At 58.4% G+C, this 112,543-nt stretch carries 112 protein-coding genes (1 of these 112 cut by a window edge); 69 read left to right on the top strand and 43 right to left on the bottom strand.

Annotated elements, in window-relative coordinates; genetic code table 11:
- A protein-coding gene (gene ruvX / locus ACR0DY_RS13955) for a Holliday junction resolvase RuvX (protein WP_480517551.1) crosses the window boundary here: on the bottom strand, positions 1–158 show its start. 307 nt of this gene lie to the left of the window's left edge; 158 of the gene's 465 nt are visible here — the first part of the coding sequence; it begins with the start codon at positions 156–158; its stop codon lies beyond the left edge, outside the window.
- Positions 155–1,375 (bottom strand): c-type cytochrome biogenesis protein CcmI, encoded by a 1,221-nt coding sequence (gene ccmI, locus ACR0DY_RS13950; RefSeq protein WP_480898500.1) that lies wholly within the window; start codon positions 1,373–1,375, stop codon positions 155–157. The genes ruvX and ccmI overlap by 4 nt, the downstream gene beginning before the upstream one ends.
- A 176-nt stretch (positions 1,376–1,551) precedes the next feature.
- Between ccmI and ACR0DY_RS13945 the strand changes: the two genes are divergently transcribed.
- The 5 genes from ACR0DY_RS13945 (at position 1,552) to ACR0DY_RS13925 (ending at position 8,478) form a co-directional block, all read left to right on the top strand.
- Entirely contained in the window at positions 1,552–2,796 is a 1,245-nt protein-coding gene (locus ACR0DY_RS13945) for a sarcosine oxidase subunit beta family protein (protein ID WP_480480295.1), read from the top strand.
- A 75-nt stretch (positions 2,797–2,871) separates the two neighbouring features.
- The gene (locus ACR0DY_RS13940) at positions 2,872–3,201 is read left to right on the top strand and encodes a sarcosine oxidase subunit delta (protein WP_480473438.1); all 330 of its coding nucleotides are present in this window, start codon (positions 2,872–2,874) and stop codon (positions 3,199–3,201) included.
- 67 nt (positions 3,202–3,268) lie between these two features.
- Complete coding sequence (locus tag ACR0DY_RS13935; protein WP_480545367.1) at positions 3,269–6,283, top strand: sarcosine oxidase subunit alpha family protein; 3,015 nt, start codon at positions 3,269–3,271, stop codon at positions 6,281–6,283.
- Entirely contained in the window at positions 6,276–6,842 is a 567-nt protein-coding gene (locus ACR0DY_RS13930; RefSeq protein WP_480480299.1) for a sarcosine oxidase subunit gamma, read from the top strand. The genes ACR0DY_RS13935 and ACR0DY_RS13930 overlap by 8 nt, the downstream gene beginning before the upstream one ends.
- A gap of 1,132 nt (positions 6,843–7,974) precedes the next feature.
- Entirely contained in the window at positions 7,975–8,478 is a 504-nt protein-coding gene (locus ACR0DY_RS13925; RefSeq protein ID WP_480480301.1) for a hypothetical protein, read from the top strand.
- 71 nt (positions 8,479–8,549) lie between these two features.
- Here the strand turns inward: ACR0DY_RS13925 and ACR0DY_RS13920 are convergent, their stop codons facing one another.
- Positions 8,550–9,305, bottom strand: a complete 756-nt coding sequence (locus ACR0DY_RS13920; protein WP_480538155.1) for an FkbM family methyltransferase — start codon at positions 9,303–9,305, stop codon at positions 8,550–8,552.
- Between the two features lie 100 nt (positions 9,306–9,405).
- Here ACR0DY_RS13920 and ACR0DY_RS13915 point away from each other — a divergent pair, with 100 nt between their 5' ends.
- Together ACR0DY_RS13915 and ACR0DY_RS13910 are read left to right on the top strand one after the other, a co-directional pair.
- On the top strand, positions 9,406–10,005 hold the full coding sequence (locus tag ACR0DY_RS13915; RefSeq protein WP_170704218.1) for a superoxide dismutase: 600 nt from the start codon (positions 9,406–9,408) through the stop codon (positions 10,003–10,005).
- Positions 10,006–10,009: 4 nt separating this feature from the next.
- A complete protein-coding gene (locus ACR0DY_RS13910; protein ID WP_480480305.1) occupies positions 10,010–10,888 on the top strand; it encodes a metallophosphoesterase in 879 nt (292 codons plus the stop codon).
- Positions 10,889–10,992: 104 nt separating this feature from the next.
- Here ACR0DY_RS13910 and ACR0DY_RS13905 read toward each other — a convergent pair whose 3' ends face one another.
- On the bottom strand, positions 10,993–11,544 hold the full coding sequence (locus tag ACR0DY_RS13905) for an LOG family protein (RefSeq protein ID WP_267366848.1): 552 nt from the start codon (positions 11,542–11,544) through the stop codon (positions 10,993–10,995).
- A gap of 127 nt (positions 11,545–11,671) precedes the next feature.
- On the opposite strand from ACR0DY_RS13905, the gene ACR0DY_RS13900 reads away from it, so the two are divergent.
- From ACR0DY_RS13900 to ACR0DY_RS13890, 3 genes are read left to right on the top strand one after another with little or no spacing between them, the layout of a single operon-like run.
- Entirely contained in the window at positions 11,672–13,054 is a 1,383-nt protein-coding gene (locus ACR0DY_RS13900) for a LysM peptidoglycan-binding domain-containing protein (protein WP_480538153.1), read from the top strand.
- Between the two features lie 58 nt (positions 13,055–13,112).
- Positions 13,113–14,936, top strand: coding sequence for an ABCB family ABC transporter ATP-binding protein/permease (locus ACR0DY_RS13895; protein WP_480898498.1), 1,824 nt, complete (start codon positions 13,113–13,115; stop codon positions 14,934–14,936).
- 58 nt (positions 14,937–14,994) lie between these two features.
- Complete coding sequence (locus ACR0DY_RS13890) at positions 14,995–15,393, top strand: DUF2147 domain-containing protein (RefSeq protein ID WP_480538149.1); 399 nt, start codon at positions 14,995–14,997, stop codon at positions 15,391–15,393.
- A gap of 43 nt (positions 15,394–15,436) precedes the next feature.
- On the opposite strand, the gene ACR0DY_RS13885 is transcribed toward ACR0DY_RS13890, so the two are convergent.
- Positions 15,437–19,216: an efflux RND transporter permease subunit gene (locus tag ACR0DY_RS13885; protein ID WP_480898495.1), complete on the bottom strand. Its 3,780-nt coding sequence runs from the start codon at positions 19,214–19,216 to the stop codon at positions 15,437–15,439.
- Positions 19,213–20,439, bottom strand: coding sequence for an efflux RND transporter periplasmic adaptor subunit (locus tag ACR0DY_RS13880; RefSeq protein WP_480480316.1), 1,227 nt, complete (start codon positions 20,437–20,439; stop codon positions 19,213–19,215). The genes ACR0DY_RS13885 and ACR0DY_RS13880 overlap by 4 nt, the downstream gene beginning before the upstream one ends.
- Positions 20,440–20,664: 225 nt before the next feature.
- Here ACR0DY_RS13880 and ACR0DY_RS13875 point away from each other — a divergent pair, with 225 nt between their 5' ends.
- The 5 genes from ACR0DY_RS13875 to ACR0DY_RS13855 all read left to right on the top strand — a co-directional run bounded on the left by ACR0DY_RS13875 (position 20,665) and on the right by ACR0DY_RS13855 (position 26,024).
- Positions 20,665–21,336: a hypothetical protein gene (locus ACR0DY_RS13875; RefSeq protein ID WP_480480318.1), complete on the top strand. Its 672-nt coding sequence runs from the start codon at positions 20,665–20,667 to the stop codon at positions 21,334–21,336.
- A 44-nt stretch (positions 21,337–21,380) separates the two neighbouring features.
- On the top strand, positions 21,381–22,703 hold the full coding sequence (locus ACR0DY_RS13870) for a PQQ-like beta-propeller repeat protein (protein ID WP_480545375.1): 1,323 nt from the start codon (positions 21,381–21,383) through the stop codon (positions 22,701–22,703).
- A gap of 49 nt (positions 22,704–22,752) precedes the next feature.
- The gene (gene der / locus ACR0DY_RS13865; protein ID WP_480480322.1) at positions 22,753–24,216 is read left to right on the top strand and encodes a ribosome biogenesis GTPase Der; all 1,464 of its coding nucleotides are present in this window, start codon (positions 22,753–22,755) and stop codon (positions 24,214–24,216) included.
- A 165-nt stretch (positions 24,217–24,381) separates the two neighbouring features.
- Positions 24,382–25,365, top strand: coding sequence for a fatty acid desaturase (locus ACR0DY_RS13860; RefSeq protein ID WP_480545377.1), 984 nt, complete (start codon positions 24,382–24,384; stop codon positions 25,363–25,365).
- A gap of 92 nt (positions 25,366–25,457) precedes the next feature.
- Positions 25,458–26,024, top strand: coding sequence for a helix-hairpin-helix domain-containing protein (locus tag ACR0DY_RS13855; protein ID WP_480545379.1), 567 nt, complete (start codon positions 25,458–25,460; stop codon positions 26,022–26,024).
- Between the two features lie 58 nt (positions 26,025–26,082).
- Here ACR0DY_RS13855 and serS read toward each other — a convergent pair whose 3' ends face one another.
- On the bottom strand, positions 26,083–27,375 hold the full coding sequence (gene serS / locus ACR0DY_RS13850) for a serine--tRNA ligase (RefSeq protein WP_480898492.1): 1,293 nt from the start codon (positions 27,373–27,375) through the stop codon (positions 26,083–26,085).
- 72 nt (positions 27,376–27,447) lie between these two features.
- Positions 27,448–29,112: a mechanosensitive ion channel family protein gene (locus ACR0DY_RS13845; RefSeq protein WP_480898490.1), complete on the bottom strand. Its 1,665-nt coding sequence runs from the start codon at positions 29,110–29,112 to the stop codon at positions 27,448–27,450.
- A gap of 201 nt (positions 29,113–29,313) precedes the next feature.
- Here ACR0DY_RS13845 and yajC point away from each other — a divergent pair, with 201 nt between their 5' ends.
- The 10 genes from yajC (at position 29,314) to ACR0DY_RS13795 (ending at position 36,314) form a co-directional block, all read left to right on the top strand.
- Positions 29,314–29,601, top strand: coding sequence for a preprotein translocase subunit YajC (gene yajC, locus ACR0DY_RS13840; protein ID WP_209503494.1), 288 nt, complete (start codon positions 29,314–29,316; stop codon positions 29,599–29,601).
- Between the two features lie 33 nt (positions 29,602–29,634).
- Positions 29,635–31,296: a protein translocase subunit SecD gene (secD, locus tag ACR0DY_RS13835; protein ID WP_480480332.1), complete on the top strand. Its 1,662-nt coding sequence runs from the start codon at positions 29,635–29,637 to the stop codon at positions 31,294–31,296.
- Position 31,297: 1 nt separating this feature from the next.
- Positions 31,298–32,272 (top strand): protein translocase subunit SecF, encoded by a 975-nt coding sequence (secF, locus tag ACR0DY_RS13830; protein ID WP_480898488.1) that lies wholly within the window; start codon positions 31,298–31,300, stop codon positions 32,270–32,272.
- The gene (locus ACR0DY_RS13825; RefSeq protein WP_480480336.1) at positions 32,265–33,017 is read left to right on the top strand and encodes a sulfite exporter TauE/SafE family protein; all 753 of its coding nucleotides are present in this window, start codon (positions 32,265–32,267) and stop codon (positions 33,015–33,017) included. Before secF ends, ACR0DY_RS13825 begins: the two co-directional genes overlap by 8 nt.
- Before the next feature lie 12 nt (positions 33,018–33,029).
- The gene (locus ACR0DY_RS13820) at positions 33,030–33,383 is read left to right on the top strand and encodes an Mth938-like domain-containing protein (protein WP_480480338.1); all 354 of its coding nucleotides are present in this window, start codon (positions 33,030–33,032) and stop codon (positions 33,381–33,383) included.
- A gap of 144 nt (positions 33,384–33,527) precedes the next feature.
- Positions 33,528–34,142 carry a heme ABC exporter ATP-binding protein CcmA gene (ccmA, locus tag ACR0DY_RS13815; RefSeq protein WP_480480340.1) on the top strand — a complete coding sequence of 205 codons (615 nt, stop codon included), beginning with the start codon at positions 33,528–33,530 and terminating at the stop codon, positions 34,140–34,142.
- Positions 34,139–34,795, top strand: coding sequence for a heme exporter protein CcmB (gene ccmB, locus ACR0DY_RS13810; protein ID WP_480480342.1), 657 nt, complete (start codon positions 34,139–34,141; stop codon positions 34,793–34,795). Before ccmA ends, ccmB begins: the two co-directional genes overlap by 4 nt.
- Before the next feature lie 61 nt (positions 34,796–34,856).
- Positions 34,857–35,630, top strand: a complete 774-nt coding sequence (locus tag ACR0DY_RS13805) for a heme ABC transporter permease (protein ID WP_267366837.1) — start codon at positions 34,857–34,859, stop codon at positions 35,628–35,630.
- Positions 35,627–35,785: a heme exporter protein CcmD gene (ccmD, locus tag ACR0DY_RS13800; protein WP_480480344.1), complete on the top strand. Its 159-nt coding sequence runs from the start codon at positions 35,627–35,629 to the stop codon at positions 35,783–35,785. The genes ACR0DY_RS13805 and ccmD overlap by 4 nt, the downstream gene beginning before the upstream one ends.
- Entirely contained in the window at positions 35,778–36,314 is a 537-nt protein-coding gene (locus ACR0DY_RS13795; RefSeq protein ID WP_480558196.1) for a DsbE family thiol:disulfide interchange protein, read from the top strand. Before ccmD ends, ACR0DY_RS13795 begins: the two co-directional genes overlap by 8 nt.
- An 18-nt stretch (positions 36,315–36,332) precedes the next feature.
- On the opposite strand, the gene ACR0DY_RS13790 is transcribed toward ACR0DY_RS13795, so the two are convergent.
- Complete coding sequence (locus ACR0DY_RS13790) at positions 36,333–36,617, bottom strand: putative quinol monooxygenase (RefSeq protein ID WP_480480348.1); 285 nt, start codon at positions 36,615–36,617, stop codon at positions 36,333–36,335.
- Between the two features lie 126 nt (positions 36,618–36,743).
- Positions 36,744–39,434 carry an aconitate hydratase AcnA gene (acnA, locus tag ACR0DY_RS13785; protein WP_480480349.1) on the bottom strand — a complete coding sequence of 897 codons (2,691 nt, stop codon included), beginning with the start codon at positions 39,432–39,434 and terminating at the stop codon, positions 36,744–36,746.
- A 226-nt stretch (positions 39,435–39,660) separates the two neighbouring features.
- Between acnA and ACR0DY_RS13780 the strand changes: the two genes are divergently transcribed.
- The gene (locus ACR0DY_RS13780) at positions 39,661–40,362 is read left to right on the top strand and encodes a DUF1223 domain-containing protein (protein ID WP_480545387.1); all 702 of its coding nucleotides are present in this window, start codon (positions 39,661–39,663) and stop codon (positions 40,360–40,362) included.
- On the opposite strand, the gene ACR0DY_RS13775 is transcribed toward ACR0DY_RS13780, so the two are convergent.
- From ACR0DY_RS13775 to purB, 4 genes are all read right to left on the bottom strand, one after another.
- A complete protein-coding gene (locus ACR0DY_RS13775) occupies positions 40,363–41,286 on the bottom strand; it encodes a lysophospholipid acyltransferase family protein (protein WP_480480353.1) in 924 nt (307 codons plus the stop codon).
- A 120-nt stretch (positions 41,287–41,406) separates the two neighbouring features.
- Positions 41,407–42,507 carry a flagellar motor switch protein FliG gene (locus ACR0DY_RS13770; RefSeq protein ID WP_480485254.1) on the bottom strand — a complete coding sequence of 367 codons (1,101 nt, stop codon included), beginning with the start codon at positions 42,505–42,507 and terminating at the stop codon, positions 41,407–41,409.
- Between the two features lie 69 nt (positions 42,508–42,576).
- Positions 42,577–43,119, bottom strand: coding sequence for a tetratricopeptide repeat protein (locus tag ACR0DY_RS13765; protein ID WP_480480357.1), 543 nt, complete (start codon positions 43,117–43,119; stop codon positions 42,577–42,579).
- 378 nt (positions 43,120–43,497) lie between these two features.
- Positions 43,498–44,802 (bottom strand): adenylosuccinate lyase, encoded by a 1,305-nt coding sequence (purB, locus tag ACR0DY_RS13760; protein WP_480898484.1) that lies wholly within the window; start codon positions 44,800–44,802, stop codon positions 43,498–43,500.
- A 355-nt stretch (positions 44,803–45,157) separates the two neighbouring features.
- On the opposite strand from purB, the gene ACR0DY_RS13755 reads away from it, so the two are divergent.
- Both ACR0DY_RS13755 and ACR0DY_RS13750 read left to right on the top strand, forming a co-directional pair.
- Positions 45,158–45,718: a hypothetical protein gene (locus tag ACR0DY_RS13755; RefSeq protein WP_480485258.1), complete on the top strand. Its 561-nt coding sequence runs from the start codon at positions 45,158–45,160 to the stop codon at positions 45,716–45,718.
- 11 nt (positions 45,719–45,729) lie between these two features.
- Positions 45,730–46,062, top strand: coding sequence for a hypothetical protein (locus ACR0DY_RS13750; protein WP_480480363.1), 333 nt, complete (start codon positions 45,730–45,732; stop codon positions 46,060–46,062).
- A gap of 32 nt (positions 46,063–46,094) precedes the next feature.
- Here the strand turns inward: ACR0DY_RS13750 and ACR0DY_RS13745 are convergent, their stop codons facing one another.
- Positions 46,095–47,309 (bottom strand): bifunctional alpha/beta hydrolase/OsmC family protein, encoded by a 1,215-nt coding sequence (locus ACR0DY_RS13745; protein ID WP_480545389.1) that lies wholly within the window; start codon positions 47,307–47,309, stop codon positions 46,095–46,097.
- 275 nt (positions 47,310–47,584) lie between these two features.
- Here ACR0DY_RS13745 and ACR0DY_RS13740 point away from each other — a divergent pair, with 275 nt between their 5' ends.
- Positions 47,585–47,779, top strand: a complete 195-nt coding sequence (locus tag ACR0DY_RS13740; RefSeq protein WP_480545391.1) for a hypothetical protein — start codon at positions 47,585–47,587, stop codon at positions 47,777–47,779.
- Between the two features lie 10 nt (positions 47,780–47,789).
- On the opposite strand, the gene dddP is transcribed toward ACR0DY_RS13740, so the two are convergent.
- The gene (gene dddP / locus ACR0DY_RS13735; protein WP_480545393.1) at positions 47,790–49,133 is read right to left on the bottom strand and encodes a dimethylsulfonioproprionate lyase DddP; all 1,344 of its coding nucleotides are present in this window, start codon (positions 49,131–49,133) and stop codon (positions 47,790–47,792) included.
- 122 nt (positions 49,134–49,255) lie between these two features.
- Here dddP and ACR0DY_RS13730 point away from each other — a divergent pair, with 122 nt between their 5' ends.
- On the top strand, positions 49,256–49,999 hold the full coding sequence (locus tag ACR0DY_RS13730; RefSeq protein ID WP_480545395.1) for a heme-dependent oxidative N-demethylase family protein: 744 nt from the start codon (positions 49,256–49,258) through the stop codon (positions 49,997–49,999).
- A gap of 36 nt (positions 50,000–50,035) precedes the next feature.
- Here the strand turns inward: ACR0DY_RS13730 and ACR0DY_RS13725 are convergent, their stop codons facing one another.
- The 4 genes from ACR0DY_RS13725 to ACR0DY_RS13710 all read right to left on the bottom strand — a co-directional run bounded on the left by ACR0DY_RS13725 (position 50,036) and on the right by ACR0DY_RS13710 (position 53,993).
- Entirely contained in the window at positions 50,036–50,938 is a 903-nt protein-coding gene (locus ACR0DY_RS13725; protein ID WP_480545397.1) for a hypothetical protein, read from the bottom strand.
- A gap of 200 nt (positions 50,939–51,138) precedes the next feature.
- Positions 51,139–51,927, bottom strand: a complete 789-nt coding sequence (locus ACR0DY_RS13720) for a lytic murein transglycosylase (RefSeq protein ID WP_480545399.1) — start codon at positions 51,925–51,927, stop codon at positions 51,139–51,141.
- 287 nt (positions 51,928–52,214) lie between these two features.
- A complete protein-coding gene (glnA, locus tag ACR0DY_RS13715) occupies positions 52,215–53,621 on the bottom strand; it encodes a type I glutamate--ammonia ligase (protein ID WP_267366350.1) in 1,407 nt (468 codons plus the stop codon).
- A 33-nt stretch (positions 53,622–53,654) separates the two neighbouring features.
- Positions 53,655–53,993 (bottom strand): P-II family nitrogen regulator, encoded by a 339-nt coding sequence (locus ACR0DY_RS13710; RefSeq protein WP_209503542.1) that lies wholly within the window; start codon positions 53,991–53,993, stop codon positions 53,655–53,657.
- A gap of 169 nt (positions 53,994–54,162) precedes the next feature.
- Between ACR0DY_RS13710 and ACR0DY_RS13705 the strand changes: the two genes are divergently transcribed.
- The 3 genes from ACR0DY_RS13705 to tig all read left to right on the top strand — a co-directional run bounded on the left by ACR0DY_RS13705 (position 54,163) and on the right by tig (position 58,745).
- Positions 54,163–55,806, top strand: a complete 1,644-nt coding sequence (locus tag ACR0DY_RS13705; protein WP_480545401.1) for an NAD(P)H-hydrate dehydratase — start codon at positions 54,163–54,165, stop codon at positions 55,804–55,806.
- Positions 55,807–56,115: 309 nt separating this feature from the next.
- Positions 56,116–57,240: a porin gene (locus tag ACR0DY_RS13700; RefSeq protein ID WP_480504712.1), complete on the top strand. Its 1,125-nt coding sequence runs from the start codon at positions 56,116–56,118 to the stop codon at positions 57,238–57,240.
- A gap of 173 nt (positions 57,241–57,413) precedes the next feature.
- Positions 57,414–58,745: a trigger factor gene (gene tig, locus ACR0DY_RS13695; RefSeq protein WP_480545803.1), complete on the top strand. Its 1,332-nt coding sequence runs from the start codon at positions 57,414–57,416 to the stop codon at positions 58,743–58,745.
- A 103-nt stretch (positions 58,746–58,848) separates the two neighbouring features.
- Here the strand turns inward: tig and ACR0DY_RS13690 are convergent, their stop codons facing one another.
- The 6 genes from ACR0DY_RS13690 to rpsF form a co-directional block, all read right to left on the bottom strand.
- Positions 58,849–59,703: an acyl-homoserine-lactone synthase gene (locus tag ACR0DY_RS13690; RefSeq protein WP_480480382.1), complete on the bottom strand. Its 855-nt coding sequence runs from the start codon at positions 59,701–59,703 to the stop codon at positions 58,849–58,851.
- A 107-nt stretch (positions 59,704–59,810) separates the two neighbouring features.
- Positions 59,811–60,512, bottom strand: a complete 702-nt coding sequence (locus ACR0DY_RS13685; RefSeq protein WP_209596813.1) for an autoinducer binding domain-containing protein — start codon at positions 60,510–60,512, stop codon at positions 59,811–59,813.
- Positions 60,513–60,747: 235 nt separating this feature from the next.
- Positions 60,748–61,233 carry a transglycosylase SLT domain-containing protein gene (locus ACR0DY_RS13680; RefSeq protein WP_480480384.1) on the bottom strand — a complete coding sequence of 162 codons (486 nt, stop codon included), beginning with the start codon at positions 61,231–61,233 and terminating at the stop codon, positions 60,748–60,750.
- Between the two features lie 166 nt (positions 61,234–61,399).
- Positions 61,400–62,017, bottom strand: a complete 618-nt coding sequence (rplI, locus tag ACR0DY_RS13675; protein WP_480898479.1) for a 50S ribosomal protein L9 — start codon at positions 62,015–62,017, stop codon at positions 61,400–61,402.
- Between the two features lie 12 nt (positions 62,018–62,029).
- Positions 62,030–62,257: a 30S ribosomal protein S18 gene (gene rpsR / locus ACR0DY_RS13670; protein ID WP_005608650.1), complete on the bottom strand. Its 228-nt coding sequence runs from the start codon at positions 62,255–62,257 to the stop codon at positions 62,030–62,032.
- Between the two features lie 28 nt (positions 62,258–62,285).
- Positions 62,286–62,639, bottom strand: a complete 354-nt coding sequence (gene rpsF / locus ACR0DY_RS13665) for a 30S ribosomal protein S6 (protein ID WP_209503558.1) — start codon at positions 62,637–62,639, stop codon at positions 62,286–62,288.
- 281 nt (positions 62,640–62,920) lie between these two features.
- On the opposite strand from rpsF, the gene ACR0DY_RS13660 reads away from it, so the two are divergent.
- The gene (locus ACR0DY_RS13660; RefSeq protein ID WP_209596809.1) at positions 62,921–63,439 is read left to right on the top strand and encodes a hypothetical protein; all 519 of its coding nucleotides are present in this window, start codon (positions 62,921–62,923) and stop codon (positions 63,437–63,439) included.
- A 125-nt stretch (positions 63,440–63,564) separates the two neighbouring features.
- Complete coding sequence (locus tag ACR0DY_RS13655; protein WP_209503563.1) at positions 63,565–64,137, top strand: YceI family protein; 573 nt, start codon at positions 63,565–63,567, stop codon at positions 64,135–64,137.
- Positions 64,138–64,194: 57 nt separating this feature from the next.
- Here ACR0DY_RS13655 and ACR0DY_RS13650 read toward each other — a convergent pair whose 3' ends face one another.
- Positions 64,195–65,418 (bottom strand): cytochrome b/b6 domain-containing protein, encoded by a 1,224-nt coding sequence (locus ACR0DY_RS13650; RefSeq protein ID WP_480545403.1) that lies wholly within the window; start codon positions 65,416–65,418, stop codon positions 64,195–64,197.
- 174 nt (positions 65,419–65,592) lie between these two features.
- Here ACR0DY_RS13650 and fabD point away from each other — a divergent pair, with 174 nt between their 5' ends.
- The 7 genes from fabD to mltG all read left to right on the top strand — a co-directional run bounded on the left by fabD (position 65,593) and on the right by mltG (position 71,900).
- Entirely contained in the window at positions 65,593–66,531 is a 939-nt protein-coding gene (gene fabD / locus ACR0DY_RS13645) for an ACP S-malonyltransferase (protein ID WP_480480389.1), read from the top strand.
- Positions 66,532–66,573: 42 nt separating this feature from the next.
- Positions 66,574–67,311 carry a 3-oxoacyl-[acyl-carrier-protein] reductase gene (gene fabG, locus ACR0DY_RS13640; RefSeq protein WP_209596801.1) on the top strand — a complete coding sequence of 246 codons (738 nt, stop codon included), beginning with the start codon at positions 66,574–66,576 and terminating at the stop codon, positions 67,309–67,311.
- 207 nt (positions 67,312–67,518) lie between these two features.
- The gene (locus tag ACR0DY_RS13635) at positions 67,519–67,752 is read left to right on the top strand and encodes an acyl carrier protein (RefSeq protein WP_050602116.1); all 234 of its coding nucleotides are present in this window, start codon (positions 67,519–67,521) and stop codon (positions 67,750–67,752) included.
- A gap of 138 nt (positions 67,753–67,890) precedes the next feature.
- On the top strand, positions 67,891–68,430 hold the full coding sequence (locus tag ACR0DY_RS13630; protein ID WP_267364575.1) for a GNAT family N-acetyltransferase: 540 nt from the start codon (positions 67,891–67,893) through the stop codon (positions 68,428–68,430).
- 123 nt (positions 68,431–68,553) lie between these two features.
- Positions 68,554–69,297: a 1-(5-phosphoribosyl)-5-[(5-phosphoribosylamino)methylideneamino]imidazole-4-carboxamide isomerase gene (locus ACR0DY_RS13625; RefSeq protein WP_480898476.1), complete on the top strand. Its 744-nt coding sequence runs from the start codon at positions 68,554–68,556 to the stop codon at positions 69,295–69,297.
- A 179-nt stretch (positions 69,298–69,476) separates the two neighbouring features.
- Complete coding sequence (gene fabF / locus ACR0DY_RS13620; protein ID WP_480480393.1) at positions 69,477–70,742, top strand: beta-ketoacyl-ACP synthase II; 1,266 nt, start codon at positions 69,477–69,479, stop codon at positions 70,740–70,742.
- Entirely contained in the window at positions 70,743–71,900 is a 1,158-nt protein-coding gene (mltG, locus tag ACR0DY_RS13615; RefSeq protein ID WP_480480395.1) for an endolytic transglycosylase MltG, read from the top strand.
- A gap of 89 nt (positions 71,901–71,989) precedes the next feature.
- Here the strand turns inward: mltG and ACR0DY_RS13610 are convergent, their stop codons facing one another.
- A complete protein-coding gene (locus ACR0DY_RS13610) occupies positions 71,990–73,255 on the bottom strand; it encodes a DEAD/DEAH box helicase (RefSeq protein ID WP_480898534.1) in 1,266 nt (421 codons plus the stop codon).
- A gap of 690 nt (positions 73,256–73,945) precedes the next feature.
- Here ACR0DY_RS13610 and ACR0DY_RS13605 point away from each other — a divergent pair.
- From ACR0DY_RS13605 to ACR0DY_RS13515, 19 genes are all read left to right on the top strand, one after another.
- Positions 73,946–74,290 (top strand): hypothetical protein, encoded by a 345-nt coding sequence (locus ACR0DY_RS13605; protein WP_480473381.1) that lies wholly within the window; start codon positions 73,946–73,948, stop codon positions 74,288–74,290.
- Positions 74,199–75,569, top strand: a complete 1,371-nt coding sequence (locus ACR0DY_RS13600) for a DNA-packaging protein (RefSeq protein ID WP_480898473.1) — start codon at positions 74,199–74,201, stop codon at positions 75,567–75,569. Before ACR0DY_RS13605 ends, ACR0DY_RS13600 begins: the two co-directional genes overlap by 92 nt.
- A gap of 191 nt (positions 75,570–75,760) precedes the next feature.
- On the top strand, positions 75,761–76,453 hold the full coding sequence (locus tag ACR0DY_RS13595; RefSeq protein WP_480898471.1) for a hypothetical protein: 693 nt from the start codon (positions 75,761–75,763) through the stop codon (positions 76,451–76,453).
- Between the two features lie 115 nt (positions 76,454–76,568).
- Positions 76,569–77,732: a phage portal protein gene (locus ACR0DY_RS13590; RefSeq protein ID WP_267365008.1), complete on the top strand. Its 1,164-nt coding sequence runs from the start codon at positions 76,569–76,571 to the stop codon at positions 77,730–77,732.
- Positions 77,725–77,943 (top strand): GTA head formation protein, RCAP_rcc01685 family, encoded by a 219-nt coding sequence (locus tag ACR0DY_RS13585; RefSeq protein WP_480480401.1) that lies wholly within the window; start codon positions 77,725–77,727, stop codon positions 77,941–77,943. Before ACR0DY_RS13590 ends, ACR0DY_RS13585 begins: the two co-directional genes overlap by 8 nt.
- 14 nt (positions 77,944–77,957) lie before the next feature.
- Complete coding sequence (locus ACR0DY_RS13580; protein WP_480480403.1) at positions 77,958–78,515, top strand: HK97 family phage prohead protease; 558 nt, start codon at positions 77,958–77,960, stop codon at positions 78,513–78,515.
- Between the two features lie 35 nt (positions 78,516–78,550).
- The gene (locus ACR0DY_RS13575) at positions 78,551–79,729 is read left to right on the top strand and encodes a phage major capsid protein (protein ID WP_267365002.1); all 1,179 of its coding nucleotides are present in this window, start codon (positions 78,551–78,553) and stop codon (positions 79,727–79,729) included.
- A 171-nt stretch (positions 79,730–79,900) separates the two neighbouring features.
- The gene (locus ACR0DY_RS13570) at positions 79,901–80,500 is read left to right on the top strand and encodes a head-tail connector protein (RefSeq protein WP_480480405.1); all 600 of its coding nucleotides are present in this window, start codon (positions 79,901–79,903) and stop codon (positions 80,498–80,500) included.
- The gene (locus ACR0DY_RS13565) at positions 80,497–80,835 is read left to right on the top strand and encodes a phage head closure protein (protein ID WP_480480407.1); all 339 of its coding nucleotides are present in this window, start codon (positions 80,497–80,499) and stop codon (positions 80,833–80,835) included. The genes ACR0DY_RS13570 and ACR0DY_RS13565 overlap by 4 nt, the downstream gene beginning before the upstream one ends.
- The gene (locus tag ACR0DY_RS13560; RefSeq protein WP_480480409.1) at positions 80,832–81,245 is read left to right on the top strand and encodes a DUF3168 domain-containing protein; all 414 of its coding nucleotides are present in this window, start codon (positions 80,832–80,834) and stop codon (positions 81,243–81,245) included. The genes ACR0DY_RS13565 and ACR0DY_RS13560 overlap by 4 nt, the downstream gene beginning before the upstream one ends.
- Positions 81,246–81,265: 20 nt before the next feature.
- The gene (locus tag ACR0DY_RS13555) at positions 81,266–81,679 is read left to right on the top strand and encodes a phage major tail protein, TP901-1 family (RefSeq protein WP_267364994.1); all 414 of its coding nucleotides are present in this window, start codon (positions 81,266–81,268) and stop codon (positions 81,677–81,679) included.
- 4 nt (positions 81,680–81,683) lie between these two features.
- A complete protein-coding gene (locus tag ACR0DY_RS13550) occupies positions 81,684–82,004 on the top strand; it encodes a gene transfer agent family protein (protein ID WP_480545411.1) in 321 nt (106 codons plus the stop codon).
- Positions 82,001–82,210 (top strand): rcc01693 family protein, encoded by a 210-nt coding sequence (locus tag ACR0DY_RS13545; protein WP_480480411.1) that lies wholly within the window; start codon positions 82,001–82,003, stop codon positions 82,208–82,210. Before ACR0DY_RS13550 ends, ACR0DY_RS13545 begins: the two co-directional genes overlap by 4 nt.
- Complete coding sequence (locus ACR0DY_RS13540; protein WP_480480413.1) at positions 82,197–82,859, top strand: phage tail tape measure protein; 663 nt, start codon at positions 82,197–82,199, stop codon at positions 82,857–82,859. The genes ACR0DY_RS13545 and ACR0DY_RS13540 overlap by 14 nt, the downstream gene beginning before the upstream one ends.
- A gap of 15 nt (positions 82,860–82,874) precedes the next feature.
- A complete protein-coding gene (locus ACR0DY_RS13535; RefSeq protein ID WP_267364987.1) occupies positions 82,875–83,507 on the top strand; it encodes a DUF2460 domain-containing protein in 633 nt (210 codons plus the stop codon).
- Positions 83,507–84,394, top strand: coding sequence for a DUF2163 domain-containing protein (locus tag ACR0DY_RS13530; RefSeq protein ID WP_480517450.1), 888 nt, complete (start codon positions 83,507–83,509; stop codon positions 84,392–84,394). Before ACR0DY_RS13535 ends, ACR0DY_RS13530 begins: the two co-directional genes overlap by 1 nt.
- A complete protein-coding gene (locus ACR0DY_RS13525; protein WP_480545413.1) occupies positions 84,394–84,837 on the top strand; it encodes a C40 family peptidase in 444 nt (147 codons plus the stop codon). Before ACR0DY_RS13530 ends, ACR0DY_RS13525 begins: the two co-directional genes overlap by 1 nt.
- Before the next feature lie 149 nt (positions 84,838–84,986).
- The gene (locus ACR0DY_RS13520) at positions 84,987–88,949 is read left to right on the top strand and encodes a baseplate multidomain protein megatron (RefSeq protein WP_480898531.1); all 3,963 of its coding nucleotides are present in this window, start codon (positions 84,987–84,989) and stop codon (positions 88,947–88,949) included.
- An 8-nt stretch (positions 88,950–88,957) separates the two neighbouring features.
- On the top strand, positions 88,958–89,254 hold the full coding sequence (locus ACR0DY_RS13515; RefSeq protein ID WP_480545415.1) for a DUF7742 family protein: 297 nt from the start codon (positions 88,958–88,960) through the stop codon (positions 89,252–89,254).
- Here ACR0DY_RS13515 and ACR0DY_RS13510 read toward each other — a convergent pair.
- Positions 89,235–89,573 carry a TraR/DksA family transcriptional regulator gene (locus tag ACR0DY_RS13510; RefSeq protein ID WP_480826450.1) on the bottom strand — a complete coding sequence of 113 codons (339 nt, stop codon included), beginning with the start codon at positions 89,571–89,573 and terminating at the stop codon, positions 89,235–89,237. The two genes, ACR0DY_RS13515 and ACR0DY_RS13510, sit on opposite strands and share 20 nt — an antisense overlap.
- Positions 89,574–89,657: 84 nt before the next feature.
- Between ACR0DY_RS13510 and cysE the strand changes: the two genes are divergently transcribed.
- Entirely contained in the window at positions 89,658–90,467 is an 810-nt protein-coding gene (gene cysE, locus ACR0DY_RS13505) for a serine O-acetyltransferase (RefSeq protein WP_480473363.1), read from the top strand.
- Between the two features lie 71 nt (positions 90,468–90,538).
- Here cysE and ACR0DY_RS13500 read toward each other — a convergent pair whose 3' ends face one another.
- The 6 genes from ACR0DY_RS13500 to ACR0DY_RS13475 all read right to left on the bottom strand — a co-directional run bounded on the left by ACR0DY_RS13500 (position 90,539) and on the right by ACR0DY_RS13475 (position 96,456).
- Entirely contained in the window at positions 90,539–91,852 is a 1,314-nt protein-coding gene (locus ACR0DY_RS13500) for a pyruvate dehydrogenase complex dihydrolipoamide acetyltransferase (protein ID WP_480492986.1), read from the bottom strand.
- A gap of 14 nt (positions 91,853–91,866) precedes the next feature.
- Positions 91,867–93,240 carry a pyruvate dehydrogenase complex E1 component subunit beta gene (locus ACR0DY_RS13495; protein ID WP_480504756.1) on the bottom strand — a complete coding sequence of 458 codons (1,374 nt, stop codon included), beginning with the start codon at positions 93,238–93,240 and terminating at the stop codon, positions 91,867–91,869.
- 15 nt (positions 93,241–93,255) lie between these two features.
- Positions 93,256–94,245 (bottom strand): pyruvate dehydrogenase (acetyl-transferring) E1 component subunit alpha, encoded by a 990-nt coding sequence (gene pdhA / locus ACR0DY_RS13490; RefSeq protein ID WP_209503593.1) that lies wholly within the window; start codon positions 94,243–94,245, stop codon positions 93,256–93,258.
- Positions 94,246–94,407: 162 nt separating this feature from the next.
- Entirely contained in the window at positions 94,408–94,707 is a 300-nt protein-coding gene (locus tag ACR0DY_RS13485) for an FtsB family cell division protein (protein WP_480480429.1), read from the bottom strand.
- Positions 94,708–94,848: 141 nt separating this feature from the next.
- The gene (locus ACR0DY_RS13480) at positions 94,849–95,193 is read right to left on the bottom strand and encodes a lysozyme inhibitor LprI family protein (protein ID WP_480898468.1); all 345 of its coding nucleotides are present in this window, start codon (positions 95,191–95,193) and stop codon (positions 94,849–94,851) included.
- Between the two features lie 72 nt (positions 95,194–95,265).
- Positions 95,266–96,456: a phosphoglycerate kinase gene (locus tag ACR0DY_RS13475; protein ID WP_480898465.1), complete on the bottom strand. Its 1,191-nt coding sequence runs from the start codon at positions 96,454–96,456 to the stop codon at positions 95,266–95,268.
- Between the two features lie 133 nt (positions 96,457–96,589).
- Here ACR0DY_RS13475 and ACR0DY_RS13470 point away from each other — a divergent pair, with 133 nt between their 5' ends.
- Positions 96,590–97,096, top strand: a complete 507-nt coding sequence (locus ACR0DY_RS13470) for a peptidylprolyl isomerase (protein ID WP_209503601.1) — start codon at positions 96,590–96,592, stop codon at positions 97,094–97,096.
- Positions 97,089–97,646 carry a peptidylprolyl isomerase gene (locus ACR0DY_RS13465; protein ID WP_480898461.1) on the top strand — a complete coding sequence of 186 codons (558 nt, stop codon included), beginning with the start codon at positions 97,089–97,091 and terminating at the stop codon, positions 97,644–97,646. Before ACR0DY_RS13470 ends, ACR0DY_RS13465 begins: the two co-directional genes overlap by 8 nt.
- Before the next feature lie 41 nt (positions 97,647–97,687).
- Here ACR0DY_RS13465 and ACR0DY_RS13460 read toward each other — a convergent pair whose 3' ends face one another.
- From ACR0DY_RS13460 to ACR0DY_RS13430, 7 genes are all read right to left on the bottom strand, one after another.
- Positions 97,688–98,530: an alpha/beta fold hydrolase gene (locus ACR0DY_RS13460; RefSeq protein WP_480898459.1), complete on the bottom strand. Its 843-nt coding sequence runs from the start codon at positions 98,528–98,530 to the stop codon at positions 97,688–97,690.
- A gap of 98 nt (positions 98,531–98,628) precedes the next feature.
- On the bottom strand, positions 98,629–99,318 hold the full coding sequence (gene aqpZ / locus ACR0DY_RS13455) for an aquaporin Z (protein WP_480473355.1): 690 nt from the start codon (positions 99,316–99,318) through the stop codon (positions 98,629–98,631).
- A gap of 102 nt (positions 99,319–99,420) precedes the next feature.
- Positions 99,421–100,242, bottom strand: a complete 822-nt coding sequence (locus ACR0DY_RS13450) for a M90 family metallopeptidase (protein ID WP_480504764.1) — start codon at positions 100,240–100,242, stop codon at positions 99,421–99,423.
- A 118-nt stretch (positions 100,243–100,360) separates the two neighbouring features.
- The gene (locus tag ACR0DY_RS13445; protein ID WP_209596778.1) at positions 100,361–100,861 is read right to left on the bottom strand and encodes a bactofilin family protein; all 501 of its coding nucleotides are present in this window, start codon (positions 100,859–100,861) and stop codon (positions 100,361–100,363) included.
- Positions 100,851–102,182 carry a DUF5930 domain-containing protein gene (locus tag ACR0DY_RS13440; RefSeq protein WP_209503613.1) on the bottom strand — a complete coding sequence of 444 codons (1,332 nt, stop codon included), beginning with the start codon at positions 102,180–102,182 and terminating at the stop codon, positions 100,851–100,853. The genes ACR0DY_RS13445 and ACR0DY_RS13440 overlap by 11 nt, the downstream gene beginning before the upstream one ends.
- Positions 102,183–102,355: 173 nt before the next feature.
- Positions 102,356–103,174, bottom strand: a complete 819-nt coding sequence (locus ACR0DY_RS13435; protein ID WP_480481647.1) for a ferritin-like domain-containing protein — start codon at positions 103,172–103,174, stop codon at positions 102,356–102,358.
- Between the two features lie 89 nt (positions 103,175–103,263).
- A complete protein-coding gene (locus tag ACR0DY_RS13430) occupies positions 103,264–103,725 on the bottom strand; it encodes a peroxiredoxin (RefSeq protein ID WP_480480442.1) in 462 nt (153 codons plus the stop codon).
- Between the two features lie 68 nt (positions 103,726–103,793).
- Between ACR0DY_RS13430 and ACR0DY_RS13425 the strand changes: the two genes are divergently transcribed.
- From ACR0DY_RS13425 to ACR0DY_RS13410, 4 genes are all read left to right on the top strand, one after another.
- Positions 103,794–107,177: a YhdP family protein gene (locus ACR0DY_RS13425; RefSeq protein ID WP_480545425.1), complete on the top strand. Its 3,384-nt coding sequence runs from the start codon at positions 103,794–103,796 to the stop codon at positions 107,175–107,177.
- Positions 107,178–107,219: 42 nt separating this feature from the next.
- A complete protein-coding gene (gene queA / locus ACR0DY_RS13420; RefSeq protein ID WP_480545427.1) occupies positions 107,220–108,269 on the top strand; it encodes a tRNA preQ1(34) S-adenosylmethionine ribosyltransferase-isomerase QueA in 1,050 nt (349 codons plus the stop codon).
- A 108-nt stretch (positions 108,270–108,377) separates the two neighbouring features.
- Positions 108,378–109,655: an MFS transporter gene (locus ACR0DY_RS13415; RefSeq protein ID WP_480485322.1), complete on the top strand. Its 1,278-nt coding sequence runs from the start codon at positions 108,378–108,380 to the stop codon at positions 109,653–109,655.
- A 109-nt stretch (positions 109,656–109,764) separates the two neighbouring features.
- Positions 109,765–110,340 (top strand): DUF924 family protein, encoded by a 576-nt coding sequence (locus tag ACR0DY_RS13410; RefSeq protein ID WP_267364025.1) that lies wholly within the window; start codon positions 109,765–109,767, stop codon positions 110,338–110,340.
- 38 nt (positions 110,341–110,378) lie between these two features.
- On the opposite strand, the gene ACR0DY_RS13405 is transcribed toward ACR0DY_RS13410, so the two are convergent.
- Entirely contained in the window at positions 110,379–110,813 is a 435-nt protein-coding gene (locus ACR0DY_RS13405) for a hypothetical protein (RefSeq protein ID WP_480545429.1), read from the bottom strand.
- A gap of 215 nt (positions 110,814–111,028) precedes the next feature.
- Here ACR0DY_RS13405 and lpdA point away from each other — a divergent pair, with 215 nt between their 5' ends.
- Positions 111,029–112,423 carry a dihydrolipoyl dehydrogenase gene (gene lpdA / locus ACR0DY_RS13400; RefSeq protein WP_480545431.1) on the top strand — a complete coding sequence of 465 codons (1,395 nt, stop codon included), beginning with the start codon at positions 111,029–111,031 and terminating at the stop codon, positions 112,421–112,423.
- The last annotated feature ends 120 nt before the right edge of the window (positions 112,424–112,543 follow it).

Here is a 112,543-nt window from a genome sequence, read left to right as displayed (position 1 = left end):
GTGAATTTCTTGCGCCTTACGGTCTCCAACGGGCTGGCCACGCCCCGCATTCGGTCGGAAACCGCGACGCCGATGGTCTTTTCACCCAGATCCAGCCCTATCAGCGCTTGCATCGGGGGAAGCGCATTGGCGAAGTCTTCGAAAACGTCGTGGATCATTGCGCAATCCCGGCTTGCAGGGCTGCGGCATCAATGATCTGCAACGCCTCGGTGTTTCCGGCAAACACCTCCAGCGCCTCATTGTGGATATCCATGGCCCGTTGGCCCTGGCCCAGAACACCCAGAGCGGCGATCAGACGAGCCCATTCTTCGGGCGCGCCGCCTTCCGTCGCCAGGCGGTCGGATAACTGATCCACCATTCCCTGAATCATCTGTTGCCGTTCCTCCGGGCTCATTTCCGCTGCTGCAGCCATGTCTTCGCGACTTGGACCAGACGGCGCGCTCAGGTCCGGTGGATTGAAAACCCCTGCCCGAAAGGCCAACTCATCAATCTGATCCCGGATCGCCCCCGCCCACGGCGCGCCTGCCGGGGCTTCCCTCAGCGTTTCGACCCAAATGCGGTAGGCAAGGTCCGGTCGACCTGTCTGAACCAGCATTTGCCCCCAATAATATCGGGCCGGGCCGTGATGGGGATCGCGATTCAATGCTTCGGCAAGGGCCTTTTCAGCTTCGGGCGACACATATCCGCCCGCAGCCAGGATCATCATCTCGGCAAAATCCGCGTAGTGCTCGGCTGTGGCTGCGTCGCCTGACAGTTCGATCACCCTTTGTTGCGCGGTATATCCATCCTTGAAGTTCCCCGAATTGGTCTCATGCTGCGCCAAAAGCATTTGCCCTTGCAAATCATCCGGGCGGGCCGCAACGGTCTCTCGCAACTGCTTGAGAAGAGACGCGTAATTTTCGTCAAGCTGCGCCGCTTGAGGTGGGGTCGCCAGCTCTTCTGCGGCGCTCTGGGACGGACGATTGGCGCGCACCTCCTCGGCCAGTTCCAGCCGCGTGGTCAGGGGCATGTCGGGCAACCCGACGGCACCAATACGATGATACATCGCCATCGCGCCCCCGATGATGATCAGCATGACAACCGGGATTGTCACAATCGAGACGGTCCGTGATGGTCCGGCACCCGAGCCACCCTTTTTCATCTGTTCGTCAGCGGCAAGAATTCGTCGGGAGATTTCGGTGCGGACCCGTTCCGCATCTGCCTCACCAATCACGCCGCGCGCCAGATCCCGGTCCACACCGGTCAGCTGTTCGCGATACACCCGCAGATCGTACGCCGCCGCAGGCTCATCCCCGCGGCGTTTGCGCAGCAATGTGAAGCTCAGAAATGCCGCAATCAGAAGCGCGACAAGAAAAATCAGAACCCAGAACGTCATGGCCCCTCCGAAGATACTGCCCTGACTTAGACCTGTGGGGCGTCCGACAAAAGGGACAAATGGCCGCGAATGAACGACATGTCGCAATAGTGCGATATTGCGGCGTTGCGCGGCGCGGTTAAACTGTCGCCGCGCGGCATATCTGCGCGCAATCACCGAACCGGATGGATTCGCTTATGAAACACTACTCAGCCTTTGCTGTCGCGCGGGAGGCCCTGCGCTATCACACCGGATGGGAACGCGCCTGGCGTTCGCCCGAGCCAAAGAAACGTTATGACGTCATCATCATCGGTGCTGGCGGGCATGGTCTTGCGACCGCGTATTACCTTGGCAAGAACTACGGCATTCAGAATGTCGCGGTGATCGAAAAAGGCTGGCTGGGTGGTGGTAACACGGGTCGAAACACAACGATCATCCGCTCAAACTACCTGCAGGATCCTTCGGCTGCGATCTACGAGAAAGCACGCGGCCTTTATGAGGACCTGAGCCAGGATCTGAACTACAACATCATGTTCAGCCCGCGTGGTGTGATCATGCTGGCGCAGACCCAGCATGAAATTCGCGGCTATCAGCGCACGGCCCATGCAAACGCCCTTCAAGGTGTGAAGACTGAATGGATCGGGCCTGAACGTGTCAAGGAACTGGTACCTATTATCAATCTGGACGGCCCCCGTTATCCGGTTCTGGGTGGGCTCTGGCAGGAACGCGGTGGTACCGCCCGTCATGATGCCGTCGCGTGGGGCTATGCGCGCGCCTGTTCAGCGATGGGTATGGATATCATCCAACAATGCGAGGTCACGGGTGTCCGATCGCAGGATGGCCGTGTCGTCGGTGTAGACACCACCAAGGGTGCCATCGATTGTGACAAGCTGGGTATCGTCGTTGCGGGCCACTCCGGTCAACTGGCCGAGATGGCTGGTTTCCGTCTCCCGCTGGAGGCCGTCGCATTGCAGGCACTGGTATCCGAACCCATCAAACCCTGCATGGACGTGGTCGTGATGGCCAACACCGTTCACGGCTACATGTCGCAGTCTGACAAGGGTGAGATGGTGATCGGTGGTGGTACCGACGGGTTCAACAACTTCACCCAACGTGGCAGCTTCCATCATATCGAGGAAACCGTCCGCGCCTTGGTCGAAACCTTCCCGATGATCTCGCGCCTGAAGATGCTGCGCCAGTGGGGTGGGATTGTGGACATGACCGGTGACCGCTCGCCTATCCTGTCGAAAACTCCGCTGCAGGGCTGCTTTATCAATGGGGGCTGGGGCACCGGCGGCTTTAAGGCAATCCCGGGCTCGGGCTGGGGCATGGCGCAGCTGATGGCCACAGGTCATTCACCTTTGACCGAGGCCTTCTCGCTGGACCGCTTCAAGGAAGGCCGCTTCATCGACGAAAGCGTGGCCGCCGGGGTGGCCCACTGAAGGTGGGTCCGAGGTTGCCAAGAAACAGAATTCTGGTTGGCCGCTGCGCCAACCAACCGCCAAAAGGATGACAACATGCTGATCCTGAATTGCCCTTACTGCGGCGTTGATGCCGAAGAAACAGAACTGGCCGCCGGTGGCGAGGCGCATCTGAAGCGTTTTGGTCCCGGCTCGTCGGATGACGAGTTCCACGACTACCTGTTCATGCGCGAAAACCCCAAAGGCGTGCACTTTGAACGTTGGCGCCATGCCAATGGCTGTGGCAAGTGGTTTCACGCGGCGCGCTGCACAAGCACGCTAGAAGTGTTCGGCACTTACACGGCTCAGACCTCCGAGCCACCGCAGGACATCAAAGAGGCCATCGCCGCAAAGCGCCCTGGATGGACCTGGAGAGAGTTCTCCTGATGCTTCATCTTTTCACAAATACTCCCGCCGGAGGCTCCGACGCCTCCACCCGCGAAAGGTCCGCACAATGAGCACCCGTCTCGCAAAACAAGGCCGGCTGATTGACCGGTCGAAAAAGGTCACGTTTACCTTCAACGGCACGTCGATGCAGGGCTATGAGGGCGACACGCTTGCCTCGGCGCTGCTGGCCAACGATCAGATGATGATGGGCCGGTCGTTCAAATACCACCGCCCCCGCGGCGTTGTCGCCAGCGGTGCGGAAGAACCAAACGCTCTGGTCGGGCTGGGGCAGGGCAACCGGTTTGAACCGAACCAGCGCGCCACCACGACCGAGCTGTTCAACGGCCTGACTGCGATTTCGCAAAACCATTGGCCAAGCCTTGAACACGACATCGGCGCGGTGAATACGGCATTCGCCCGGTTCCTGCCGGCTGGCTTCTACTACAAGACGTTCATCCACCCCAAACCGTTCTGGAAGCACGTCTACGAGCCGTTCATCCGTCAGTCTGCCGGTCTGGGCAAAGCGCCCGACAAGGACAGCCGCGATGCCGATACCTATGAGCACTTCTATGCCTTCACCGATGTTCTGGTCATCGGTGGCGGTGTGGCTGGCCTACAGTCGGCAAAGGCGGCGGCAGCTTCGGGTGCCAAGGTTCTGCTGATTGAGCAGAGCGCACATTGGGGCGGTCGCGCTCCGGTTGACGGCGGCACAGTCAATGATGAGCCTGTGGATAAGTTCGTGGAGCAATTGGTTTCCGAACTCGAAACAATGGACAACGTCACCATGCGCTCTCGCTGCATGGGCGCGGGTGTTTATGACCATGGTTACGTTCTGGGTTATGAACGCCTGACAGACCACACGCCGGGCGTGCAAGGCCCGCGCCACCGCCTCTGGCGTATCCGCGCCAAGCAAATTGTGACTGCAACCGGCGCAATTGAACGCCCGTTGTCCTTTGCAGGTAACGATGTTCCGGGTGTGATGCTGGCTTCGGCCATGCGCGATTATGCCGTGAACTGGGGTGTCACCTCGGGCGAACGTGTCATCGTCGCCACCAACAATGACGACGCCTATCGCACCGCGATTACGCTGAAGCAAGCGGGTGTGGATGTTTTGCGTATTGTTGACGCACGGGCAACGGCTGGACCTTTGGCAGAGGAAGCCCGCCAGTTGGGTATCCGCGTTGATCCGGGCAAGGCCATTGCCAAGGTCAAGGGCGGCAAGCGCGTCAAAAAAGTCGCCATCTGCAACCAGGAAGGTGTTGGAGGCGCTCGTGAAGAGGTTGAAGCAGATGCAGTGGCCATGTCGGGCGGCTGGTCGCCGGTCGTTCATATGTGGTCTCATTGCGGTGGCAAGCTGACCTGGGATGACGCGAATGCCTTTTTCCGCCCCGATCCCTCGCGCCCGCCGCTGGGCGCAAATGGCGAAGGTTTTGTTCTGGCCGCCGGGGCATCGAATGGCGCGTTGGCGCTGGGCGATGTTCTGACTGACGCCCACACTGTAGGAAAAGCAGCAGCCAAGGCGGCCGGATTTAAGCCCAAAAACATCAAGGCTCCGGTTGGCGAAACCACTGCAGAAGCTCCTATGGAGGCTGTCTGGCTGATGCCAGCAAACGCAGAAATCCAGCTGCGCATGAAATCCTGGCTCGACTTCCAGAATGACGTCAAAGTCTCGGACGTCCAACTGGCTGCGCGCGAGGGCTATGAGAGCGTTGAGCACACCAAGCGTTACACCACACTTGGTATGGCGACGGATCAGGGTAAGTTGAGCAACATCAATGGCTTGGCGATCCTCGCTGATGCGTTGGAGTCCGAAATCCCGAAGGTCGGCACCACGACCTTCCGCCCGCCTTATACACCCATCTCGATGGGCGCGATCGGCGGTGAAGCGCGGGGTGAAGTGTTCCAGCCGATCCGTCAGACCCCAATGCACATCTGGCACGACAAGAACGGCGCGGACTGGGAGCCGGTCGGCCACTGGCGCCGGACCTACGCCTATGTCCGTCCTGGTGAATCCGTGCATGACGCCGTGAACCGTGAGGTGAAGAACACCCGCGAAAACCTTGGCCTGCTGGACGCCTCGACGCTGGGCAAGCTGATCGTCAAAGGCCCCGACGCTGGCAAGTTTCTGGACATGTTGTACACCAACATGATGTCCACGCTGAAGGTCGGAAAATGCCGCTATGGCCTGATGTGCTCGGAAAACGGCTTTCTGATCGACGACGGCGTGGTCGCACGCATCGATGAGGACACATGGCTGTGCCACACCACCACCGGCGGTGCCGAGCGTATCCATGGTCACATGGAAGAATGGCTACAAACCGAATGGTGGGACTGGAAAGTCTATGTCGCCAACGTGACCGAGCAATATGCTCAGGTCGCTGTAGTCGGCCCCAATGCCCGTAAGGTTCTTGAAAAGCTGGGCGGCATGGATGTCAGCCGCGAGGCGCTGCCCTTCATGGAATGGCGCGATGGCAAGATCGGCGCGTTCGACTGCCGCGCCTATCGCATCTCGTTCTCGGGCGAGTTGTCCTACGAGATCGCCGTTCCCGCCTCGCAGGGTCAGGCGTTCTGGGATGCCCTGATGGAAGCAGGCAAGGAATTCGGTGTGATGCCTTATGGCACAGAATGTCTGCACATTCTTCGGGCCGAGAAGGGCTTTATCATGATCGGCGACGAGACCGACGGCACCGTGATCCCGCAGGATCTTGGGCTGCACTGGGCGCTGTCGAAAAAAAAAGAGGACTACCTCGGTAAACGCGCCCATTTGCGCAGCCATATGGCGGACCCCGAGCGCTGGAAACTGGTTGGGCTTGAGACTGTGGATGGTTCTGTTCTGCCTGATGGCGCATATGCAGTGGGCGAGGGTGTGAATGCCAATGGTCAGCGCAATATGATCGGGCGGGTCACCTCGACCTATTACTCGGCCAACCTCGGTAAAGGGATCGCTATGGGCCTGATCAAGCACGGCCCGGACCGGATGGGCGACGTGGTCGAGTTCCCGGGCACCGACGGCAAAACCTACAAAGCCAAGATCGTGGACCCGATCTTCTTCGATAAGGACGGGGAGAAGCAGAATGTCTGAACCTATCAGCGCATTGAACCACGCCAGCTATGATGGCATCGCTAATGTCAGGGAATGTGGCCTGCAAGGCATGATCACCCTGCGCGGTGACTTGTCCGACAAAAGCCTCGCCAAGGCCGTCAAGGACGCGACTGGGCAGAACGTACCCGGTCAGCGCGAGGCGCTGGTCAGCGGAGATACCGGCGTATGCTGGATGTCACCGGACGAGCTGCTGGTGCTGGTCCCTTATGCCGAGGTCGAGGCCAAACTGGCCGCAATTATCAAAGCTTTGGGAAAAACTCACGCACTGGCCGTCAACGTCTCGGATGCCCGCGCGGTCTTCACAATATCAGGCGCCAGCGCACGAGAAGTGTTGGGCAAAGTCGCTCCGGTTGATCTGTCGGCCGAGGCCTTCCAACTCGGCCAAATCCGCCGTTCGCGCCTGGCGCAAGTGGCAGGTGCGTTCTGGATGGACGATGCCGAAACTTTCCGCGTGGTCTGCTTCCGTTCGGCTGCGGATTACGTTTTCAAACTGCTGAAGGTTGCGGCGCAACCGGGCAGTGAGGTTGGCGTTTACTGACCTGTCTACACATCTGACGTTTTATTCGATGGCCGCCTCGTCCTGGACAGGCGGCCATCGAATTTTGTGCTGCTGCAAAGCGATTTGAGTGTGGGACACACAACAGGGTCTGTCGAGAATTTCGTTGCGCGATTTCTCCTGTTGCGGGAGCGGTGTGATTGGGCTAACGATCACCAAAAGGCTGAAAAATAAGAACTTTATTATGAATTTCTTTAGACTAATCGCAAGCGGCTTAATTGCTATTTCAACTATACCTAATGTGGCCATAGCCGAGACTTATTCAGAGACATTTGAGTGTGTTTTTGCCAAAGGCCTGGCAAATCGGCCAACTCCGACCCGCGTTGTTTTTTCAGTTGACGTGTACGGGCGCCAGGCGTTGCTCCACGAAGTTGAAATGCGGGGTATAGACACGCCGAAAAGATCGGCTTCTATCAACAGAAACAGCTTTCGGGTACTTTCGATCAGTTGGCCGGGCGACGCCTATACGTTTTCACGAACTGGCAGACGAACCAGAAGCGGTGACCCTCGCAGGATGGTTCTTGATTTAGGGCGCCAAGAGTTTTCGATTTTCCTGAATCGCGAAACAATGAAGGCAATAGCCAGCTCGAATTCGGATGTACAATCTTCACATGACGGAAACGCAAACGGGATCTGCGTTGAGATACCATTCCAAAGGTAAGGAAAGAGCGGAGTAATACTTTGAAAAAGATAGCATTTGCATTGACGCTTGGACTGTTGTCCACACCTGTTGTTTCAGCTTCTCAAACCTTTACAGAGACGTATGAGTGCAAGTTTGGCCATGGCCTTGTCAACAAACCGACTCCCGAATTCCTTGTGTTTTCGGTCGATGAATATGGTCGTTCCGCCTATATCCATGAGATCGAGATGCCAGATATCGATACACAGCCAGGACCAGCCAGGGTCAAGCGCGACAGTATTCGAAACTTGTCGGTTGCCTGGGTCGGTCGAGACTATGTCTATTCTGCGACTGGCAGAAGCTACGCGTCGAACGAGTCGCGTATTGACGCGATCGATCTACTCAATCACGAGTTCACAGTGTTTCTGGACCGCCGAACTTTGAAGGCGACCACACGATCAACCTCACACAGTGCGTACCTGCCGCGAGATGGTTTTGCCCGAGGAAAATGCAAACAGATACCCACACCATCCAGTTGACAAAAAGGTGCTGAAAATGAAAAGAAAATTTCTTGCTATTGGTTTTTCTGTATTGGCCGCTGCCGCGCAAGCCGAAGTTGCGAACTATATGTGTGAGCTTCATAGTATGGAAGCTCGGGGGTGGATCCCGCCCGAGGTTTGGCTGAGTGTTGATGCTGAAAACAAGCGTGCTCGGGCTTATGATTGGGTGATCGGCGAAGACAACAGATCGGCGGGTAGGAACGAACAGCAACCCAAGGACACCAAGTTCAAGGTCAACCGACGCGGTGAATACCAGATGAATTGGCGGGTCAGCCTCATGGCGAACTCGGGCGGTCAAGTGCGTGTGTCCTACACCGCAATGATGAACCCGCAAACGAATGAGTTCGAGATGATTGCGCGTTTTCCGCAGGCGAATGTAACTAACCGGCCAAGCGGTGTCGGACGCTGCAAAGCGGTCAATACCCACACGCTATACTGATATTCGGATCGCGGAAGGGGGGAGCGTTTCGCGCGTTCTTCCCAATCCGCAGACAGCTGTTTCTGATCGTACTAGGACGTGAAAAGATAGGTCTGGAAGCGGGTCAAGGCACCCTCATCCGTCATCGAGTGATCTGACGCAGCACCTTCCCGCTGGCATGTATCGTAAAACGACAATAGGTCGGCCAGATGCTTCATTCTGTCGGCTCGGTCTTCCTCATTCAGTAGTGGCGCATGTGTTGACAGCAGCAATGGGGGACGATGCTGTTTGAGCCAGGGTATTAGCGTGGGAAGTACAAAAAACTCCGCCCCTTCAATGTCCATTTTGACCAGTGAAACCTTCGACAGATCACAGGTCGACTGGAACTGCTCCCATGTAATCGTCAGCGCGTCATTCCCATGGGCTTCATTGTGCAGCAGGGATGTGGTCGAATCCCCGGGCTCACCCCAGACCGACGCCATGCGGGCCACGCCGAACTTGTCAGACAAAGCGACCCCGAAGGCTGAGACATTCCTGATCTGGTTCAGGTCCAGATTCCACGCCAGAAATCGATAGGCCGAAGGATCTGGCTCAAAACACCAGACATGGCGAGCCTTGCGCGCGCCGTATAAAACGGTCGGTCCGATCCATGCGCCGATATCCAGGTAATCGCTTTCAGGCGAAAGATACCGGTCGAGAACAGCAAAGGTTTCAGGCTCCCACTGGCCTGTGGAGGCTTTGCGCCAGAACTTTGAGTGATAAGGGTCCAGACGAAACGGCTCACCGTTCAGGTTGCCCGCATAGTAACCGCGGGCGCGGTAGAACATCTTGCGCGCCTGTGTCAGCATCGCCTGCCTCCGGGTTTTCTTGTCTCGGCCCTTGACCTGCGGCGGCTGCCAAAGCATTTAACCTTGGGAACCGCAACTCAAATTTATACAGGGGGCCGACATGGCTTTTGAACTTCCTGATCTTCCTTATGCACATGACGCGCTGGCAGCCAAGGGTATGTCCGCGGAAACACTGGAATATCACCACGATCTGCACCACAAAGCCTATGTCGACAATGGCAATAAACTGATCGCCGGCACCGAATGGGACGGCAAGTCGCTGGAAGAGATCATCGTTGGCACCTACGACGCAAATGCCGTCGCGCAGAACGGTATCTTCAACAACATCAGCCAGCTGTGGAACCACAACCAGTTCTGGGAAATGATGGGCCCCGGCGACAACGCCATGCCCGGTGAGCTTGAGAAAGCTCTGACCGAAAGCTTTGGTTCGGTCGACGAATTCAAATCGCAGTTCAGCGCCGCTGGTGCCGGTCAGTTCGGCTCGGGCTGGGCGTGGCTGGTCAAGAACGCGGATGGTTCGCTGGCCGTGACAAAGACCGAAAACGGCGTGAATCCGCTGTGCTTTGGTCAGACTGCGCTGCTGGGTTGTGACGTTTGGGAACACTCATACTACATCGACTTCCGCAACAAACGTCCGGCTTATCTGTCGAACTTCCTCGACAATCTGGTGAACTGGGAGAACGTCGCGTCGCGGATGTAAGTCATTGAACCGACGCCGGTTTATCAAGGGCCTGCTGGCGGTGACGCTGGCAGGCCTAATCACATCAGTCTACGGGTTTTTCATCGAACCCGCCCTGCGGCTGCGCGTGCGAAAATGGCGCGTCCGGCGGGAGGATTGGACTGCGCCGCCGCTCAGGATTGCCGTACTGGCAGATTTGCATCTGGGCGAACCTTTGGTCGGGCTGGACCGAATAAAACAGGTGGTACGGCGTACGAATGCGCTTGCGCCGGATATGATCCTGCTGCTGGGTGATTTCTTCGCAAGCCACAAAGGCGTTTTGCGTCCTGTCGAAATGAAAGATCTGGCACCGGTTCTTGCCAACCTTGAGGCCAAGAACGGTGTCTTTGCTGTACTTGGCAATCACGACTGGTGGGATGACCGGCAGGCGCAGCGCCGTGGTGCTGGCCCCAACCAATATGTCGATGCGCTGGAGCAGAGCGGAATTACGGTTTTGTCGAATACCGCCATCAAGCTAGAAGCTCTTGGTTTCTGGTTGGCGGGTCTTGAAGACCAGCTTGCGATCTGGCGCAACGGTAAACCGCAGGGGCTGGATGATCTGTCGGGGACACTGGCGCAAATCACCGATGATGCCCCGGTTGTGATGATGGCGCATGAGCCCGACATCTTCCCTCAAGTGCCCGACAGGGTGGCTTTGACGCTATCCGGTCATACGCATGGCGGTCAGATTCGTCTGTTTGGCTGGTCGCCGATCGTGCCCTCCAAATACGGCAACAGATATGCCTATGGGCATGTGCGCGAAGGCGGGCGTGATCTGGTTGTGTCCGGCGGCATTGGATGTTCCATCCTTCCGGTTCGATTTGGTGTAACCCCCGAGATCACGGTTATCGAACTGTCTGCCTAAAGACCTGAGGCTTCACCAAATCGACCAGCCCAATGTCTTGCCCGCATATGTGCGGCAACGATGCACAGCTGCGTTCGGTCAGACACTTTCGCGACCTGCCGGGTTTACCGCAGCTTATCGCGCAGGGCCGTCATTGCTGTTTCTGCATCTTCAGCCCAAATGACAAAGTCACCCAGTGATCGATCTGCAAAGCCTTGCCCGATCACCTGATGCAACAGGGTTTTCAACGCATCCCAATAGCCGTTCACATTGACGATGACGATGGGTTTGTCGTGCAGGCCCAGCTGCCGCCAGGTCAGCGCTTCAAAAAGCTCGTCCAGTGATCCCGGCCCGCCGGGCAGAACAACGACGGCGTCAGCATTCATGATCATGACCTTTTTCCGCTCGTGCATGGTTTCGGTGATCACGAAATGGGTCAGGTCGGTCTTGCCGACCTCTCGTTTGACCAGATGCACCGGAATGACACCAAAGGTCTCGCCACCGGCTTGTTGCGCGGCCCGGGCGACTTCGCCCATCAGCCCGACATCTCCGGCACCGTAAACCAGCCGCCAGCCTTCCTGCGCAAGCAGGCTGCCAAACTGTCGTGCGGTTTCAGAATAAGCTTTCTCGGCCCCATTGCGTGACCCGCAATACACACAGACGGATTTCTGAGACATGAAAGAGACGCTCCGGGGTTGTGTCAGAGGTTTTGACCCCTGATAGCGGGATTGATAGATTGGCTCAACTGTCCGCTGGAAGGCTTTTGAAGACAAAGCTTTTGTACGGCGGGGTGAAAGGAAAACAATGGACGCCAAATCGGGAAACGGAAGCTCGGGCAATTTTGTCTGGGGTGTGATTGCGGGTCTGGTTGCCGTGCTGGGTGTTGGGGGTTTGTATCTGTCCGGCGCTTTCACCAAAGCGCCAGAGCCTGAGGCGGGTGCACCGCAGGAACCCGTGTCTGTTGCAGCTACGCAACCGCAGGAACAAGCGGCCGAAGCGCCTGCGGAAACTACCACAACAGAACCAGCTGAGCAGGCCGCCGTGACACCGGATGAGGTACCAACCGCTGATCCCGCCGAAGACACGGCTGCGGCAACAGATGTTGTTTCAGACACAGATACCACAACGGCCCAATCGGAAGAGAATGTACAGGCACCCACGGCCCCCCCGGTTTTGGATCAGATTTTTGTTGAAGCAGACGGAACGGCGCTTTTGTCAGGTGACGCCGAACCGGGCAGTCAGATTGAGGTTCTGTTGAACGGTGAAACCGTGCACACATTCACGGTGGACAGCAGCGGGCAGTTCGCCGAGTTCGTCTCGATCCCCTTCAGCGATGCCGCGCAGGGGCTAATCCTGCGCAGCAAAAGCGGCGGGCAAACAACCCGGTCTGACGACTATCTGATCGCCGCTCTGCCGAAGCCGGTCGAGGAAGAGCCGGTTGCGCAGCAAACTGATGCTGCCGATCAGGGCGAAACAACCGAAGCTGAAGAACAGATAGCCTCGGCGGTTGTCGATCCAGAGACCGAAACCCCAGCTGAAACCGAAACATCAGACCCTGTGGCGACCGCGCCAGAAGCCAGCGAAGCGCAGGTTGCCGACCAGTCGGCAGAGACATCTGAAACGGGTCAGCAGATCGCGGTACTGCGGTCGGGCGAAGAAGGCGTTGAACTCGTGCAACCGCCCGTGGTTCGGGATACCCCGCCGGAACAGGTCGCGCTGGATACAATCGGGTATTCCGAAACCGGTGACGTCCAGTTGACCGGGCGAGTACAGGACGGGGCGGCCATCAGGGTGTATCTGGACAATCGTCTGGTTGCCGACCTTGCTCCGGAACAGGATGGATCCTGGCGGAGTGATCTGGACGGTATCGACCCCGGTGTTTACACGTTGCGTGTTGACGCGGTGAACACGGACGGGAAGGTCCTCAGCCGGGTCGAAACCCCGTTCAAACGCGAACCTGTGGAAGTTTTGGAAGCAGCATCAGGTGGCGGTGACGGAACAGCCGCGCAGGACAATGCCCCGGCAATTCGGTCGGTCACTGTGCAGCGGGGCGACACGCTGTGGGCGATCTCGCGTGACCGCTTTGGCGATGGCATCCTGTATGTGCGCCTGTTCGAAGCCAACCGCGACTTGATCCGCGACCCGGATCTGATCTATCCGGGGCAAATCTTTACGATACCGGAATAATCAACGCGCTGGCCCTTTGCGGGCCAGAGCCTTTCTCTGACCGCAGACAAGGTACGTGATGAGACGAACATCTCCGATGGCCTCGAGTGACGGGGTGCAGAGCGGCGAGCGCAGTTCAGGCTGGCGCACAATCCGCAAGGTCGCGCCCTACCTCTGGCCGCAGGACGAGGTTTGGGTAAAGCGCCGCGTGGTTATCGCAATGGCGATGCTGGTTCTGGCCAAACTGATCGCGGTCTATACCCCGATCCTTTACAAAGGCGCCGTTGACTCGTTGGCAGGTGAAGGCGTGCCGCCGCTGGCGCTGGGCGCAGTGGGCGTGACGGTTGCCTACGGCGTGGCGCGCATGATGACAGTTGGGTTCCAGCAATTGAGGGACGCCGCCTTTGCCCCTGTTGGACAGCGGGCCTTGCGGGCGCTGGCGCTGGAGACGTTCAGACATATCCATAACCTTTCCATGCGCTATCACGTCTCGCGCCGCACCGGCGGGTTGAGCCGTATCATCGAGAGGGGCGTCAAAGGCGTTGAATTCCTGCTGCGCTTCCTGCTGTTCTCGATCGGGCCGCTGATCCTGGAACTGTTGCTGGTTGCGATCATCCTGATGTGGTTGTTCGACGTCTGGTATCTGGTCGTCGTCGCCGTCACCATCGGCCTTTATATCTGGTTCACCTTTGCCGTGACCGAATGGCGGGTAAAGCTGCGGCGTGAGATGAACGATCAGGACACCGAAGCCAATCAGCGCGCCATTGACAGTTTGCTGAACTTCGAAACCGTCAAGTATTTCAACGCGGAAGCGCGCGAAGCTGCACGTTACGACGTGTCGATGAAAGCCTATGCCGGCGCGGCGCTGAAAACGGCCTATTCGCTGGCGTTTCTGAATTTTGGCCAATCCTTCCTGATCACCTGCGGCCTGATCGGAGTCATGGTTCTGGCCGCAATTGGCGTTCAGAATGGGAACCTGACCGTGGGCGATTTTGTCATGGTCAACGCCTACATGATCCAGATCACCGTACCGCTGAACTTTCTGGGGACGGTCTATCGTGAGATCCGGCAATCGCTGGTTGATATGGGGCAGATGTTTGATCTGCTCGAACAACCTGCCGAAGTCACCGATCAGCCCGATGCACCCGACCTTGCGGTCAAAGGTGGTGAGGTCACACTTGAAGATGTGCATTTTGGGTATGACCCCGAAAGGGAAATCCTCAAGGGTGTTTCCTTGATGGTTCCGGCCGGACAGACGGTCGCAATCGTCGGGGCGACTGGGTCTGGCAAGTCGACCATCGGGCGGCTGTTGTTTCGGTTTTACGACGTGACCAAAGGCGCGCTGAAGATCGACGGGCAGGATGTGCGGAATGTGACCCAGACCAGCCTGCACGCGGCCATTGGCGTTGTGCCGCAGGACACGGTGCTGTTTAACGACACCATTCGCTACAACATTGCGTATGGGCGCGACGATGCCACCCCGGAGGACGTCGAGGCCGCAGCCCGCGCCGCCCAGATTCATGACTTCATCTCATCGCTGCCCGACGGATACGACACCATGGTGGGTGAACGCGGCCTGAAACTGTCCGGCGGCGAAAAGCAACGGGTTGGCATAGCGCGGACATTGCTGAAGAACCCTCCGATCCTGTTGCTGGACGAGGCGACCTCGGCCCTGGATACCGATACGGAACAGGACATCAAGGATGCGCTGGCGCACGCAGGAGAAGGGCGGACCGTGATCACGATTGCCCATCGCCTCAGCACCATTGCCGAGGCTGATCGGATTGTTGTTCTTGAGGCCGGTGAGATCATCGAACAGGGCACACATGACGAGCTGTTGGCACGGTCTGGGCGATATGCTCAACTGTGGAACCGCCAGCAGTCGGACAGTGAGGCCGCCTGAGGGGCTCATCTTGCCCTGCGGAATGTGCTAGGATGCGCCGTGCATGAAGGGGAACGCCATGATCAATGGATTAGCAAGACGAATAGTACCTGTCGCTGTTGCGGTTCTTCTTCCGGCTATGGTCGCAGCTGACCCGATCGAGGGCGTTTGGAAGACCGAGCCTGATCGAAAGAACCTGATCTCGCATATCCAGATATCCGCCTGCGCGGACAAGTTCTGCGGCACGATACTTTCGGCTTTTGATTCATCGGGCAAAGAAGTTCAAACGCCGAATATCGGGAAAAAGCTGTTCTGGGACGTGTCCAGCGAAGGCGGTGGAAAATACGGCGGGGGTGAGTTCTGGGTTCCCCTGATCGACGTTGACGCTGTTCCACAGATGACGTTGCAGGGTGACAAGCTCATGGTCAAAGGCTGTGAACATTCGATTTGCGCGCACCAGACCTGGTCCCGACTGTGACGACAGAAAACGAAAAGGACCGGAAATCCCGGTCCTTTCATTCTTATTCTGCGGCTTTTAGCGGCGATCCAGGAATTTGATCTATAGGCTCGTCTCGCGGCCGGGTCTCGGATTGTGACGGCTCATCCCACACAATCTCGGTCGCCTGGAGCTTGCGGGCCGAGCGGCCAATAGCCATGTCCTGCGCGATCTGACTGGACCGCCCCGCAGTCACACGGGCAAGCCCGCGGCTGAGCCAGACAGCGTAAGTTGTCACCCAGACACGCAGTGCCAGAAGCGACGGCGTCACGATCAGTGTAAGAACAGTGGCGATGCCAAGACCAAAGACAACCGCTGTGGCCAGCTGTTTCCACCACAGGGCGGTGGGACTGTCGATGGAATAGCCGCCGTTGATAAAGTCCAGCGAAAGCCCAAACATCATCGGGGTAAGACCTGCCATCGTGGTCAACGTAGTCAGCAGAACCGGGCGGATGCGGGATTCCGCAGTGCGGACGATTGCATCGATCCTCGGCATATAGGCACTGTATTCCTGATAGGTATCGATCAGAACAATGTTGTTGTTCACCACAATTCCTGCCAGCGCAACGATACCGGTGCCCGTCATGATGATCGAGAAGGGTTGCTCCATTACGATCATGCCGATCAGAACCCCGGTGGTCGAAAGAACAACCGCCAACAGCACCAGCACCGAATTGTAGAACGAGTTGAACTGGGCCAGCAGGATCACGAACATCAGCCCCAATGCGCCCATGAAGGCGTTCACCAGAAATGCGCCGGATTCTTCCTGCTCTTCCTGATCACCGGTCCATTGCCAGCTGATCGAGTTGGCAAAGGGGCTGGTTTCCAACCATTCGGTCAGAACTGCGATCCGCTCATTCGGGTTGATCAGGGCGAACTGCGCGTCTCCTGCGTCAATCACGCTACGCAGTTGATCAATACTCTCTGCACCGGTCAGTTGAACCAGTTCGTAGGACTTTCCACCGTCGCCGTCTAGCACGGTGCCGGTAGGAGTATAACCGTCGGTCACTTCACGCATTACAGCCAGACGTTCTTCTTTCCCGTCCGGCCCTTTGGTCACAACCTTGCTCAGCCCCGGTTCGACATCCGCCTTGACGTCATAATAACGTTGCTGGTCGACACGGTTGATCTGGGCCAGTTTGGCCACGGGTTCCCGGGTCACGAAGTTCGACAGCGGAACCAACCCGTCCGGCGTGCGGACCTTGAGCGTGTCCAATGTCGACAGCACGCGATCCTCTTCCGGCAATCGGACACGGATCTCGATCTCTTCATCTGTGCTGTCGGGGCGCATCTCACCCAGCAGGATGCCGCGTGTCACCAACTGCACCATGGCACCGACGGTGGCCACATCAGCACCGAACCGGCCGGCCTTGGCCACGTCGACGTCGATCTGCCAGTCGATGCCCGGCAAGGGCAGGGTGTCTTCGGTTTTGATCAGCCCCGGCGTTTCGTCAAAGACCTGGCGCGCGGTGACGGTGGCCGATGTAAGCTCGTCCCAACCATCCCCCTTGATGCGCAGGTGAACGGGCTTGGCCGAGGCTGGGCCCTGTTCCAATGCCAGAATTTCAACAACGATACCGGGTATTGTCGCCAGTTTGGCGTTGAGATCGTCGATTACGTAATCGCCATCAAATTCTGGAGCCACAAAGTGGCGCTCAAACAATCCCCACAAAGCGGATTCCGAAACGTTCGGGCGATCTTCCCATGGTATAATTTCGAACTGGACGCGCCCCACCGTGTCCGCTGGTGCCTGCGCACCGCCGGTGTTCTGGTTCAGACCACCTTCGCCTGCAAAGGAAAAGACGTTGATTACTGCCGGATGAGATCCAATGATCTGTTCGGCCTGCAGCACCATCTCGTCTTTTTCAGCCAGTGACAGGTTGCCACGGGCACGGACGTAAGCAGTTGCCTGTTCCGGTTCGCTTTCAACGAAGAATTCGACACCTCGGGATTCCTGCGGGAACCAGACGAAGGTCACGAAATACACGGCAGAGAAAACTGCCGCCAGCGACACAATCGGCATGATCGGGTTGCCGACAAGGAACCCGATCACATGTCCGAAAGGTGTGTGTTCGTCAGCGGTGTGGACGTGGTCTTCTTCCGCTCGTTCGAACTTGGCCGCGCTCAGCGTTACAGACCCGGCAAAGGCCCCGAACAGGAACAGCAGGGCACCGGCGACCACTCCTCCGGGCAGCAGATAGTCAGGGTTCAGAACCTGCATTGCGCCAAGGAAAATCATGTAGAGCGACGGGGGCACCATCACCGCCCGAACCCACCACCGGGTACGCGCCCGGAGCCAATTCGAAGACCGGTCAAAAACGCGGCTCAGACGCCCCGAAACGCCTCCCATGACCGGCAGGTAGATCAGCGCCACAATCAGCGAAGCCGACAGAACAAAGATCAGCGTGACCGGCAGCATCCCCATGAATTCACCCGGAATACCGGGCCAGAACAGCATGGGCAGAAAGGCACATAGCGTCGTCGCGGTCGAGGATACGATGGGCCAGAACATACGTTGGGCCGCCTCGACATAGGCATGCATCGGGCCGACACCTTCCTTGATGCGTTTGTCTGCGTATTCCACCACCACGATGGCACCGTCGACCAGCATCCCCACGGCCAGGATGAGGCCGAACATAACGATGTTCGAGATACTGATGCCCATGACCGCAAGAAACGCGAAACACAGAAGGAACGAGGTCGGGATCGCAAAACCGACCAAAAGCGCGGCCCTCGTACCCAAAGATGCCAGAACCACGATCATCACCAGGGCGATTGCAGTCAGAACCGAGCCTTCAAGCTGGCTGACCATTGAACCGACAATGCGGCTCTGGTCGTTTGACGTCCCAAGCTCGACCGCCGCCTGAAGCTCGGGCGGCCATTTTGTCTTGGCCTCAGCAATGGTTTCCTTCACCTGCGTTACGGTGTCGATCAGGTTATATCCCTTGCGTTTGACAACCTGCAGCGCGACGGTCGCTTCGCCGTTGAAACGGGCGGTACCTTCGCGATCTTCAAAAGTGTAGTTGATCTGTGCAAGCTCACCCAGCGTTACAACCCGGTCGCCATTGACCTTGACCGGCAAGGCATAGACATCCTGCGCCGTTTTGAATGACGATGGGATCTTGACCGAGAATGTACCCTGTGCGGTTTCGACTTCGCCCGCTGCGATCAACTGGTTGTTGTTTCGCACGACATTGATCAACTCGGCCGCGGTCACGTTGTACGCCTCAAGCCGCAGGGGGTCGATGATGACCTCAAGCAACTCGTCACGATTGCCCGCGATACCCGCTTCGAGAACGGAATCCAGCGCCTCAAGCTCGTCCTGCAAATCCTTGGCGACACGGGCCATTGTGCGTTCCGGAACAGCTCCGGTCAGGTTGACGATGACGATCGGGAATTCGGAAAAGTTGATTTCCGTCAGCGAGTATTGTTCCGCACCTTCAGGGAAATCAGCCTGGGCCGTGTTCATGGCATCGCGCACGTCCGCCATGATCGAGGTCTTGTCCCAGCCGAATTCAAACTCCAGCGCGACCCCGGCATAGCCTTCGGCCGCAGTCGACGTCATTTCCTTGAGCCCGTCGAGATCCGCCAGCTCGGTCTCCATCGGCTTGACCAAAAGGTTTTCCGAGTCTTCTGCTGAAATTCCGGGAAACTGCACCGAAACGAAAAGGGCAGGGATTTCGATATCCGGTTCACCCTCTTTCGGAAGCGAGACATAGGCTAAGCCGCCTACGACCAGTGAAATGGCGATGAACGCCATAACCATTCGGGCCCTGCCTGCGGCCCATGCGACGATACCCGTCATTGCGAGGCTTCCCGATAAGTTGGTGCAACGGTAACACCGCGGATCACGAATTCCTGCCCGACCACGATGATATCAACCGTTTCCGGAAGACCGTCGATCCAGACACCTTCGGCGGTGTCGCGCAGGATGCGGACTGGCATGAAGTCAACAACGTTGCCTGCGCCAACTGTGCGCACACCCAATTGCCCTTCGTTGCTAAGAGTCAGCGCCGATTGCGGCAGCAGGTGGGCTTTCGCGCCCTCGGCGGCGATGCTGATTGTCGCCGTCTGACCGTCGCGAATGGTCAAGTCGGGGTTCGGAACGGTGATTTCCACCTCGAATGTACGTGTTGTCTCGTCCGCGGACCGGCTCAGGAACGTGACCCGACCGCCCAGTTGCCGACCGGTCACAAGTGTTGCCGATGCTTCGGACCCAACAAGCACCCGATTGACTTCGGTCTCGGGTACGAAGCCGACCAGCTTGATCGGGTCCAGTTGAATGACAGTCGCGCAAAGTGATCCAGGCTGCATCAGGCTTCCCAGTTCTGCAGTGTCGCTTTCCAGCAAGCCCTTGAAGGGGGCTTTGATGGTCAGGCGGCCAACCTCTCGCTGTGCGGCCTCGACTGCTGCCGCGGCTGCTTCGATGCCTGCACGCGTGGCTTCCAGTCCGGCTTCGGCTGTTTTCACACCGGCTTCCGCTGAGCTCATCACCGCTTCGCTGGAGATGCGACGGGTTTCCGACGCATAGCCGGTTTCAGCCAGTTTGCGCGAGGCTGTCAGATTGATCTCGGCCTCGGCAACAAGCGCATGTGCCTCTGTCAGGCGTGCTTCGGCTTCGGGTATGCGGCTCTGGGCTTCCAGTTTGCCCGCCATGGCTTCGGCCAGTTGTGCCGGGCGCGTGCCGGGATCAAGCTCGCATAATATATCGCCCGCCTCAACAAACGCACCTTTACGTTTAGGTTCAGAGATAACGGTGGACGTGGTTTCCGAAAGTACTTCGACCTGCCGGTTTGCCTTGGTCTGACCGCGCAGCAGCACGGCGCTGTCAATTTCACGCGCTTGCGAGCGCAGGGCGACAACACCCACTGCAGAGATATCGGAGTTATCGGTTTCCGCTGCTTCGTCTTGTGTTGCTTCCACGGCATCACCGCGTCCGGCAAAGGCGAACAAGGTGTCACGTTCAAACACCAGAAAATACAGTGCAACAATCACGAGAAGGGCGTTGATGAATGAAATCAAACGCATACAGTGTTTCTCCTAAGAATCTGCGCCATTAATACTTGGGCTGTCACGCCATGAAATGGGGTCTGTTCGGCATCTTTTCCATACTGAACTGAATAGTTCGGTTTGCATTTTTTCGCAAGAGGGAAGCAAAGCGGTCAAAATGTGCAAAATCGGACCCTTGGCTTGGCGTTGGTGCCGGGGTATGACATGGCGCACTTATACAAGATAGACAGCCCGGGGGCTTGGATGAGCGATATTGACAGTTTCATTGATGAGGTCACCGAAGAGGTGCGCCGCGACCGGATCTATCTGTTGCTGCGTCGCTGGGGCTGGGTGGGTGTCGTCGCCGTCGTGTTGATCGTAGGCGGTGCCGCTTTCAATGAATACCGCAAGGCGCGGGACACGGCGCAAGCTCAGCAATTGGGTGACACCATTCTTGCTGCGTTGTCCGAAAATGACCCGGCTGCAAGGGCTGCTGGTCTTGCGCAGGCAGAGGCGATGTCACCGGGCGGGAAAGCCGTGCTGGATATGTTGCTGTCCGCGTCACAGGTCGAATCCGGATCCCGAGAGGACGCGGTCAACAGCCTGAACGCGGTTGCCGTTCAGGGCGACCTGCCCGAGATTTACCGCGCGATTGCAAGCTTCAAATCGCTGCTGTTGCAAGGCGATACTTTGCCTGCCGCCGATCGACGGCAACAGTTCGAGGCGTTGGCATCCCCCGGAGCTCCTCTGCGGTTGCTGGCGGAAGAACAGTTGGCCCTGATTGACGTGGCCGACGGCAATGTCGATGCTGCGCTGGACCGGTTGCAGGCGCTGCGGCAGGATGCCGAGGTGGGTATCGACCTGCAACAGCGCGCCGCGCAAATGATCATTGCTTTGGGTGGGGAACCTGAACCATTGGTGGCGCAGCAAGGCTGACCAGGCGGGACAAAAGACTTAACGACAGGCGAGTTCGGAGTATCATGGTAAAAAGATTTTTTTCCCGCACGGGAATGCCTTTTGCGGCGCTGGCCCTGACCGCATTGGCGGCCTGTGAGCCGCCCGAAGCCATTCTGCCGGGTGAACGCGAGGATATTCGCCCTGTTTCAGATCTTGAAACGGTCGAAAAGCGCGGCTCGCAACCGATCAGCTTGCCGGGGCAACAGGTCAACGCCAATTGGTCCCAAAGTCCGGGAACGCCCGCGTACCGGACCACGCATGCCGCCTTGCGCGCGACGCCACAGCGGATCTGGTCTGTTTCGATCGGGCAGGGTGACTCGCGCAAGCAACGCATAACTGCCGAGCCGGTGGTTGCGGGCGGATTGATCTTTACACTGGATTCAGGGGCGACGGTTTCAGCGGTCACCCAGCAGGGGCAGTTGGCATGGGAAACCGATCTGATCCCGCCAAGTGATGGCGACTCGGATGCAACAGGGGGTGGTTTGGCTTATGCCGACGGCGTCCTTTATGTGTCGTCAGGGTTCGGTCGGCTGACCGCGCTGGACGCCAAATCGGGTGCCGTGCGCTGGCAAAAACGCCTGGAAGCGACCGGCAGCGGCGCCCCGCTGGTGAATGATGGCCTGTTATACGTGGTGGCCGGAGACGAAACCGGCTGGGCTGTAAACACCAAGGACGGACGCATAGCCTGGCAATTCGAAGGCACACCCAGCGTCGGGAACGTTCTGGGTGCGCCTGCGCCTGCAATCGCATCTGATCTGGCGGTATTTGCCTTTGGCTCGGGTGACGTGGCGGCCACTTTCCGCCGCGGTGGTATCCGCCGCTGGAACGCGTCTGTTGCAGGGGGGCGTCGCGGGCGCGCCGCGGCGCAAATCGTCGATGTGACTGGCGGTCCGATGGTTGTCGGCAACAGTATCTACATCGGCAATCACTCGGGCCGGACCGTCGCATTTGATGCCGCTTCCGGTGAGCGCCAGTGGACAGCAGACGAAGGTGCGGTCGATACGGTCTGGCCTGCGGGCAACAGCATCTTCCTGATCAGTGATCGCAGCCAGCTGGTGCGTCTGAACGCGGCGGACGGGTCTGTCATCTGGGCGCAGGATCTGCCGGGCTTCGTCAAGGACAAGCGTGGCCGCCGGGGACCGATCTTTGCGCATTACGGCCCAATTCTGGCCGGGGGTCGTATTGTGGTTGCGTCCAACGACGGGTTTCTGCGGTTCTTCAATCCAGTTGACGGAACACTGGTTCATCAGGCTGAAGTTCCCGGAGGCGCAACAGCATCCCCTGTTGTGGCCGGGCAGACGCTGTATGTTGTTTCGACCAAAGGTGATCTACACGCTTTCCGTTGACGGCAAGATGCGTTAAAGGGCGCAACTTGAGTCTTGAAAGTAGAGTATCATGTCGCTGACCCTCGCTATCGTGGGGCGCCCGAACGTGGGCAAATCCACATTGTTCAACCGCCTCGTAGGCAAACGTCTGGCGCTGGTCGACGACCAGCCCGGTGTGACGCGTGACTTGCGCGAGGGCGAAGGGCGTCTGGGCGATCTGCGCTTTACTGTGATCGATACGGCCGGACTTGAAGACGCGACAGATGACAGTTTGCAGGGCCGGATGCGCCGCCTGACCGAGCGCGCCGTGGACATGGCCGATGTCTGCCTGTTCATGATCGACGCGCGGGTCGGGCTGACGCCCACGGATGAGATGTTTGCAGAAATCCTGCGCAAGCGGTCCAAGCACGTGATCCTTGCGGCCAACAAGGCTGAAGGCAGCGCAGCGGATGCCGGGGTGCTCGAGGCATACAATCTGGGTCTGGGTGAACCGGTGCGCATGTCGGGTGAACATGGCGAGGGGATGACCGACCTTTATGCTCAGCTGATGCCATTGGCGGATGCAGCCGAGGAAAAGCAGGTCGAAGAAGCCCCGGAAACAGATATTGAGCTGGATGAAGACGGTGAGGGCGAAATGCCCCTGATCACCGCTGCCAAGCCTTTGCAAGTGGCCGTGGTTGGCCGTCCGAATGCGGGCAAATCCACGCTGATCAACAAGATCATCGGCGAAGACCGCCTGTTGACGGGGCCCGAGGCCGGGATCACCCGTGACGCTATCAGCCTGCGGATCGATTGGGCCGACCCGGATGGAGAAAGCACTCCGATGCGGATCTTTGATACGGCAGGAATGCGCAAGAAAGCGAAGGTACAGGAAAAGCTTGAAAAGCTTTCGGTGTCAGACGGTCTGCGCGCGGTGAAGTTCGCCGAGGTTGTCGTCGTACTGCTGGACGCAGCCATTCCATTTGAACAACAGGACCTGAGAATTGCCGATTTGGCCGAACGCGAAGGCCGGGCTGTTGTCGTTGCTGTAAACAAGTGGGACGTCGAGGAAAACAAGCAGGAAAAGCTGCGGGAACTGAAAGAAGCCTTCGACCGCTTGCTGCCGCAGCTGCGCGGTGCCCCTCTGGTCACCGTCTCGGCAAAAACGGGTCGCGGGCTGGAGAGATTGCGCGCCGCCATCCTGCGCGCCCATGATGTCTGGAACCGCCGAGTGCCAACCGCGGCGTTGAACCGGTGGCTGACTGCTATGCTGGAACAGCACCCGCCGCCGGCCCCGCAGGGCCGCCGCATCAAGCTGCGCTATATGACCCAGGCGAAAACGCGGCCGCCGGGTTTTGTTGTGATGTGTTCTCATCCCGATAAGATGCCCGAAAGCTATACCCGCTATCTGGTCAACGGGTTGCGTCAGGACTTTGACATGCCTGGCACCCCAATCCGTCTGACGCTGCGCGGGCAGGGCGACAAGAACCCGTATAAGGGGCGGCGCAAGAAAAATGCGGGCGCATTGGCCAAGCATCTCAAGGGCCGCGCGTAACTGCGCCAATTTTCAGCATCTTACCTCACGGGGGCGTGACAGTTTCTGTTCTCCGCGCTAGCATTCATGCGTGTGCATTTGTTTGGGCACGCACTGCTTGCACGCGGACTAGCCGCACCTAGATTTGAACAGAAAACTGAACGGCCATCGTAAGGAGACGGCTGGATGGATATGAGGGAATATACAAGACATTACGCGGTGCAGGACAACAGATTGGCCGCGGCAAGTTATTTTGGCACATTTGCGGTGTATTTCGCGTCGCTGACCGTTGCGATCACATTTGTTGATCGATGGTACATCATGATACCCGCCGGGATCGTGTTCGCCTTTGCCGCAGTACGGCTTTATGTGCTGCAACATGATTGCGGGCACCACTCTCTGTTCGAGACACGTATGCAAAACGAATGGGCAGGGCATGGCCTGTCTCCCTTCACTTTCGCCCCGTTCGAGGTGATGAAACAGAACCACAATTTGCACCATGCGGGCATCGGAAATCTTGAGCACCGCGAGACAGGTGAAATTCACACGATGACCCTGCGAGAGTGGAATGCAGCTGATTGGAAAACACGTTTGTTTTACCGGCTGTATCGCAATCCGTTCATCCTGGTTCCGGCCGGCGCGTTGTTCACCTATTTCATCCGATACCGCTGGCCCAAGAATACGGCGCGTTTTGGCGCCAAAGGTGTGGTGTTGCACAACCTGTCGATCGTTGTTTTTCTTGGATTGTTGTATCTGATCGCGGGTATGACGGGCATTTGGGTCTGGCTGGTGTTTTCCTTTTTGGGTGGAATGCTGGGCGTCTTCCTCGTTTATCTTCAGCACAATTTCGAAGACACCTATTGGGATCGCCGCCCCGATCTGAACCCTCAGACAGCAGCGCTTGAGGGGTCATCCGCGCTGGATTTCGGATGGTGGTTCGATATGGCTGTGGCTTGCATCACGTTGCATGACATCCACCATTTCAACGCGCGTATCCCATCATATCGCCTGCGTGCCTGCCACTATAACCTGCCGCCGGAATATACCCCCCGCCGGATCAAATTTCCCGAGGCCGTGGCAGCATTGAACCTGAAGCTATGGGACGAAAATGCCAAGCGCCTCGTACCCTTTCCGAGAGACAACCGAACCGCTGGTCTTGCCCATAACTAAGCTGGCAGAACAGAGGCGACCACCACACAGCTTGCGGGCTCGTGTATCTTTTGTATATACGAGTCGGTAACGAGACAGAGAGAGGACCTATAATGACCGCAGTGACCGACATAAAAGGTGTAGGAGAGGCACTTGGCCAGGCCCTTGTTGCCAATGGCTTCAAGACGGCCGAGGCGATAGCCAAGGCCACTCCTGCTGATTTGGTCAAGGTCCCTCGGATCGGTGAGGCGCGCGCGCTGGTTTTGATTGCATCTGCCAAAGATGCCGTTGCTGCAAAACCGCCTGCTGCGAAACCGGCAACACGCCGAACTGCGGCCCGGACGCCCGCGACGCGCAGACCGACCGCACGCAAAGCCGCACCCCGCAAAACAATCGCCGCAGCCGCAGCCGAGAAACGGGTCGAGGATGCCGCACGCAAGGCGGCAGAAGAAAAAGCAGCCGCCGAAAAAGCCGAGGCTGCTGAAAAGAAAAAGGCCAAAGCCAAGGCTAAGGCCGAAAAAGCCGCGAAGAAGCGCAAAGAGATGGAAGCCGCCTTTTCCAAGGCCAAAGACAAGGTGAAAGCCAAGTCCAAAAAGGACAAAAAGTCAAAAAAGGACGGAAAAAAGAAAGACGGCAAGATAGGCGGAAAGAAGAAGGACAAGAAAAAAGCGAAGAAGTAAAACCTCTTCGCCTTCAGTTGATGTCCTAACCGGTGCCTGACGGTGCCGGTTTTGTGTGTCAGGCCAAAGTACCGTCAAGTTGCAGGGTCAGCTTGCCGCCCAGATAGGGGCCAAGTACCTCGGGCAGCGAAACAGTGCCGTCTTCATTCTGCCCATTCTCCAGAACTGCGATCAGACAACGCCCGACAGCCAGACCGGAACCGTTCAGAGTATGAACAAATTCGGGTTTGCCACCACTTTCAGGCCGGAAACGGGCATTCATCCGACGCGCCTGAAACGCACCTGTGGTCGAGACCGAGCTGATCTCGCGATAGGTGTCCTGTCCGGGCAGCCACGCTTCGATGTCATAGGTGCGGCGCGCGCCAAAGCCCATATCACCGGTGCACAAAACAACAGTGCGATAGGGGATACCCAGCTGTTCCAGCAGATCCTCGGCGCAGCGCAACATGCGCTTTTGTTCGTCATCTGACGCGTCGGGATGGGTGATCGAGACCATCTCGACCTTTTCGAACTGGTGCTGGCGCAGCATTCCTGCAGTGTCCTTGCCCGCGCTTCCTGCCTCGGACCTGAAACAGACGGTATGGGCGGTCATACGGATGGGCAGGGCAGACTCTTCAAGAATGTCACCGGCCACTGAATAGGTCAGCGTGACCTCGGAGGTCGGGATCAGCCACCAGCCATTGGTCGTCTGATAGCTGTCGTCACCGAATTTAGGCAGTTTATCAGTGCCATACATCGCCTCATCCCGAACCAGAACCGGTGTCTGCATTTCTGTCAGCCCGTTCTTGTCGATATGTGTGTCCAACATGAACTGGGCCAGCGCACGGTGGAGCCGGGCAACCCCCTTGGACAGGTTCACAAACCGGCTGCCGCTGGTTTTAGCGGCGGTTTCGAAATCCATTGCGGCTGCGACGGCGGGAATGTCGTAATGCTCTTTCGGTGCAAAGCTGAAATCGCGCGGGGTGCCCCAGCGGTTGACTTCGACATTGTCGTTTTCGTCCGCGCCTTGCGGCACGTCATCGGCGGGCAGGTTGGCGATGCGGGCCAGTTGATCGGTCAGCAAGGCATCCAGATCCTTGGCCTCGGTCTGCATCCGGGCGACTTCGGCCTTTTTCTCGGCGACAAGCGCGCGCAGGCGTTCAAATTCAGCCTCGTCGCCGCGTCCCTTAGCAGCGCCGACTTCCTTGCTGGCCTTGTTTTGTTCGGCCTGTGCGGTTTCGGCGGCCAGAATCTTGGCACGCCTGCTTTCGTCCAGCCTCAGCAGATCTGACGACACCGGCGCGTCCCCACGGCGCGCTAGGGCGGCGTCAAAGGCGGCAGGGTTTTCGCGAATGGCGCGGATGTCGTGCATGTCTCAGATCCTTGAATGCGTGAATCACTGAACCCGCTTATGCACCATCTGCGGGGCAGGGTGTAGCACCGGTTACGACTTATCAGCGTCTTCGTGGGTTTCATGCGTCAGGTGGCCATCCCATGCCCCGGCCGGTATTTTTGGCTCGGGCGGGTCAGCCACATAAGAAGGCGTCATGATCTGCACATTGTTCTCGTTAAATACAGCGACAATGTTTCGATGCAGGTCCGAGCGGATTTTGGGGATGATGCTGCCACGGGTGGTGTAGCCGTTGATCTGATAATTGATCGCGTAATCGGCCAACGCGGTCCACAACACAAAAGGTTCGGGATTGACCTTGATACCTTTGGTGCGGTTGGCGGCCTCGATCAGCATCGCCTCTACCTTTTCAGGGGGTTCTTCGTAGCCGATGCCGACGGTCGTGTGCAATAATAGTCCGTCACCATTGGTTTTCTTCGAAAAGTTCACGACATCTGAATTCATCAACTGTGCATTGGGGATTGAAATCAGTTCGTTCTTGATCGACTTAAGATGGGTCTCCATCAGTTTGATCTGAACGACATCGCCGATATGGTCTCCGATTTGGATACGGTCGCCGATTGAGGTAGACCTGCGGTAAATCACAAACAGCCCGGCCAGCATGTTGGACACGACTGAATTCGCGCCCAAAGACAGCATGGCGCCGACCAGAAGGGTTAACCCCTGGAACGCGGCAGAATCTGAGCCCGGAATATAGGGAACCGCAAAAACCAGCGCGATCAGAATAACGACGACACGGGCAATGTTGAACGTCGGGTTGACCCAGTGTTTTTCGAAATCACCCATTTCGAACGAACCGGCTTCGACCGCATCAAAGAACACGCGCAGACCTTTGATGATATACAGCGTGACCCATGTGATCAGGCCCAGCATAATCAGATTGGGGATATAGCTGAGGATGCCCCGGAAGATAAGCAGCACCGGCTCGGTCAGATAGGTTAGCAGAAGCTGTGCGAAATATCTGGTTTCCGCAAAAGCCAAAAGAACAAAGGACAGGTAATAGTAGAAACCGAGAAAGAAGATGATCAGCAGCACGAAGTTCAGACCATAGCGGATAAGGGCCGCGATTGCTTCGGCCTGAACGCTTTTGGCTGTCGCCGTTTCGACATCCTTTAAGTAGCGTTTTACCAGCTTCAATGTGCGACGCCTGATCCGACGGTGCAGCCACAGGATTGTGACAACAAACAGGGCAAATCCCAACGTCCAGGCAGCCGCTTCGATAGCACCGGAAACGCGCGCCTGATCGGTTCGGTTGGCTCGATACGCCTCAATGGATTGTTTGATCGCATTGCCATGCAAAACGCTCAGAACACTTAGTTCCATCTGATCCAGTTCAGAGTCAGCTTTAGTAACGATCGAGATTCTTTGGCCATCGGCCAGAATCCAGATGCCAAATTCGGTCTCTTCATATGTGATCTCGACCAAAGGTGCTTCCGACGCTTCCGCAACCGCAATGATCTTGTTCTGTACGTCCTCGGCGCGCTCCGGAGCAGGCAGAGCGCTTGATCCTCGCACCTGAAACAGAACGTCCCCGTCCACGATGACCGGGGCCATGAACGTGTCCGATTCCGAAGTCTCGGACAGGGGCGATTCAGCGGGTGCTTCCTGCGACAAGGCCGCACCAGACAGCCACACGCTCACCGACAGGGCAGTCAGTAAATAAAGCAACGAAAGGAAAGGCTTGAGTGGCCGTGTCATGTGTCCCCCTTCAGATAAACTATACCCGGTTTCGGTTATGTTCCTAGGACATATCTGCAACGCTTTGCCCGTAGTTGCCGGGACATGCCTGTATTCAAGTGGGTTACATGACCGCCTTTGCTTGCAAACCGACATTTCAAAGCATAGGTTCCGCCCAAATTTGCGGAACTGTGCCGCAAGACTAGAACAAAGGAATGTCCCATGGATGGTGGCGCAATCGCCCAGTTTCTCCCGCTGATCCTGATCTTCGCGATCATGTATTTCCTGCTGATCCGTCCGCAGCAAAAGAAGATGAAGGAACATCAGGCCATGGTTGATGCCGTGCGTCGGGGTGATCAGGTGATCACGCAAGGCGGCGTGATCGGCAAGGTATCGAAGGTCAAGGAAGGCGATAACGAGATCGAGGTCGAAATCGCCGAGGGCGTCAAGATTCGCGTGGTCAAATCGACCATCGCCCAGGTTCTTAACAAGACCGAGCCGGCGAAGTAACTTCGCGCGACAATTCCTTGAAAAGGCAGGGTAATGCTGCAATTTGATACCTGGAAGCGGGTTCTGATCTGGCTGGTCTGCGTGACCGGTCTGCTCATGGCCCTGCCAAACGCGTTTTACACGCGGGTCGAGCAATCCAACGACGCCAAGGCTGCGATCGAGCTGGGCAATGACACGCCGCAGATACAGGCTGAAGCCGCGCAATGGCCGAACTGGCTGCCGTCATCCCTGGTCAATCTTGGCCTCGACCTGCGCGGCGGTGCGCATCTGCTGGCTGAAGTTCAGGTGCAGGACGTCTACGAATCCCGGATGGAGGCGATGTGGCCGGAAATCCGCGACGCGCTGCGCGATGAACGTGCCACGGTGGGAACCATCCGCCGTCAGGACTCGGCCGCGGATGAGATTCGCGTGCGCATCAGCCAGCCCGAAGGAATGCCACAGGCGTTGGAGGTTGTTCGCGGTCTGGCCCGGCAGGTGCAGACACTGACAGGTGTAGGTGCCACAGATATCGAAGCCCGTGCGGATGGCGACACGATTGTTGTTCAACTGTCCGAGGCAGAAAAACTGGCCTCGGATGATCGCACGGTGCGTCAGGCGCTGGAAATCATCCGCCGCCGGATCGACGAAGTCGGTACGCGAGAGCCCACAATCCAGCGCCAGGGGACGGATCGAATCCTGATTCAGGTGCCGGGTATCGGCAGTGCGGGCGAACTTAAGGAAATCATCGGAACAACGGCACAGTTGACGTTTAATCCGGTTGTCGGGCGCGGAACCGATCCGGATGCCGTCGCAGGCGTCGGTGAAAAAATCGTGCCGTCGATTGACGAAAACGAAGTTTATTACAACATCGAATCCGCTCCGGTCGTGACAGGAGAGGAACTGGTCGACGCCCAGCCGTCCTTCGATCAGAACGGCCGCCCTGCGGTCAACTTCCGGTTCAACACATCCGGTGCGCGCAAGTTCGGGGATTATACCCGTGACAACATCGGCGCACCCTTTGCCATCGTGCTGGATGATGAAGTGATCTCGGCCCCCGTGATCCAAAGCCATATCCCGGGCGGGTCGGGCATCATCACCGGTAACTTCACCGTTGAGGAAAGCACCAATCTGGCCGTCCTGCTGCGTGCCGGTGCTTTGCCTGCAGGGCTAGAATTCCTGGAAGAACGCACCATCGGCCCCGAACTGGGGCAGGACAGTATCGACGCAGGTAAAGTTGCCACAATCGTGGCCTTTGTCGCGGTGCTGGTATTCATGGCGCTCAGCTATGGCCTGTTCGGTGTCTTCGCCAATATCGCGCTGATCATCAACGTGGGCCTGTTGTTCGGCTTGCTTTCCCTGATCGGCGCAACACTGACACTGCCGGGGATTGCGGGGATCGTTCTGACGGTCGGTATGGCAGTGGATGCCAACGTGCTGATCTTTGAGCGCATCCGCGAAGAACTGAAATCCGCCAGAGGTCCGGCCCGCGCCATCGATCTGGGCTATGAAAAGGCGTTGTCGGCCATTCTGGACGCCAACATAACCACTTTCATCACCGCCGTTATCCTGTTTGCCATGGGCAGCGGCCCTGTGCGCGGGTTCGCGATCACTCTGGGCCTGGGTATCCTGACATCCGTCTTCACCGCGATCTTCGTGACGCGCCTGATGGTTGTCATGTGGTTCGAACGCCGCCGACCGAAAACGATCGAGGTTTGACATGAGACTGAAACTCGTACCGCAGAACACCTCGTTCGACTTCTTCAATCGTTGGAAAATCTGGCTTGGAATCTCCGGCCTGATGATGGTGATTGCGTTCACCTCATTTCTGCTGCAGGGGCTGAACTTCGGCATCGATTTCCGCGGTGGAACCACGATCCGGACCCAAAGCAATCATGCAATCGACGTGGGTGTATACCGCGATGCTTTGTCTCCGCTGCAACTGGGTGACGTCACCATCACCGAGATTTTTGATCCAAGCTTCGGTCCCGATGAAAATGTCGCGATGATCCGTATTCAGGCTCAGGAAGGCGCCGAAGCGGTCACCGCAGATGTGATCACCCAGGTCGGCGAAGCGCTGGCTGCCGCAGACCCCGGACTAAAACTGCCCTTTGAAAGCGTCGAATCCGTTGGCCCAAAAGTGTCGGGCGAGCTGATCCAGACTGCTGTTATCGCGGTTGTCTTGGCCATCGGCGCCGTTCTTGTCTACATTTGGCTGCGCTTTGAATGGCAGTTTGCACTGGGGGCAGTTGCCGCATTGGTGCACGATGTGATCCTGACCATCGGCATCTTCTCGGAACTGCAAATCCGCTTCGATCTGGCGATCATCGCGGCGCTGCTGACCATCGTCGGCTATTCGCTGAACGACACGGTTGTCGTCTTCGACCGGGTGCGCGAGAATCTGCGGAAATACAAAAAGAAGGACCTGAAAGAGGTTCTGAACGTATCGATCAACGAAACCCTGAGCCGAACGGTGATGACCTCGGTCACAACTTTACTGGCGCTGATCTCGCTTTATCTGCTGGGTGGGGACGTCATCCGCGGATTTGTCTTCGCGATGATCTGGGGTGTCGTTGTCGGGACCTATTCGTCGGTCTTCGTGGCCTCAACCATCCTGCTGTGGCTGGGGGTCAAGCGCGACTGGTCCAAACCGTCGAATACGGCGGGCAACCAGTTTGCCAATATTGATGCCTGAGGCTCTACAACAGGCCTTGGCCCTGCCGGGCCTCACTTGGCTGATCCTTACCATCGGAGCCGCGGGACTTGTCCGCGGCTTCACAGGTTTTGGCACCGCGATGATCTTTGTGCCGGTGGCGACCCAGTTCCTGCCTATTGCAGAAGTGGTCTTTCTGATGGCCGCCACCGGTATTGCATCAACCTTTGCCTTGGCTCCGCAGGCGTGGCGGGATTGTGACAAGGTCGAAATCAGCACTCTGGGCTTTGCCGCAACGATAACCGTGCCGCTGGGGCTGTGGATCATGGTGCAGGTGGACTCGGTTGCGCTGCGCTGGGTTGTTTGCGGCATTACCGGTCTGACCCTGCTGGCCGTGGTTACTGGCTGGCGGTGGGAGGGTAAACTGGGACTGCCCGGACGTCTCGCCATCGGCGGTAGCGCAGGCGTTGTCGGCGGCATGACCGGGCTGACCGGCCCGGTTGTCATCGTGTTCTATCTGGCCAGTTCCACAGATGTGCGCAAGATTCGTGCCAACACCATCATTTTTCTGGCATTGCTCGACGTTGTCATCGTTTTCAACATCCTCATCAGCGGTGCCGCAGATTTGTCGATCCTATGGATTGTCCTGCTGCTGTGTGTGCCTTATCTGATCACTACGCTTATCGGCAAAGCATTGTTCGACCCGAAACTGGAACGGATCTACCGCCTCGCGGCCTATTCGGTCATCCTGATTGCGGTCATTTCCGGACTGCCGCTTCTGGATTGAAGAAGGGACATCATGCGTCTGAATCAGATTACTTTTACAGATGCCAAACCCATAGACGGTTATGGCCCCGGTTTTTTTCGAATTGGCGGCGATGTCTTCCACGGCGCTGTCCTGACAGGCCCGGCAGGCCCGGCAGAGTGGGGCGGCTATGACGACCGACACCCCCTTCTGGACCTGGCGGGCAGGATCGACGTCCTGCTTATCGGCACGGGCGCAGACATGGCCCACATCCCCCAATCGCTACGGGTTGAGTTGGAAAATGTCGGACTTGGTGTTGAAATCATGAACTCCCCCGCCGCCTGCCGCACCTACAATGTGCTGCTCGCCGAAGGTCGCCGCATCGCACTTGCCCTGATCCCTGTCTGACGGGATTCTCTTCATCTGGCCAAAAATATCCCGGGGAGTGTGAGGGGCTGGCCCCTCACTCCGACATGTGCCGGCTGTGGTGCGCTGGCATCCTGCGGCAAATCTCGCCTTTTGCCCCTGCGGACAATCCGCTAAGCGGGTCTCATGACTTTGACTGTAACAGATCTGTCGATCACACGTGGCGGTGTTCCCGTCCTTGAGGGCCTCAGCTTTCAGCTGTCGCCGGGCAAGGCTCTGATCCTGCGGGGCCCAAACGGGATCGGCAAAACGACGCTTCTGCGCACGTTGGCTGGCTTGCAGCCTCCGCTGGAAGGCAAGATCGAAGGGGCCGAGGACCGGATCGCCTACGCGTCCCATTCGGACGGGCTCAAACCGACATTGTCGGTGACTGAAAACCTGACATTCTGGGCAGCGGTCTTTGGTACATATGACATCCAGCCGGCGCTGGACGCTTTTGAGTTGAACGAACTCGCCGACCGTCACGCCGGCAATCTGTCGGCGGGCCAGAAACGGCGGTTGGGGCTGGCGCGGATGCTGGTCACAGGGCGGCCAATCTGGATGCTGGACGAACCGACCGTCTCGCTGGACAGGAACGCGGTGCAAATGTTTGCCGATGCGGTGGGGGCACATCTGGGGCAGGGCGGGTCAGCCCTGATCGCGACCCATATCGACCTTGGCCTTGATGGCGAGGTTCTGGACGTCGGTCCTAACAAGGCCAAACCCAAACCCATCGACGATTTCGACGGAGGTTTCCTGTGATCGCCCTGTTGCTGCGCGACCTGAAACTGGCTTTCCGCGCAGGCGGCGGGTTTGGGCTGGGTCTGGCCTTTTTCCTGATCGTGACTGTGATGGTGCCATTTGCCGTGGGGCCGCAATCCTCGCTGCTGTCCACGATTGCGCCCGGTGTGCTCTGGCTGGGGGCCTTGCTGGCCTGCCTTCTGTCGCTTGACCGCCTGCTGGCACTGGACTGGGAAGACGGCTCGCTCGACCTGCTGGCCACGGCACCGCTGCCGCTTGAATCGGTTGTCACAGTCAAGGCGCTGGCCCACTGGCTGACCACTGGTCTGCCGCTGGTTCTGGCCGCGCCGTTTCTGGGTGTCTTGCTGAACCTGCCGCTACCGGGGTTTTTCTGGCTGGTGATCTCGCTCCTGATCGGTACCCCGGCCATGAGCGTCATCGGGACATTTGGTGCTGCGCTCACCGTTGGTCTGAAACGTGGCGGGCTATTGCTGTCGCTTCTGGTGTTGCCGCTTTACGTCCCCACCCTGATTTTCGGGGCCGAAGTTGCCCGGCGTGGAGCAACAGGGATGGAGGTGCAGACGCCACTGCTGATGCTGGCCGGGATCACGGCGGCAACCATCGCATTGTTGCCCTTTGCCAGCGCTGCCGTGCTACGTATCAATCTGCGGTGAACCGCGACAAGTTTGATGGATGTCAATTGAGAACCACCCCAACTCGGACTAGATAGGGCCCATGTCAATCGCAGCCAAAGCCAACGCCCTCTGGGAATATGCCAACCCGCGCAAGTTTCTTGAAACCAGCGAACGGGTCCTGCCGTTTTTCTGGATCGTCTCGATCCTCTGCATCGTTGTCGGTCTGACCTGGGGCTTTTTCTTTACACCGGACGACTACAAGCAGGGGTCGACGGTCAAGATCATCTATTTGCATGTTCCGGCGGCCCTGATGGCGATCAATTGCTGGCTGATGATGCTGGCCACCTCATTGGTCTGGCTGGTGCGTCGCCACCATGTCAGCGCGCTTGCGGCACGGGCTGCTGCACCGATCGGGATTGTAATGACCCTGATTGCGCTGCTGACCGGGGCCATCTGGGGACAGCCCATGTGGGGTACATGGTGGGCCTGGGATCCGCGCCTGACGTCGTTTCTGATCCTGTTTCTGTTCTACCTTGGCTATGTCGCCTTGTGGGAAGCTATCGAGGATCCTGATACCGCAGCCGATCTGACCTCGGTTCTGTGCTTGGTTGGGTCGGTCTTTGCGATCCTCAGCCGATACGCGGTGAATTTCTGGAATCAGGGCCTGCATCAGGGCGCATCGGTCATGCGGGCCGGGGCCGTTACCGGGGCGGATACGGAAGAGAAAGTCAGCAATGTCTTTTTCTACCCTCTGCTGGCCTGCATCATCGGGTTTGTTCTGCTGTTCATCGCCTTGGTGTTGTACCGCACCGGAACGGAAATTCGCGCCCGTCGTATCAAGGCGCTACAGGCACGGGAAAGGGTAGGCGGATGATCCCCGATCTTGGAAAATATGCAGACGCTGTTTTGTCGTCTTATGCTGTTTCCATCGCTCTTATCGTGGTACTGGTTGCGTTCAGCGTGATGCGCGGGCGCAAGGTGCGCGCGGAAATGGAGAAGGTCGAACAGAGGATGTCGCGCAATGGCTAAAGTCTCGCCCCTTATGATTGCGCCGCCTCTGATTTTTGGCGCATTTGCGGTTCTCGCAGGCATCGGCATGTTTCGCGAAGATCCCAACGCCTTACCCTCGGCCCGCGAAGGGCAACCAGCGCCGCCCGTGGTTCTAACCGAGTTTCCGGGAAAGACCCTTTTCGACGACGAAACGCTGCGCGACGGAGAGGTCAAGCTGGTCAACTATTGGGCCAGTTGGTGCGCGCCATGCCGTGCCGAGCATCCCAACCTTGAGGCATTGGCAGCTGAAGGCATCCCGGTTTACGGCATTAACTACAAAGACAAGCTGAGCAATGCCGTGGCTTTCCTGGATAATCTTGGCGATCCGTACACTGCCATCGGCCGCGACGAACAGGGCCGCATGGCGATTGATTGGGGTTTGTACGGTGTTCCCGAGACCTACGTGATCGACGGTGATGGAACGATCATTCTGCGCTTTGCAGGCCCGATCACGCAACGTGTCATCGAAAGCACCATCCGGCCTGCGCTTGAGAAAGCGGCTGAGTAGGGCCTTTCAACCTCTGGTTCAGGCGAGCTGGTAGGTTTGGAAATCCTGCTCGACCTCAAGAAACTCGTTGATTCGCAGAAAATCGCCTTTGTCGGCACGCCAGTTCAGGTAGGCTTCAAGCGCGTCGGGGTTTTCCCAGATGTGAACAACGACTTGTTCGTTGTTTGCGGGCGAGAGCAGAAGATAAGCGGCACGACATCCGGGGAATTTTCGGGTTTCGGCAACCAGATCCCCGATCAGTTTGGCAAGCGCCGCGAATTTCCCCGGCAGGGGCGTGGATTTGACAATGACGACTTCCTGCATACGCGTCTCCGGTTTTTGTAGCAGGGTCAAGGAATCCACTTAAAAATGCGTGAACGGGATACTGAAATACAGAAAAGGAAAGAGCGCCCCGCAGGCGCCCTTGTCATTTGTCCAGACTGGTCAGGCTTAGTTGGCCTTCGCCAGATTCCTCAGCACGTATTGAAGCACGCCACCGTTTTCGATGTATTCGATCTCAGGCGCGGTATCGATCCGGCATTTCAACTGGATGGTCGTCTCAGCCCCATCTGCGTAGGTGATGGTGCAGGGCACGTCCTGCAACGGCTCGACCGTATCCAGCCCGTGAATTGAGACGGTTTCGTCCCCCTTCAGACCCAGAGTTTTGCGGGTATCTCCACCGGTGAATTCGAACGGGATCACGCCCATGCCAACCAGATTGGACCGGTGGATACGCTCAAAGCTCTCGGCGATTACGGCCTTGACGCCCAGCAGCGCCGTGCCCTTGGCCGCCCAGTCGCGGCTTGAGCCCGCGCCGTATTGTTCGCCGCCGAACACGACCAGCGGGGTGCCATTGGCCTGATAGGCCATCGAGGCATCGTAGATCGACGTCTGTTCGCCATCCGGACCTTTGGTGTATCCGCCTTCAACTCCGTCCAACATCTCGTTCTTGATGCGGATATTGGCGAAGGTGCCGCGCATCATGACTTCGTGATTGCCCCGTCGCGAGCCATACGAGTTGAACTCGCGCGGCTGAACCTGACGGTCGGTCAGATACTTGCCAGCCGGCGTCGTGGTTGCGAATGATCCCGCAGGTGAGATGTGGTCGGTGGTCACCATGTCGCCCAGAATGGCCAGAACTTTAGCGCCTTCGATGTTCGAGATCGTGCCCGGTTCCGCCCCCATACCCTGGAAATAGGGCGGGTTCTGGATGTAGGTCGACGTTGGCGGCCAGTCATAGGTTTCCTGTTGCGGTACCTCGACGCTTTGCCATTTCTCATCCCCCTTGAAGACATCCGCATATTTTGACTGGAACGCTTCGCGGGTTACGGTCGCTTCAACCAGTTCCGCGATTTCGCTTTGGGTTGGCCAGATGTCCTTCATGAAGACGTCGTTGCCATCCTTGTCCTGACCGATGGGCTCGGACGTCAGATCGATGTCGAGCGTACCTGCCAGCGCATAGACAACAACCAACGGCGGTGAAGCCAGGTAGTTCGCGCGGACATCCGGTGAGATACGGCCTTCGAAGTTCCGGTTGCCGGACAGAACCGACGTGGCGACAAGATCGCCCTCGGCAATGGCTTCCGAGATTTCCTTCTGGATCGGGCCCGAGTTGCCGATGCAGGTGGTGCAGCCGTACCCAACAAGGTTGAAACCAACCTTGTCCAGATCATCTTGCAGTCCAGCGGCCTCAAGGTAGGCCGATACAACCTGCGAACCGGGTGCCAGCGAGGTTTTGACCCAAGGCTTGCGGTTCAGACCCAGCGCTGCGGCTTTGCGGGCCACAAGGCCAGCACCGATCATCACGTAAGGGTTCGAAGTGTTGGTGCAGGAGGTGATCGAAGCAATTACAACCTTGCCCGACTCCATGGTGTAGTCTTCGCCCTTGACGGCGACTTCCTTGCCCATGGGGCGCTTGAAGGTCTCTTTCATTTCCCTGGTGAAAGCGGCCTTGGCGTCGGTCAGTGCGACGTAGTCCTGCGGGCGTTTCGGTCCTGAAATTGCAGGAACGATCAAGCCCATGTCCAGCGATAGCGTGTCCGTGTAGATCGGCGCATAATCCGGGCCTCTCCAGAACCCGTTTTCCTTGGCATAGGCTTCGACCAGCGCGATGCGGTCTTCGTCGCGGCCAGTGTTGCGCATGTAGCGCAGGGTCTCGCCGTCGATCGGGAAGAAGCCGCAGGTCGCGCCGTATTCCGGCGCCATATTGGCGATGGTTGCACGGTCAGCCAGCGGCAGGCGGTCCAGCCCTTCGCCATAAAATTCGACGAATTTGCCCACCACGCCCTTGGCGCGCAGCATTTCGACAACCTTCAGAACAAGGTCCGTACCGGTGGTGCCTTCGACCATCGAGCCGGTCAACTCGAAGCCGATCACCTCGGGGATCAGCATCGAGATCGGCTGACCCAGCATTGCGGCCTCGGCCTCGATCCCGCCGACGCCCCAACCCAGAACGGCCATGCCATTGACCATGGTGGTGTGGCTGTCGGTGCCAACCAGCGTGTCAGGATAGGCAACTTCTTCGCCGTTCTGATCGGTGTCAGTCCAGACAGTCTGTGCCAGATATTCCAGGTTCACCTGATGACAGATACCGGTGCCGGGAGGCACAACGCGGAAATTATTGAACGCGTTCTGACCCCATTTCAGGAACTGATAGCGTTCCATGTTGCGCTCGTATTCGCGGTCGACGTTCATCTGGAACGCACGCGGGTTCCCGAACTCGTCGATCATGACCGAGTGGTCGATAACCAGATCGACCGGGTTCAGCGGGTTGATCTTCTGTGCGTCGCCGCCCAGGCCTTTGATTCCGTCGCGCATGGCGGCCAGATCGACCACCGCAGGAACACCGGTAAAGTCCTGCATCAGCACACGGGCAGGGCGGTACGCAATCTCGCGCGGGTTCTTGCCGCCATTGGCACCCCATTCGGCAAATGCCTTGATGTCATCGACCGAGACCGAAAAGCCGCTGTCTTCAAATCGGAGCATGTTTTCCAGCACGACTTTCAACGCGGCAGGAAGGTTGGAGAAATCACCCAAACCGGCCTGCTGCGCGGCGGGGATCGAATAGTAGGAAATGGATTTGCCATTCACGTTCAGGCTGCGGCGTGTCTTGGCGGTATCCTGTCCGACTTTAATGGGCATCTGGTGGCCTCCCTTCTCAAATGACTTGGATTTCGGGCATCGCTGAGTGTTATCTGCATCACCCAAGCCGTTGGTTCAAGGTTCAATGACACTGGATTTGTAATTTTGTATACCATTGCACACATTTAGGCGGAGAATTGCAGATACCGCCCTCAAGAAACGTTGATTGGCGGTTGAAGGGCAAAACGGCTATCCCAGAGAACACCCGCTTTATCCGAGAGTTTTGATGTTCAGACCCGCTGCTTTGACCGCCCTGATATCCTGCCTGCTCGCCACCCAGCCCATGGCCGGTGGGGATCCTGTGGTGGTTGAGCTGTTCACCTCACAGGGGTGTTCGTCTTGCCCGCCGGCAGATCGGATCATGCATGAGCTGGCGAAACGCGACGATGTCATCGGGCTGGCGTTGCATGTCGACTATTGGGATTACATCGGCTGGAAGGACGAATATGCCGATCCTGATCACACGCTGCGGCAACGGGCCTATGCCCGCGAAAACGGAAAATCCATGATCTATACGCCCCAGATGATCATAAATGGTCAGCACGATATTGTCGGCGCTCAGGCTCAGGAGCTCGACCGTCTGATTGATGCGCATCTAAAGGCCGCCCCCGAGGCAGCGGTGACAGCAATCCGAGACGCTGACGAAGTGACCGTGAGTGTGACGCCTGTAGAATTGCCCGAAGGTGAGACCTATGACGTGCGTATCGTTCAGTATTCGCCTCTGCGCCATGCCTCGATCCGCCGTGGTGAACTAGCAGGGCGGGAATTGGATTATGCCAATGTTGTCGAGACCTGGCAGATTGCGGGCCGGTGGGATGGGCAAACGCCGCAGACATACTCGGCGCAGCTGGAACCAGACTTGCCAGCCGTCGTGCTTGTGCAAAGGGCCGGTCACGGGCCAATAGTTGCCGCGTCTTGGGCCAAGTGATCAGGGCATGTCGTCCGGTTGAACGCCAAGCCCGTTCCAGCTTTTCCAACGCCGATGGATCCAGAACCACTGTCCCATATGCTGCCGCACGATCTGTTCCAGATCGTCATTGGTGAACTGAGTCATCGTCTTTGGGTCCGTGTGCGGAACGGGATCATGCAGGATGATTTCAAAGTCGATGCCATTAGGCTGGCGCACGGCATAGCACGGTATCAGTACGGCCTTGTACTTGATGGCCAGCTCTGCGTTCAGCACGGATGTCACGGCAGGCTTGCCAAAGAATGTCAGCTCTTCGCCCCCCAGCGCATGCAGGTCGGACACGATGGCAATGATTCCACCGTTCTTGAGTGACCGGACCATTTCGACCATACCACGCCGCCCCTGTTCGAACATCGGCGCGCCGGTTTTGTAAAAGGCTTCGACATAGGCGTCGTTGAAATAGGGATTGGCCATCCGCCGGTAGAGGCATCCAATCGGCTTGCCGCTGTGTTTCTGCAGGGCAACACGCGCGGCCAGATAGTGACCGAAATGCGCCGTGATCATCATCACCGGACGCCCTTCGGCAATCGCGGCGTCAAACGCAGCAATACCGGGCCCGGATATCTTGGCGTTCACCTGACGTTCGATGAAACCTTCGGGTGAAAAATGCTCCATAATTGCCCGACCGGCATTATCCGACACGTCACGATAGATCTTTGTGATCTCGGCGTCAGACAATTCAGGGCAGGTGAGCTTTAGATTCCGGCGGACACGGGTGCGAAATCCAACGACAGGCGCAAGGGTTTTCATGATTGCACCCATGGTTGCTATGCGCCTTTCATAAGGAAGCAGGCGCATAGCGCCGATGATTCCCTGCAGGAGCAGATTGGCGACATAGTATTTTCCAAGCTCAAACCGGCTGAGCTCCGACTTTTCGACGGGCATGGAGGTGTCTCACCGCGTGTTGCGAAATGTTGCCTCAGACATACAACCCGGTACCCGTAACCTCAAGCACCCTGGCGAAATGGCTGCCCTAACGATCTGGCGGGTGCGCCTGTTCCTGCCTCAACCCGTGTTTTCGTCGTCTTCCTTTTCAATCAGCGTAATTGTTCCGGCGTCAGACAAGGTACGAACCGCCCCAACGATCTGGGTCATGGCATCTTCGGCCTCAGATTGCTTGACCCGCCCGCGTTCCGCGATTTCCTCGCGCAGGTTTTCTGCCATGCGGGAGGAGATATTCGACAGCAGAAACTCGACAGATGCCTTGTCATCATCCGCGGCGGCACCAGCAAGGGCCGCGACCAGAACAGGCTGATCGACTTCCCTCAATATGGCTGGAACATCACGGGGCGAAATCCGGCTGGAGATATGGGCGAAGGTAAAGATCGAGCGGCGCACCAGATCGGCAAAATCGGCGTCGTCCTCATCCAGCGCGTTCAGCAGGTCGTCACGTGTGGCGGACGCAGACTGGTTCAGAATTGCACCCACCCGCGCGCCTGGACCGTCATTGAAGGCCTGAACAGGCCGCTGATCCAGCTGAGCAGCCAGTGACCAGCCGATCCGCTCAACCGCTTCGGGCGTGACATTTGCTGTTTTCGAGATTGCGTAGGTGATCCGCCGTGCCACCGGACCCGGCATGTGGCCCAGCATCTGCGCCGCCTGTGCCGTATCCATTTTTGAAAGCATCACAGCGGCCACTTCAGTGCTTTCCGCCTGTGCCATGGCCGCAAGGTCCTGGGCTGGAATGTCGCGCAACCTTTGCCAGGGATCACCGATCTGACGAACTCCGGCAACTTTGCGCAAACGCGCGGCTGTCGCGGGTGTGATTTTTCCACTGACGGCATCCAAGGCCCCGGCAAGACCATGTGGAAAGGCCAGACCGACATTGTCCAGGGCTTCGCTGAATTCCTGCGCCACAGCACCCAGAGTCGCCCGGTCTACAAGGCCCATTTCCCCCAATTGATGTGTCAGTTTCTCTTGCAGGTCATCGGGAAGCTCCTCCAGCGGAAGATCGGCGCCGTCGTTCAACAACAGGCGCACGACAACAGCCGCCTTTTGACGGCTGGTCAAAGATCGGGGAACAAGGCGCGGGCTGTCGCCACCTCCTGCGGAAAATGGGGCCGAAGCCCCTTGAACCGTTTGAATTAATGCGTTGGTGTTCTGCATCTGCCTGTGGAGCTAAAGTTTTCAAACCACAGGCAGATTAGAGAGAGTCGGGTTAAATAACCCTGAACCTTAATAGCTGTATGTCAGGCCCGTTCGGATCGCTTCGCGCAACGATGCCTCGGCCCAGGTGCCTTCTCCGCCACGGGACTTTATTTCGCGCCATTGCTCGATCGCCAGATCGGTTCGGCCTTCGGACACAAACCCCTGCGCCATGTAGCTGCGCGCCAAAAGATTGTCTGGGTTGGCATTGATCGCGTTTTGATAAAAGACATTTGCCAGTTCCAGCTCGCCCATCTTGCGATAGGTGAAACCCCAATAGGTCAGGACACGATCGTCGTCCTGATCCATGATGCGCAGAATGTCTTGAGCGTGCCCGTATTGCCCGTCATACGCCAGTTCGCGGACCGCATCATACAGCTGATCATCTGTCAGGCTTGACTTGTCGGGTTTGACGCATTTTCCACGGGTTTCGTCATATACACGGCCGAACAGGCATTTCTTGGTTGTATTCGTCGGTTTCGGCGGGCTGCTGCTGTCACCACCTGCGGCATGGACAGCTGGCGCGAAGGCAAAGGCTTGCAAAGCAAGGGCAGAAGCTAACAAAAGGCGCATTTCTTTACTCCGTTCTCGGGGCTCTTATTGAAATCATAGTGTGATCTACAAAAAAGCTAACAGGGGAACGGTCGCTTTTATTCACGAACTGGACAAAAATTGTCAGCTGTTGACAGATTTCGCGCAGCTTTTTGTTTCAGTATCCCACGTTGTCCCGGGTGCGCAGGATTGGGTCTGTTTGGAATGTTGTTCGCAGGCAAGCCCGGCCGAGGCCACAAGAACCAGTGCCAATGCGCTTAGGAGTGTTCGGATCATGATGTTTCCCTCGTATGGAAAAAGCACATGCAGGATACCGCATTTCCGTTGGTCTGGCAAAAAACAAGGGGGTACAATGCACGTGGCAGAACACCCCCGGCTAACAGACTGAAAAGATAACCGTTAGTCGCCAAACACGCGCGCAAAGATCGTATCGACATGCTTGGTGTGATACCCGAGGTCGAATTTCTCTTCGATCTGCGCAGGGCTGAGTGCGGCAGTTACATCAGCATCCGCCAACAGTTCCTCCTTGAAGTCGGTGCGGTGTTCCCAAACCTTCAACGCGTTGCGCTGTACCATGGCATAGGCGTCCTCACGGCTGACACCTGCCTGGGTCAGGGCCAGCAGAACCCGCTGGCTCATGACCAGCCCGGGGAACTTGTTCATGTTTTCCAGCATGTTTTCCGGGAAGATCAGCATTTTGTCGACCACACCTGTCAGGCGGGCCAAGGCAAAATCCAGCGTGATTGTGGCATCCGGACCGATCATGCGCTCGACAGATGAATGCGAGATGTCGCGTTCGTGCCAGAGCGCGACATTCTCCATTGCCGGTATTACGGCTGCGCGGACCATGCGCGCCAGACCGGTCAGGTTCTCAGTCAGCACCGGGTTTTTCTTGTGCGGCATCGCCGAGGAGCCTTTCTGGCCCATCGAGAAGAACTCAGCCCCCTCCAGTACCTCGGTCCGCTGCATGTGGCGGATTTCGATGGCAATGTTTTCGATGCTGCTTGCGATGACGCCCAGCGTTGCAAAAAAGGCCGCGTGGCGGTCACGCGGAATGACCTGCGTGCTGATCGGCTCAGGCACCAGACCCAGCTTGTCACAGACATGTTCCTCGACTTGCGGGTCGATATTGGCAAAGGTACCAACCGCGCCGCTGATCGCTCCGGTGGCGATTTCCGCACGTGCATCGCGCATCCGGGACAGGTTGCGGTCCATCTCGGCGTAGAAGCGGGCAAAGGTCAGACCCATGGTTGTCGGTTCGGCGTGGATGCCGTGGCTGCGTCCAATACGAACCGTGTTCTTATGTTCCATCGCGCGGCGCTTGAGCGCAGCCAGAAGCCCTTCAAGGTCGGCAATCAGGATGTCGGCGGCGCGGGTCAGCTGTACGTTGAAACAAGTGTCCAGCACGTCCGAGCTGGTCATGCCCTGATGCACAAAACGCGCCTCTTCACTGCCGACATGCTCTGCAAGATGGGTCAGGAAGGCGATGACGTCATGCTTGGTGACGGCTTCGATCTCGTCGATGCGGGCGACATCGAATTCCACATCCTTGGCTTTCCAGACAGCTTCGGCATTTTCACGCGGGATCACGCCCAGATCCGCCATGGCATCGCACGCGTGCGCCTCGATCTCGTACCAGATGCGGAACTTGGTTTCGGGCGACCAGATGGCAACCATTTCGGGGCGGGAATAACGGGGAATCATAGGCGACGGCACCTTTTTTGCAGATTGGATGAGGCGTTGGCGCGGGGTTTAACCGCGTGCGGGGTAGGGAACAAGATGCGAGAGCGTATATGAGACGGTTTGCCCTGATTCTTGCCGTTTGTTCGGGCTTTTCAGCAGCAGACGGGTTCGGAAAACTGTCCTGCAAAGGATTTGGTACGGTATTGACGGGCAGGGTTCCGCAACAAGGCAGGTTTTGCGCCTGCAACTAGGTCTCACCGGATCATGCCGCCAGTTGGGGTGGATGCCTGTCCTGCCCTTGCTGCCAAGCGATGCTGGACAAACAGCGCTGCAACAGTTCAATCTGATCGGAAGGAAATAACCAGGTTATTGAGATATGCGTTTTTTATCATGTTCTGTACTTGCCCTCTGTGGTGTGTTTTGGGTCGGCGCAGCTGCACCAGCACTGGCTGACACACCCGTGACATACACCGATGAAGGCCAAGCGCTCTTTCGGTTTGACGTTCCAGACTTCTGGGTCCTTCGTACCGGCGGCCCGCGCGAGATTGAGGATACCGAACTGGGCGACGCCCGTGCGGTCGCGCGGGTCATGGGGTTCCGGCCGGTGACAGACGACGCGGTGTGGATGGGTTTCGTATCACCTGCGGGGGTTGGAACAATTCAGGGCGGCGTCCGGTACTTGCAGGATATCGACAAGTTTCTGGTCAAAGACCCTACGACGACCAGCACCAGCGATACCCGTATCGGCGGATTGCCAGCCCGCGTGTTTCGGGGCACCGGGCACCGGGACGGCAAGGGAGTAAGCTTTACCGCCACCGTCATTGACCTTCCGCAAGGCCGGGTTGCCATCGCAGTTGCTATTCTGCGGGACGGGGCAGACCCGATTTATGCAGATGATCTGAACGCCGTTTTCGCGTCGTTCCGGGCACTTCAGTGAGGGAGGGAGCGATGAGCGTTAGACTGATCAAACGGATGTCCCTTACGCTAGGGTTTGGGATCGCGACTTTGACGCTGTCGGCCTGTGACGGTGTGACGGTTGGGGTCGGGTACGGGTATGACCCGTTTTACGACTCGATGCTGTGGAACGACTACTACCATGACGTTAATGTGGATATTGACGTTGATCGTCCCAACCGACCTGATCGACCAGTGCGCCCCGAGCGTCCGAAACCGCCTGTTGCCAAACCTCCCGCGCGCCCGCGCCCACCTGTCGCGCGCCCACCTGTCGCGCGCCCGCCGGTTGCCCGCCCGCCCATTCATCGACCGAGCCCGCGACGCTAAGGAACAAAAGGCCGCCTGTCAGGCGGCCTTTCTTATGAAAGAAGCTCGGTCGTTATGTGGGCCGAGCCTTCAAGCGTCCGGTGAACCGGGCACTTGTCCGCAATCTCAAGCAAACGTTGCCTTTGCTCCTGATCCAGCGGGCCGCTCAGGCGGATTTTCCGGCGAAACTGGTCCACCTTGCCGTCATTCACCAATCCGGCATCCTGCGCGTGAACCTTGTCATGACACACATCGACGCTGACATTTGTCAGGGGCCAGCCTTTGCGCCGGGCGTACATGCGTATTGTCATCGATGTGCAGGCCCCCAGACCGGCCGAGACAAAGCCATAAGGCGACATGCCCTTGTCCGTACCGCCATAAGATGCGGGCTCATCCGCGACCAGATGGTGGTTTGGACCCGCCTGAATATCCTGCATGAACCCGCCCGGATCTGCTTCGGTTATGCGCACAACGCCCTCTGGCGCACCCGGTGGCGGAGCGGGTGGGCACAGTTTCACATAGCGTGAAACCCAAGCAGCAATAACATCCGCTGCATATTCGGCGTCAGAGGCGCGCGTGATCAGATGATCGGCGTTGTCGAGAGTTACAAAGCTTTTGGGGTGTTTCGCGGCCAGAAAGATCGCGCTCGCATTGTCGATGCTGACCGTTTCGTCGCGTGGGGCATGAAGGATCAAAAGGGCAGCTTTGAGGTCGGCGATTGCAGATGACAGGGCCGATTTGGCAATGTCGTCCACAAAATCTTTACCAATGCGGAAGGGGCGACCACCCAGAGAGACCTCGGCACTGCCGTCCTCTTCGATCTGAGGCAGCGCCGCCTCAAAGTGATGCGACACATGGGCGGGGTCCGCCGGTGCACCCAATGTCACGACGGCTTTTACAGTCGGAATACCAGCCCGCGCCCGCAACACCGCCGCGCCCCCAAGCGAGTGGCCGATCAGCAGGGCAGGTGCCATTTTTCGACCAGCCAGATATTGCGCGGCTGAAATCAGATCCTCGACATTCGAAGTGAAGGTCGTATTGGCAAACTCGCCTTCGGAATGGCCCAGTCCGGTGAAATCGAACCGCAGCACCGCAATGCCCATGGCAGCCAGTCGGGCAGAAATGCGCCGGGCGGCCGGGATATCCTTGGAGCAGGTAAAGCAGTGGGCGAACAGGGCCGTCGCCAGCACCGGCCCGTCCGGCAAATCCAGTCGCGCCGCCAATTGGCTGCCGTCATGTCCGGCAAAAGTGATGCGTTCCGTGGGCATGTCGGCTCCTTGAATGGTACGGGGGAACACGCCCAATACTGTGTATTTGCCCCTTGGGTCACAACCCTTAAGTCACACGCGTAACGGGAAGGTGAGAACGAATGGGTGTTTCACAGACTGCGCAAGATCCCTGCCGCCTTCGGGCCGCATGGCGGCAGAGCTCTTACCTTCTTTTATTATCAAGGTTTTTGATGGTGATCCAAACAAACATTCGTTTCACTTATGTCTCTCCACATCCCATTTGTGGTTCCTGAAAGCTGAAACAGGAGACACAGATGTCACATGCAGATATTGCACCCCGGATACCCGACCTGCGTTCACGTATGATCCTGGCTATAGTTTTGGCCGGCGTTGCCGGGTTCGCGGTTGGCCAATCCTGGCCCGCGCCCCAAGGTGGTTCACAGGTTCAGGTCAGCCTTGCCACGGAAGATTGGCATGGAAATGTCCGCCGGTCGCATTGGTCGAATTGAGGGCCCGGCCTTATTCGATTCCCATCAATTGGGGGTCAAAGGGATATCTGGACAGGTTCTCATACCCGGTTTCGGTAATGAGAACCTGATCCTCAAGCTTGATGCTGAAATCGCCACCGACTTCGCCAACGCAGGCTTCGACGCACAGCACCATGCCGGGCTCCAGCGGATAGTCATATGCGCCTTCGACGGCTTTGTCCGGATACGCAACCAGCGGCCATTCATCACACAATCCCACTCCGTGCATCAGGCAGCCGTATTTCTGCGCCTGAAACTTGTCGTCAAGCCTGTGCGACATGGCGGTAAGTTCCGGGATCATCACACCGGGCTTCAGCATCTGCATGTTGGTCATGATGTGTTCATGCGCGTGCTGCATGGCATAGATCATGTCAGGGCGGGGTTTTTGGTCGCCAATCCACCATGTGCGCGAGATATCGATGCAAATCCCGTAAGACCCGATCAGGTCGGTGTCGAAGGCGATGATTTCGTTTTGCTGCGTGATGCGTGGGCCGCATTCCTGGAACCACGGGTTCGTGCGTTGGCCTGACGCCAGCAGGCGGGTTTCAATCCATTCGCCACCGCGCCGGATGTTTTCCGCGTGCAGAACAGCCCAGATATCATCCTCGGTTGTCTTGCCATTGCCGACATTCGCGCGTGCAAAGCTCTCCATCTCCGCCACAGCGGTTTCGCAGGCGTGATTGGCACAGCGCATGGCCAGAATCTCATCCGGTCCCTTCACGGCACGGGTCTTTTCGGTCAGCTCTTCACCTTCCATGACCTCAAAGCCCTGCGCCTCAAGCGCGCGCAGACCATGCAGCATGATCTTGTCGACAGCCAAACGTTTGTTGCCGCCGCCATGCGCATCGATCAGTACGCGCACCTCGTTCGAGAAAACATCTGCCGCAATATCCACCTTGTCGCCACGGTCGAAGTAAAACAGGTCCGCGCCTGACCGCTGCTCGCGCACCAGCGGATTGAACGTGCTGAGGAAAGGTGAGTTCTTGTAGTCCCAGATCACCATATAGCCATCGGCACATAACAGCACCGCGCGAAACGGGTTATGCGTATTCCACAACTGCATGTTCGTGCTGTCGGTTGCGTAGCGGATGTTCAGCGGGTCAAAAACCAGCAAGCCACCATATCCGCGATCAACGATGGCCTGCGTCAGTCGTTTCCAGCGGTGTTCCCGCATCCGGGCAAGATTGGGCAGTTCCAGCCCCGCAGCAGCCCATTCGTCAAAAGCCAGCTGTGTCGGTCCGATCTCGATCCGGTCATTTTCGTTTGGCGTGCCATCACCCAGCGTAGCGCCTCGGCTGGGGTCAATCTTGCGCGTGTCTCGGTAATGCTTGTTCATGACGGACCTCGTTGCTTGTTCAGTCAAACCTAAGGTGCCCATATCGATCGTCTTGGAAAAATGCGACGGCGATCCTGTCGTTTTCGACCGACAAATATTTCGACCCATGCTAAGCCACTGGAATGAATAAAATTCTGCAAGATAAAATACCGTATGATGTCGGCGACCTACGTGCTTTACCGGGTATCCAGCCTGCAACGATGGAAAACTGGTTGCATCGGGACGAAGCTTTTGCAGGTCAGATGCAACGCCGGCAGAAGCTGCTGACGGAACGCCGCGATGACGTTCTGGCGCTTGATCCGCAGGCAGAACCCGCCGCTCGGGAGCTGCTCGACCTTGTGCTGTCGCAGGTCTATCCCAATGCGGGTGAGGAGGTCGTCAGACCCGACGGAGTAAGTGTCGCAGTCGACCGGGCGCAGCCGCTTGATACATTGTGCAGGCTGGTTCAGGAGGATTTTTGCATCCTGCAAAAGCGCGGAACTGAACATGTATTGACCGGCGCAATCCTGTGTTTCCCGGCCAGCTGGCTTTTGTCCGAAAAATTCATGCGACCACTGATCGACATCCATGTGCCTGTCGCAAGTTACGACGAAAATATCGCCAAGCGGGTGCAGCGCCTGTTCGACGGGATACAGCCCGGCCGTCCGCTCTGGCGTTTTAACGCGCTTTGGTATGAAGACCCCGAACTGTTTCAGCCCCGAAGCTCCAGTGACAGGCGGGGCGACACAGATCGACGTAAAACGTCCTACTTGCGAAGTGAGCGGCAAACCCTGCTGCGCTTGCCGAAAACGGATGCGGTCGTCTTTTCAATCCACACTTATATTCTGGCCGCGAACGCGGTTCCCAAAATGGAAAACCCCGCCTAAAGGCGGGGCATCCAAGGAGGGTCTTCTGTAATTCTCTTATTGGCCCAAGGCGGCCGCAACATCGGCAAACGCGTTCGTTGCGTTCAGGGCAACTATCGCGAAGGTAAAGACAAGCACCTGTGTGTTGAGGCGAAAATCTTCACCCCGGATCAGATTGACAGCAGCCATTGACAGGGCAATCGGGGTCGAAACGCCAGCCAGTACACCCGTCATGCACCAACTGCTGAGACGCAAAACGTCACTTGGCTTTACGACACCATCTTCGTCATCGAACGTTTCCTGACCTGGCCTGTTTGTATCTTCACTGCGAAACGCGATGCTGAGCAATTGTTCATCTGTCAGCTGGATCGGGCGGGACGTCGAAGCATGAAGAACACTTATGGTGTCATCGTTCTCGGGCAAATTCATTGCCGAAAACTGCCCGGTCAGCGACTGAAAAATTTGTTTTCTGTCGCGTGTTCGGCTGGGGGTCAGAGTGTCAAAGGCGCTCATGAACTGCTCGACCGTCAGAACCGTGTGTGGCGACAGCCATTCAACGCGCCGGGTCGAACAGATATCGACCATGCGATACAGAATGACGACCATCATCAGTTCCGAAATCTCGGAGTCATCCAGCAGGGGGGAAACCGGCGTGATCGAAAGAACCAACCTGTTTTGCGGATTTGCGGCGCGGGGTTTTGTTATCGTTTTTAGCCCCGCGGCGCGATCCATACGCTCGTACCGGTCTTCCTGCTCGGGGGTGCCTGTATCCAAGGTCAGTCGCACAAGGTACTGACTTGAAACAATGCTTGCTTCGGAATTGCTCAGCAACGCCTTGCGTTCGACCAGATGGCCGTAATCTTCCAGCGTCGTGGCAACGATTGTGCCAAAACGCTCGATCGCGCCATTTGCGTCGCCATTGAATTGCAGGCCGCCATGGTAGCTGTGCTTCCGAGCCACTGCACTGTCCTTTTTTGCGTACTGTTCAGCAAACACTGTAACAACCATTCGTGAGGAGAATTTGGCGGAAAATGCAAAAAAGGTAATATTACCCCGGCATTGGTTACGCATTGGAAACCAAGAAACTAAAGGCTTTTGTTTGTCACTGTGGCGGAAATGTGGCGAAAGCGGGTGCGGAGTGTGTTTTTGGTGCGACCGGGCTATTGGTCGATTCGGGCGGCCATGATTGCTATGGATTGCTGATAAACAGAGGCCGCGTTCCACTGTTGCAGCACTTGAAAATTCCGCTCCCCTGGCTGATAGCCACGCCCCGGCTTCCACCCTTTCTTGCGAAGAAAATTGGCGGTCGAGGCAAGCGCGTCGGTCATGTCATAGAAGTCCACCCGACGGTCGCCGGTGGCATCGACGCCATAGGTCAGGGCGTTGCCCGGCAGAAACTGAGTGTGACCCAACTCGCCATGTTTTGCCCCTTTTGTCGCCACGGTAATGCTTCCTGCATCGACCAGTTTCAGTGCCCCGATTGCGTGCGGAACAAAGAACTCGGACCGGCGACAATCATAGGCCAGTGTCGTGATTGCGGAAACAACCTGACTGTCTCCCATAAAATTGCCAAAGCCGGTTTCCATGCCGTGAATGGCGATCAGAACACCCGCCGGAACACCGTATTGCCGTTCAAGAGCAGCATAGAAATCGGGATTTGCCGCCTTGCGTTTGCGCCCCTGCGCGACGATTGCATCAGCGCCTCTGACACGCATGAATTTGTCCAGCGTGTATTTGAAGCTTTTCTGATTGCGATCCGCCGCGATTGTGCCCGTGGCGTATTGCGCCTGGGCAAGCGCCTGAAGGCCCTTCTTTTTCACACCAGCCTTGCGGGCCTGCTGGGCGAAATCGGCCTTCCAGGCCTCGAACCCCGCGCTGGTATTCCCACAAGGCGCGGCCAGAAGGGGCGAAGACACAAGCAGGGCGATTAACACGTAAAGACGAAACATAATTATTATCCGATGGTGTTGAAATCTGTGGCCAGCCTACCTTGAGCTTTGAATTGGGCAAAGCAGTTCGTTGGAGTGGCTCCAACCGCTCCTGCAAATGCCTGTTGATTGGTCTGCGGAGTGCCTTTGAAGGATTTCAGATCCTCAGCATCGGGCACATAGCAAGGCGAAGGTAAAACGTGTGAATTCTGCGCCATGGCGCCCGAAAAGGCTGAACAGCGACAGACCGGCGCAAATGAAACAGGGGCGCCCGTTTGAGCGCCCCTGCAAATCCATGCCGTGGTTGCTTAGCAGCTGTAATACATGCCGTATTCAACCGGGTGTGGTGTGTGCTCGTAGGTTTCGACCTCTTCCATCTTCAGGGCGATATAGCCGTCGATCTGGTCCTTGGTGAACACGTCACCTTGCAGCAGGAAGTCGTGATCCGATGCCAGCGCTTCCAGAGCTTCACGCAAGCTGCCGCAGACAGTCGGGATACCGGCCAGTTCCTCGGCAGGCAGATCGTACAGGTTCTTGTCCATGGCTTCGCCCGGGTCGATCTTGTTTTTGATGCCGTCAAGGCCAGCCATCAACAGAGCCGCAAACGCCAGGTAGGGGTTTGCAGCCGGATCGGGGAAACGAGCCTCGACACGTTTTGCTTTAGGGCTTTCGGTCCATGGAATACGGACACAACCCGAACGGTTACGGGCCGAGTAGGCGCGCAGAACGGGGGCTTCGAAACCGGGGATCAAACGCTTGTAGCTGTTGGTAGCCGGATTGGTGAAGGCGTTCAGGGTCTTGGCGTGCTTCAGGATACCGCCGATGAAGTACAGCGCTTCGTCCGAAAGATCAGCGTATTTGTCGCCCGCGAACAGTGGCTTGCCGTCTTTCCAGATTGACATGTTCACGTGCATGCCGGTGCCGTTGTCACCTGCGATAGGCTTCGGCATGAAGGTTGCCGATTTGCCGTACGCATGAGCCACGTTGTGGATGACATATTTGTACTTTTGCAGCTCATCGGCCTGCTTGGTCAGGCTGTCGAAGATCAGGCCCAGCTCGTGCTGGCAAGACGCAACTTCGTGGTGGTGCTTGTCGACCTTCATGCCCAGACGCTTCATGGTCGACAGCATTTCCGACCGCAGGTCCTGCGCTTCGTCGATCGGGTTCACCGGGAAGTATCCACCCTTGACGCCCGGACGGTGGCCCGTATTGCCCATTTCGTATTCGGTGTCGGTGTTCCATGATGCGTCAGTTGCATCAACTTCGTAGGATACCTTGTTGATTGTGTTCGAATAACGGACATCGTCAAACAGGAAAAACTCGGCTTCGGGACCCATATATGCGACGTCACCGATTCCTGATGCCTTCAGGTATGCTTCGGCTTTCTGCGCTGTGCCGCGCGGGTCACGCTCATAGGCTTCGCCTGTATCGGGTTCGACAACCGAGCAGTGCACGCAAATGGTTTTCTCTGCGTAGAACGGATCAACATATGCACTTTCGGTATCGATCATCAGCTTCATGTCCGAAGCTTCGATCGACTTCCATCCTGCGATGGACGAACCATCAAACATGAAGCCTTCGTCCAAGAAGTCTTCATCGACCTGATCGGCCATCAGGGTCACGTGCTGCAGCTTGCCGCGGGGGTCGGTGAAACGGACGTCGACATATTCGGCGCCCTCTTCCTTGATCAGCTGAAGAACTGCGTCCTTGCTCATTCTCTTGATTCCTCTGACTTGAAGATTGGTATGTTAGAGCGCGTCCGAGCCGGTCTCGCCGGTGCGGATGCGAATGGCTTGTTCAACCGGAGAGACAAAGATCTTTCCGTCGCCGATTTTGTCGGTCTTGGCAGCCGACACGATGGCTTCGATGGCGGCATCAACCTGGTCATCGTCCAATACGACCTCGACTTTTACCTTAGGCAAAAAGTCGACAACATATTCCGCGCCACGATACAGCTCGGTATGGCCTTTCTGACGGCCGAAACCTTTGACTTCGACGACGCTGAGACCCTGAACACCTACGTCCTGCAACGCCTCTTTCACTTCGTCCAGTTTGAACGGCTTGATGATCGCTTCGATCTTTTTCATTCCGGCTCACCTTGAATGGTTGTCTCAGGCGCAGTGATCACGTCTAAGATCGGGCGGCAACGTGATTGCGGTATCGGTCGGGTCGGTATCCGTTGAAATCAGGCTCTGTGCTAAATTTTAGGCGGTTTGCACAAAAAGTAATCGAAATTGAATCGTGCGAAGGTGTGATATGACGGAATTGCTGACAGCAGCGCAGATGAAAGCCATCGAGCACGCGGCCATCAGGTCCGGTGAGGTTACGGGTTTGGAACTGATGGAGCGGGCAGGGCAATGTGTTGTCGAGGCGATCTTCGAGGAATGGCCGGATCTGGACAGGCGAGGGGCCAGCCCCTCGCGCTCCCCGGAGTATTTGGAAAAAGATGAAGAGGATCCGCTGCGTGCAGTCGTATTGTGCGGGCCCGGAAACAACGGCGGTGACGGGTTTGTCGTGGCGCGGCTTTTGCGGGAACTGGGCTGGAAGGTTGAGGTATTCCTGTATGGCGATCCCGAAAAGTTGCCGCCGGATGCCCGGGTGAATTATGAGCGATGGGGTGGTTCGGCAAAGGATGTATCTGAGATCGCACGGGGCAGAATCTTGTATCCGGATATTCTCATCGACGCATTGTTTGGGACCGGTCTAACACGATCGATTGAAGATGTGAGGCTATGGGAAATTCTCTGGGCATATAATGACGCTGAGACGGCAAGGGAGTTGCGGCGTCAGGATGGAGGTACGCACATAGTTCCTCCACGCACGGTCGCGATAGACGTTCCTTCAGGTCTTTGCGCAGACTCAGGTAAAGTCGTGGGAGAACTTTTCCCTCAGCATGGACGTCGCTGTGCACGATCAGCACTTACGGTTTCGTTTCATTCGAGAAAGCTTGGCCACGTGCTGAGTGAGGGACCATATTTTTGCGGACATGTTGTCACGAAAGATATCGGGTTGAGGCAGGATGCGGGGGGCGACGAGATTTCGAAGGCTGTGGATAATCTGCCTGGGGTTTGCCTTGGTAAGAGTATGAATGAGCACAAATACACCCATGGGCATGCCCTGATCCTTTCGGGTGGGCCCGGCAAGACAGGTGCGGCGCGACTGGCGGCGCGGGGGGCGTTGCGGATTGGGGCAGGGTTGGTGACGCTGGGGGTGCCATCCTTGGCTTTAGCAGAGGTTGCGAGCCAGATCACCGCCCTCATGCTACAGTGCGTTGATGGTTCTCAAATGCTGTCAGACGTACTGCAGGACGTGCGAATGAACGCCCTTTGTCTGGGCCCCGGTTTGGGGTTGGAGCGAGCGCGGGACTTGGTGCCAGTCGCCCTGATTGCGAAACGTGCGACGGTTCTGGATGCGGATGCGCTGACGGCATTTGCGGGCGATCCCGGAAACTTGTTTGAAATGCTGCATGACCGCTGCGTTCTGACCCCGCATGGCGGTGAGTTTGCACGGCTGTTTCCCGATCTGGCGGAGAAGCTGAGCGAAACGCCGGTCAGAGGCCCCGCCTATTCCAAGGTGGACGCAACGCGAGAGGCATCGGCGCGCGCGGGATGCATCGTGTTGTTCAAAGGGCCGGATACAGTCGTTGCTGCCCCGGACGGGCGATGTTCGATCAATGCCGCGTGCTATGATCGCGCAGCCCCTTGGCTTGCAACCGCCGGGTCAGGCGATGTGTTGGCCGGTTACATCGCCGGGCTACTGGCGCGGGGATTCGATGCGATGGCGGCGGCTGAGACAGCAGCGTGGCTGCACGTGGAATGCGCGCGTCGTTTCGGGCCGGGATTGATCGCCGAGGATCTGCCTGAGCAGTTGCCCGATGTTTTCAAACAGCTGAATATCTAGTTATTTTGGGCAGAAAGCAGCTCAGGCTCTGTCAGAATGGCATGTTTTCGCTGTCAAGATGTGCGCAGATGCATACCGCATATTTGCCAGGTGCATAGGCAGGCATCACTAATCGTTTGCAAGCTGCCAGTACGCGCTGGGGTTATATCTTGTAAGTTAATGAAAAATAATATAAAATAGCAAAATTCTTTGTATGTTCTGTTGCTAAAATACAATTCTTGCGTAAGACAAGGCGCAGACCACTGGAACGCTCGGATTCAGTAAACAAATGGGCAGTATCTGAACCCCGAACCAACTATGGTGAGTGAAATGACCCCAAATATCAAAAAGATATCGGTTGCCGCCTTTCTGACTGCCACGGTCGCTGTTCCGGCAGCCGCAGAGCTGAAATACGAAAATAACAGCGGCGGCTATGTGCTGCTTTACGGGCAGTTAAACCCGGCCTTGATTTCGGTTGATGACGGCCAAGATACCGAGACCCGAGTCCTCGACAACGATCTGTCGAACAGCCGGGTTGGCCTGCGTCTGATGCAGCCATTTGGCCAGAACGAGTTTACCTTCCGCTTGGAATCGGCGTTGGGATTGCCGAATTCGACTGAATGGAACCAGAACGGTACAAACTTTAGCGGCTGGACCCGCGACGATATCCGGTTTGTGGATTTTGCCTTGAAGGGCAGCTACGGCAAGTTCTCGGCAGGTCAGGGCAGCATGGCGGCAGATGGTGCTGCAGAAGTGGACCTGTCCTATGTCGGCACCGCGCTGTATTCGTTCACAAACGATGAGAACTCTGGCTTTTTCTATCGCGGCACAAACGGTGTGCTGAGTGGTATTACGGTTGGTGACAGTTCCAGCAACTTTGATGGCTCACGTCGTGGGCGCGTCCGGTATGACACTCCAACGGTTAACGGATTCTCGGCCGCTTTTGCATATGGTCAGAACATTCTGTCCAGCAGTGACGATGATGACTACTACGATGTCGGCGTGTTCTATGAAAACACCTTTGCAGGCGGTGTAGAGTTTGCGGCAGCTGTCGCGTATTCTGTGCGGGAGCGGGATGACAATTCAGGGGATCGCAAGGATACACTCGGTTCGGCCTCGGTGCTGTTGCCCAGCGGTCTGGGGTTCACGATTGCCGGCGGCACGCGTGACGATGACCGAGCTGGCCAGACGGACCCGAATTACTGGTACGGCAAGGTCTCGTACGAGGGGAACTGGGTATCCTGGGGTAAGACAGGTGTCGGCATCGACTATTATGACGGCGCGGATTTCGAGACCAACGGGTCCGACACCAAGGCATGGGGTATCGCTGTCGTGCAGAAGGTCGAAGCGATCAATACCGATGTTTATCTGAAGTATCGCAACCACGATTTCGATGACGGAACGTCGTTCGAAAACAACGAAGCCTGGGTACTGGGCGCGCGCTGGAAGTTTTAATTGCCTTCCAGCGAGCCAACACGAACGCCCCGGTTTTCGGGGCGTTCTTTTTTGCCAAAACCAGGTTGATTCAGCCTTTGCCCCTTGCACGTTGGCGGCAGGGCAAATAGAAGGCGTCAAATTTGCCCGGCGCGCCCGTTTTGCGCGCCCCGAATCCTATGGGGACTACCAAAATGCAGGTTACCGAGACGCTGAACGAAGGTCTGAAACGCGGCTACAACATCGTTGTGACCGCAGCCGAACTGGACGACAAGGTCAATGAAAAGCTGACCGAAGCACAGCCGGAAATCGAAATGAAAGGCTTCCGCAAAGGCAAGGTGCCGATGGCGCTGCTGAAAAAGCAGTTTGGCCAGCGCCTGCTGGGTGAGGCGATGCAGGAATCCATCGACGGTGCGATGAACAAGCATTTTGAAGACAGCGGCGACCGCCCCGCGCTGCAGCCCGAAGTCAAGATGACCAACGAGGACTGGAAAGAAGGCGACGATATCGAGGTCGCGATGTCCTACGAAGCGCTGCCCGCGATCCCTGAGGTTGATCTGAAATCGGTCGCGCTGGACAAGCTGATCGTCAAGGCGGATGACGCCGCCGTCGAGGAAGCGCTGAACAACCTGGCTGAAACCGCTCAGGACTTCAAAGCCCGCCGCAAGGGTTCGAAAGCCAAGGAAGGCGACCAGATCGTGTTCGATTTTGTCGGCAAGGTTGATGGTGAAGAATTCGAAGGTGGATCGGCCGAAGATTACCCGCTGGTTCTGGGGTCAAACAGCTTCATCCCCGGTTTTGAAGAGCAACTGGTCGGTGTGAAGGCCGAGGAAGAAAAAGACGTCAACGTGACATTCCCGGAAGAATATGGTGCCGAACACCTGGCCGGAAAAGACGCGGTCTTCACCTGCACGATCAAGGAAGTGAAAGAGCCGGTTGCAGCCGAGATCAACGATGAACTGGCGATGAAGTTCGGCGCCGAGGATCTGGCCGCTCTGAAAACTCAGATTTCGGAACGTCTCGAAGCAGAATATGCGGGCGCGTCGCGCGCGGTCATGAAGCGGGCCCTGCTGGACGTGCTGGACGAAAAAGTGTCGTTCGACCTGCCACCGTCGCTGGTTGAAGCCGAAGCCAAGCAGATTGCACATCAGCTGTGGCACGAGGAAAACCCTGAAGTAACCGGTCATGACCACGGTGAGATCGAACCCACCGATGAGCACAACAAGCTGGCCGAACGCCGCGTGCGTCTGGGTCTGCTGCTGGCCGAGCTGGGCCAGAAGGCAGAGGTGGAAGTCACCGACGCCGAGATGACCCAGGCGATCATGAACCAGGCGCGTCAGTACCCGGGTCAGGAACGCCAGTTCTTCGAGTTCGTGCAGCAGAACGCTCAGATGCAGCAGCAACTGCGCGCGCCGATCTTCGAAGACAAGGTTGTCGACTATGTGTTCGAGCTGGCGCAGGTCAGCGACAAGGAAGTCAGCAAGGACGACCTGCAAAAAGCCATTGAGGCACTGGAAGAGGAATAATCCTCTTCCTTCCCTCTTTGCTAAGAGAGGGGTAAAAAAAACGGAGCCGCCTGAGATCAGACGGCTCCGCATGGGTGGCTTTTGTGTCTATGAGGTGAGGGGGTCAGGCCTCATGAGCAAAAGCACGGGGGGTATCTAGCAGAGCGATCTTCTGCTCTGGTGTGAACGTATCCGAGAGCGCTTCGATCAGCTTCAGAACGTCTTGGCGTTCAGCTTCGTTTCTTGCGGCGCTCATCTGTTCCACAAAATACTTCTCAAGATCGGTCAGTGGCTTGTGATCCTGATTGGCCGGGCTCTGGGTTGCTGCCTTCTTGGCTGCAAACAGTGCCAGCGCCTCTTCGTCGTCCATAAAGACGTTCTCATGGATGCCTGCAAACTCACGCAGGCCCGAGATGCGTTCATCGGTGCAATCCAACAGGGCGGCCAGTGCCGAGACTTTCCCCATGGGAACCGTTTCGCCGACGTAGTCGTATGGCGCGCAGTTCGACCGTTTCAGAACCCGGTCCATGACCGGATCGATTACGGTGATGATATCCTGAATACCTGCGTTCTTGGCATATTCCAGAGAGCCGATCATAAGCTCGCAGGTGGCATAAGAGACTGAGTTCTTTTCCTTGCCGCGTGTGAGGCGTTGCGTGTCCACGCAGAAGCGTGTCGATTCCCACATTGTTGCACTGCGAAGTGGTGCTTCCCCGCAGAGGATGGCCGAAAACACATCCGACAACATATGAGGTCCTGTGGTCTGAAGGGCACGCACGGCTGCGACGACATTCCCCCCGTCGTCGAGTCCGATTACATATGCCGGGTCCAGATGATCGAATTCATCAATTTCCTTGCCGTCTTCGATCTTTACGTCCCATCCAAGACGTCCGCCAAAAACACGTGCTCTCAACTCGAACATTTCGTCAAGAACTTCGCTGAACATGTGTCTGTTCAGGCCATCTACCACGATGATCATTTCTTCCCCCTTCGAGTGGTTGTTCGGTAATACTGACGTTACCGCTCTCGAAAGATTTTTCTATTGGGGGATTCCCGTATTTTGGCGAAATTTGGGGATTTTTTTGTTTATCCCGGGGTAATAAGCCCGATCGCGATAGCCCGCCCTACGGCCTGCGGGGTGGTCAGCGCACTAAGCTTTTCCCGGCTAGAACGCAAGTGTACTTCTACGGTTCGGTGCGAAATAGACAAAATATCGCCGATATCCTGCTGCGACTTACCTGCAGCGACCCATTGCAGGATTTCCGCTTCGCGAGAGGACAAGGTCGGATGATATAGTGCACCGGTCAGCTGATCCGAGGACACGACGTTGTCGTGGATGTGCACGGCCATGGCCTGCAAATCGCCGATAAAGTTTGTGTAAAGCTTGCGCCACTCTTCCTTGCTGCAATTTCGGGTAGCGCTCAGCAGGCCAATATCACCGTAAGGGCCGCGTACCGGGATCGTAACACCCTGACTGGGCAAGCCAAAATCATGAGCATCCCGGAACACGCGTTGAAAGTCTGGACTTCTTTCCAGACGGCTCCAATCCACCGGCGCAATACTGCGGCGGGCCATGTGGATGGTCGGATCGATCATGATCAGACCCTGTTTCTGGTAGTGCTCATTCCAGGCGTCGTCATAGGTGACAAAGCCAGCCACTGTTCCAGCTGCTGGGTTCATACCAGCATAGGCAGCATGATCCATGTCATGCTTCTCACAGATTTGCCTTAGAAATTCGGTATATCGAACTTCAGAATCCGGCAGAGTGCTCAGATCGACAATTTCCATGTGGCGCCTACCAGCTGTGGCCCATCTTGCTGCCCGATGGTGTCGTCGAGCATGCGTCTTACACAGAGTGGAACCCGTTTACCTCACCACGTCAGAACATCATACTTTTCTAAACATGACAAGGAGAGGTCTTAATTGTCTGTGCAATACCGCATATTGCGACACCCAATAGAACATTTTTGTCACTATTCAGTTTCAAGTGCTGATTCCGATCGAATTCTGACGCGAATGACCGTCAGGGTGTTGGCCTAAGCCCGGTTTCGACCAGCATTCCTCGGGCTTTAGCTTCGGGATAAAAACCTTTGGCGTACAGAAAAATTGCCCTGCGTTGGTCCCCATCTGAAAGCATCCACGCCCCGCGCAAGTACTTCCCGGCAAACTCAAGGTTGGTGTCGGCGTCCAGCAAACCTTCGGCTTTGCCGGTGTATCCCATCGAGCGCGCCGTGGCTGGCAGGATCTGAAGAAGGCCGTAATAGGGCCGGTTGACGGCCCATGGTCGATGTGTGCTTTCGCGAATGGCCAGCTTGTGAACCAGCTCCCGCGGAATTTCGTAATGGTCCGCCCATCTGTTGATCGAAGCTCTCAGCTCGGGCGTTTCATTCGGGTGGAGCGGCGGGTCAAAATGTGGCGTGCCCGCCTTGGAGACCTGGTCTGCCCCGCAGGCAACCAACGACACAAATAGAAACAGTGCCAGGAAACTATGGCGCAGATAAACAAGCATTTTTCGGTCCTCTGGATTTCGGCGGCAATGATACGGATCGACAATAAGCCTTCAAGCTTACCCCGGAAAATGGGCTGAAACTTGCCGGTACGACCTGTGAACACACAGGGAAAAAAGAAAAGGCCGCGCTTTGGCGCGGCCTTTGGAATGCTCACATGCAGCCGGATCAGGCTTTGGCTTCGTCTTCTTCAACCGGTGCTGCGTCGGCAACCATGTCGTCGTCCGAAGCGGCCGAGCCGATGTCGTCGAACAGTTCGGCGATTTCGAATTCAGCAGCGGCTTCTTCTTCAGCAGCCAGTTCCTGAATCGATTTGCCCGAAGCCTGCAGTTCGGCTTCTTCTGCCGAACGGGCCACGTTCATTTTGATTTCGACTTCAACCTCGGGGTGCAGTTTCACTGCGACAGTGTGCAGACCCAGTTCTTTGATCGGGGCGATCAGGACAATCTGTTTCTTGTCGACGGTGAAACCTGCTTCGGTTGCGGCGTCAGCGGCGTCACGCGGGGTGACCGAACCGTACAGAGCGCCGGCATCCGATGCCGAGCGAATCACGATGAACTGCTGACCGTCCAGCTTTTCAGCCAGTGCTTCAGCTTCTTTCTTGGTTTCCAGGTTGCGGGCCTCAAGCTGCGCTTTCTGGGCTTCGAACGACGCGATGTTGGCGTCGGACGCGCTCAGGGCTTTGCCTTGGGGCAGCAGGAAGTTGCGGGCGTAGCCGGGCTTGACGTCAACGACGTCGCCCATCTGACCCAGTTTCGCAACGCGTTCCAGCAGGATAACTTGCATGTCAGTCTCTCCTTACTTCACAGCGTAGGGCAGCAGGGCGAGGAAGCGGGCGCGCTTGATAGCACGGGCCAGTTCACGCTGCTTTTTCGCCGAAACGGCGGTGATGCGCGAAGGCACGATCTTGCCACGCTCAGAGATGTAGCGCTGCAGCAGACGGGTGTCTTTGTAGTCGATTTTCGGCGCATTCTCACCCGAGAACGGGCAGACCTTGCGGCGGCGGAAAAATGGTTTTGCGGCCATGGTTTAGTGTCCTTTTCTCAGGCGTTGATCAACGGCGCTCGCGGCGTTCGCCACGTTCGTCACGCTTCTGCATCTGAACCGACGGACCATCTTCGTGGCCGTCGACCTTGATGGTCAGAACGCGCATGACGTCTTCATGCAGGCGCATCAGGCGCTCCATTTCCTGCACCGCGCCCGAGGGGGCATCGGTTTTCAGAAAGGCATAATGGCCCTTGCGGTTTTTGTTGATCTTGTAGGCCATCGTCTTGACGCCCCAGTACTCGCTATCAACCAGCTTGCCGCCGTTGTCAGCCAGAACGGTGCCGAAATGTTCGACGAGGCTTTCCGCCTGCGCGTTGGACAGATCCTGACGCGCGATCATTACATGCTCATACAGTGGCATGTGCACTCCTGTTTATATCAAGGCGCATTTCATAGGCGGGGCCAAACGTTCCTTCGCGACCCTGCCACGAGAGGCTGCGCGATTCATACGACTGCGAAGGATGGCCCCATATACACGTCTGAGCCACAAGGGCAAGCCCTGCCACATATGCCTCTGAGACGCCGCCCAAATTCCTTTAGGCCGCCCAATTGCTGACGCTTTTCGGCTCAAAGTTGTTTTGCATACCGGACATCAACCGGATCAACAGAATTTCGAAAGTAACCTTAAAAGGGTGACGCGTTATGACCGCTACTAACACAAACGCATATCAGGAAAACGTTGCCGGCTCGCGCTTTGAGAATTCGGTGCCGGTAATGATCACATTTGCACCGAACTGGAAGGCCCGCCTGATACTGGCGCGGATGGTCGGGGCGTTTTTGATCGTTTCCGCGTTTTCAATGTGGTTGATGCCCGGATCGGTCGTTGGCGCAGATGTTTGGCCGATCAAGATGGCGGCATCCATGCTGTTTCTGGTCGTTGGCGTCGCCTTGTTGACAATCGAGGTTTTCGACCCGCGCCCTGACGCCTATTTCGACCCGATCCGCCGCGAAGTCCGGGTATTGCAAAAGAACGAAGACGGACGCCCTCAGACTGTCCTGCGCCGCAGCTATGACTCGCTGGGTGGGGCGCGTTTTGAAGAGAATGAGGTTCACCTGTTTGACGTGGACGGAAGTCTTTTGATGAAGCTGCCGCTTGAATCGGCGGATGTCAGCCGGGCGCTGAAAGGGCAGCTCAGCAAAAGCGTAACAATTTTCGGTTGATTTTTATTCTGTTCAAAAAAGAACAGAAGTTGTGAATCAAAAAAGGTTGTGTGCCGCCCTTGGGCGGCACATTTTGTATTCAAGCAGTCCTGACGGACTGCATTCACAAAACCGCGGAGATTGATATGAAATCCACCCTTCTTGCTGCTGCATTGGCCGTATCAGCGACAACGGCATTCGCCAGCGCCGAGAAATACGTGTTGGATCCCAGCCACAGCCAAGTCATTTTCAGCTATGACCACCTTGGGTTTTCAACCACGACTGGCATGTTTTCCGGCTTTGAAGGCGAGATCATGTTCGACCAGGAAAACCCCGCCGCTTCGAGCGTGAGTGTGTCGATGCCCGTTTTGGAGATGTTTACCGGCTGGAAACCCCGTGAAGATCACTTCATGACCGAGGATTTCTTTGGCGCGGCCGAAGGAGATTTGATCACCTTTACTTCGACAGGAATCGAGGTGACTGGTGAAAACACCGCGAACATCACCGGCGATCTGACGATGAACGGTGTGACCAAATCGGTTGTTCTGGACGCAAAGCTCAACAAGGCTGACACCCACCCGATGGCAAACAAGCCCTGGGCTGGTTTCAACGCGACAACAACGCTTGTCCGTAGCGAATTCGACCTGGGTCAGTTTGCACCGTTTGTCAGCGACGAAGTGCAAATCCAGATTTCGGTCGAGGCACAAAAAGCCGAGTAATCACAGAATCACGAACAGAAAAACGCCGGTGATCAAATCACCGGCGTTTTTTTTGCCTTACTGACCGCGTGCCGCTGTGAGTTCTACGGATACTGCGACGGTAAAGCCCAGCGAGTCTTCGGTAGGCTGCGATGTGCCTACATCAAACTCCAGCCGGTTAAGCTCGATTGTGCCCGCCATGGTGGCTGTGTCGCCCTGAAGATCCAGCGAGAAGGGCAAAACGACATCGATCGACTTGTCGCGAATTGTAAGCGGACCGCGCGCCTCGTAACCATTTTCGGTTTTATAAAGGTCGGCTTTGAACTGAGCAGTCGGGAACCGGGCGTTGTCGAAGAAATCCGGTCCCATGGCCTGATCGGTTACGGTTCCAAGACTAAGCGAGCTGATGGCTATCGTGACATCGACAGACCCTGCCGGGCCCGGCTCTGTGGGTTCGTCAAAAGTAATTGCGGCCGTCCAGTCCGAAAACGAACCTGTGACGGGGCTATTCAGTTGCGAAATCGTAATCGACAGCGTGCCGTTCTGAACCTGCCATTCGGATTGAACCTCGGTCAGTTGGACATCCGGTGCTTCACCTACGTTAGGGGTAAGCTTACCCGTTGCCCAGCCTCCGGTGACGACGACACCCCAGACCACCAATGCGGCGACGGCTGGAATCAGTGAATGGGTTTGATGTGGTGGTTCCGGCACATCAGACAGGCCCGGTAACATCCGGCGCAATGTGCCGTCCTTGTCGATGACGTGATGTTTCAGCGCACCTGCAACGTGTAGGACAAGGGAAACAACCAGAACCCACATGAAAAGCCAATGCAGAACTCCTGTAACCTCGGCCACGGCGGTGGATTTCGGTACAAAAGGCAGATTTTGGCCGAAGGGCCAAAGGATTGGGGCAAAGCCTTCGGTCGCGGCGTGGTGAATCCAGCCGGTCAGCGGCACAAGGACCAGCGAACCGTAAAGCAGCCAGTGGACGGTTTCAGCGGCAAAGGCTTCGGGCTTGTTGTCAGCATTCAGAAGGCCGGGCTTGGTTTGCGTGAACGCCCAAAGAATGCGGGCCAATGCCACGAAGAACACGGTAACCCCCACGGTTTTATGCAATGAGAACACGCGCGCCGCACGGGCAATTTCCAACTCGGTAGGGGCCGTTGCCGAGTGCAGTACCGCATGCGCCAGATTATCTGCGACCCAGCCGAGGGGCAAAGCCGTGAAGATCAGCAACGCGGTCAGCCAATGAAACGTCTTTGCGATGCTGCCGTAGCTTGAAAAGGAATTGGTCGATTGCATTTGTCGCGCGCTCCGGGATTCTTGGGTGTGCCCAAGGTAAAGCCGGATGAAACAGACACAAGTGAGCGCGGGTGCACACAAAAGGTGCCAGAATGCAGAAAGCAGGCAATGCTTGTGCCAGACGGTCAGTCAGTTTACACCCCGCCGCAACCTGACACCATCCATGAGGTTGCAATGACACTCGCGTTCGTTTTCCCGGGGCAAGGCGCCCAGACCGTAGGTATGGGCAAAGCTCTGGCTGAGGCTTACCCGGCGGCTCAGGCCATCTTCGATGAGGTGGACGACGCGTTGGGCGAGAAGTTGAGCAGCCTGATCTGGGATGGCGATATTGCTGACCTGACACTGACCCAGAATGCCCAACCCGCGTTGATGGCAACATCGATGGCAGCCATGCGCGCTTTGGAAGCCGAAGGCGTATCTGTCAGCAAGGCGGCTTTTGTGGCGGGGCATTCACTGGGTGAATACTCGGCCCTGGCCGCGGCGGGTGCCTTGTCTGTTGCAGATACAGCGCGTCTGTTGCGCACCCGTGGTCAGGCCATGCAAAGCGCCGTACCCGTGGGCGAGGGGGCCATGGCCGCCATTCTGGGGCTGGATCTGGAGGCCGTGCGCGCTGTGGCGGAAAAAGCCGCACAGGGCGAGGTCTGTCAGGCCGCAAATGACAACGATCCTACGCAGGTCGTCGTGTCGGGTTCAAAAGCGGCTGTCGAACGCGCAGCCGAGATCGCCAAGGAAAAAGGCGCAAAACGTGCTGTTATGTTGCCTGTAAGTGCTCCATTTCACTGCGCGCTGATGAAACCTGCTGCAGATGTAATGGCAGAAGCGCTTGCTGCCGTCGAAATTAAGGCCCCTGTCATACCTTTGGTGGCTAATGTGCGCGCCGAGGCTGTCAGCGATCCGGATCTGATCCGTCAATTGCTGGTCGAGCAGGTGACAGGTTCGGTTCGCTGGCGGGAAAGCGTGCAATATATGGCGGCACAAGGCGTGACCGAAACATGGGAAATCGGCGCTGGCAAAGCGCTGTCCGGTATGATCCGCAAGATCGATCGCGAAATCGCGGGTAAGGCTGTGGGCACACCGGAAGACGTCCAGAAGGCCATTCAGGCCGAATCGTAAGCTCAATTCGCGTTGTAACCGACGCAGCAAGAGGGAAACCGAATGTTTGATTTAACAGGTAAGAATGCGCTGATCACCGGTGCTTCGGGCGGTATCGGAGGCCACATCGCACGTGCGTTGCATGGCGCAGGTGCAACGGTTGGGTTGTCCGGTACACGCGTTGAACCGCTTCAGGCTCTGGCCGACGAACTGGGCGAACGCGCACATGTTCTGCCTTGCAACTTAAGTGATCCGGAAGCCGTTGAAGCGTTGCCAAAGCAAGCGGCCGAGGCGATGGGATCGGTGGACATTCTTGTAAACAACGCCGGAATCACGCGCGACAATCTGTTCATGCGCATGTCTGATGAAGAATGGCAAAGCGTCATTGATGTGAACATGACCTCGACCATGAAACTGTGCAAAGGGGTGATCCGGGGTATGATGAAGGCGCGCTGGGGCCGGATCGTCAATGTCTCGTCCGTGGTGGCCGCAATCGGTAATCCGGGGCAGGCGAACTATGCCGCGTCGAAGGCCGGTATGATCGGGTTTTCCAAAGCTTTGGCTCACGAAGTTGCGACGCGCGGAATTACTGTGAATGCCGTGGCACCTGGATTTATCACGACGGCAATGACAGAGAAACTGACCGAGGAACAGAAAAAGGGTCTGTTGCTCAAGGTTCCAGCCGGGCGCATGGGCGATCCGGAGGAAATTGCAGCTGCGGTTCTGTATCTTTCCAGCCCCGAAGCGGGCTATGTTACCGGAAGCACCTTGCATGTGAATGGCGGTATGGCCATGTTGTGAGCGCGACAGGGGCGAGTGCGAAAGCGTTTGCCTCTTGCGTCGACTATGCTATAGGCGGCGCATCTATGCGGGGCCGGTCGTTCAGGTCGGCCTTCTATTTCCCGGTTCGCCGGGACCGAAACCGCCCAAAACGGGCAAACCAAAGCCAACCCGTGCGGGCAAGGGCAGAATCGGGCGGACCGCCCTGTAAAGGAATGAGGAATAGACATGAGCGACGTCGCAGATCGCGTTAAGAAGATCGTTGTTGAGCACCTGGGTGTTGAAGAAGATAAAGTCGTGGAAAACGCGTCCTTCATCGACGATCTGGGCGCAGACAGCCTGGACACTGTTGAGCTGGTCATGGCCTTCGAAGAAGAGTTCGGCATCGAGATCCCCGATGACGCAGCCGAGACCATCCAGACCTTTGGCGACGCCGTCAAGTTCATCAGCGAAGCGTCCTAAGCGTTTCTTTCTGATTAAAATCGGCGCTTCCGGGCAACGGGGGCGCCGTTTTTTTATGCCCGGCCGAATTTCGGGCTTGCGTGGCTATTGTGGCCTGCGCACTGTTTCCACTGAGGCAAAACTCAAAGTGGACAGGGCATGATAAGATCCACTCCGATGATAAATACCGCGCGTTTGACGCTGTGCGCTATGCGCCCAGAGGACTTTGACCGGTTCGCAGAAATCTGGCGTAACCCTTGCGTCGTGCGGCATATCGGCGGTTCTCCCCGATCGCGTGGCGAAGCGTGGGATTCTTTCCTGCGTAATGCGGGGCATTGGCAGATGGCCGGTTTTGGTCAGTGGGGCGTAATGCAGCAATCGAATCGCAAGCTGATCGGGCAAGCCGGATTCTTCTATAGCAACCGATGCATGGGCGACGATTTCGACGGCTTCCCCGAGGCAGGGTGGGTTCTGGTCCCCGAAGCACAGGGGCAGGGATTGGGATACGAGGCCGCCAAGGCTGCGCATGACTGGTTTGACCGGGTGATTCCCGGACCGTTGGTCGCGATGATAAACGCGTCCAACACGTCTTCGCAGAAACTCGCCAAGAAGCTTGGCTATGTTCTGATGCGGGAAGGGGTGTATAATGAAACCCCGGTGCATTTGTTACGACGCAACGGACCGCCAGCCCGCGCATAGATTCGCCACTTAATCAGTATGCCGCAAAATGGCCAAACTGTGCCGATCCCGGAGATTTCGGGCGGGCTTTCTGGATGTATGCTGCCGGGGATTTTCAGAGCGATTGAGCGGAGGACCAAGCTCATGAGGATTTACCCCACGATGGAACTGCAGAACGGCCGGTGCGTCTCGCTGGACAAGGGTCGTCTGGAAGAAGCGATGATCTGGCACGTGAATCCGGTAGAAACCGCACGGAGCTGGGCAGAGGCGGGTGCCGAATGGATGCACCTGACGGATTTCGACGCGATCGAGGGCAAGGATACCAACGCGCAGCTGGTCGAAGATATCATTCGCAAGGCCGAGATTCCGCTGCAGTTGGCGGGTGGCATGCGCTCGCGCGAGCAGATTGAGCGCTGGATCGACAAGGGCGCGGGTCGCATCGTGGTTGGTACGCTTGCTGCGCGTGAACCGAACCTGGTCAAGGATCTGGCCAAGCTGCACCCGGATCAGATCGTGCTGTCGGTTGATGTCTGGCAAGGCTTTGTCATGACTGACGGCTGGCGCAGCCAAAGTGCGTTCACGCCCGAAGCCTTTATTGACGCGTTCGGTGATGCGCCTTTTGCCGCCATCGTGGTAACCGATATCGACAGCGACATCGAAGATGTCGAGGCAAAGCTGGGTCTGATCTCGCGATTGGCAAACCATTCGCGTACCCCGGTGATTGCCAGCGGTGTCGTGCGCACGGCAGACGATATCTCGCGGCTGGCATACATCCCCAATATCTCGGGCGCGATTGTCGGGCGCGCGTTGTTCCGCAAGACACTGGACTTGGCCAAAGCACTTGAAACTGCCAAATCGGCCCACGAGCCAGTCGCGCAGTTTCAGTAAGCAACTCCGCCCTTTCGGCTGAACGCGCGAAAGGGCGGTTTTGACAAGCGCCGAATTTCCGGTTTCCTTGGGCATTCGGCGGCAGAACGCCGGGGCGGAAAGAACCGTTGCTCTTGCCCCCGCACCCCGGGCCGGGGTATGAGCGGTTCTCATAACAGGAAGCAGGCAAGAGGCACTTCATGCGCAGAGTCGTTGTAACCGGTCTTGGATTGGTCACTCCTTTGGCCAGCGGGGTCGAGGAAACCTGGTCGCGGCTGCTGGACGGAGAGTCCGGCGCAGGCCCAATCACGCATTTCGATGCAGAGGCAAGCGGGGTCACAACGACCTACGCCTGCGAGGTGCCGCGCGGCGACGGAACCAACGGGACCTTCAATCCCGATGACTGGATGCCGCTGAAAGAGCAGCGCAAGATCGAAGACTTTATTCTGTATTCCATCGCAGCCGCCGAAATGGCCTGTAAGGATGCAGGCTGGTTGCCGGAAGACGAAGAATCGCGCCTGCGTACTGGTGTTCTGATCGGCTCGGGCATTGGTGGTCTGGGATCGATTGCCAATACCGCGAACCTGATCCGCGACAAGGGTCCGCGTCGGGTATCTCCGTTCTTCATTCCGGGCGCACTGATCAACCTGGCCTCGGGTCAGGTATCAATCCGCCACGGGTTCAAAGGGCCGAACCACTCGGTCGTGACGGCATGTTCAACCGGGGCGCACGCAATCGGCGACGCCAGCCGCATCATCCGGGCGGGTGACGCGGATGTCATGGTGGCAGGTGGCGGCGAGGGCTGCATCTGCGAGATCGGTATCGCCGGGTTCAACGCATGCAAGGCGCTGTCGACCAAATACGCAGATAATCCCAAGGCTGCCAGCCGACCCTATGACGTGGACCGTGACGGTTTCGTTATGGGCGAGGGCGCTGGCATCGTGGTTCTGGAAGATTACGAGCACGCCAAGGCGCGCGGTGCCAAGATATACGCCGAAGTTCTGGGCTATGGTATGTCGGGCGACGCCTATCACATCACCGCCCCGTCCGAGGATGGCGACGGGGCCGAACGCTCCATGAGAGCCGCGTTGCGCAGCGCCGGGCTGGAGCCGAAAGACCTGGATTACATCAACGCGCATGGCACCTCGACCATGGCGGACACGATCGAACTGGGCGCGGTTGAGCGTCTGTTGGGCGAGCATGCCGGGAATGCGACGATGAGTTCGACCAAGTCGGCAACCGGTCACTTGCTGGGTGCTGCAGGCGCGATTGAGGCGATTTTCTCAATCCTGGCGATCCGCGATCAGGTCGCACCGCCAACAATCAACTTGGACAACCCGGCAGTTGAAACTCCGATTGATCTTGCCCCCAACGCCAAGCGCGAGCGTGAAATCAATGTGGCGCTGTCGAACTCGTTCGGGTTTGGTGGAACCAACGCCAGCGTGATCTTCGGAAAGGTCAGTTAAATGTGGCGGGCCATCGCTTCGAATGCGCTGACCATTCTGGTGGTCGGCTTGTTTCTGGTGGGCGGTCTGATCCTGTGGGGACAGTCGCAGTACAAGGCCGAAGGCCCACTTGAAACTGCGATTTGCCTTCAGGTCAAAAGCGGTTCGAACATGACACGTGTCAGTCGCGATCTGGAAGATCAGGGTGCCATTCGCAGTTCAATTCTGTTTCGGATGGCCGCTGACTATACCGATCAGGCGCAGCGGTTGAAAGCGGGCAGCTTTCTGGTGCGCGAAGGCGCGTCGATGGCGCAGATCATCGAAGAGATCACCAGCAGCGGCGCCAGCACTTGTGGGTCGGAAATCGAATACCGTATCGGTGTAACGCGCACCCAAACCCGCGTGCGTGAACTGGACCCGGCAACATTGGATTTTGTCGAGATTGCTTCATTTGATGCGGCAGAGGAAGAAACGCCTGATGCTTATACCGAGAAGCGCAACGAGGCTGACACGCGCTATCGGGTGTCACTGGCCGAAGGTGTGACCTCGTGGCAGGTGGTCGAGGCCCTTAAATCATTCGAAGCGCTGTCAGGTGAGGTGACCGAGATCCCGGCTGAGGGCATGTTGGCCCCGGACAGTTACGATGTTGTGGCCGGACAGGACCGCAATGCGATTTTGCAGGCCATGCAGGACAAACAGCAGCTGCGGATCAACGCGGTTTGGGAAAGCCGCCAAGGCGGGTTGCCGCTGGACACTCCGGAAGAGATGCTGATCCTTGCGTCTATCATCGAAAAGGAAACCGGTGTTCCGGAGGAACGCGGCCAGGTCGCCAGTGTGTTCGTGAACCGCCTGAAACAGGGAATGCGGCTGCAAACAGATCCGACCGTCATCTATGGCGTGACAAAGGGGCAGGGCACATTGGGTCGCGGGTTGCGGCGCAGCGAACTGAACCGTCCGACACCGTGGAACACCTATCAGATTGACGGGCTGCCCCCGACGCCGATTGCAAATCCGGGTCTGGCGAGCCTTGAAGCTGCGGTTGCGCCGGATGACACCAACTATGTGTTCTTCGTCGCCGACGGCTCGGGCGGTCATGCGTTTGCAGAAACCCTGCAGGAGCATAATCGCAACGTTGCCAAATGGCGCGAAATTGAGGAACAGCAAAGCTCGGGGAATTAAGCCCGGCGGGTTGCTGGATTTGCCAACGAAAACGCCGACGCCGGTATAGCAACTGGCGTCGGCGTTTTCTTTGGCAGCCTCTTCAGCCCTTAGGCGGCTGAACGTCTTTTGTTGGGACGGCGCCGTCTGCTGCTGGAAGGTTTCCCATCCCCGTTGGCTGGTTTGGGCTTGAACCCGCGACGGCGGTTGTTTTGACGACGTGCAGGTTGCTGAACCTCGACCCCTTCCGGCATGGTGCCGCTTGTGATAGGGATTTCAATTTTCATCAGCTTCTGGATCTGACGCAGCAGGTCAACTTCTTCCGGTGCACAGAAAGCGATCGCTTCCCCCTCGCGCCCGGCACGGGCGGTGCGCCCGATACGGTGGACGTAATTGTCGGGTACGTCGGGTAGGTCGAAGTTGATGACATAGGCGACACCGGGGATGTCGATGCCACGCGCGGCAACGTCGGTGGCCACCAGTATGTTCACCTCTCCAGCGCGGAAGGCATTAATGGCCCGGTCACGCTGGCCCTGGCTTTTGTTCCCGTGAATTGATGCTGCGTTGAAGCCATCGGCGACCAGCCCTTTCATCAGCCGTTCAGCGCCGTGTTTTGTGCGGGTGAAGACCAGCGTCAGTGCATCCGCGTCCTGAGACAGGATTTGGCGAAGTTTAGAGGGTTTTTCGGCTTTTGGAACAAAATGAAGGGACTGAGTGATCTTGTCCGCCGCCTTGCCCGGGGGCGAAACCTGCACCCGCTGTGGATTGTTCAGATAGGCACGGCTGAGCTCCTCCATCTGTTTTGGCATTGTGGCCGAGAACAGCATGGTCTGGCGGGGTGTTCCCAGTGCAGGCGCGATGCGACGCAGAGCGTGAATGAAGCCCAGGTCAAGCATCTGATCTGCTTCGTCCAATACCAGATGGCGCACCGAACCAAGGTCAACAGCGCCGCGTTCCATCAGGTCAATCAGGCGCCCCGGGGTGGCGACCAAAATATCGGTGCCGCGGGCAAGGAACATCACTTGTTTGTTGATCGACTGGCCACCAACAACTGTGGCGACCCGCAGCTTTGTTCCTTTGGTGAGGGTGCGCAAACTGTCGGCGATCTGGTTCACGAGCTCGCGGGTGGGGGCGAGGATCAGTGATTTGGCTGTTTTGGGATCGGGCTTGCCGGGCTGCGCCAGCAGGTGGTCGATCAGGGGCAGGCCAAAGGCCAGTGTCTTGCCGGTGCCGGTTTGGGCCAGCCCGAGGATGTCATGCCCGTTCAGGGCCAGCGGAATGGCCTTGTTCTGAATTGGGGTGGGTTGAGTGAAATTGGCGCGTTTCAACGCGTCATTCAGTGTCGGCGCGAGGCCGAGCATATCGAAGTCGAACAAAAAATTATCCTTTACGGCCCGCAGGTTAAACCCCACGAGCAGGTGGTGACTGGCCACGTTCATGTGACCGGCAGGGTTGTGCGAGACCTCGGGATGCGCGAGCGAATCCAGCGCCATCCGGCCATCGCCTAAAGAACCCTGCGTGAAGGGGAACTGGGAGTTATGTGTTGGCGCTGTGGGGCCTGAAGCCCGACGATGCTCACGCGGTGGCGCCGTGATGAGGGGCACATGAGGGTTTCGGGGGGAAATGTCAAGGACTGGTTTTGCAGCGCGCCGGACCCTGCGGCGCCGAAATCGGGTGATGCGGGCGATTTTGAGCGCGATTTCGGAAAATGTCAGGTTTGTACACGCGTCCAGGTGGGGAGTGTGCAATTTGTACACGCTGAAAGTGGCTCAGGGGTAACCCTGTATTAACCCCTCTGGTCGGTGAGGCGGTCAGGGCTTGGGAGGCAAAAGGGCGGGGCGGCGTTTAGGCCGAGGGTTACTACAGCCGGAAATTCACTGTCCGTTAACCTGCACCGTACGATCCCTGTTGCGCGACTGTTGCGTAAACCCTTGACTTTGCGCGCTTTATCCCGTATAGGTTGTGTCATGCTAGAAGAAGTGGGCGAACGGCCTCGGGGTGACCCGGTGGCCGTTTTTTCGTTTCTCTCGTGCGGAGAACACTCACGCATGAGGTCACAGGCAAACATGACTTTGATTACCCCGGAAGAGCGGATTTCCCAGACGGCTGAACTGTTGCAGTCCCTGGAAAGGTCCATTCGCGATCTGCGGCAAGCGGCAGAAGACCTGCGCAAACAGATCGGTGCCGGGGAGGACGCAGATCTTGCTGGTTCAGCCAAGCAACTCGGTCAGCTGGAGGGGCTGATCCGAAGTTGCCAGAAAGTGGAGACAAGCTTTGTCGAACAACATTACAGACAAGCCGGAATTGCCCAAGGGGGCTATGCGCTCGACCTTGAGCGGGCCCGATTTGAGATCGGGTGCAGGCTGGCTCGCCTCCGCCAATGCTGCGGTGCGGGAGAGATTTCTGAGTGAGATCGGGGAGGGGGGGCTGTGTGCCCTCCCTTTCCTGTTTGAATTCTGGGCGCTGCCGCATCAATTGCCGCCCGAGGGCGACAGGCGGTCCTGGGTGATCATGGGCGGGCGCGGGGCGGGCAAAACGCGGGCCGGGGCCGAATGGGTTAGATCGATTGTCGAGGGGCCGAAACCGCTGGACAAGGGCGAGGCGTGCCGCGTGGCGCTGGTGGGTGAAACATTCGATCAGGTGCGCGATGTGATGATCTTTGGCGACAGCGGGATATTGCAATGCTCGCCCCCGGATCGGCGGCCCAAGTGGAAGGCATCCGAACGCAAGCTGATCTGGCCCAACGGGGCCGAGGCGCAGGCGTTTTCAGCACATGATCCCGAAGGGTTGCGCGGGCCGCAATTTGATGCGGCCTGGGTGGATGAGCTGGCCAAGTGGAAGAAGGCGGGCGAGACCTGGGATATGCTGCAATTTGCGCTGCGCTTGGGCGAGCGACCTCGGGTTTGCGTGACCACAACGCCGCGCAATGTGAAGGTTTTGAAGGATTTGCTGGCGTCGCCGTCCACCGTGCAGACCCATGCGCCGACCGAAGCGAACCGGGCCAATCTGGCGGCGTCTTTTCTGGAGGAAGTGCGCGCGCGCTATGCAGGCACGCGGCTGGGGCGGCAGGAGCTGGACGGGGTGCTGCTGTCAGACGCGGAAGGCGCGCTGTGGACGGGTTCGATGCTGGAGGCGGCGCGCTGCGCGCAGGTGCCCGAATTGGATCGCATCGTGGTGGCGCTGGACCCGGCGGTGACGTCCGGGTCAGGCGCGGATGCCTGCGGGATCGTGGTGGTTGGCGCGCACGTGCAAGGCCCGCCCGAGGACTGGCGCGCCTATGTGCTGGCTGACCGGACGGTGCAGGGCGTTGGCCCGGCAGGCTGGGCGCAGGCGGCGATTGACGCGATGAATGAGTTTGGGGCCGAACGGCTGGTGGCCGAGGTCAATCAGGGCGGGCAACTGGTGGAAGAGGTCGTGCGACAGGTGGACCCTCTGGTCCCTTACCGCGCCGTGCGGGCGTCGCGCGGCAAGGTCGCGCGGGCGGAACCTGTGGCGGCGCTGTACGAACAGGGGCGGGTGGCCCATGTGGCGGGGCTGAACGCGCTGGAGGAGCAGATGTGCCAGATGACGGCGCGCGGGTTCGAAGGGCAGGGCTCGCCCGACCGGGTCGATGCTCTGGTCTGGGCGTTGCATGAGTTGGTTGTGGGGCCTGCGGGGGTGTTTAGAAGGCCGAGGGTGCGGAGTTTGTGAGGGCAAGGGCATGAAATCCACACTTTTGAAATTACTTGAGGACTGTTAGGCCGCCTTCGTCTTTAGGGTGTTTATTTTGACACATTAACAACTTTTGATTTAACCGGGTTTGGCTATCTTGAGTTTTGATCTTCAAAATCAAATTGAAACAAGAGCTTATAGCTCCTACTTGTAAGTTCACTGAGGCATCCATGAAGAAAAAACTGTATTTTTTGGCAATTAGTTCGGGCATATTTTTCTTTGTTCTCGCCCTCTATTTCTTCGGCCACGCGATGTGGGACTTCCACGATGACGTCAATAATTTTGGCATAGCCTACAAGTTCTTCGCGGCGAAAATTTGCGCAATTTTTGGCTTGTTACTCATGACGTCAGTCTTGTTCAACGTTGTCGAAAGGTTTGTTTTTGCGCCGCTGATAATCTTGATAAGCGGCGCAATCGTGCTGCTTGTCGGTTTTTATGTGGTCAAAGACGAACCTTGGAGGTTTCAATACGTCGACGAAGTTGGGTTTCGCGTGCCGCGGGGATACGCTTCTGGTTTAGGCAATGAAGCGCCGGGCGCAGCTTTGATGGCTGTAATCTGCATTGATGATTTGAGCCCCGCTCGTAAACAAAATGGTGAACATTGCGAAGACACATACTTTTACTTGGCGCACACTACGTTCCCATTCTATCGAGTGCTTAGCCAAGATAGGGAAATATCGTGCACCACATATTCGGGCGGCGAAAGTTGTCGTTCCACAATCGACACTGAGATGGGACAACTGAATTATGGAGTGAAGTCCCTAGACGTAAGCCCCTTAGACGCAGAACAATATGAACGTAGGTTGCTTGAACTGATAAATAGTTGGCGGATTGAGAAAAACGCGAATGCGCCAAAGCAATGAGCTTGGAGACAACCCGTTGCTCAACCCCCGTACGCCCCATTCCCAAGGCTTAAACGTCTTTCCGTCATAACTCCTTTCAACAAGCCGGGCAGAGCGGCGGCAGAAAGGAGCACAGATGGTATTCGATTTCTTGCGTCGTGGATCGGCTGGGAGCGCGCCCGAGGCGAAGGCGAGCGCGACGGGGCCTGTGGTGGCGTGGCAGACCGGCGGGCGCGTGGCGTGGAGCCCGCGGGACACGGTGTCTCTGACGCGGACGGGGTTTTCGGGCAATCCGGTGGGGTTTCGGTCGGTCAAGCTGATTGCTGAATCGGCGGCGGCTCTGCCCTTGATTTTGCAGGGTCAGGGGCAGCGTTTCGATGCGCACCCGATCCTGGCCCTGTTGCGACGCCCGAATGCGGCGCAGGGGCGGGCAGAGATGCTGGAGGCCCTGTTCGGGCAGTTGCTGCTGTCGGGCAATGCTTATGTCGAGGCGGTGCAGGCTGAGGACGGGCTGCCGGTTGAGCTTCATGTTCTGCGCTCGGACCGGATGAGCGTGGTGCCGGGGGCGGATGGGTGGCCCAAGGCCTATGATTACAGCGTCGGCGGCAAGACGCACCGGTTCGCGGCCGAGGCCATCTGTCATATCAAGACGTTCCACCCGCAGGATGATCATTATGGGTTCTCACCGATGCAAGCGGCGGCGACGGCGATTGATGTGCACAACAGCGCCTCGCGGTGGTCGAAATCGCTGCTGGACAATGCCGCGCGGCCCTCGGGGGCGCTGGTGTGGAAGGGCGGTGATGGGCACGGAATGATGGCCGAGGAGCAGTTCCGCCGCCTGTCCGACGAGATCGAGCAGAACTATCGCGGGGCGCGCAATGCGGGTCGGCCGATGGTTCTGGAGGGGGGGCTGGATTGGAAGCCGATGGGCTTTTCCCCCTCGGACATGGAGTTTCAGAAGACCAAGGAAGCCGCCGCCCGCGAGATCGCGCTGGCCTTTGGGGTCCCGCCGATGCTGCTGGGGATACAGGGCGACGCGACCTATTCGAACTATCAGGAGGCCAACCGGGCGTTTTACCGCCTGACCGTGCTGCCCCTGGTGACGCGGGTGGCGGCGGCGGTGTCGGAGTGGCTGACGGGCTTTACCGGTGAGGATCTGATCCTGAAACCCGATCTGGATCAGGTAACGGCCCTGTCCGCCGAGCGGGATGCGCAATGGGCGCGGGTCAACCGGGCGGAATTCCTGAGCGATGTAGAAAAACGCAGGTTGCTGGGGTTGCCGGAGCGTGCCGATGGCTGAGGGGTATCCGCCGTTCGACTGCGCGCCGGGGCTACGTCTGGCCGCGCATGAGCGGGTGGCCGAGATCCAGCACGCGCATCTGTGCAGGCGGCTGGATCAGATCGAAGAGATGATGGAGCGGCTGGAGAAACGGCTGTGGCTGACGGTCTATGGCGTGGCCGCAGTGATCCTGGCGCAGGCGTTTCAGTCATTTCTGGTGGTAACGCCATAAGTTCAGTGGGTTACATGGAGAAGTTCATGGATTTAGAACATAAGTTCGCAGGGTTCGGTGACATCCTGTCAGTGACCGAGGATGCGATGATCGAAGGCTATGCCAGCCTGTTCGGGCAAGTCGATCAGGGCAGTGATACGGTGCAACGCGGGGCCTATCGCGCCTCGCTTGAGGGGCTCGCCAAGGCGGGTCAGCGGGTCAAGATGCTGTGGCAGCACGACCCGGCGCAACCCATTGGTGTCTGGGACGAGGTGCGCGAAGACGACAAGGGCCTGTGGGTCAAGGGTCGCCTGCTGGAAAGCACCCAGAAAGGCCGGGAAGCGGCCGAGCTGATCCGGGCGGGTGCGATGGATGGCCTGTCGATCGGCTATCGCACCAAACGGGCCGTAAAGAATGACAAGGGCCAGCGGGTCCTGACGGAACTGGAGCTGTGGGAGGTGTCGCTGGTGACCTTCCCGATGCTGCCCAGTGCGCGGGTGGCGGCAAAGGGGAGCGACCCCGACGCCGAGAACACCTGGCGCAGTATTGCCGAGGTGTTTGACCACGCCCGGCAGGAGCTGGCGCGGACCTAGCGCGCCTCAAACCCACCCAAAAACAGGACATGCTGATGAGCAAGACCGAGATCCCGGCCTTGACCGGAGAGGGTGCGCCCCTGGTTCAGGAGGTGAAGCAGGCGATGGCTGGCTTCGTGAATGAATTCAAGGGCCTGAAGGCTGAAGTTAAAACCAAATTGCAACAGACAGAAGAGCGACTGACCATGCTGGATCGTAAATCAACCATCGCGGCGCGCCCGCATCTTGCGGCCTCGACCCTGGACGGTGCCCCGCACCAGAAGGCGTTCGACGCCTATGTGCGCTCGGGCGAGGATGACGGGTTGCGCGGGCTGGAGATGGAGAGCAAATCGCTGTCCACAGCCGTCAACAGCGATGGCGGGTATCTGGTCGATCCGCAGACTGCCGAGACGATCAAGTCGGTTCTGAACGCAACTGCGTCGATCCGTTCGATTGCGTCGGTGGTGAATGTCGAGGCGAATTCGTTCGATGTGCTGATCGACCATACCGATGTCGGTGCCGGCTGGGCAGATGAGAATTCGGCCACTTCCGAAACCGGAACCCCGTCGATCGATCGCATCTCGATCCCGCTGCACGAGTTGAGCGCGCTGCCCAAAGCCTCGCAGCGCTTGCTGGATGACAGCGCGTTCGATGTCGAGGGCTGGCTGGCCGGTCGGATTGCCGACAAGTTCGCCCGTGCCGAGGCGGCGGCCTTTATCACGGGTGACGGTGTGGACAAACCCAAGGGTCTGATGATCCACCGTGCGGTTTCCGATGACACATGGTCCTGGGGTAGCCTGGGGTATGTTGCCACCGGCATCGATGGCGGCGTCGATGCGGATGCGATTGTCGATGTGGTTTATGCGCTGGGCGCGCAATACCGGGTCAATGGCACATTCGTCATGAACTCGAAAACGGCGGGTGTGATCCGCAAGCTGAAAGACAGCGATGGCCGTTTCCTGTGGTCGGACGGTCTGGCCGCCGGTGAGCCCGCGCGCCTGATGGGCTATCCGGTACTGATTGCCGAGGACATGCCGGACGCGGCCTCGGACAGCTTCTCGATCGCGTTTGGCGACTTCAAATCCGGTTACACCATCGCCGAGCGCCCCGATCTGCGCGTGCTGCGCGACCCGTTCAGCGCCAAGCCGCATGTCCTGTTTTATGCGACCAAGCGTGTGGGCGGCGATGTGAGCGACTTTGCAGCCATCAAGCTGGTGAAATTCGGCATCGCCTAAGCGGTGGCGAATCCGGGGGGCCATCGGCCCCTCGGGCGGCGGGCGCGGGCCGGGGTGAGATCCCCCGCGTTGTCTAGCTGCTCCCCTCCGTCCGAGCAACGTGGGGCGGCGCGTGCCCGTCATTTTCCTGACTGAGGCCCCCGGTGGGGTCCGAGATTGCGGAGTGAATGGATGATGTTGATCGAAGAAACCGCCATCGCGGATGCGGCGCTGCCGGTGGATCAGTTCAAGGCGCATCTGCGGCTGGGCAGGGGCTTTGCCGAGGATGACGTTCAGAACGAGGTGTTGAAGGGGTTCCTGCGGGCGGCCATGGCCGCGATTGAGGCGCGCACCGGTAAGGTTCTGATCGAGCGCGACTTTTCATGGAGCCTGAGCGGTTGGCGCGATCCGTCGGGCGAGGTTTTGCCGGTTGCTCCGGTGACATCGGTGCAGGCCGTGACGCTGACCGATGCGGCAGGTTCTGAAACCGTTGCGGATGCGGCGGTGTATCGGCTGGAACGCGATGGCCAGCGCCCGCGGTTGCGGCCGGTCGGGTCGGCCCTGCCTGCGATTGAAACGGGGGGTGCGGTGAAGATCTCCTTCACGGCCGGGATGGCCACGGATTGGGCCGGTTTGCCCGCCGATCTGGGCCAGGCGGTACTGTTGCTGGCCGCGCACTATTACGAATACCGGGACGAGACCGCGCTGGGCGCGGGGTGTATGCCGTTTGGCGTCACCAGCCTGATCCAGCGCTATCGGATGGTGCGCTTTGGTGCGGGGGTGGTGCAATGAATACGCCGCGTCTGAACCGCAAGCTGGTCCTTGAGGCCCCGATGCGCAGCGCTGACGGGGCCGGAGGATATACCGAGGCATGGGCCGCGCTGGGAACGCTGTGGGCCGAGGTCACGGCGCGCAGTGGCGCGGAACGGCAGATCGCCGGCGTTTCCGTCTCGCGCGTGGGGTATCGCATCGTGGTGCGGGGCGCGCCCGAGGGATCGACCATGCGCCCGGCGCCGGATCAGCGGTTTCGCGAAGGCAATCGCCGTTTCGTCATCCGCGCCGTGGCTGAGCGCGACGCGCGCGGCCAGTACCTGACCTGTTTCGCGGATGAAGAGGTGGCGGCATGAGTTATGGCGTATCAGCCGCCCTGCAGGCGGCGGTGTTTCAGCACCTGACCGGGGATGCGGATGTCAGCGGCCAGTCCGGTGGCGCGATCTATGACGCGGTGCCGACGGGAACGGTTCCGCAGACCTATGTGACATTGGGCCCGGAAGAGGTCCGCGACGCTTCGGACCGGTCGGGCGCGGGTGCGATCCACCGCTTTACGGTTTCGGTGGTGTCCGAAGCCGCCGGGTTTGGCGCGGCAAAGACGCTGGCTGGGGCGGTGTGTGACGCGCTGGACAATGCGCCGCTGGTTCTGAGCCGCGGGCATCTGGTCGGGCTGTGGTTCGAGCGCGCCTCGGCTCGGCGGACCGGGACCAGCGGCAGCATCCGCCAGATCGACCTGAGATTCCGCGCCCGCGTGGAAGACGACTAAGCAATCAACGGAGAGAGCACATGGCTGCCCAGAACGGAAAAGACCTTTTGGTCAAAGTGGATATGAACGGCACGGGCCTGTTCCAGACCATTGCGGGCCTGCGGGCCACGCGGATCAGTTTCAACGCCGAAAGCGTGGACGTCACCAGTCTGGAAAGTCAGGGGGGTTGGCGCGAGCTGTTGTCGGGGGCGGGGGTCAAATCGGCCTCGATTTCCGGCTCGGGCGTGTTCAAGGATGCAGGTACGGACGAACGTGCGCGGCAGCTGTTTTTTGACGGCGAGACCCCGGCGTTTCAGGTGATCATCCCCGATTTCGGCATTGTCGAGGGGGCGTTTCAGGTGACGGGCATCGAGTATGCGGGCTCACACAACGGTGAGGCGACCTATGAGATGAGCATGGCAAGCGCCGGTGCGCTGAGCTTTACGGCGCTGTAATCGCATGGCCAATCCGTGGACGGGCGAGGTGGCACTGACCATCGATGGAGAGCGGCGGGTGCTCAAGCTGACGCTGGGCGCTTTGGCGGAACTGGAGCAGGAGCTGAACACCGGATCCCTGGTCGAGCTGGTGCAGCGGTTCGAGGGTGGCGCGTATTCCAGCAGTGACGTGCTGGCGCTGATCGTTGCCGGATTGCGGGGCGGAGGCCGGAATGCCACCCGCGCCGACCTGTTTCATGCCGAGATCGAGGGCGGCCCGATGGCTGCGGCCAAAGCGGCGGCCGAACTGCTGGCCCGCGCCTTCATGGTGCCGGATACGACATGAGCGGGTTCGACTGGCCGGCCCTGATGCGGGCCGGGTTTCTGGGGCTGCGGCTGACGCCGGACCAGTTCTGGCGTCTGACCCCGGCAGAACTGCGGCTGATGCTGGGGCAGGGTGCCGGGATGCCCGCGATGAACCGGGCAGGCCTTGACGCGCTGCTGGCCGCCTTCCCGGACAAGCAACAAGGAGAGCGTGATGACGGATCGTGACGGGTTTGACGACTTGCAGGAACGGGGCGCGGCGCTGGGCGATGCCCTGGGTGATGCTGCGACGATGGCTGCGGCGTTTGACAGCCAGATGAAGCGGATCAGCGCTGCGTTCGAGGAAACCGGCAAGGATGTCGCTACGCTGGAGCGGGGCATGTCCAGCGGTTTGCGCAAGGCCTTTGATGGTGTGGTTCTGGACGGGATGAGCCTGTCGGGCGCGCTGGATGTGCTGAAGAACTCGCTGATCCAAACGGCTTATGCCGCCGCGATCAAGCCGGTGACGGATCATTTCGGTGGGTTGCTCGCAAACTCGGTCGGCGGGTTAGTGCAGGGTCTTCTGCCCTTTGCCGATGGTGGCAGTTTCAGCCAGGGCCGGGTGATGCCGTTTGCCAATGGCGGCGTGGTCAGCAGCCCGACGATGTTTCCAATGCGGGGCGGCACCGGGCTGATGGGCGAGGCCGGCCCCGAGGCGATCATGCCGCTGGCGCGTGGCGCGGACGGCAAGCTGGGCGTGCGCACGCAGGGCGGCGGGCGTTCGGTGAATGTGGTGATGAACATCACGACCCCGGATGTGCAGGGGTTCCGCCGCTCGCAGGGACAGATTGCAGCACAGATGAGCCGTGCGTTGGGGCGCGGCAATCGCAACAGGTAAATCAGGGAGCAGGTGATGACTTTCCACGAGGTGAGATTTCCCGCCAGCCTGAGCTTTGGCTCGGTCGGGGGGCCCGAACGGCGCACGGATATCGTGACGCTGGCCAACGGGTTCGAAGAACGCAACACGCCCTGGGCCCATTCCCGGCGCAGGTATGATGCGGGGCTGGGGATGCGCTCGCTGGACGATATCGAGACGCTGATTTCGTTCTTCGAGGCGCGGCAGGGCCAGATGTACGGGTTTCGCTGGAAGGACTGGTCGGATTTCAAATCCGGCAAGGCCACGCTGGATGTCGATGTCGGAGATCAGGTTATCGCACGCGGCGACGGTGTGCGAACCGAGTTTCAACTGATCAAGACCTACAGCTCGGGCGGGGTCAGCTATGCCCGCCCCATCGTCAAGCCGGTGCTGGGGACGGTGCGTCTGGGGCTGGATCAGGATGAGATCCGGGAGGGTGTGGAATTCGAGGTCGATCTGGCAACCGGCCGGATCACCTTTGCCGACCCGCCACCGGAAGAGGTGGATATCACCGCCGGGTTCGAATTCGATGTACCGGTACGGTTTGACACCGACAAGATCCATACCAGCGTCGCCAGTTTTCAGGCCGGAGAGGCGCCGAACGTTCCTGTGGTCGAGGTGCGTGTCTGATGGCTGTGGATGAACAGGGCCTGCACGCGCATCTGCAAAGCGGGATGACAACCGTGTGCCGGTGTTGGGCGATCAGACGCCGGGATGGTCAGGAATACGGGTTCACCGATCACGATCTGGAGCTTGGCTTTGACGGATTGACGTTCAGGGCCAGCACCGGATTGACGGCGGCGGCCATCGAACAGGCCACCGGCCTGTCCATTGACAACACCGAAGCCATGGGCGCGCTGTCGGATGCGGCCATTCGCGAAGAGGATATCGAGGCGGGGCGGTTCGACGGGGCCGAGGTGCGCGCGTGGCTGGTCAACTGGGCCGACCCGGATCAGCGTATCCTTCAGTTCCGGGGTTCGATCGGGGAATTGCGGCGCGCAGGCGGCGCATTCCACGCCGAGCTGCGTGGCCTGACCGATTTGCTGAACCGCCCGTTGGGGCGCGTGTATCAGAAGCCTTGTACTGCCGTATTGGGGGATCGGACTTGTCGGTTCGACATGGATACGCCCGGCTATTGGATCGAGGGCGCCGTCACCGGTTTCGATGGCGGAACCGTTCTGCTTGTGGCAGGCGGGGGAACCATCGATGACGGGTGGTTCGAGCGCGGCAGGGTCGACGTAGTGTCGGGAGCGGCGAAGGGGCTTTGGTCTTCAATCAAGCATGACGGGCAGGTAGCGGAAGGGCGGCAAATCACGCTCTGGTCCGGTTTCGGGGAAAGCCTGGTGCCGGGTGACATGGTCAGGCTGCGGGCGGGGTGCGACAAACGCATGGAGACCTGCCGCCTGAAGTTCAACAACCTGCTGAACTTTCAGGGCTTTCCAGATCTTCCGGGCGAAGACTGGGTGATGGCCGTTCCCAAACAGAGCAAAGCCAACAGCGGAGGGAGCCTGAGGTGATGATGCACAGGCAGGATATTGTCGCAGAAGCGCGCAGCTGGTTGGGGACGCCTTATGTGCATCAGGCCTCGACCAAGGGGGCGGGCACGGATTGTCTGGGCCTGCTGCGCGGCGTCTGGCGCGCCGTGATCGGGCAGGAGCCCGAGGCGGTTCCGGTCTACAGTCTGGACTGGTCCGAGCCGCAGGGCGAGGAACGCATGTGGGCGGCGGCGCGGCGGCATCTGGTCGAAAAAACGGCCGCCGATTTTGCGGTCGCAGATGTGCTGCTGTTCCGGATGCGCGATGGCAGCGTGGCCAAACATCTTGGCATCGTCAGCGTCGCAGGCTCTGAGCCGAGGTTCATTCACGCCTATTCCGGCCATGGCGTCGTCGAGAACGCGCTGAGCGGCCCTTGGCGTCGCAGGGTCGTTTCCTGTTTCGAATTCCCGTTGGAGGTGCTCTGATGGCTACTATTCTTCTTTCCGCTGCCGGGGCCGCGCTGGGCGGGTCAATCGGTGGCACCGTTGCGGGCCTGTCCACCGCGATCATCGGCCGGGCCATTGGCGCGACGGTCGGGCGGGTTATCGACCAAAGGTTCTTCAGTCAATCCGTCATGGGCAGTGGCAGTGAAGTCGTCGAAACAGGCCGCATGGACCGGTTCAGGCTGACGGAAACCGGCGAGGGCGCGCCGGTGACCACTGTCTTTGGGCGTATGCGCGTGGGCGGTCAGGTCATCTGGGCCTCGGACTTTCTGGAGACCGAGACCCGGGAAACGCAGGGCGGCGGAGGCGGGGGCAAAGGCAAACCCAAGGCCCCCGAAGTGACCACCGTCAGCTACAGCTATTCGATTTCGCTGGCCATTGCCGTTGGTGCGGGTGAAATCGCCGATGTCGGGCGCATCTGGGCAGACGGGGAAGAACAGGACCGATCCGGGTTGAACATGCGCATCTATCACGGCACGCAGGACCAGTTGCCCGATCCCCTGATCGAAGCAATCGAAGGGGCGGGCACGGTGCCGGCCTATCGCGGTACAGCCTATGTCGTGATCGAGGATTTCCCGCTTGCGAGTTTTGGCAACCGGGTGCCGCAGTTCTCGTTCGAGGTGGTGCGCCCCGCGCAGCGCGACATGCCGGATTACCCAAGCGCCCTGCCGCAGATCGTGCGGGGCGTGGCGATGATACCGGGTACGGGCGAGTATGCGCTGGCCCGTTCGCAGGTGAATTATACGCAATCCGGGACAAGCTGGGCGGCCAATGCGCATTCCGCGTCCGGTGTATCGGATCTTGTGAGCTCGACCCGTGCGCTGGAGACCGAGCTGCCAAATTGCGATGCGGCCTCGTTGGTGGTTTCGTGGTTCGGTGACGATCTGAGATGCGGCACATGCACGATCCGGCCCAAGGTCGAACAGAGTGGCACGGACAGCCGCAACATGCCGTGGATCGTGTCGGATCAGGTCCGCAGCACGGCGGGCCAGGTCGCGCGGCAGGACGGCCGCCCGGTCTATGGTGGAACACCCGCAGACCCGGCGGTGGTCGAGGCGATCCGACACCTCAACCAGTCGGGTAAGCGGGTCATGTTCTATCCGTTCATCCTGATGGAGCAATTGCCGGGAAACGGGCTGCCTGATCCCTGGTCGGAGGCCGCAAGCCAGCCCCATCTGCCCTGGCGGGGACGGATCACACTGGATGTGGCACCGGGGCGCGCAGGGTCTGCTGATCAGACCGCTGCGGCGGACGCGCAGGTGGCTGCGTTCTTTGGAACCGCGAGTGCTACGGATTTTACGATCAACGAAGGCTTTGACGCCCCGGCGGAAACGGGCGGTGGCAACGGCGGCGTCAGAGGCTCGGGCCCGGTGCTTGGCGGGCGGCCGGATGATCGCGGGCCTGGCGATTTGCAATGGGTAAACGGTGGCGGCACGTTTGGCGGCTTGCTTGGCAATGGTCCGGTTCCGGCCACGAAGATCGTCAAATACTCTGGCCCGCAGGAATGGGGCCTGCGCCGGTTCATTCTGCACTATGCCATGTTGTGCAAGGCGGCTGGTGGGGTGTCATCCTTCTGTATCTCGTCCGAGATGCGTGGCCTGACTCAGATCCGCGGGGCTTCGGGGTTTCCCGCCGTTGCGCAACTGCGTGCGCTGGCGGCAGAGGTACGCCAGATTCTGGGGCCAGAGACCAAGATCGGCTATGCGGCGGATTGGAGCGAGTATTTCGGATACCAGCCGGATGGAAGCGGAGACAGGTATTTTCACCTCGACCCGTTATGGGCGGATGACAACATCGATTTCATTGGCATCGACAACTACATGCCTTTGTCCGACTGGCGTGATGGAGAAAACCACGTGGACGCCGAGGCAGGTGCGCCGTCGGTCTACGACCTTGGGTATCTGCGCGACAATATCGAGGGCGGCGAGGGGTATGACTGGTATTATGCCGCGCCGGAAGAGGCCGAGGCACAGATCAGAACGCCCATCGAAGATCAGGAGCATGATGAGCCATGGGTCTGGCGCTACAAGGACCTGCGCGGCTGGTGGTCAAATCTGCACCACGAGCGGATCGGTGGCGTTCGTCAGCCCAATCCGACCGACTGGGTGCCCGGATCAAAGCCGATCTGGTTTACCGAGTTGGGATGTGCGGCAATCGACAAGGGCACGAACCAGCCGAACAAGTTTCTGGACCCGAAATCGTCTGAATCGCTGCTGCCCGCATATTCAAACGGGCTGCGCGACGATTTCATTCAGGTCCAGTACCTTGCGGCGACACTTGGATATTGGAGCGACCCGAACATCAACCCGGTGTCGCAAGTCTATGGCGGGCCAATGCTGGATCTGGCGAATGCTTATGTCTGGGCGTGGGATACCCGCCCGTTTCCGACCTTTCCCAATCTGCGAAGCCAGTGGGATGATGGGGCAAACTATGACCGGGGGCATTGGCTGAATGGCCGGTCCGGCTCGCGCACGCTGGCCTCGGTCGTGACTGAAATATGCCACGCGGCAGGGGTGACGGATATCGATGTTTCCGGGCTTTACGGCGTGGTTCGAGGATATGTCATCGAAGATGTGACAAATGCGCGGTCGGCTTTGCAGCCGCTGATGCTGCGCTATGGGTTCGACGCGATCGAACGGAACGGCATCTTGCGCTTTCAGATGCGCGATGGCTATGGCGCGATTGCCCTGAACCCCGATAATCTGGCGATCAGCGGTGATCTGGATGGCACGGTTGAACACCGGCGTGAAGCCGAGGCCGAGATGACGGGCCGCGTGCGCCTGCGCTTTGTCCAGTCGGATGCGGATCACGATCTGGTTGCGGAAGAGGCAGTTCTGCCCGAGGACAGCACGCATTCTGTCTCGGTCAATGAGATGCCGTTATCCATGACACGCACCGAAGGCCGGCAAACGGCTGAGCGCTGGTTGAGCGAGGCCCGTGTTTCCCGCGATACGGTGCGGTTTGCCTTGCCGCCATCGCTGCTGCATCTGGGCGCAGGTGATCTGGTGCGGTTGTCAGAGACCGAAAACAGCCCCCTTTACCGGATTGACCGACTGGAATCGGCCGATCTGCAACTGGTCGAGGCGGTTCGGGTTGAACAGGGCGTGTATAAGGCATCGCAATTGCGCGACGACCCGGCGGTTGTCAGACCCTATGCCGCGCCCGTTCCCGTGCTGCCGGTGTTTCTGGACCTGCCGCTGATCACCGGGGCAGAGGTCCCGCATGCACCTTATCTTGCGGTGACCGCTGATCCCTGGCCGGGGGCCGCGACGGTTTATTCCTCCTCAACCGATGAGGGGTACAGCCTGAGTGATGTGATCCCCGGTCAGGCCATTGTGGGCGTGACCGAAACACCGCTGAGGCGCGCCAGTATCGGCGTCTGGGACGAAGGCCCGGCCGTGAAGGTGCGGCTGTTGGCCGGTCAGTTGGAATCGCGTCCGCGTGGCGCGGTTCTGAACGGTGTCAATCTGGCGGCCATCGGCGACGGAACACCCGGCAACTGGGAGGTGTTCCAGTTCTCGGATGCCACGCTTGAGTCCCCCGGCGTTTACGCGTTGTCCGGGCGGTTGAGAGGCCAGTTGGGGTCGGATGCCCTGATGCCGGATGTCTGGCCGGATGGGTCTATATTCGTGTTGCTGAACGATCAGGTGCAGCAGATCAACCTGTTGCGTACCGAGCGGGGATTGGCCAAACACTATCGCATCGGCCCGGCGACCCGCGGCTACGATGATCCGGCTTACCAGCACCTGATCGCCTCATTCGACGGCAATGGTTTGCGCCCGTATTCCCCGGTTCACCTTCGGGTGCGATCCGACGTAACCGGCGATCACCTGACCTGGGTGCGGCGCGCCCGGTTGGACGGGGATGACTGGTCAGGGCTGGAGGTTCCGCTGGGCGAGGAAAGCGAATCCTATCTTGTGCGTGTCTTTGCTGGGGGAACCCTTATCCGTGAAGAGATGACATCCCTGCCAGGGTGGTCATATTCGGTGGCATTGAAGGCGGCAGATGGTCTGACCGGGTCATATGAGGTCGGGATTGCGCAGGTGTCGGCCATTTACGGCCCCGGTGCGATGGCGCGTCTGGTTGTCGGGTAAGCGGCACGATGCGACCGCTATTGCACGGTGATCTAAGTGCCGCGGCGCGCGCCTTGTTGGCGGCGCCGCCGCCAGAGCGGACCCGCTTATGCGTCCGGATGATCCATGAAGCGGAACTGGCCGACATACACCGGGCGCGCACGGGTCAGCTGCATCCGGTTTACGGCAACGGATCGCTGATGGCGGTTGCGCGCAACAGGGTGCTGGCCGATGAGCCGGGGTTTGACGATTTGCAATACTGTCAGTGTTTTTCGATGGTTTTGCACCATCTTGCCGAGTTTCTGATCACCCGGTCGCGCAGCTGACGCATTTGCTGGCGGCCAGATTCAGAGACAATCGCCCATCGGGAATACGGTCGCCGCAATCTTCGCAATATCCGTATTCCCCCTCGTCCAGCCGCTTTAACGCGGCTTGAAGGCGGCGGGTTTCGACATTGCGATTCACCTGTTGCGCCTTTGCCATCGCCTGGTTTTGCAACGCATCCATGCGGCTGAGCCGACCAACCGCCTGCTGATCCAGCTCAACAACGGCCTGAGCCTGCTGGCCTGATGCGGACAATTGATCCAGTTCGGCCAGACGCTCGTGAATTCGTGTTTCAAAATATGTGCGCTCGGACTCATTCATTTTCGTTGTATCGCGGATCACGGGTTTGCGTTTGGCCTTTTTGCCACTAAATGGCATTCTAGGCGCAGCAAAGGATCAAAAGCTATGTTTGAAAAACGCAGCCCCGTGACACCGGTCGATCCGGTCTGGAACCGTATCACATCCGAGGCCCAAGCAGCCGTCGAGACAGAACCGCTTATGGGCGGGCTTGTGCACGCCTGTATCCTGCATCACCGCAGCCTTGAGCGAGCGCTGTCCTATCGGATCGCGGCCAAGCTGTGTTCGAACGAAATGTCGATGATGGTTCTGCGCGAGATCGTGGATGAGGCCTATGCTAACGATCCCGGTTTGCTGGAAGCCGCCCGCGCCGACCTGATGGCGGTTTACGAGCGTGATCCGGCCTGCCATCGGTTGCTGCAGCCAATCCTGTATTTCAAGGGCTATCAGGCCATGCAGGCCTATCGCGTCGCGCATTGGCTGTGGCGCAAGGGACGCTTTGATCTGGCCTATTTCTTCCAGATGCGATCGTCGGAGATTTTCGGCATCGACATTCACCCGGCCGCAAGGATCGGCAAGGGGATCATGATCGACCACGCCCATTCCATCGTCATCGGTGAGACCGCCGTGGTCGGAGACAACGTGTCGATGTTGCATTCGGTGACGCTGGGCGGAACCGGCAAGGAAGAGGAAGACCGCCATCCCAAAATCGGAGACGGTGTTCTGATCGGGGCCGGGGCCAAGGTTCTGGGTAACATCAAAGTCGGCCATTGCAGCCGTATCGCTGCCGGTTCGGTGGTGTTGCAGGACGTTCCGCCGTGCAAGACCGTTGCCGGTATCCCGGCCAAGATCGTGGGCGAGGCCGGATGCGATCAGCCGTCAATCTCGATGGACCACATGCTGGGCAAAGATCAGTAGGTCGATTTAAACTAACAAAAAAGGCGGCCTCGATATTGGAGGCGGCCTTTTTTTTGCGAGCTCGGTATGGCTTACGCCAGCATGACCATCGGGTTTTCCAGATTGTCGACAATGGCCTTGAGCAGCTCGGCCCCCAGCGCGCCGTCGATGACCCGGTGGTCAACCGACATGGTGACAGACATCACCGTTGCCACGGTCAGCTCGCCATCATCCCCGACAACCGGTTTCTTGACGCCGGTGCCGACGGCCAGAATTCCGGCATGGGGCGGGTTCACGATAGCATCGAAATTGTCGATGCCGAACATGCCCAGGTTCGAGATGGCAAAGGTGCCGCCCTGATATTCATGCGGAGCCAGCTTGCGCTCGCGGGCGCGGGCGGCAAGGTCTTTCATCTCGGTCGAAAGGGCTGACAGGGATTTCATGTCAGCGTCTTGCAGGACCGGCGTGAACAACCCGCCTTCGATTGCGACCGCAACAGCCACATCTGACGGTTTCAGTTGCAGCACCCGGTCACCTGCCCAGACGGCATTACAGGCCGGAACCTGTTGCAGCGCATTGGCAACGGCTTTGATGATGAAGTCATTGACGCTGAGCTTGACGCCACGGCCTTCGAGTTGCTTGTTCAGCTGACCACGGAATTTCAACAGCGCATCCAGCTTGATATCGCGGCGCAGGTAGAAATGCGGAATGGTCTGTTTGGCCTCGCCCAGGCGTGCAGCAATGGTTTTGCGCATACCGTCGAGCTTGATTTCCTCGTACGGGCGGCCTTCGTACATCCGCGCGACCATATCCGCCGATGGACCAGACGGAGCTGCAGGGGCAGCTGCGGGCGCGGCGGCGGCGGGAGCAGTGGCAGGAGCTGCTGCCGGAGCGGTGGCAGTTGCGCCTTCGACATCAACCTTGACGATGCGACCATGCGGGCCGGAACCGGCAATCTGCGTCAGGTCGAGACCTTTTTGCGCAGCAATCCGGCGGGCCAGAGGCGAGGCAAAAATCCGACCACCATCAGCCTTGGCCGGAGCGGCCGGGGCAGGGGCGGGCGCCTCGGGTGCCGCTGGCGCGGCAGCCTCGTTGCCCGCGACGGCTGCGGGGGCAGCCGCCGGTGCAGCAGCCGGAGCCGTGCCAATGTCATCGGCGCTTTCGCCGTCTTCCAGCAGAACCGCGATGGCGGTGTTGACCTTGACCCCTTCGGTGCCCTCGGGGATCAGGATCTTGCCGATGGTGCCTTCGTCAACGGCCTCGAACTCCATCGTGGCCTTGTCGGTTTCGATCTCGGCCAGCAGGTCACCGGAGGAGACGGTGTCGCCTTCCTTGACCAGCCATTTGGCGAGCGTGCCTTCCTCCATCGTCGGGGACAGGGCGGGCATCAGAATTTCTGTAGGCATCTGTCTGTCGCTCCTTACCGGTAGGTCACTTGTTTGACGGCGGCGATCACCTCATCGGTGGTGGTCAGGGCCAGCTTTTCGAGATTGGCGGCATAGGGCATCGGAACGTCCTTGCCGGTGCAGTTGATGACCGGTGCGTCGAGGTAATCAAACGCCTCCTGCATCACGACCGAACTGATGTAGCTGCCGACGGACCCCTGCGGCCAGCCTTCTTCCACTGTCACCAGACGGTTGGTCTTCATCACCGAGTTGATGATGGCGCCAGTGTCCATCGGGCGGATGGTGCGCAGGTCGATCACTTCGGCGCTGATACCATCTTCGGCTAGCTTGTCGGCGGCTTCCAGCGCGTATTGCATGCCGATGCCAAAGCTGACGATGGTCACGTCCGAGCCCTCGCGCCAGATGCGGGCCTTGCCCAGCGGAATGGTCAGGTCATCCACCTGCGGCACCTCGAAAGAGCGACCGTAGAGGATTTCGTTTTCCAGGAACACAACCGGGTTGGGGTCGCGGATGGCCGATTTCAGCAGACCTTTGGCATCAGCAGCCGAATAGGGCATGACGACCTTCAGGCCGGGGATCTGCATGTACCATGCGGCGTAGTCCTGGCTGTGCTGTGCGGCCACGCGGGCGGCGGCTCCGTTGGGGCCCCGGAACACGATGGGGCAACCCATCTGACCACCGGACATATAGAGCGTTTTGGCCGCAGAGTTGATGATCTGGTCAATCGCCTGCATGGCGAAGTTGAAGGTCATGAATTCGACAATCGGTTTCAGACCGCCGAAGGCCGAACCCACCGCGATACCGGCAAACCCGTGTTCGGTGATCGGGGTGTCGATCACGCGTTTGGAGCCAAATTCATCCAGCAGGCCCTGCGAGATTTTATAGGCCCCCTGATATTCGGCGACTTCCTCGCCCATCAGATAGACGTTTTCATCGCCGCGCATTTCCTCGGCCATTGCATCGCGCAAGGCTTCGCGCACGGTTTCGGACTTCATCTCGGCATCCGCGGGCCAGTCGGGTGACAGGTCCACCGCTGGAGCAGCGGGGGCCGCTGCGGCAGGAGCCGGGGCCGGGGCTGCTGTGGGGGCGGCCTCGGGCGCCGCTGCGGCTGCGGGGGCTGCCGCGGGCAGGGCCGAGGCGTCTTCGCCTTCTTCGACCAGCACGGCGATAGGAGTGTTCACCTTGACCCCTTCGGTGCCCTCGGCGATCAGGATCTTGCCAACGATGCCTTCATCGACGGCCTCGAATTCCATCGTTGCCTTGTCGGTCTCGATCTCGGCCATGATGTCGCCCGAGGATACGGTATCGCCCTCTTTGACCAGCCATTTGGCCAGCGTGCCCTCTTCCATCGTGGGGGAAAGGGCGGGCATGAGAATTTCGGTTGCCATGTCTTATTCGTCCTCTCAGGCGTAAATGTCAGTCCAGAGCTCTTCGACCGAAGGCTCGGGGCTTTCTTTCGAGAATTCGGCGGCCTGATTGACGATCTCCTTGATTTCCTTGTCGATCGCTTTCAGGTCATCCTCGGTCGCGTGCTTGCCGGTCAGCAGCAGCTCACGCACATGTTCGATCGGGTCGCTTTGTTCGCGGACCTTCTGAACCTCTTCGCGGGTTCGGTACTTGGCCGGGTCGGACATCGAGTGGCCGCGATAACGGTAGGTCTTGATTTCCAGGATATAGGGGCCTTTGCCCGCGCGGCAGTGCGCGACAGCCTTTTCGCCCGCTTCTTTGACCGCCAGCACATCCATGCCATTGACGATCTCGCCCGGAATGCCGAATGCCTCGCCGCGATGGAAGATGTCCTTGGTCGAGGTCGAACGGGACTGAGCGGTGCCCATGGCGTATTGGTTGTTCTCGATCACGAAAATCACCGGCAAGCCCCAGATGGCCGCCATGTTGAAGGTCTCATACACCTGACCCTGGTTCGCGGCACCGTCCCCGAAATAGGTGAAGGTCACGCGGCCGTTTTCCTTGTACTTGTCAGCAAAAGCCAGCCCCGCGCCCAGCGGAACCTGCGCGCCGACGATACCATGCCCGCCGTAGAAATGCTTTTCTTTCGAGAACATGTGCATCGAGCCGCCCTTGCCCTTGGACAGGCCACCGATGCGCCCGGTCAGTTCGGCCATCACGCCGCCCGGATCCATGCCACAGGCCAGCATGTGACCGTGGTCGCGATACGAGGTGATGCGCTTGTCGCCTTCCTCTGCAGCGGCCTCGAGCCCGACAACAACGGCCTCTTGTCCGATATAAAGGTGGCAGAACCCACCGATCAGGCCCATGCCATAAAGCTGACCGGCCTTTTCCTCGAATCGGCGGATCAGCAGCATCTCGCGGTAGTATGTCTGGAGTTCTTCCGCAGAAACATTTGGTTTCTTTGTGGTTTTTCGCGCAGCCATCGTGGCGATCTCCCCCTTTCGGACAGATAGTTTAGCGTTAAACTATCTCATAAAGCATTTGGGGCTTTCTGGCGAGGGGAAATGTGACGCAGCGTTCGCCACGGCGCATCCCAGCCGCCGAAACGCCGGGCGTGTGTTGCCTTTTCTGAAAAGGGTCCTTGATCAGCGGATCACAATTTCGTCCGACCGGATCATACCCAGAACCGAGCGCGCCTGCTGGTCCAGCAGGTCCAGATCCAGATAGGTGTCGGACAGACGCCGTGTCAGGTTTTCCATCTCGGCGATTTTGACATTCAGTTTTTCCAGACTGCGTGACAGAGCGTCCCGTTCCGCCGCAATTTCGACCCGCCGAAACAGGCCGTAATCCCCCTGAACGGCTGCAAAGGTGAAATACACACCCAGCATGAAAGCCACCGAGAAGAAGAGAACTGCACCCAAACCGGGCCGATGGGAACGGGACACTCTGTTTACCGCCGTATGAAAACTTGCCTCAATAACGGGCTCTTTCCGAGCCTCTGATCGCACTATGTCACAGGCGATTCGGGTTGTGAATCCCCTGATTCGGTTTTTTCATCAGTATTTCGTGTGCGTCCCGGTCAAAGCTCAGCGCCAGGACTGAAGCTGCTGATTTCTTGCAAGCGTCTGCTCTTTCATACAGGTCCAGTAGAACATCGGCGCAGCGCTGCCGCCGCCGGACAGTTCCTTGTCGCAAGTGGCGTCCCGTGTCTTTAGCCACGCACGTTGTTCCGCCAGAAGGGCATCGCCGTTGCCACGCGCATCAGCGACCGGCTTGATCTGTTTCCATAACCGGTTGAGGTTGCGGTCAACGGCTTCCCATTGTTCTTTCGCACAGAAATTTGCGTCAAGCTGTGTCTGGCCACCGCAGCTGGATTGTGCCGTTGCAGGCCACGGCATCGCGAGAAGGACGAGCAGGTATAATGACCTCATGGTATTATCCCCCATTCAAATAGGGGATAATACCATGAACCCTGACAAGCGGCCAAATGCGGTGAGTGTCGCTTAGTGTTCCAGCGCAGCGACACCCGGCAGGGTTTTGCCTTCCATCCATTCAAGGAACGCACCACCTGCGGTCGAGATATAGGTGAAGTCCTTGGCCGCACCCGACGCGTTCAGCGCCGCAACCGTGTCACCGCCACCCGCGACCGAAATCAGCTGACCCGACCGGCTGAGGGCTGCGGCTTTCAGGGCCGCGGCATTGGTGGCCGCGTCGAACGGCTCCAGCTCGAACGCGCCCAGCGGGCCGTTCCAGATCAGGGTTTGGCTTTTGTCGAAAATCGCGGTAATCGCGGCGATGCTTTCAGGGCCCGCGTCCAGGATCATGCCATCCGCAGGGCATTGATCGGCGGGCAGAACTTTGTGGGGTGCGTTGGCCTCGAATTTTTCAGCCACCACAACATCAAGCGGCAGGACGATCTGGCAGCCCGAGCTTTCGGCCTTGGCCAGAATTTCGGCGGCGGTGTCCTTCATTGCGGTTTCAGCCAGAGATTTGCCAACGCTGATGCCTTGGGCGACAAGGAATGTGTTCGCCATACCACCACCGATCACCAGACAATCGACCTTGTCGATCAGGTTACCCAGCAGTTCCAGCTTGGTCGAGACCTTGGCGCCGCCAACAACCGCCGTTACCGGGCGCTTGGGTGCACCCAGCGCGCTTTCCAGCGCCTGCAACTCGGCCTGCATCAGACGGCCCGCACAGGCCGGCAGCAGACGGGCGATAGCCTCGGTCGAGCTGTGGGCGCGGTGCGCGGCTGAAAACGCATCGTTGCAATAGACATCACCCAGCTTGGCCATCCCAGCGGCCAGATCGGCGTCGTTCTTGGTTTCGGCCGCGTGAAAGCGCGTGTTTTCGAGCAGCAGGACCTGACCGGGTTGCAAGGCTCCGGCGGCCAGTTCCGCCTCGGCCCCGACGCAATCGGCAGCAAACAGAACCTTGGCACCAAAAGCGCTTTCCAAAGTCGGGACCAGTTGTTTCAGTGACAGGCTTTCACGCCGTTCGCCACCAGGACGGCCAAAATGAGCCAGAAGGATCGGTTTGCCGCCAGCGGCCAGAATATCGCGCACCGAGGGGACGATCCTTTGGATACGGGTGGCGTCGGTCACAACACCGTCAACCACGGGCACGTTGATATCCACACGCACCAGCACGCGTTTGCCGTTCAGGTCCATATCGTCCAGTGTTTTCCAGCCCATTGTGCGATCCTTGTCGTTGGCAACCGATTTAGGCGGTTCTTTTCCTGCATTTTGCCCTCAGGTCAATGCGTCACTTGGCATTCGCACGCGTGCGTCATAGGTATTTGCGCAAGATAAACGACAGGAGGGCCTCATGGCCGAGATCAAAGACCCCGAAAACACAATCATCATCGAGCTGAAAGGCGGCAATGTCGTCATCGAGCTGCTGCCGGATGTAGCGCCGTTGCACAGTGCGCGGATGAAGGAACTGGCCCGTGGCGGTGAATATGACAACGTGGCGTTTCACCGTGTGATCGACGGTTTCATGGCGCAAACCGGCGACGTGCAGCATGGTGATATGGAAGACGGGTTCAACCTGCGCATGGCGGGCACCGGCGGTTCGTCGCTGCCGAATGTTCCGGCAGAATTTTCCAAGCTGCCCCATGATCGCGGCACGCTGGGCGCGGCGCGCTCGCAGAACCCGGATTCGGCCAATTCGCAGTTCTTCATCAACTTCAAGGACAATCACTTCCTGAACGGTCAGTACACGGTCTATGGCCGGGTCATCGACGGGATGGAGCACGTCGATGCGATTGTACGCGGCGAGCCGCCTGCAAGCCCGGACCGCATGATCAGCGTCAAGGTGGCCGCAGATGCATAAACTGGCTGCGGCTTTTGCCCTGCTGGCAAGCCCGGCGCTGGCCAGCGGTTTGCAGATCGAGGTCGAAGGGGAAGGGGCCAATGGCACAATCTCGATCGACCTGTTCGAAGATGTGGCACCCCAGCATGTGGAACAGATCACCGCTCTGGCTGCTGACGGTCAGTATGACGGCGTCGTGTTTCATCGCGTAATCGATGGCTTCATGGCGCAAACCGGCGACGTGCAATACGGCAACTCGGGCGCGGACGGCTTCGACATGCGCTATGCCGGGCGCGGCGGGTCGGATCGCGCGGATTTGCCTGCCGAGTTCTCGGACGTGAGTTTTGACAGGGGTGTTGTCGGCATGGCCCGGTCAAGCGATCCGGATTCGGCCAATTCGCAGTTCTTCATCATGTTCGCCCCCGGCCCGTTTCTGGACGGCCAGTATACCGTGGTTGGTCAGGTGACCGACGGTATGGATGTGGTCGACGCGATCAAGCGGGGCGATGGCCAGAACGGTGCGATCATCGGTTCACCGGATGTGATGAAAAAAGTTACCGTTACCGAATAAGATGATTTAGCCCGGCTCAAACGCCGGGCTTTTTCTTTGGCCTATTGGTCGATGAAATCGCGGATGGCACGGGTATAGGCACCGGGATCCTGAAAAGATGCAAAGTGGCTGACATCATCCAGAACAAGCAACTTGGCGCCCGGAATCGCGTCAGCAATTGCTTGTGAATGCGCCATCAGAATGGCCTCGTCATGTGCGCTTTGAACCACCAGTGTCGGGACGGTGATCGATGACAGCGCCTCAAGCCCACCGGGTTTTTCGGTGCCCCACATGGCGGCAACGCCACCAAGGAATGCCTCGAACCCGTCAGGAGTCGGGGACTTGGCCGCATAATCTTGGGCCATCATGCCCACATAAGTGCCAAACACCTCGTTGGTTTCCACCGAAGGATCAATCCCGTCCAGCGTGACATTGCCTGCATGGGCAAAGTGACTGGCCAGCCGATCCGGGTTGGTGGTCGAGATTGAATACCCGATATTTGCCCCGTCGGACCAGCCGACCAGATGCACCTGATCGACACCCAGATGATCCAGCAGCGCCAGATAATCCTGCGACAACAACGCGTAGGAATAGGGGCTGCCATCGTTGGTGGATCGTCCGTGCCCGCGCGTATCCGCCACGATTACCCTGTGATCCTGCGACAGGTTGGCAACCTGCGCGGCCCAGACATCGCCATGGGCAAGCCCACCGTGGATCATCAGAACCGGGGTGCCGCCCGCCTCGCCATACGTGGCGTAATACATGTCTATGCCGTTGATCTCTACCGTGCCCGCTTCGGTGGCGGCGGGCATCTGGGGGGCTTGCGGGATGCTCAGCCATTTGTCTTCGGCCCAGCCTGCCGTCGCGGCGCAGCTTAGGAAAAGTGCTGTGGTAAATATCTTCATTGTATCCTCCCGTTGAACCAAAGGCCGTGACCTAGCCAGATTTGACGGAAGGATACCGTGTTTTTCAGTAAACGGGATAATTACCTTTCCCGCGCGGATCAGTCATCCGAGGACATTGCTTTCCAGATCAAAGCGCCGATTGCGCCGCCAATCAGGGGGGCCACCCAGAACAGCCAGAGCTGAGCGAGTGCAGGGCCGTCGGCAAACAGGGCAACGCCGGTTGAGCGCGCCGGGTTGACGGAGGTATTCGTCACCGGGATTGAGATCAGGTGGATCAGGGTCAGCGCCAGACCGATGGCAATCGGAGCGAACCCGGCGGGTGCCTTTTCCGACGTCGCGCCCAGAATGATCAAAATGAAGAAAGCCGTCATCACGATTTCGATGATCAAAGCCGACATCAACGAATATCCCTGCGGCGAGGCCTCACCATACCCGTTTGACGCGAACCCTCCGACACCTGCGAAATCGGGTGCCCCGCTGACGATCAGGTACAGAACCACTGCGGCAGCGATTGCGCCAACGACCTGTGCGACCCAGTAGGGCAGAAGGTCTTTGGCCGGAAACCGCCCTCCAATCATCAGGCCCAAACTGACCGCCGGGTTGAAATGCCCGCCCGAGATTGGGCCGACCGTGTAAGCCATCGTCAAAACGGTAAGGCCAAAGGCAAAGGAAACACCAAGCCAACCGATGCCGACATCTGCGACACCTGCCGCCAGAACGGCACTGCCGCACCCCCCCAGAACCAACCAGAACGTGCCGAAGAACTCGGCAAGTAGTTTCGATGACATAGAAAATCCTCCGCCCAATAATGAGGTTAACCGTAATTCAAGAATTAACTTATGTTAAATTGTTGCGAACGGGGAATTTTTTACGACGCTTCCTCAATCGGGTCAGAACTGACCCCTGTGCCATAGAGCGGGATCAAGGTGAAAAAGCTTTGACAGCTGTTCGTAGATTGCCGGGTCAGAGGATTTCAGTTCCTTCGGCCGTTCAAAGAACACTTCGACCGAAACGGCAAAGAATTCTTCGTGCCCTTCCGCGCCGTAGGGATCGATCACTGTAGGTTTTCCGTTTTCCACGGCATGAACATGTGCCTTGTAACCGTTCAGAAAGGCGGTTTCCCACTCGCCAAAGCTTTGGCCATTGCTGAGCACGGGAACACCATTGGTTGCGCCCGAGAGGTCATCAAGCTGGTGCGCGAACTCGTGAAAGACGACGTTCCGGCCATCGTGATCATTCAGGGCACCGCGCTGGCTGTGGGCCCAGGACAGGATCACGGGGCCGCGGTTCCAGCTTTCCCCGCTGCGGATGATTTCCTGTTCGGTGACGACATAGCCACTGTGACGGCGCTGTTTTGATTTGAAGGCACCGGGGTAAACCAGAATGGTCGTCAGGTTGTCGTACCACTGGTCCGTATTCACCACGAGCAGACAGGCTTGCGCGGCAATCGACACCTGCATGTCTTCGGTGACGTCCAGCCCGTCGCAGCCGACGAAATCGACCTGATCAAGGAACAGGTTGATCTTTCCTTCCAGCGCCCCGCGCAAGTCTTTGGGCAGTTTCCGGATTATCGGCACCTGAGCGCTCACAATATCGCGCTGGTGCTGGGACAGCGACGTGGCCAGCAAGGTCAGGCGGGATTGTCTTTTAGACCAGAAGTGAAAGGCCGCAGCGCCAGCGATCAGCGCGACAACCGTCAGAAAAAGCAACATGGATCGACTGTAGCGCGATCAGAAAGGGACGAAAACGGGAATCCCGGATCATCCGGACACTCAAAAGAAATGACGCCACGGGTTTCCCCACGGCGCCCTGACATGAAGTGCAGTCTGCTTACTGTTTGACTTCTGCCGCCGGGTTCGATCCGGCTTTGGCGCTGCGGCCGGGGTTCAGGGGATCGTCCTGACGCTGAACCGAGCCTTCGAAATGCGCGCCGCTTTCAATGGCGATGGTCTTGTGGATGATGTCACCTTCGACACGGGCGGTCGAGGTCAGGCGAACCTTGAGACCACGCACGCGGCCAACGATGCGACCGTTGATCACAACGTCATCTGCGGTGACTTCGCCCTTGATCGTTGCCGATTCACCAATGGTCAGCAGATGGGCGCGAATGTCGCCTTCGACAGTGCCTTCCACCTGAATGTCACCGCTGGTCTTGATGTTGCCGGTGATGTGCAGATCCGAGGACAGGACCGAGGCCGGCGGCTTGGGCTTGGGTGCCATTGCAGGTTTCGCGTCAGCCGGAGCAGGGGCCGCTGGGGTCGCCGGAGCGGCAGGTTTGGCCGCCTCAGGTGCTTTGGGTGCGGGCTCGTTGATTTTGCTTTTAGAAAACATTTTTCGCAGCCTTGATGTAAGTCATTGGGTTTACGGGATTTCCGTTCACGCGCACCTCATAGTGCAGATGCGTGCCGGTGGACCGTCCGGTGCTACCCATATCAGCAATATGATCCCCGCGCGAGACCCTTTGGCCGACCTTTACGTTGATCTTGGTGTTATGAGCATAAAGTGTCTCAATTCCGAACGCGTGCTTGATTTTCACAAGGCGTCCGAAGCCTGATTGCCAGCCGGCATGCGTGACCACACCATCAGCGGTCGCGAATATATCGGTGCCTTGCGGTCCCGCAAAATCGACACCGTTATGCTGCCGACGACCACCGGACTTGGGGTCACGCCGGTTGCCGTAGCCACTGGTGAAACGCACGGCAGAATGTACGGGATTGGCGAAGGGGGCCTTTTCCGCAGCAATCCGGTACAGGTTCAGCTGATCCATCTGGCGCAGCAACGTGTTTGCGCGGACTTCTTCGGGCGAAAGCTCGTCTTCTTCGCCGCGTGTGCTAAGGGATAAAGGGGTCAGCGGACCGCCCATACCGCTATATCCGCGCCGGACCTCTTCGATGATGCGATCGGTGGGCATTCCGGCCTGACGGAACATCTTGTCCAGAGGTTCGACCGAGATGACCATCGCCTCTTCCAGCTGGCGGAAGATTTCGTCGCTGCGTTCCTGCATCAGACGGATTTCAAGTTCCAGATCGTCCCGCTGTTCCAGCGCGTCCTGCGCGTTGGAGGCGATCAGATCGCGTTCTTTGGCGGTCCGCGCCAAGGCGTCGGTCATGAAGGCCATCTGTACCGGGGCGCTGGAAACCGCGGCATACATATCAGAGCCGCTGGTGTCCTGTTTCAATTGGGCCAGCTCTGAGCGCGCCTCTTCTCGCTGTTTCATCGTGGCGCGCAATGTTGTCTGGATAACTTCGATACCTGTCTCAAGCTCGCGGCGACGGTTTTCCGAGGCCAGCAGTTCCGACTGCATCGCGGAAATCTGGTCCAGCGCGGCATTGAACCGGTCCTGAGCGGCCAGTGCTTCATGTGCGCGGGAATCGCGTTCTGCCGACAGGGTGTTCAGGCGTTCCTGATAGATGGCTTGATCGCGCTTTGCCTGTTCCCGGAAATTCCCGGCCCCGATGCTGTCCATCAACAGTATGGCTGTCGCAACCGCTGTCCATCCGACCATGACGGCAACTCCGGCCACTGCGACCACCTGAGTTTCCGAACTGAGCCGGATAAACCTTGTGTCCTTGTCGGATTTCAGAAAGACCCGGCGTTCCGGGAAATGCCGCTCAAGCAGTGAGTGCAGTTTTATTGTCAGACGTGTTCGCACGCGCCCTACCTTTCATCCCCAAGATCGGAACCGGTCGTGAGTGCCTGCCGTCCCTTGGGCCGATTGCATAAAGCGGCAGCGGCGTTCGGGCAAGTTTGTTGACCAATCAGGTGCAAATGGCGCTGAAATCCCGCAAAGATCGGCGAGATTTTGCCGAAAATAACGCAAAAGTGTCAGTTCGAGAGGTCTCCGGGCGCAGGCAGGTCTTCGGTCAGGGGCCAGTAGAAATCGGGGGGCAACCCGGCCTCGGCCCGTTTTTTTTCGTTGAAGGGGGGCTTGAGAACACCGTGGAAGTACCGCCGGACCAGCGCGTGAAACACATCCTTGGGGTCGGCGTTTTCCCGGCCACACAGGAAGTGGAACCATTTTGAGCCGTAAGCGACGTGGCCGACCTCTTCGGCATAGATCACTTCGAGCGCGGCGATGGCCTGTTCGGCCTTGGCCTTGCGGAATATCTCGATCATGCCGGGCGTCACGTCCAGCCCGCGCGCCTCAAGCACCATGGGCACAACGGCCAGCCGCCCCATCAGATCTTCGGCAGTATCCTCGGCAGCGCGCCACATGCCAGCATGGGCGGGCAGGGCGCCGTAGTGGCTGCCCATCTGTTCCAGACAATCGCAAACCATCTCGAAATGGCGCGATTCCTCTTCGGCGCATTTCACCCAGTCATCGTAGAACCCGATGGGCATGGGTACATGGCCAAAACGCGCGATGATGTCCCAGTGCAGATCGACGGCGTTCAGCTCGATATGGGCAACCGCGTGCAGCAGGGCAATGCGCCCGGCTTCGGTACCCGGTTTCCGTTTGGGTACCTCACGCGGGGACAACAGCTCGGGCTTGTCCGGGCGCGCGGGGGACAGGGGCGGTGATGCGGTGCCGATCTCGATGGGTTCACCCTCGGCCTTGCGGGAGGCAAACCACGCGGCGGCATGGGCTTTGGACAGGGCGGTTTTGGCCCGCCCGTCCGCTGTTGTCAGAACCTCTGTCGCCATCTGTGTCAGTGTTTTGGGCACCGGGTCGCTCCGCCTTTGGCATGTCAGCGCGGGTGATAGACCGGATGGCGCGGCAGGTCGAGGGGGGCTTAGATCGCCTTCACCGCTTCCAGCACCTCATCCACATGGCCGGGCACCTTGACCTTGCGCCAGACCTTGGCAATGCGTCCTTCGCTATCAATGACAAAGGTCGATCGCTCGATCCCCATCGATTTCCGGCCATACATGTTCTTTTCAACCCATACGCCATAGTCCTCGCAGACGGTCGAGCCTTCGTCCGACAAGAGCGGAGTGGTCAACCCGTGTTTGGCGACAAACTTGTCATGCTTGGCGACGCTGTCCCGCGAAATGCCGAAAACGTGAGCCCCTGCCTCGGTAAACGCCTGAAGCTGCTCTGAGAAACCGATGGATTCCTTGGTGCAGCCCGGCGTATCATCACGGGGATAGAAGAACAAAACCACGGTGCCACCGCGCAACGCCGAAAGCGTCACCTCGCCACCGCCGTCGCGCGGCAAAGTGAAGTCGGGGGCGATGTCTGAAACGTCGGGCATTGGAAACTCCGCTAAAGGTTTTTAAAGGCTGCCCTTCATCATAGGGCAACGCGTGCGGGTTGGAAGGCGTGGATAGCAAATTGAAGCAGCACGAAGACGACGAAGCAAAGCCGGGCAAGCCTGTGCGCCGTCGGTCGCGCCGCCGCACCGCTGGTCTGTGGGCCATGCGTGGGGCCATCGTGCTGGTGCTTCTGGCGATGTTCACCGGTTTCATGGTCGTGGGGCAGAGGATGCACGCACCTGTGTGGCTGCGCGACAGGGTCGAAGCCCGGCTGGAACGGGCGCTGGGCGGGCTGCAAATCCGGTTTGGAGACGTCAGTTTCATCATCCACGAAGGCTGGCGCCCCCGTCTGCGGCTGACCGATGTTGCCATCAGTGACGCCGCAGGCCAGCAGATTGCGCAGGTATCCGATATGCGCGCCAGCCTGGCCATGCGTCCCTTGCTGCGCGGTCAGGTCCGGCCCAAGCGCATCATTCTGAGTGGCGCGCAGATCGCCATGACCCGCGATCAGGACGGGGCGCTGACCCTGACCGTGGGATCGGGCAGCGCGCCGGTGCAGGAAGCGCCGGACCTTGCACAGCTGATCGAGGGATCGGACGAGGTCTTTCAGTCTCCGCTCCTGTCGGCGCTGACCTCGGTCGAACTAGATGCGATTACGCTGGATTACCGCGACCTGCGGCAGGGGCGGTCGTGGGTTCTGGACGGTGGGCATATTCAGGCGAACCGCAGTGACAACGAAGTGCGGCTTGCGACCGGGTTTTCGGTTCTGGCCGGGCGGGACTATGTCAGCAGTATCGAAGCCAACTATACCAGCGTGCTGGGCACGCCTGCCGCCAGCTTTGGCATCTCGGTCACCGATCTTCCGGCCGAAGACATAGCAGGCCAAAGCCCGGCCCTTGCCTGGTTGCAGGTTCTACGCGCACCGATTTCAGGGGCTTTGCGGGGCAGTGTCGATGAGAACGGGGCCACAGGAACCGTGTTCGCAACCCTCAATCTGGGGGCCGGGGCGGTGCAGCCCAACCCGGAAACGCGCCCGGTTCCTTTCGAATCTGCTCGCACGTATTTCACCTATGACCCGAAAGCCCAGATGCTGGACTTCAATGAGGTATCGGTGGTGTCGGCCTGGGGCACAGTTCAGGCCGACGGAAAGGCGTTTCTGCAAGGGGCTGAGGACGGTGTGCTGGACAGTCTGGAGACGCAGTTGCGCTTGTCCGGGATCAATGTGAACCCGGCAAATCTTTTCCCGGAGCCGATTCAGCTGTCGCGTGCCAGCGTGGATTTCAAGATGGCGTTCAACCCGTTCCAGTTGCGCCTTGGCCAGATGACCATCGAGGATCCGGGTCATACCGTGCGCGCCTTCGGGGTTTTGCACGGTCGTCCCGATGGCTGGGCTGTGGCGCTGGATGCCCATCTGGATCAGATGAGCTCGGACAATGTTCTGAGTTACTGGCCCGAGCGTCTGGCGCCGAAGCCACGGGAATGGGTGACGGAAAACCTCTATCAGGGGGTTTTGTCGGACATGGATTTCGCCCTGCGTCTGGAGCCCGGTTCCAAACCGGACCTGTATCTTGATTTCGGGTTCGAGCAAGCCAAGGTCCGCTTTGCCAAGACCCTGCCGCCAATCGAAGATGCACAAGGTCAGGCCAGTCTGATCGACAGCCGGTTTACGGTCACCGCGCAGCAGGGGGTGGTGGTCGCCGATGACGGGGGAAGTGTGGATGCCGCGGGGACGTCCTTCATCATACCTGACACGGATATCAAGAAATCCGCACCCGGCATCGCGCGTATTCAGGCAAGGGGCAGCGTGACCTCTGCGTTGTCGCTGCTGGACCGACCACCGCTGGAATTGCTGAGCAAGGCCGGGTTGCCCGTTGACGTTGCCAAAGGCACGGTTGCGTTGACCGGAACGCTGTCCCTGCCGTTGATAAAAGAACTAAAGTTTCAGGATACCGAATTTCACTTCAACGGAACGTTGGCCAATCTGTCCAGTGACCGTCTGGTACCGGGATTTTCTGTAAGTGCCCCGATGCTGGATATTTCCGGCAATCAGTCGGGTGTTCAGATTCAGGGGCTGGGTCAGTTCGGCGATGTTCCGCTAGAAGCACTTTGGCAGCAGCCTATTGACGGCGAAACCGAACAGCGCAGCACCTTGACCGGCCAGATCGAACTGTCCCCGCGTCTGATGGATGAGATCAGGGCCGGCCTGCCGCCGGGGATGCTGACGGGCAAAGGGGTTGCCGATATTACACTGGGCCTGGGCGCTGGGGCACCTCCGAAACTGTCTGTTGCTTCGGACCTTCAGGGCGTGGCGCTAGCTATCCCTGAACTCGGCTGGCGCAAGGCGGCGAACACCAAAGGATCGCTGACTGCCGACGCGACGTTGGGCGCGCAGCTGAAAGTGGACGACCTGCGGATCAACGCAGCGGGACTGCGCACAACCGCATCCATTTCTTTTCACGAAAACGGTGAATATGACCGTGTCCAGTTCAGCTCGTTCGATCTGGGGGACTGGCTGGCGGTTCCGGCGGAACTGATCGGGCGGGGGGCTGCTGTCCCGGATATCCGCGTCTTAGGCGGTGTGCTGAACATGGGGCGTGCAAACTTCGGGGAAAGCGGCGGATCGGGCGGAGGCGGAGGTGCCGGACCAAAACTGGACGTGACATTGGACCGTCTTCAGGTCACCGAAACTGTTGCGCTGACAGGTTTCCGGGGTGCGTTCCAGACGACCGGTGGCGTAAATGGCACTTTCACAGCGCGGGTGAACGGCGGAGCGGCTGTTGCCGGTCAAGTGACCCCGCGGGGAAATCGAAGCGCCGTTGACCTGACGTCGAAAGACGCGGGGGCCGTTTTGCGATCAGCCGGGGTTCTGACACAGGCGCGCGGCGGTGATCTGGACCTCAAGCTTGAACCGGTGGCTGCGCCCGGCAGTTACGACGTGATCCTGAAGATCGTTAATACCCGGATCACCGATGCCCCGGCCATGGCCGCGATCCTGAACGCGATCAGCCTTGTTGGTCTGCTGGACGAGATGGCCGGGCAGGGGATCTTCTTTTCGGCGATTGACAGCCGCATGAGGATATCGCCCACCGACATCAAAGTGCTGAGTGGCAGCGCTGTTGGCCCGTCAATGGGGCTTTCGTTTGATGGAACAATCGACACCGTGAACAGCCTGCTGAACCTGCGGGGGGCGATTTCACCGATTTACCTTCTCAATGCCGTTGGCAGCGTGTTTACCCGCAAGGGCGAAGGTGTCATCGGATTCAACTACACGCTGACCGGGCCGATATCCTCGCCCAAAGTCGCGGTGAACCCTCTGTCCGGTCTGGCGCCCTTGTTTTTGCGTGATCTGTTGCGTCAGCCTGCGCCAAAGGTCTCGGACGGCCCCAATGCTGCGCCGGTGGAACCTGACGAGCCGAAACCGACATTTGGCTCTCCTCCCAGTGACCGCTGACGGGATATGGCCGAATCTTTTGCGGGGTTGTAAGGCGCGGTCATGAAGCTCAGCGATTTTGATTTCGACCTGCCCGACGACCTGATTGCCACGCGGCCTGCCTGCCCGCGATCCTCTGCGCGCCTGCTTGTGGCGCAGGGGGGTGGTACAGTGGACAGCCACGTGTTCGATCTGCCCGATTTCCTGCGTCCGGGTGACCGGCTGGTGTTGAACGACACACGCGTTATCCCGGCGCGTCTGAACGGGCGGCGCCACAGGGACAGCGCGCAAGGCCCGGTTTCCGCCGGGGTCGAGGCCACTCTGCTGGATCCGCAGGCCGATGGCACCTGGTCTGCGCTCATCAAGCCGCTGAAGAAAGTGAAGCCGGGGGAAGAGATCGTGTTTTCGGCCGATCTGAGCGCGACGCTGGATCGGGCGGAAGACGGGCAGGCCTTTTTGCGCTTCAATCTTAGCGGAGAAGATTTCGACAAGGCGCTGGATCAGGCCGGTGCGATGCCGTTGCCGCCCTATATCGCCGCCAAACGTCCGGCGGATGAGCAGGACAAGACGGATTATCAGACCATCTGGGCCCGCAGGTCCGGTGCGGTGGCAGCCCCGACCGCCTCGTTGCATTTTGACGATGCCCTGATGCAGGCTTTGTCGGACCGGGGTGTCGCCGTCACACATGTGACCCTGCATGTCGGCGCCGGAACCTTTTTGCCGGTCAAGGTCGAGGATGTGACAACCCACAAGATGCATGCCGAATGGGGGCAGGTCAGCGCCGAGGCTGTTGCCGAGATACAAGCCACCAAAGCTGCGGGCGGGCGTGTCATCCCGGTGGGCACCACCGCCCTGCGCCTGATCGAAAGTGCTGCGCGTTCGGGCACGATCAAACCGTGGGAAGGTGAAACCGATATCTTCATCTATCCCGGTTTCCGGTTTCACGTTACCGATGCGCTGATGACAAATTTTCATCTGCCGAAATCCACGTTGTTGATGCTGGTTTCGGCGTTGATGGGTCAGGACCGGATGCGCGAGGTTTACGCCCATGCCATCGCGCAGAAATACCGGTTCTTTTCTTATGGCGATGCGTCGCTTTTGATCCCCGGATAGGCGCGCATACGGCATCACCGACAGGGAATGTCGTAGACAAGCGCGATGGAAGCGGTCTTTGATCGCAGAACAAAACTCAAACCAGCTTGGCACCTATCGGAGGCCCAAATGATTCAGGTTCTGTCCAGCGCATGGGCATTGTTGCTCGGCATGGGGTTGCTGATGGTCGGAAACGGCCTTCAGGGCACGATCCTGGGTGTTCGCGGACAGCTTGAGGGGTTTTCAACTCTTGAGATGTCTTTTGTAATGTCAGCATATTTTGTTGGTTTTCTGGGTGGTTCACGGCTTGCGCCCGAGATGATCCGGCGTGTTGGTCATGTGCGGGTCTTTGCGGCGCTGGCGTCTTTCATTTCGGCCGTGATGATCATGTATCCGATGCTGGCAGACCCGATTGCCTGGGTTCTGGGGCGCGTGGTGATCGGGTTCTGTTTCTCGGGTGTTTACGTCACTGCGGAAAGCTGGCTCAACAACGCAGCAAATAACGAAAATCGCGGGCAGGCCCTGTCGCTTTACATGATCGTTCAGATGTTGGGTATCATCGGCGCGCAGGGCCTTTTCCTGTTGGGCGACCCGGCCGGGTACGAAACATTCGTGATCGCCTCGATCCTTGTTTCGGTTTCTTTCGCACCGATTTTGCTGTCGATCTCACCAACTCCGGCGTTCGATACCACCAAGCCGATGACGCTGCGGGAGTTGATGAAAAGCTCTCCGCTGGGGTGTGTCGGCATGTTCCTGCTGGGGGGCGTGTTCTCGGCGCAGTTCGGGATGTCGGCGGTTTATGGGGCTCAGGCCGGATTGTCCTTGGTTGAAATCTCGGCATTTGTGGCGGCGTTCTATGTTGGGGCAATTGTCCTGCAATACCCGCTGGGCTGGTTTTCCGACCGGATGGACAGGCGTTTCCTGATCCTGTTGGTTGCGGCAACCGGGGCAGTTGGCGCCGTCAGTGGTATGCTTTATGGCTTTTCCTTCGAAATCCTCCTGGCGTCTGCTTTTGTGATCGGCGGAATGACCAACCCTTTGTATTCATTGCTGATTGCGCACACCAACGATTTTCTGGAATACGAGGATATGGCCGCGGCATCCGGTGGTCTGATCTTCATCAACGGCCTTGGGGCAATTACCGGACCCGTTATCACAGGCTGGCTGATGGGTGACGCAGTCTTTGGCCCGCCGGGCTTTTTCCTGATCATTGCCGTGTTGCTTGTCGCATTGGCCGCCTATTCGGTTTACCGGATGACCCAGCGTGCAGCAGTTCCTGTTGATGAAACCGGCACCATGTCTACGCTTTATCCCACTGCATCGCCCGTTGCATTCGAGGTTGCACAGGAAGTTGCCATTGAGGCGGCAGAAGCAGAGTTCGAAGAAGGTGCGCGCGAAACCGCTTGAGACACGGAATTATGTCGTTTGTGTTGCAATATGTTACTGTAACAGTTCTGTAAAAGGGACTTAAATGACGTTACGTCTGGGGCGCGGGCAATTGACGGAGTTTAAGGCAATGGTAACGCCTGAAGAAGTATTGAGTTTTTGGTTAGATGAAGTTGGCCCTAAGGGTTGGTATCTTGAGGATGAGGCGCTGGATGCAGACATTCGGGCGCGGTTTCAGCCAACTTGGGAAGCGGCGGCAGCGGGCCGGTTTTCGCTCTGGTTGACTTACCCCAGCGGGGCGCTGGCCTATATCATCCTGACAGATCAGTTCCCACGTAACATGTTCCGGGGGGAGGCGCGTGCCTTCTCGACTGATCGTGCGGCATTGGCGGCAGCAAAATGCGCAGTCGACAAAGGCTGGGACAAGAAGATCGACGAACCGGCCAGACAGTTCTTTTACCTGCCCATGATGCACTCGGAAAACCTGTGCGATCAGGAACGCTGTGTGCGTCTGATCTGCCAAAACATGAGCAGCGACGCAAGCAACCTGCTGCACGCCAGAGCGCATCGCGAGGTGATCCGCAAGTTTGGTCGTTTCCCGTATCGGAACGCAGCGTTGTCCCGCAGCTCGACCCCGCACGAAACTGCTTATGTCGATATGGGCGGGTACGGGACAACCGTGCGCGAACTACAGGCAACGGGCTAAGCGCTAAACCGCAACCGCGCTTTGGCCGCGGCTGCGCTTTATGACTTAGGCGTGCATCCCCTTAATGCCAGAACGCGTTCCGCTGCGATATCGGCACCGGTTTGGATCGCCTGCGCAATCAGCACTTCTGGCGTGTCAGCAAGTTCCGAAATCCGCTCCTGAACCGTTTGCAGCTTCTGTTCTGCTGCATTCAGGCGGCCCAGCGTTGCCTGGAGGTTTTGCGCGGCTTGGCTGTCTGCCAACGTGTCTTGCTGTGAAATCGCCGTCAAATCAGTCCGCAGCGCCGCAAGCTCGTCCCGAATGCCCTTCGCCTCATCCCGGATGGGGGTCACGGCCTGAACCGTTTGCGAGACTTCAGCAGTGATGCTTTCGGCTTTCGACGCCAGTTTCCAGCCCAGAAACAGGCACAGCGCAACAAGTATCAATGTGGCGTTGAGCAGGGCAAGCAGCAGATCTTTCAGAGTTTTGGCCATGGTCAGCCCCTTGAATGGGTTGAGAAAAGAGTAGGTCCGACCGGTGTCGGCGTTTCTTTTCTAGCCATTGCATGGCCCGGGGTATAGGCTGAAATCCGCAAGTTCAGGCATCGCTTACCCTGCGTCCTATTTGTCGCGGGACGGGTATATTGATGCGTTCCGAATAATAGTTTAATGGTAAACTAAATTTTCAACTCCTGCGCCGAGAGGAACACATGGCTGCACAATCCTATGATCTGATCGTAATCGGGGCTGGCCCCGGCGGCTATGTCGCTGCAATCCGCGCAGCCCAGCTGGGCTTGAAAACCGCGGTTGTCGAGCGCGAGCATTTGGGGGGGATCTGCCTGAACTGGGGCTGTATTCCCACCAAGGCGCTGTTGCGGTCGTCCGAAGTGTTCCATCTGATGGAGCGCGCCAAGGATTTCGGTCTGAAAGCCGAAAAGATCGGATATGATCTGGACGCGGTGGTCAAACGATCCCGTGGCGTGGCCGCGCAGCTGTCAGGAGGCATTGGCCATCTGCTGAAGAAGAACAAGGTTGCCGTTGTGATGGGTCAGGCCACGATCCCTGCAAAAGGCAAGGTCAGCGTCAAGACCGACAAAGGCACCGAGGAACTGACCGCCAAGAACATCATTCTCGCAACCGGGGCACGGGCGCGGGAACTGCCGGGCCTTGAAGCTGACGGCGATCTGGTCTGGACCTACAAGCACGCGCTGCAACCGCCGCGGATGCCGAAAAAACTGCTCGTCATCGGGTCTGGTGCAATCGGCATCGAGTTTGCCAGCTTCTACAATACGCTGGGCGCAGACACCACAGTTGTCGAGGTGATGGACCGGGTGTTGCCGGTCGAAGACGCCGAAATCAGCGCATTGGCCAAGAAGGCGTTCACCAAACAGGGCATGACCATCATGGAAAAAGCCATGGTCAAGCAGCTGGACCGTGGCAAGGGGAAAGTGACCGCGCATATCGAGGTAAAGGGCAAGGTCGAGAAACAAGAGTTCGACACAGTGATCTCGGCTGTCGGGATCGTTGGCAATATCGAAAACCTTGGTCTGGAACCTCTGGGCGTCAAGATCGACCGGACACATGTGGTTACGGACGCGTATTGCCGCACCGGGGTTGAGGGCCTTTATGCGATCGGTGACATCGCAGGCGCGCCCTGGCTTGCACATAAAGCAAGCCACGAAGGTGTCATGGTCGCGGACCTCATCGCGGGTCAACATGCGCACCCGGTCAAACCCGAAAGCATCGCAGGATGCACCTATTGCCAGCCTCAGGTTGCCTCGGTTGGATATACCGAAGCAAAAGCCAAAGAGCTGGGTTACGACATCAAAGTCGGCCGTTTCCCCTTTATCGGCAATGGCAAGGCCATCGCTTTGGGTGAGCCTGACGGGCTGATCAAAACCGTGTTCGATGCCAAAACAGGCGAGTTGCTGGGCGCCCACATGATCGGTGCCGAAGTTACCGAACTGATTCAGGGTTACGTGGTCGGTCGCCAGCTGGAGACAACGGAAGAAGACCTGATGAACACTGTCTTCCCGCACCCGACACTGTCAGAGATGATGCACGAAAGTGTGCTGGATGCCTATGGCCGCGTGATCCATATGTAAGACCGGCGTATTTGCCCCGGCCGGGTGGGGGGCTCTGCCCCCGCCGCGCGTGCCGCGCGCCTCCCCCGGGATATTTTGGGCCAGATGAAGCAGGAATCCATTATTCAAGATCGGAAGAGC

The organism is Ruegeria sp. O6 (genome assembly GCF_056535045.1).
Note: the sequence above shows the minus strand (reverse complement) of the source record. Positions and strands in the feature narration are given on the sequence as shown.

Bases quoted from the DNA above. Each gene is read 5' to 3' on its own strand.
- ccmI (WP_480898500.1), bottom strand. From the start codon at position 1,375: ATGACGTTCTGGGTTCTGATTTTTCTTGTCGCGCTTCTGATTGCGGCA.
- ACR0DY_RS13945 (WP_480480295.1), top strand. From the start codon at position 1,552: ATGAAACACTACTCAGCCTTTGCTGTCGCGCGGGAGGCCCTGCGCTAT.
- ACR0DY_RS13940 (WP_480473438.1), top strand. From the start codon at position 2,872: ATGCTGATCCTGAATTGCCCTTACTGCGGCGTTGATGCCGAAGAAACA.
- ACR0DY_RS13935 (WP_480545367.1), top strand. From the start codon at position 3,269: ATGAGCACCCGTCTCGCAAAACAAGGCCGGCTGATTGACCGGTCGAAA.
- ACR0DY_RS13930 (WP_480480299.1), top strand. From the start codon at position 6,276: ATGTCTGAACCTATCAGCGCATTGAACCACGCCAGCTATGATGGCATC.
- ACR0DY_RS13920 (WP_480538155.1), bottom strand. From the start codon at position 9,305: ATGCTGACACAGGCGCGCAAGATGTTCTACCGCGCCCGCGGTTACTAT.
- ACR0DY_RS13915 (WP_170704218.1), top strand. From the start codon at position 9,406: ATGGCTTTTGAACTTCCTGATCTTCCTTATGCACATGACGCGCTGGCA.
- ACR0DY_RS13905 (WP_267366848.1), bottom strand. From the start codon at position 11,544: ATGTCTCAGAAATCCGTCTGTGTGTATTGCGGGTCACGCAATGGGGCC.
- ACR0DY_RS13900 (WP_480538153.1), top strand. From the start codon at position 11,672: ATGGACGCCAAATCGGGAAACGGAAGCTCGGGCAATTTTGTCTGGGGT.
- ACR0DY_RS13895 (WP_480898498.1), top strand. From the start codon at position 13,113: ATGAGACGAACATCTCCGATGGCCTCGAGTGACGGGGTGCAGAGCGGC.
- ACR0DY_RS13890 (WP_480538149.1), top strand. From the start codon at position 14,995: ATGATCAATGGATTAGCAAGACGAATAGTACCTGTCGCTGTTGCGGTT.
- ACR0DY_RS13885 (WP_480898495.1), bottom strand. From the start codon at position 19,216: ATGACGGGTATCGTCGCATGGGCCGCAGGCAGGGCCCGAATGGTTATG.
- ACR0DY_RS13880 (WP_480480316.1), bottom strand. From the start codon at position 20,439: ATGCGTTTGATTTCATTCATCAACGCCCTTCTCGTGATTGTTGCACTG.
- ACR0DY_RS13875 (WP_480480318.1), top strand. From the start codon at position 20,665: ATGAGCGATATTGACAGTTTCATTGATGAGGTCACCGAAGAGGTGCGC.
- ACR0DY_RS13870 (WP_480545375.1), top strand. From the start codon at position 21,381: ATGGTAAAAAGATTTTTTTCCCGCACGGGAATGCCTTTTGCGGCGCTG.
- der (WP_480480322.1), top strand. From the start codon at position 22,753: ATGTCGCTGACCCTCGCTATCGTGGGGCGCCCGAACGTGGGCAAATCC.
- ACR0DY_RS13860 (WP_480545377.1), top strand. From the start codon at position 24,382: ATGGATATGAGGGAATATACAAGACATTACGCGGTGCAGGACAACAGA.
- ACR0DY_RS13855 (WP_480545379.1), top strand. From the start codon at position 25,458: ATGACCGCAGTGACCGACATAAAAGGTGTAGGAGAGGCACTTGGCCAG.
- serS (WP_480898492.1), bottom strand. From the start codon at position 27,375: ATGCACGACATCCGCGCCATTCGCGAAAACCCTGCCGCCTTTGACGCC.
- ACR0DY_RS13845 (WP_480898490.1), bottom strand. From the start codon at position 29,112: ATGACACGGCCACTCAAGCCTTTCCTTTCGTTGCTTTATTTACTGACT.
- yajC (WP_209503494.1), top strand. From the start codon at position 29,314: ATGGATGGTGGCGCAATCGCCCAGTTTCTCCCGCTGATCCTGATCTTC.
- secD (WP_480480332.1), top strand. From the start codon at position 29,635: ATGCTGCAATTTGATACCTGGAAGCGGGTTCTGATCTGGCTGGTCTGC.
- secF (WP_480898488.1), top strand. From the start codon at position 31,298: ATGAGACTGAAACTCGTACCGCAGAACACCTCGTTCGACTTCTTCAAT.
- ACR0DY_RS13825 (WP_480480336.1), top strand. From the start codon at position 32,265: ATGCCTGAGGCTCTACAACAGGCCTTGGCCCTGCCGGGCCTCACTTGG.
- ACR0DY_RS13820 (WP_480480338.1), top strand. From the start codon at position 33,030: ATGCGTCTGAATCAGATTACTTTTACAGATGCCAAACCCATAGACGGT.
- ccmA (WP_480480340.1), top strand. From the start codon at position 33,528: ATGACTTTGACTGTAACAGATCTGTCGATCACACGTGGCGGTGTTCCC.
- ACR0DY_RS13805 (WP_267366837.1), top strand. From the start codon at position 34,857: ATGTCAATCGCAGCCAAAGCCAACGCCCTCTGGGAATATGCCAACCCG.
- ccmD (WP_480480344.1), top strand. From the start codon at position 35,627: ATGATCCCCGATCTTGGAAAATATGCAGACGCTGTTTTGTCGTCTTAT.
- ACR0DY_RS13795 (WP_480558196.1), top strand. From the start codon at position 35,778: ATGGCTAAAGTCTCGCCCCTTATGATTGCGCCGCCTCTGATTTTTGGC.
- ACR0DY_RS13790 (WP_480480348.1), bottom strand. From the start codon at position 36,617: ATGCAGGAAGTCGTCATTGTCAAATCCACGCCCCTGCCGGGGAAATTC.
- acnA (WP_480480349.1), bottom strand. From the start codon at position 39,434: ATGCCCATTAAAGTCGGACAGGATACCGCCAAGACACGCCGCAGCCTG.
- ACR0DY_RS13780 (WP_480545387.1), top strand. From the start codon at position 39,661: ATGTTCAGACCCGCTGCTTTGACCGCCCTGATATCCTGCCTGCTCGCC.
- ACR0DY_RS13775 (WP_480480353.1), bottom strand. From the start codon at position 41,286: ATGCCCGTCGAAAAGTCGGAGCTCAGCCGGTTTGAGCTTGGAAAATAC.
- ACR0DY_RS13770 (WP_480485254.1), bottom strand. From the start codon at position 42,507: ATGCAGAACACCAACGCATTAATTCAAACGGTTCAAGGGGCTTCGGCC.
- ACR0DY_RS13765 (WP_480480357.1), bottom strand. From the start codon at position 43,119: ATGCGCCTTTTGTTAGCTTCTGCCCTTGCTTTGCAAGCCTTTGCCTTC.
- purB (WP_480898484.1), bottom strand. From the start codon at position 44,802: ATGATTCCCCGTTATTCCCGCCCCGAAATGGTTGCCATCTGGTCGCCC.
- ACR0DY_RS13755 (WP_480485258.1), top strand. From the start codon at position 45,158: ATGCGTTTTTTATCATGTTCTGTACTTGCCCTCTGTGGTGTGTTTTGG.
- ACR0DY_RS13750 (WP_480480363.1), top strand. From the start codon at position 45,730: ATGAGCGTTAGACTGATCAAACGGATGTCCCTTACGCTAGGGTTTGGG.
- ACR0DY_RS13745 (WP_480545389.1), bottom strand. From the start codon at position 47,309: ATGCCCACGGAACGCATCACTTTTGCCGGACATGACGGCAGCCAATTG.
- ACR0DY_RS13740 (WP_480545391.1), top strand. From the start codon at position 47,585: ATGTCACATGCAGATATTGCACCCCGGATACCCGACCTGCGTTCACGT.
- dddP (WP_480545393.1), bottom strand. From the start codon at position 49,133: ATGAACAAGCATTACCGAGACACGCGCAAGATTGACCCCAGCCGAGGC.
- ACR0DY_RS13730 (WP_480545395.1), top strand. From the start codon at position 49,256: ATGAATAAAATTCTGCAAGATAAAATACCGTATGATGTCGGCGACCTA.
- ACR0DY_RS13720 (WP_480545399.1), bottom strand. From the start codon at position 51,927: ATGTTTCGTCTTTACGTGTTAATCGCCCTGCTTGTGTCTTCGCCCCTT.
- glnA (WP_267366350.1), bottom strand. From the start codon at position 53,621: ATGAGCAAGGACGCAGTTCTTCAGCTGATCAAGGAAGAGGGCGCCGAA.
- ACR0DY_RS13710 (WP_209503542.1), bottom strand. From the start codon at position 53,993: ATGAAAAAGATCGAAGCGATCATCAAGCCGTTCAAACTGGACGAAGTG.
- ACR0DY_RS13705 (WP_480545401.1), top strand. From the start codon at position 54,163: ATGACGGAATTGCTGACAGCAGCGCAGATGAAAGCCATCGAGCACGCG.
- ACR0DY_RS13700 (WP_480504712.1), top strand. From the start codon at position 56,116: ATGACCCCAAATATCAAAAAGATATCGGTTGCCGCCTTTCTGACTGCC.
- tig (WP_480545803.1), top strand. From the start codon at position 57,414: ATGCAGGTTACCGAGACGCTGAACGAAGGTCTGAAACGCGGCTACAAC.
- ACR0DY_RS13690 (WP_480480382.1), bottom strand. From the start codon at position 59,703: ATGATCATCGTGGTAGATGGCCTGAACAGACACATGTTCAGCGAAGTT.
- ACR0DY_RS13685 (WP_209596813.1), bottom strand. From the start codon at position 60,512: ATGGAAATTGTCGATCTGAGCACTCTGCCGGATTCTGAAGTTCGATAT.
- ACR0DY_RS13680 (WP_480480384.1), bottom strand. From the start codon at position 61,233: ATGCTTGTTTATCTGCGCCATAGTTTCCTGGCACTGTTTCTATTTGTG.
- rplI (WP_480898479.1), bottom strand. From the start codon at position 62,017: ATGCAAGTTATCCTGCTGGAACGCGTTGCGAAACTGGGTCAGATGGGC.
- rpsR (WP_005608650.1), bottom strand. From the start codon at position 62,257: ATGGCCGCAAAACCATTTTTCCGCCGCCGCAAGGTCTGCCCGTTCTCG.
- rpsF (WP_209503558.1), bottom strand. From the start codon at position 62,639: ATGCCACTGTATGAGCATGTAATGATCGCGCGTCAGGATCTGTCCAAC.
- ACR0DY_RS13660 (WP_209596809.1), top strand. From the start codon at position 62,921: ATGACCGCTACTAACACAAACGCATATCAGGAAAACGTTGCCGGCTCG.
- ACR0DY_RS13655 (WP_209503563.1), top strand. From the start codon at position 63,565: ATGAAATCCACCCTTCTTGCTGCTGCATTGGCCGTATCAGCGACAACG.
- ACR0DY_RS13650 (WP_480545403.1), bottom strand. From the start codon at position 65,418: ATGCAATCGACCAATTCCTTTTCAAGCTACGGCAGCATCGCAAAGACG.
- fabD (WP_480480389.1), top strand. From the start codon at position 65,593: ATGACACTCGCGTTCGTTTTCCCGGGGCAAGGCGCCCAGACCGTAGGT.
- fabG (WP_209596801.1), top strand. From the start codon at position 66,574: ATGTTTGATTTAACAGGTAAGAATGCGCTGATCACCGGTGCTTCGGGC.
- ACR0DY_RS13635 (WP_050602116.1), top strand. From the start codon at position 67,519: ATGAGCGACGTCGCAGATCGCGTTAAGAAGATCGTTGTTGAGCACCTG.
- ACR0DY_RS13630 (WP_267364575.1), top strand. From the start codon at position 67,891: ATGATAAGATCCACTCCGATGATAAATACCGCGCGTTTGACGCTGTGC.
- ACR0DY_RS13625 (WP_480898476.1), top strand. From the start codon at position 68,554: ATGAGGATTTACCCCACGATGGAACTGCAGAACGGCCGGTGCGTCTCG.
- fabF (WP_480480393.1), top strand. From the start codon at position 69,477: ATGCGCAGAGTCGTTGTAACCGGTCTTGGATTGGTCACTCCTTTGGCC.
- mltG (WP_480480395.1), top strand. From the start codon at position 70,743: ATGTGGCGGGCCATCGCTTCGAATGCGCTGACCATTCTGGTGGTCGGC.
- ACR0DY_RS13605 (WP_480473381.1), top strand. From the start codon at position 73,946: ATGACTTTGATTACCCCGGAAGAGCGGATTTCCCAGACGGCTGAACTG.
- ACR0DY_RS13600 (WP_480898473.1), top strand. From the start codon at position 74,199: ATGCGCTCGACCTTGAGCGGGCCCGATTTGAGATCGGGTGCAGGCTGG.
- ACR0DY_RS13595 (WP_480898471.1), top strand. From the start codon at position 75,761: ATGAAGAAAAAACTGTATTTTTTGGCAATTAGTTCGGGCATATTTTTC.
- ACR0DY_RS13590 (WP_267365008.1), top strand. From the start codon at position 76,569: ATGGTATTCGATTTCTTGCGTCGTGGATCGGCTGGGAGCGCGCCCGAG.
- ACR0DY_RS13585 (WP_480480401.1), top strand. From the start codon at position 77,725: ATGGCTGAGGGGTATCCGCCGTTCGACTGCGCGCCGGGGCTACGTCTG.
- ACR0DY_RS13580 (WP_480480403.1), top strand. From the start codon at position 77,958: ATGGAGAAGTTCATGGATTTAGAACATAAGTTCGCAGGGTTCGGTGAC.
- ACR0DY_RS13575 (WP_267365002.1), top strand. From the start codon at position 78,551: ATGAGCAAGACCGAGATCCCGGCCTTGACCGGAGAGGGTGCGCCCCTG.
- ACR0DY_RS13570 (WP_480480405.1), top strand. From the start codon at position 79,901: ATGATGTTGATCGAAGAAACCGCCATCGCGGATGCGGCGCTGCCGGTG.
- ACR0DY_RS13565 (WP_480480407.1), top strand. From the start codon at position 80,497: ATGAATACGCCGCGTCTGAACCGCAAGCTGGTCCTTGAGGCCCCGATG.
- ACR0DY_RS13560 (WP_480480409.1), top strand. From the start codon at position 80,832: ATGAGTTATGGCGTATCAGCCGCCCTGCAGGCGGCGGTGTTTCAGCAC.
- ACR0DY_RS13555 (WP_267364994.1), top strand. From the start codon at position 81,266: ATGGCTGCCCAGAACGGAAAAGACCTTTTGGTCAAAGTGGATATGAAC.
- ACR0DY_RS13550 (WP_480545411.1), top strand. From the start codon at position 81,684: ATGGCCAATCCGTGGACGGGCGAGGTGGCACTGACCATCGATGGAGAG.
- ACR0DY_RS13545 (WP_480480411.1), top strand. From the start codon at position 82,001: ATGAGCGGGTTCGACTGGCCGGCCCTGATGCGGGCCGGGTTTCTGGGG.
- ACR0DY_RS13540 (WP_480480413.1), top strand. From the start codon at position 82,197: ATGACGGATCGTGACGGGTTTGACGACTTGCAGGAACGGGGCGCGGCG.
- ACR0DY_RS13535 (WP_267364987.1), top strand. From the start codon at position 82,875: ATGACTTTCCACGAGGTGAGATTTCCCGCCAGCCTGAGCTTTGGCTCG.
- ACR0DY_RS13530 (WP_480517450.1), top strand. From the start codon at position 83,507: ATGGCTGTGGATGAACAGGGCCTGCACGCGCATCTGCAAAGCGGGATG.
- ACR0DY_RS13525 (WP_480545413.1), top strand. From the start codon at position 84,394: ATGATGCACAGGCAGGATATTGTCGCAGAAGCGCGCAGCTGGTTGGGG.
- ACR0DY_RS13520 (WP_480898531.1), top strand. From the start codon at position 84,987: ATGGGCAGTGGCAGTGAAGTCGTCGAAACAGGCCGCATGGACCGGTTC.
- ACR0DY_RS13515 (WP_480545415.1), top strand. From the start codon at position 88,958: ATGCGACCGCTATTGCACGGTGATCTAAGTGCCGCGGCGCGCGCCTTG.
- ACR0DY_RS13510 (WP_480826450.1), bottom strand. From the start codon at position 89,573: ATGAATGAGTCCGAGCGCACATATTTTGAAACACGAATTCACGAGCGT.
- cysE (WP_480473363.1), top strand. From the start codon at position 89,658: ATGTTTGAAAAACGCAGCCCCGTGACACCGGTCGATCCGGTCTGGAAC.
- ACR0DY_RS13500 (WP_480492986.1), bottom strand. From the start codon at position 91,852: ATGCCTACAGAAATTCTGATGCCCGCCCTGTCCCCGACGATGGAGGAA.
- ACR0DY_RS13495 (WP_480504756.1), bottom strand. From the start codon at position 93,240: ATGGCAACCGAAATTCTCATGCCCGCCCTTTCCCCCACGATGGAAGAG.
- pdhA (WP_209503593.1), bottom strand. From the start codon at position 94,245: ATGGCTGCGCGAAAAACCACAAAGAAACCAAATGTTTCTGCGGAAGAA.
- ACR0DY_RS13480 (WP_480898468.1), bottom strand. From the start codon at position 95,193: ATGAGGTCATTATACCTGCTCGTCCTTCTCGCGATGCCGTGGCCTGCA.
- ACR0DY_RS13475 (WP_480898465.1), bottom strand. From the start codon at position 96,456: ATGGGCTGGAAAACACTGGACGATATGGACCTGAACGGCAAACGCGTG.
- ACR0DY_RS13470 (WP_209503601.1), top strand. From the start codon at position 96,590: ATGGCCGAGATCAAAGACCCCGAAAACACAATCATCATCGAGCTGAAA.
- ACR0DY_RS13465 (WP_480898461.1), top strand. From the start codon at position 97,089: ATGCATAAACTGGCTGCGGCTTTTGCCCTGCTGGCAAGCCCGGCGCTG.
- ACR0DY_RS13460 (WP_480898459.1), bottom strand. From the start codon at position 98,530: ATGAAGATATTTACCACAGCACTTTTCCTAAGCTGCGCCGCGACGGCA.
- aqpZ (WP_480473355.1), bottom strand. From the start codon at position 99,318: ATGTCATCGAAACTACTTGCCGAGTTCTTCGGCACGTTCTGGTTGGTT.
- ACR0DY_RS13450 (WP_480504764.1), bottom strand. From the start codon at position 100,242: ATGTTGCTTTTTCTGACGGTTGTCGCGCTGATCGCTGGCGCTGCGGCC.
- ACR0DY_RS13445 (WP_209596778.1), bottom strand. From the start codon at position 100,861: ATGTTTTCTAAAAGCAAAATCAACGAGCCCGCACCCAAAGCACCTGAG.
- ACR0DY_RS13435 (WP_480481647.1), bottom strand. From the start codon at position 103,174: ATGGCGACAGAGGTTCTGACAACAGCGGACGGGCGGGCCAAAACCGCC.
- ACR0DY_RS13430 (WP_480480442.1), bottom strand. From the start codon at position 103,725: ATGCCCGACGTTTCAGACATCGCCCCCGACTTCACTTTGCCGCGCGAC.
- queA (WP_480545427.1), top strand. From the start codon at position 107,220: ATGAAGCTCAGCGATTTTGATTTCGACCTGCCCGACGACCTGATTGCC.
- ACR0DY_RS13415 (WP_480485322.1), top strand. From the start codon at position 108,378: ATGATTCAGGTTCTGTCCAGCGCATGGGCATTGTTGCTCGGCATGGGG.
- ACR0DY_RS13410 (WP_267364025.1), top strand. From the start codon at position 109,765: ATGGTAACGCCTGAAGAAGTATTGAGTTTTTGGTTAGATGAAGTTGGC.
- ACR0DY_RS13405 (WP_480545429.1), bottom strand. From the start codon at position 110,813: ATGGCCAAAACTCTGAAAGATCTGCTGCTTGCCCTGCTCAACGCCACA.
- lpdA (WP_480545431.1), top strand. From the start codon at position 111,029: ATGGCTGCACAATCCTATGATCTGATCGTAATCGGGGCTGGCCCCGGC.